The organism is Streptomyces sp. NPDC096132, assembly GCF_044763345.1.
Classification (GTDB): domain Bacteria; phylum Actinomycetota; class Actinomycetes; order Streptomycetales; family Streptomycetaceae; genus Streptomyces.
Genome location: NZ_JBIWGA010000013.1, coordinates 114,098 through 225,621 on the forward strand (window position 1 = coordinate 114,098; position 111,524 = coordinate 225,621).

At 71.3% G+C, this 111,524-nt stretch carries 105 protein-coding genes, 2 tRNA genes and 1 riboswitch (2 of these 108 running past the window's edge); of the genes, 61 read left to right on the forward strand and 46 right to left on the reverse strand.

Annotation, left to right across the window (positions count from 1 at the left end; genetic code table 11):
* Positions 1 to 965 carry the 5' portion of a DEAD/DEAH box helicase gene (locus ACIRF9_RS28905; protein WP_403827953.1) on the reverse strand. Its footprint begins 1,861 nt before the window's first position, so the window shows 965 of its 2,826 coding nt (coding positions 1-965); its start codon is at positions 963 to 965; its stop codon lies beyond the left edge, outside the window.
* Positions 966 to 1,476: 511 nt separating this feature from the next.
* Between ACIRF9_RS28905 and ACIRF9_RS28910 the strand changes: the two genes are divergently transcribed.
* Positions 1,477 to 2,244 carry a ferritin-like fold-containing protein gene (locus tag ACIRF9_RS28910; RefSeq protein WP_403827955.1) on the forward strand — a complete coding sequence of 256 codons (768 nt, stop codon included), beginning with the start codon at positions 1,477 to 1,479 and terminating at the stop codon, positions 2,242 to 2,244.
* 26 nt (positions 2,245 to 2,270) lie between these two features.
* On the opposite strand, the gene ACIRF9_RS28915 is transcribed toward ACIRF9_RS28910, so the two are convergent.
* The 4 genes from ACIRF9_RS28915 to ACIRF9_RS28930 form a co-directional block, all read right to left on the reverse strand.
* Complete coding sequence (locus tag ACIRF9_RS28915; RefSeq protein WP_403827957.1) at positions 2,271 to 2,540, reverse strand: hypothetical protein; 270 nt, start codon at positions 2,538 to 2,540, stop codon at positions 2,271 to 2,273.
* Between the two features lie 180 nt (positions 2,541 to 2,720).
* A complete protein-coding gene (locus tag ACIRF9_RS28920; protein ID WP_067248221.1) occupies positions 2,721 to 2,948 on the reverse strand; it encodes a DUF3107 domain-containing protein in 228 nt (75 codons plus the stop codon).
* A gap of 146 nt (positions 2,949 to 3,094) precedes the next feature.
* Complete coding sequence (locus ACIRF9_RS28925) at positions 3,095 to 3,736, reverse strand: TetR/AcrR family transcriptional regulator (protein WP_403827959.1); 642 nt, start codon at positions 3,734 to 3,736, stop codon at positions 3,095 to 3,097.
* Positions 3,737 to 3,977: 241 nt separating this feature from the next.
* On the reverse strand, positions 3,978 to 4,199 hold the full coding sequence (locus ACIRF9_RS28930) for a hypothetical protein (protein WP_403827961.1): 222 nt from the start codon (positions 4,197 to 4,199) through the stop codon (positions 3,978 to 3,980).
* A 199-nt stretch (positions 4,200 to 4,398) separates the two neighbouring features.
* Between ACIRF9_RS28930 and ACIRF9_RS28935 the strand changes: the two genes are divergently transcribed.
* From ACIRF9_RS28935 to moeZ, 7 genes are all read left to right on the forward strand, one after another.
* Positions 4,399 to 5,370: an alpha/beta fold hydrolase gene (locus tag ACIRF9_RS28935; RefSeq protein ID WP_403827963.1), complete on the forward strand. Its 972-nt coding sequence runs from the start codon at positions 4,399 to 4,401 to the stop codon at positions 5,368 to 5,370.
* A 7-nt stretch (positions 5,371 to 5,377) separates the two neighbouring features.
* Complete coding sequence (locus tag ACIRF9_RS28940; RefSeq protein ID WP_403827965.1) at positions 5,378 to 6,769, forward strand: DUF3152 domain-containing protein; 1,392 nt, start codon at positions 5,378 to 5,380, stop codon at positions 6,767 to 6,769.
* Between the two features lie 226 nt (positions 6,770 to 6,995).
* The gene (locus tag ACIRF9_RS28945) at positions 6,996 to 8,765 is read left to right on the forward strand and encodes a DUF3492 domain-containing protein (protein WP_403827967.1); all 1,770 of its coding nucleotides are present in this window, start codon (positions 6,996 to 6,998) and stop codon (positions 8,763 to 8,765) included.
* Positions 8,762 to 9,988, forward strand: coding sequence for a hypothetical protein (locus tag ACIRF9_RS28950; RefSeq protein ID WP_403827969.1), 1,227 nt, complete (start codon positions 8,762 to 8,764; stop codon positions 9,986 to 9,988). The genes ACIRF9_RS28945 and ACIRF9_RS28950 overlap by 4 nt, the downstream gene beginning before the upstream one ends.
* A 312-nt stretch (positions 9,989 to 10,300) precedes the next feature.
* Complete coding sequence (locus ACIRF9_RS28955) at positions 10,301 to 11,263, forward strand: NAD-dependent epimerase/dehydratase family protein (RefSeq protein ID WP_403827971.1); 963 nt, start codon at positions 10,301 to 10,303, stop codon at positions 11,261 to 11,263.
* Positions 11,251 to 12,009, forward strand: coding sequence for a spherulation-specific family 4 protein (locus ACIRF9_RS28960; protein ID WP_403827972.1), 759 nt, complete (start codon positions 11,251 to 11,253; stop codon positions 12,007 to 12,009). The genes ACIRF9_RS28955 and ACIRF9_RS28960 overlap by 13 nt, the downstream gene beginning before the upstream one ends.
* A 63-nt stretch (positions 12,010 to 12,072) precedes the next feature.
* On the forward strand, positions 12,073 to 13,251 hold the full coding sequence (gene moeZ / locus ACIRF9_RS28965) for an adenylyltransferase/sulfurtransferase MoeZ (protein ID WP_403827973.1): 1,179 nt from the start codon (positions 12,073 to 12,075) through the stop codon (positions 13,249 to 13,251).
* A gap of 65 nt (positions 13,252 to 13,316) precedes the next feature.
* Here moeZ and ACIRF9_RS28970 read toward each other — a convergent pair whose 3' ends face one another.
* The 3 genes from ACIRF9_RS28970 to ACIRF9_RS28980 all read right to left on the reverse strand — a co-directional run bounded on the left by ACIRF9_RS28970 (position 13,317) and on the right by ACIRF9_RS28980 (position 19,404).
* Positions 13,317 to 14,879 carry an alpha/beta hydrolase gene (locus ACIRF9_RS28970; RefSeq protein WP_403827975.1) on the reverse strand — a complete coding sequence of 521 codons (1,563 nt, stop codon included), beginning with the start codon at positions 14,877 to 14,879 and terminating at the stop codon, positions 13,317 to 13,319.
* 137 nt (positions 14,880 to 15,016) lie between these two features.
* A complete protein-coding gene (locus tag ACIRF9_RS28975; RefSeq protein ID WP_403827977.1) occupies positions 15,017 to 16,561 on the reverse strand; it encodes an alpha/beta hydrolase in 1,545 nt (514 codons plus the stop codon).
* A gap of 128 nt (positions 16,562 to 16,689) precedes the next feature.
* Positions 16,690 to 19,404 carry a lysylphosphatidylglycerol synthase domain-containing protein gene (locus ACIRF9_RS28980; RefSeq protein ID WP_403827979.1) on the reverse strand — a complete coding sequence of 905 codons (2,715 nt, stop codon included), beginning with the start codon at positions 19,402 to 19,404 and terminating at the stop codon, positions 16,690 to 16,692.
* Positions 19,405 to 19,590: 186 nt separating this feature from the next.
* Between ACIRF9_RS28980 and ACIRF9_RS28985 the strand changes: the two genes are divergently transcribed.
* The 5 genes from ACIRF9_RS28985 (at position 19,591) to nudC (ending at position 29,629) form a co-directional block, all read left to right on the forward strand.
* Positions 19,591 to 20,016 (forward strand): MGMT family protein, encoded by a 426-nt coding sequence (locus tag ACIRF9_RS28985; RefSeq protein ID WP_403827981.1) that lies wholly within the window; start codon positions 19,591 to 19,593, stop codon positions 20,014 to 20,016.
* Positions 20,017 to 20,175: 159 nt separating this feature from the next.
* The gene (locus ACIRF9_RS28990; RefSeq protein ID WP_403827983.1) at positions 20,176 to 23,505 is read left to right on the forward strand and encodes an ATP-dependent helicase; all 3,330 of its coding nucleotides are present in this window, start codon (positions 20,176 to 20,178) and stop codon (positions 23,503 to 23,505) included.
* A gap of 103 nt (positions 23,506 to 23,608) precedes the next feature.
* Entirely contained in the window at positions 23,609 to 27,112 is a 3,504-nt protein-coding gene (locus tag ACIRF9_RS28995; RefSeq protein WP_403827985.1) for a UvrD-helicase domain-containing protein, read from the forward strand.
* Positions 27,113 to 27,122: 10 nt separating this feature from the next.
* A complete protein-coding gene (locus ACIRF9_RS29000; protein ID WP_403827987.1) occupies positions 27,123 to 28,535 on the forward strand; it encodes a dipeptidase in 1,413 nt (470 codons plus the stop codon).
* Between the two features lie 149 nt (positions 28,536 to 28,684).
* Complete coding sequence (gene nudC, locus ACIRF9_RS29005; protein WP_403827988.1) at positions 28,685 to 29,629, forward strand: NAD(+) diphosphatase; 945 nt, start codon at positions 28,685 to 28,687, stop codon at positions 29,627 to 29,629.
* A 57-nt stretch (positions 29,630 to 29,686) separates the two neighbouring features.
* Here nudC and ACIRF9_RS29010 read toward each other — a convergent pair whose 3' ends face one another.
* Complete coding sequence (locus ACIRF9_RS29010; protein WP_403827990.1) at positions 29,687 to 29,929, reverse strand: mycoredoxin; 243 nt, start codon at positions 29,927 to 29,929, stop codon at positions 29,687 to 29,689.
* Positions 29,930 to 30,114: 185 nt separating this feature from the next.
* On the opposite strand from ACIRF9_RS29010, the gene ACIRF9_RS29015 reads away from it, so the two are divergent.
* The 4 genes from ACIRF9_RS29015 (at position 30,115) to ACIRF9_RS29030 (ending at position 33,670) form a co-directional block, all read left to right on the forward strand.
* Positions 30,115 to 32,349 (forward strand): ATP-dependent DNA helicase UvrD2, encoded by a 2,235-nt coding sequence (locus ACIRF9_RS29015; protein WP_403827992.1) that lies wholly within the window; start codon positions 30,115 to 30,117, stop codon positions 32,347 to 32,349.
* 145 nt (positions 32,350 to 32,494) lie between these two features.
* Positions 32,495 to 32,818 (forward strand): hypothetical protein, encoded by a 324-nt coding sequence (locus ACIRF9_RS29020; RefSeq protein WP_403827994.1) that lies wholly within the window; start codon positions 32,495 to 32,497, stop codon positions 32,816 to 32,818.
* Positions 32,819 to 32,981: 163 nt separating this feature from the next.
* Complete coding sequence (locus tag ACIRF9_RS29025) at positions 32,982 to 33,350, forward strand: WhiB family transcriptional regulator (protein ID WP_403827996.1); 369 nt, start codon at positions 32,982 to 32,984, stop codon at positions 33,348 to 33,350.
* A complete protein-coding gene (locus ACIRF9_RS29030; RefSeq protein ID WP_403827998.1) occupies positions 33,347 to 33,670 on the forward strand; it encodes a hypothetical protein in 324 nt (107 codons plus the stop codon). Before ACIRF9_RS29025 ends, ACIRF9_RS29030 begins: the two co-directional genes overlap by 4 nt.
* A gap of 189 nt (positions 33,671 to 33,859) precedes the next feature.
* Here the strand turns inward: ACIRF9_RS29030 and ACIRF9_RS29035 are convergent, their stop codons facing one another.
* Together ACIRF9_RS29035 and ACIRF9_RS29040 are read right to left on the reverse strand one after the other, a co-directional pair.
* Positions 33,860 to 35,239 carry an ABC1 kinase family protein gene (locus tag ACIRF9_RS29035; RefSeq protein ID WP_403828000.1) on the reverse strand — a complete coding sequence of 460 codons (1,380 nt, stop codon included), beginning with the start codon at positions 35,237 to 35,239 and terminating at the stop codon, positions 33,860 to 33,862.
* Complete coding sequence (locus tag ACIRF9_RS29040; protein ID WP_403828002.1) at positions 35,232 to 36,455, reverse strand: TOMM precursor leader peptide-binding protein; 1,224 nt, start codon at positions 36,453 to 36,455, stop codon at positions 35,232 to 35,234. Before ACIRF9_RS29040 ends, ACIRF9_RS29035 begins: the two co-directional genes overlap by 8 nt.
* Before the next feature lie 251 nt (positions 36,456 to 36,706).
* Here ACIRF9_RS29040 and ACIRF9_RS29045 point away from each other — a divergent pair, with 251 nt between their 5' ends.
* The 4 genes from ACIRF9_RS29045 (at position 36,707) to ACIRF9_RS29060 (ending at position 40,592) form a co-directional block, all read left to right on the forward strand.
* A complete protein-coding gene (locus tag ACIRF9_RS29045) occupies positions 36,707 to 37,303 on the forward strand; it encodes a M48 family metallopeptidase (RefSeq protein ID WP_403828004.1) in 597 nt (198 codons plus the stop codon).
* A gap of 144 nt (positions 37,304 to 37,447) precedes the next feature.
* Complete coding sequence (locus tag ACIRF9_RS29050) at positions 37,448 to 39,127, forward strand: TerD family protein (RefSeq protein WP_403828006.1); 1,680 nt, start codon at positions 37,448 to 37,450, stop codon at positions 39,125 to 39,127.
* An 11-nt stretch (positions 39,128 to 39,138) separates the two neighbouring features.
* Complete coding sequence (locus ACIRF9_RS29055) at positions 39,139 to 39,819, forward strand: AIM24 family protein (RefSeq protein WP_403828008.1); 681 nt, start codon at positions 39,139 to 39,141, stop codon at positions 39,817 to 39,819.
* A 17-nt stretch (positions 39,820 to 39,836) separates the two neighbouring features.
* The gene (locus ACIRF9_RS29060) at positions 39,837 to 40,592 is read left to right on the forward strand and encodes an AIM24 family protein (protein WP_403828010.1); all 756 of its coding nucleotides are present in this window, start codon (positions 39,837 to 39,839) and stop codon (positions 40,590 to 40,592) included.
* A 45-nt stretch (positions 40,593 to 40,637) separates the two neighbouring features.
* Here ACIRF9_RS29060 and ACIRF9_RS29065 read toward each other — a convergent pair whose 3' ends face one another.
* Positions 40,638 to 41,153 (reverse strand): NUDIX hydrolase, encoded by a 516-nt coding sequence (locus tag ACIRF9_RS29065; protein ID WP_403828012.1) that lies wholly within the window; start codon positions 41,151 to 41,153, stop codon positions 40,638 to 40,640.
* Positions 41,150 to 42,595, reverse strand: coding sequence for a zinc-dependent metalloprotease (locus ACIRF9_RS29070; RefSeq protein ID WP_403828014.1), 1,446 nt, complete (start codon positions 42,593 to 42,595; stop codon positions 41,150 to 41,152). Before ACIRF9_RS29070 ends, ACIRF9_RS29065 begins: the two co-directional genes overlap by 4 nt.
* A gap of 196 nt (positions 42,596 to 42,791) precedes the next feature.
* On the opposite strand from ACIRF9_RS29070, the gene ACIRF9_RS29075 reads away from it, so the two are divergent.
* From ACIRF9_RS29075 to ACIRF9_RS29090, 4 genes are all read left to right on the forward strand, one after another.
* Entirely contained in the window at positions 42,792 to 43,904 is a 1,113-nt protein-coding gene (locus tag ACIRF9_RS29075) for an SDR family oxidoreductase (protein WP_403828016.1), read from the forward strand.
* 272 nt (positions 43,905 to 44,176) lie between these two features.
* Positions 44,177 to 44,638, forward strand: coding sequence for a molybdenum cofactor biosynthesis protein MoaE (locus ACIRF9_RS29080; RefSeq protein ID WP_403828018.1), 462 nt, complete (start codon positions 44,177 to 44,179; stop codon positions 44,636 to 44,638).
* A 154-nt stretch (positions 44,639 to 44,792) separates the two neighbouring features.
* The gene (locus tag ACIRF9_RS29085; protein ID WP_403828262.1) at positions 44,793 to 44,933 is read left to right on the forward strand and encodes a hypothetical protein; all 141 of its coding nucleotides are present in this window, start codon (positions 44,793 to 44,795) and stop codon (positions 44,931 to 44,933) included.
* A 54-nt stretch (positions 44,934 to 44,987) separates the two neighbouring features.
* Positions 44,988 to 46,082 (forward strand): PDZ domain-containing protein, encoded by a 1,095-nt coding sequence (locus tag ACIRF9_RS29090; protein ID WP_403828019.1) that lies wholly within the window; start codon positions 44,988 to 44,990, stop codon positions 46,080 to 46,082.
* A 9-nt stretch (positions 46,083 to 46,091) separates the two neighbouring features.
* Here ACIRF9_RS29090 and ACIRF9_RS29095 read toward each other — a convergent pair whose 3' ends face one another.
* Positions 46,092 to 46,634: a PPA1309 family protein gene (locus ACIRF9_RS29095; RefSeq protein ID WP_403828021.1), complete on the reverse strand. Its 543-nt coding sequence runs from the start codon at positions 46,632 to 46,634 to the stop codon at positions 46,092 to 46,094.
* 165 nt (positions 46,635 to 46,799) lie between these two features.
* Here ACIRF9_RS29095 and ACIRF9_RS29100 point away from each other — a divergent pair, with 165 nt between their 5' ends.
* The 4 genes from ACIRF9_RS29100 (at position 46,800) to ACIRF9_RS29115 (ending at position 52,278) form a co-directional block, all read left to right on the forward strand.
* On the forward strand, positions 46,800 to 49,760 hold the full coding sequence (locus ACIRF9_RS29100) for a UPF0182 family protein (RefSeq protein WP_403828253.1): 2,961 nt from the start codon (positions 46,800 to 46,802) through the stop codon (positions 49,758 to 49,760).
* 40 nt (positions 49,761 to 49,800) lie between these two features.
* Positions 49,801 to 49,874: transfer RNA gene (locus tag ACIRF9_RS29105), tRNA-Met, on the forward strand.
* A 208-nt stretch (positions 49,875 to 50,082) separates the two neighbouring features.
* Positions 50,083 to 51,969, forward strand: a complete 1,887-nt coding sequence (locus tag ACIRF9_RS29110) for a tetratricopeptide repeat protein (protein WP_403828023.1) — start codon at positions 50,083 to 50,085, stop codon at positions 51,967 to 51,969.
* Between the two features lie 235 nt (positions 51,970 to 52,204).
* Positions 52,205 to 52,278 (forward strand) — tRNA-Met (locus ACIRF9_RS29115).
* Between the two features lie 49 nt (positions 52,279 to 52,327).
* On the opposite strand, the gene ACIRF9_RS29120 is transcribed toward ACIRF9_RS29115, so the two are convergent.
* The 6 genes from ACIRF9_RS29120 to hisN form a co-directional block, all read right to left on the reverse strand.
* Positions 52,328 to 53,470 carry an ABC transporter substrate-binding protein gene (locus ACIRF9_RS29120; RefSeq protein ID WP_403828025.1) on the reverse strand — a complete coding sequence of 381 codons (1,143 nt, stop codon included), beginning with the start codon at positions 53,468 to 53,470 and terminating at the stop codon, positions 52,328 to 52,330.
* Entirely contained in the window at positions 53,467 to 54,333 is an 867-nt protein-coding gene (locus ACIRF9_RS29125; RefSeq protein WP_403828027.1) for an ABC transporter permease, read from the reverse strand. Before ACIRF9_RS29125 ends, ACIRF9_RS29120 begins: the two co-directional genes overlap by 4 nt.
* Positions 54,330 to 55,097, reverse strand: coding sequence for an ABC transporter ATP-binding protein (locus ACIRF9_RS29130; RefSeq protein ID WP_403828029.1), 768 nt, complete (start codon positions 55,095 to 55,097; stop codon positions 54,330 to 54,332). The genes ACIRF9_RS29125 and ACIRF9_RS29130 overlap by 4 nt, the downstream gene beginning before the upstream one ends.
* 138 nt (positions 55,098 to 55,235) lie before the next feature.
* Positions 55,236 to 55,652, reverse strand: coding sequence for a Fur family transcriptional regulator (locus ACIRF9_RS29135; RefSeq protein WP_403828031.1), 417 nt, complete (start codon positions 55,650 to 55,652; stop codon positions 55,236 to 55,238).
* Positions 55,653 to 55,781: 129 nt separating this feature from the next.
* Positions 55,782 to 56,174: a cyclic nucleotide-binding/CBS domain-containing protein gene (locus tag ACIRF9_RS29140; RefSeq protein WP_403828255.1), complete on the reverse strand. Its 393-nt coding sequence runs from the start codon at positions 56,172 to 56,174 to the stop codon at positions 55,782 to 55,784.
* 144 nt (positions 56,175 to 56,318) lie between these two features.
* Positions 56,319 to 57,119 (reverse strand): histidinol-phosphatase, encoded by an 801-nt coding sequence (gene hisN, locus ACIRF9_RS29145; protein WP_403828033.1) that lies wholly within the window; start codon positions 57,117 to 57,119, stop codon positions 56,319 to 56,321.
* A 142-nt stretch (positions 57,120 to 57,261) separates the two neighbouring features.
* On the opposite strand from hisN, the gene ACIRF9_RS29150 reads away from it, so the two are divergent.
* The gene (locus ACIRF9_RS29150) at positions 57,262 to 57,900 is read left to right on the forward strand and encodes a TetR/AcrR family transcriptional regulator (RefSeq protein WP_403828035.1); all 639 of its coding nucleotides are present in this window, start codon (positions 57,262 to 57,264) and stop codon (positions 57,898 to 57,900) included.
* A gap of 120 nt (positions 57,901 to 58,020) precedes the next feature.
* On the opposite strand, the gene ACIRF9_RS29155 is transcribed toward ACIRF9_RS29150, so the two are convergent.
* The 4 genes from ACIRF9_RS29155 to ACIRF9_RS29170 all read right to left on the reverse strand — a co-directional run bounded on the left by ACIRF9_RS29155 (position 58,021) and on the right by ACIRF9_RS29170 (position 61,599).
* Positions 58,021 to 58,344 (reverse strand): DMT family transporter, encoded by a 324-nt coding sequence (locus ACIRF9_RS29155; protein ID WP_403828037.1) that lies wholly within the window; start codon positions 58,342 to 58,344, stop codon positions 58,021 to 58,023.
* Positions 58,345 to 58,440: 96 nt separating this feature from the next.
* Complete coding sequence (gene rsgA / locus ACIRF9_RS29160) at positions 58,441 to 59,451, reverse strand: ribosome small subunit-dependent GTPase A (protein ID WP_403828039.1); 1,011 nt, start codon at positions 59,449 to 59,451, stop codon at positions 58,441 to 58,443.
* Between the two features lie 11 nt (positions 59,452 to 59,462).
* Positions 59,463 to 60,779, reverse strand: a complete 1,317-nt coding sequence (gene aroA / locus ACIRF9_RS29165) for a 3-phosphoshikimate 1-carboxyvinyltransferase (protein WP_403828041.1) — start codon at positions 60,777 to 60,779, stop codon at positions 59,463 to 59,465.
* A 97-nt stretch (positions 60,780 to 60,876) separates the two neighbouring features.
* Entirely contained in the window at positions 60,877 to 61,599 is a 723-nt protein-coding gene (locus ACIRF9_RS29170) for a M50 family metallopeptidase (protein ID WP_403828042.1), read from the reverse strand.
* A gap of 50 nt (positions 61,600 to 61,649) precedes the next feature.
* On the opposite strand from ACIRF9_RS29170, the gene ACIRF9_RS29175 reads away from it, so the two are divergent.
* The 10 genes from ACIRF9_RS29175 to ACIRF9_RS29220 all read left to right on the forward strand — a co-directional run bounded on the left by ACIRF9_RS29175 (position 61,650) and on the right by ACIRF9_RS29220 (position 71,654).
* Positions 61,650 to 62,465, forward strand: coding sequence for an SOS response-associated peptidase (locus tag ACIRF9_RS29175; RefSeq protein WP_403828044.1), 816 nt, complete (start codon positions 61,650 to 61,652; stop codon positions 62,463 to 62,465).
* Between the two features lie 16 nt (positions 62,466 to 62,481).
* Positions 62,482 to 63,111, forward strand: a complete 630-nt coding sequence (locus tag ACIRF9_RS29180; protein WP_403828257.1) for an alpha/beta family hydrolase — start codon at positions 62,482 to 62,484, stop codon at positions 63,109 to 63,111.
* A gap of 92 nt (positions 63,112 to 63,203) precedes the next feature.
* Positions 63,204 to 64,064, forward strand: a complete 861-nt coding sequence (locus ACIRF9_RS29185) for a sigma-70 family RNA polymerase sigma factor (protein ID WP_403828046.1) — start codon at positions 63,204 to 63,206, stop codon at positions 64,062 to 64,064.
* On the forward strand, positions 64,061 to 64,381 hold the full coding sequence (gene rsrA / locus ACIRF9_RS29190) for a mycothiol system anti-sigma-R factor (protein ID WP_403828047.1): 321 nt from the start codon (positions 64,061 to 64,063) through the stop codon (positions 64,379 to 64,381). Before ACIRF9_RS29185 ends, rsrA begins: the two co-directional genes overlap by 4 nt.
* Positions 64,382 to 64,508: 127 nt before the next feature.
* Positions 64,509 to 65,822, forward strand: a complete 1,314-nt coding sequence (locus tag ACIRF9_RS29195) for an HD-GYP domain-containing protein (protein WP_403828049.1) — start codon at positions 64,509 to 64,511, stop codon at positions 65,820 to 65,822.
* Between the two features lie 55 nt (positions 65,823 to 65,877).
* Positions 65,878 to 67,101 carry an HD-GYP domain-containing protein gene (locus ACIRF9_RS29200; protein WP_403828051.1) on the forward strand — a complete coding sequence of 408 codons (1,224 nt, stop codon included), beginning with the start codon at positions 65,878 to 65,880 and terminating at the stop codon, positions 67,099 to 67,101.
* Positions 67,102 to 67,206: 105 nt separating this feature from the next.
* Positions 67,207 to 68,187 (forward strand): c-type cytochrome biogenesis protein, encoded by a 981-nt coding sequence (locus ACIRF9_RS29205; protein WP_133912498.1) that lies wholly within the window; start codon positions 67,207 to 67,209, stop codon positions 68,185 to 68,187.
* A 77-nt stretch (positions 68,188 to 68,264) separates the two neighbouring features.
* Positions 68,265 to 68,915, forward strand: coding sequence for a peptide deformylase (gene def / locus ACIRF9_RS29210; RefSeq protein WP_403828053.1), 651 nt, complete (start codon positions 68,265 to 68,267; stop codon positions 68,913 to 68,915).
* A gap of 274 nt (positions 68,916 to 69,189) precedes the next feature.
* The gene (cyc1, locus tag ACIRF9_RS29215; RefSeq protein ID WP_403828054.1) at positions 69,190 to 70,287 is read left to right on the forward strand and encodes an epi-isozizaene synthase; all 1,098 of its coding nucleotides are present in this window, start codon (positions 69,190 to 69,192) and stop codon (positions 70,285 to 70,287) included.
* Positions 70,284 to 71,654: a cytochrome P450 gene (locus ACIRF9_RS29220; protein WP_403828056.1), complete on the forward strand. Its 1,371-nt coding sequence runs from the start codon at positions 70,284 to 70,286 to the stop codon at positions 71,652 to 71,654. The genes cyc1 and ACIRF9_RS29220 overlap by 4 nt, the downstream gene beginning before the upstream one ends.
* Positions 71,655 to 71,687: 33 nt before the next feature.
* Here ACIRF9_RS29220 and ACIRF9_RS29225 read toward each other — a convergent pair whose 3' ends face one another.
* Positions 71,688 to 72,656: a GlxA family transcriptional regulator gene (locus ACIRF9_RS29225; RefSeq protein ID WP_403828058.1), complete on the reverse strand. Its 969-nt coding sequence runs from the start codon at positions 72,654 to 72,656 to the stop codon at positions 71,688 to 71,690.
* A gap of 92 nt (positions 72,657 to 72,748) precedes the next feature.
* On the opposite strand from ACIRF9_RS29225, the gene ACIRF9_RS29230 reads away from it, so the two are divergent.
* Together ACIRF9_RS29230 and ACIRF9_RS29235 are read left to right on the forward strand one after the other, a co-directional pair.
* Positions 72,749 to 72,904 (forward strand): hypothetical protein, encoded by a 156-nt coding sequence (locus tag ACIRF9_RS29230; protein WP_403828060.1) that lies wholly within the window; start codon positions 72,749 to 72,751, stop codon positions 72,902 to 72,904.
* Positions 72,905 to 72,935: 31 nt separating this feature from the next.
* Positions 72,936 to 73,709 carry a hypothetical protein gene (locus ACIRF9_RS29235; protein ID WP_403828062.1) on the forward strand — a complete coding sequence of 258 codons (774 nt, stop codon included), beginning with the start codon at positions 72,936 to 72,938 and terminating at the stop codon, positions 73,707 to 73,709.
* Between the two features lie 18 nt (positions 73,710 to 73,727).
* Here ACIRF9_RS29235 and ACIRF9_RS29240 read toward each other — a convergent pair whose 3' ends face one another.
* From ACIRF9_RS29240 to ACIRF9_RS29265, 6 genes are all read right to left on the reverse strand, one after another.
* Positions 73,728 to 74,741: a ribonucleotide-diphosphate reductase subunit beta gene (locus ACIRF9_RS29240; RefSeq protein ID WP_403828064.1), complete on the reverse strand. Its 1,014-nt coding sequence runs from the start codon at positions 74,739 to 74,741 to the stop codon at positions 73,728 to 73,730.
* Complete coding sequence (locus ACIRF9_RS29245; RefSeq protein WP_403828066.1) at positions 74,741 to 77,104, reverse strand: ribonucleoside-diphosphate reductase subunit alpha; 2,364 nt, start codon at positions 77,102 to 77,104, stop codon at positions 74,741 to 74,743. The genes ACIRF9_RS29240 and ACIRF9_RS29245 overlap by 1 nt, the downstream gene beginning before the upstream one ends.
* A gap of 121 nt (positions 77,105 to 77,225) precedes the next feature.
* Positions 77,226 to 77,368: riboswitch (cobalamin riboswitch) on the reverse strand.
* Positions 77,369 to 77,413: 45 nt separating this feature from the next.
* Positions 77,414 to 77,920: a GNAT family N-acetyltransferase gene (locus tag ACIRF9_RS29250; protein WP_403828068.1), complete on the reverse strand. Its 507-nt coding sequence runs from the start codon at positions 77,918 to 77,920 to the stop codon at positions 77,414 to 77,416.
* Between the two features lie 76 nt (positions 77,921 to 77,996).
* The gene (mctP, locus tag ACIRF9_RS29255; RefSeq protein WP_403828070.1) at positions 77,997 to 79,625 is read right to left on the reverse strand and encodes a monocarboxylate uptake permease MctP; all 1,629 of its coding nucleotides are present in this window, start codon (positions 79,623 to 79,625) and stop codon (positions 77,997 to 77,999) included.
* Entirely contained in the window at positions 79,622 to 79,879 is a 258-nt protein-coding gene (locus ACIRF9_RS29260; RefSeq protein ID WP_403828072.1) for a DUF3311 domain-containing protein, read from the reverse strand. Before ACIRF9_RS29260 ends, mctP begins: the two co-directional genes overlap by 4 nt.
* 100 nt (positions 79,880 to 79,979) lie before the next feature.
* Positions 79,980 to 80,744: a GntR family transcriptional regulator gene (locus tag ACIRF9_RS29265; RefSeq protein ID WP_403828073.1), complete on the reverse strand. Its 765-nt coding sequence runs from the start codon at positions 80,742 to 80,744 to the stop codon at positions 79,980 to 79,982.
* Positions 80,745 to 81,090: 346 nt separating this feature from the next.
* On the opposite strand from ACIRF9_RS29265, the gene ACIRF9_RS29270 reads away from it, so the two are divergent.
* The 4 genes from ACIRF9_RS29270 (at position 81,091) to ACIRF9_RS29285 (ending at position 85,792) form a co-directional block, all read left to right on the forward strand.
* Positions 81,091 to 82,371, forward strand: a complete 1,281-nt coding sequence (locus ACIRF9_RS29270; RefSeq protein WP_403828075.1) for an extracellular solute-binding protein — start codon at positions 81,091 to 81,093, stop codon at positions 82,369 to 82,371.
* A 93-nt stretch (positions 82,372 to 82,464) separates the two neighbouring features.
* Positions 82,465 to 83,448: a carbohydrate ABC transporter permease gene (locus ACIRF9_RS29275; RefSeq protein WP_403828077.1), complete on the forward strand. Its 984-nt coding sequence runs from the start codon at positions 82,465 to 82,467 to the stop codon at positions 83,446 to 83,448.
* Positions 83,445 to 84,284 carry a carbohydrate ABC transporter permease gene (locus ACIRF9_RS29280; protein ID WP_403828079.1) on the forward strand — a complete coding sequence of 280 codons (840 nt, stop codon included), beginning with the start codon at positions 83,445 to 83,447 and terminating at the stop codon, positions 84,282 to 84,284. Before ACIRF9_RS29275 ends, ACIRF9_RS29280 begins: the two co-directional genes overlap by 4 nt.
* 8 nt (positions 84,285 to 84,292) lie before the next feature.
* On the forward strand, positions 84,293 to 85,792 hold the full coding sequence (locus ACIRF9_RS29285; protein ID WP_403828081.1) for a glycoside hydrolase family 3 protein: 1,500 nt from the start codon (positions 84,293 to 84,295) through the stop codon (positions 85,790 to 85,792).
* A 67-nt stretch (positions 85,793 to 85,859) separates the two neighbouring features.
* On the opposite strand, the gene nagB is transcribed toward ACIRF9_RS29285, so the two are convergent.
* Positions 85,860 to 86,645, reverse strand: a complete 786-nt coding sequence (gene nagB, locus ACIRF9_RS29290; protein WP_403828083.1) for a glucosamine-6-phosphate deaminase — start codon at positions 86,643 to 86,645, stop codon at positions 85,860 to 85,862.
* A 426-nt stretch (positions 86,646 to 87,071) separates the two neighbouring features.
* Between nagB and ACIRF9_RS29295 the strand changes: the two genes are divergently transcribed.
* Positions 87,072 to 88,538, forward strand: a complete 1,467-nt coding sequence (locus ACIRF9_RS29295; RefSeq protein ID WP_403828259.1) for a sensor histidine kinase — start codon at positions 87,072 to 87,074, stop codon at positions 88,536 to 88,538.
* Between the two features lie 217 nt (positions 88,539 to 88,755).
* Here ACIRF9_RS29295 and ACIRF9_RS29300 read toward each other — a convergent pair whose 3' ends face one another.
* Positions 88,756 to 89,013: a WhiB family transcriptional regulator gene (locus ACIRF9_RS29300; RefSeq protein WP_006142322.1), complete on the reverse strand. Its 258-nt coding sequence runs from the start codon at positions 89,011 to 89,013 to the stop codon at positions 88,756 to 88,758.
* Positions 89,014 to 89,333: 320 nt separating this feature from the next.
* Positions 89,334 to 90,302, reverse strand: a complete 969-nt coding sequence (locus ACIRF9_RS29305; protein ID WP_403828084.1) for a diacylglycerol/lipid kinase family protein — start codon at positions 90,300 to 90,302, stop codon at positions 89,334 to 89,336.
* Between the two features lie 116 nt (positions 90,303 to 90,418).
* Here ACIRF9_RS29305 and ACIRF9_RS29310 point away from each other — a divergent pair, with 116 nt between their 5' ends.
* On the forward strand, positions 90,419 to 90,874 hold the full coding sequence (locus ACIRF9_RS29310; RefSeq protein WP_403828086.1) for a hypothetical protein: 456 nt from the start codon (positions 90,419 to 90,421) through the stop codon (positions 90,872 to 90,874).
* A gap of 10 nt (positions 90,875 to 90,884) precedes the next feature.
* Here the strand turns inward: ACIRF9_RS29310 and ACIRF9_RS29315 are convergent, their stop codons facing one another.
* The 3 genes from ACIRF9_RS29315 to ACIRF9_RS29325 all read right to left on the reverse strand — a co-directional run bounded on the left by ACIRF9_RS29315 (position 90,885) and on the right by ACIRF9_RS29325 (position 93,005).
* Positions 90,885 to 92,018 carry a SigB/SigF/SigG family RNA polymerase sigma factor gene (locus ACIRF9_RS29315; RefSeq protein WP_403828088.1) on the reverse strand — a complete coding sequence of 378 codons (1,134 nt, stop codon included), beginning with the start codon at positions 92,016 to 92,018 and terminating at the stop codon, positions 90,885 to 90,887.
* Positions 92,015 to 92,428 (reverse strand): anti-sigma regulatory factor, encoded by a 414-nt coding sequence (locus tag ACIRF9_RS29320; RefSeq protein WP_004925829.1) that lies wholly within the window; start codon positions 92,426 to 92,428, stop codon positions 92,015 to 92,017. The genes ACIRF9_RS29315 and ACIRF9_RS29320 overlap by 4 nt, the downstream gene beginning before the upstream one ends.
* A gap of 316 nt (positions 92,429 to 92,744) precedes the next feature.
* Entirely contained in the window at positions 92,745 to 93,005 is a 261-nt protein-coding gene (locus ACIRF9_RS29325) for a UBP-type zinc finger domain-containing protein (RefSeq protein WP_403828090.1), read from the reverse strand.
* Positions 93,006 to 93,064: 59 nt separating this feature from the next.
* On the opposite strand from ACIRF9_RS29325, the gene ACIRF9_RS29330 reads away from it, so the two are divergent.
* Positions 93,065 to 94,660, forward strand: coding sequence for a Na+/H+ antiporter (locus ACIRF9_RS29330; protein WP_403828092.1), 1,596 nt, complete (start codon positions 93,065 to 93,067; stop codon positions 94,658 to 94,660).
* Between the two features lie 9 nt (positions 94,661 to 94,669).
* Here the strand turns inward: ACIRF9_RS29330 and ACIRF9_RS29335 are convergent, their stop codons facing one another.
* Positions 94,670 to 95,554: a 1-aminocyclopropane-1-carboxylate deaminase/D-cysteine desulfhydrase gene (locus tag ACIRF9_RS29335; RefSeq protein ID WP_403828094.1), complete on the reverse strand. Its 885-nt coding sequence runs from the start codon at positions 95,552 to 95,554 to the stop codon at positions 94,670 to 94,672.
* A 173-nt stretch (positions 95,555 to 95,727) separates the two neighbouring features.
* Here ACIRF9_RS29335 and ACIRF9_RS29340 point away from each other — a divergent pair, with 173 nt between their 5' ends.
* Together ACIRF9_RS29340 and ACIRF9_RS29345 are read left to right on the forward strand one after the other, a co-directional pair.
* On the forward strand, positions 95,728 to 97,134 hold the full coding sequence (locus ACIRF9_RS29340) for a family 2B encapsulin nanocompartment shell protein (protein ID WP_403828096.1): 1,407 nt from the start codon (positions 95,728 to 95,730) through the stop codon (positions 97,132 to 97,134).
* Positions 97,131 to 98,204 carry a family 2 encapsulin nanocompartment cargo protein polyprenyl transferase gene (locus ACIRF9_RS29345; protein WP_403828097.1) on the forward strand — a complete coding sequence of 358 codons (1,074 nt, stop codon included), beginning with the start codon at positions 97,131 to 97,133 and terminating at the stop codon, positions 98,202 to 98,204. Before ACIRF9_RS29340 ends, ACIRF9_RS29345 begins: the two co-directional genes overlap by 4 nt.
* A gap of 91 nt (positions 98,205 to 98,295) precedes the next feature.
* On the opposite strand, the gene ACIRF9_RS29350 is transcribed toward ACIRF9_RS29345, so the two are convergent.
* Positions 98,296 to 98,922 carry a TetR/AcrR family transcriptional regulator gene (locus tag ACIRF9_RS29350; RefSeq protein WP_403828099.1) on the reverse strand — a complete coding sequence of 209 codons (627 nt, stop codon included), beginning with the start codon at positions 98,920 to 98,922 and terminating at the stop codon, positions 98,296 to 98,298.
* Positions 98,923 to 99,013: 91 nt separating this feature from the next.
* Here ACIRF9_RS29350 and ACIRF9_RS29355 point away from each other — a divergent pair, with 91 nt between their 5' ends.
* The 3 genes from ACIRF9_RS29355 to ACIRF9_RS29365 are packed head-to-tail and all read left to right on the forward strand — an operon-like array spanning position 99,014 to position 100,194.
* The gene (locus ACIRF9_RS29355) at positions 99,014 to 99,598 is read left to right on the forward strand and encodes a dihydrofolate reductase family protein (RefSeq protein WP_403828101.1); all 585 of its coding nucleotides are present in this window, start codon (positions 99,014 to 99,016) and stop codon (positions 99,596 to 99,598) included.
* A 26-nt stretch (positions 99,599 to 99,624) separates the two neighbouring features.
* A complete protein-coding gene (locus ACIRF9_RS29360) occupies positions 99,625 to 99,831 on the forward strand; it encodes a hypothetical protein (protein WP_403828103.1) in 207 nt (68 codons plus the stop codon).
* 9 nt (positions 99,832 to 99,840) lie between these two features.
* On the forward strand, positions 99,841 to 100,194 hold the full coding sequence (locus tag ACIRF9_RS29365; protein ID WP_403828105.1) for a DUF952 domain-containing protein: 354 nt from the start codon (positions 99,841 to 99,843) through the stop codon (positions 100,192 to 100,194).
* Here the strand turns inward: ACIRF9_RS29365 and ACIRF9_RS29370 are convergent.
* Positions 100,180 to 100,941, reverse strand: coding sequence for a VOC family protein (locus tag ACIRF9_RS29370; RefSeq protein WP_403828107.1), 762 nt, complete (start codon positions 100,939 to 100,941; stop codon positions 100,180 to 100,182). The genes ACIRF9_RS29365 and ACIRF9_RS29370 overlap by 15 nt on opposite strands.
* Positions 100,938 to 101,348 carry a cupin domain-containing protein gene (locus ACIRF9_RS29375; protein WP_403828109.1) on the reverse strand — a complete coding sequence of 137 codons (411 nt, stop codon included), beginning with the start codon at positions 101,346 to 101,348 and terminating at the stop codon, positions 100,938 to 100,940. Before ACIRF9_RS29375 ends, ACIRF9_RS29370 begins: the two co-directional genes overlap by 4 nt.
* Before the next feature lie 144 nt (positions 101,349 to 101,492).
* Here ACIRF9_RS29375 and ACIRF9_RS29380 point away from each other — a divergent pair, with 144 nt between their 5' ends.
* Positions 101,493 to 102,314 (forward strand): GNAT family N-acetyltransferase, encoded by an 822-nt coding sequence (locus tag ACIRF9_RS29380; RefSeq protein WP_403828110.1) that lies wholly within the window; start codon positions 101,493 to 101,495, stop codon positions 102,312 to 102,314.
* A 421-nt stretch (positions 102,315 to 102,735) separates the two neighbouring features.
* On the opposite strand, the gene sodN is transcribed toward ACIRF9_RS29380, so the two are convergent.
* Complete coding sequence (sodN, locus tag ACIRF9_RS29385) at positions 102,736 to 103,131, reverse strand: superoxide dismutase, Ni (protein WP_055634112.1); 396 nt, start codon at positions 103,129 to 103,131, stop codon at positions 102,736 to 102,738.
* A 145-nt stretch (positions 103,132 to 103,276) separates the two neighbouring features.
* On the opposite strand from sodN, the gene sodX reads away from it, so the two are divergent.
* On the forward strand, positions 103,277 to 103,711 hold the full coding sequence (gene sodX / locus ACIRF9_RS29390; RefSeq protein ID WP_403828261.1) for a nickel-type superoxide dismutase maturation protease: 435 nt from the start codon (positions 103,277 to 103,279) through the stop codon (positions 103,709 to 103,711).
* Here sodX and ACIRF9_RS29395 read toward each other — a convergent pair.
* On the reverse strand, positions 103,615 to 104,244 hold the full coding sequence (locus tag ACIRF9_RS29395) for a CGNR zinc finger domain-containing protein (RefSeq protein WP_403828112.1): 630 nt from the start codon (positions 104,242 to 104,244) through the stop codon (positions 103,615 to 103,617). The two genes, sodX and ACIRF9_RS29395, sit on opposite strands and share 97 nt — an antisense overlap.
* Before the next feature lie 99 nt (positions 104,245 to 104,343).
* Between ACIRF9_RS29395 and ACIRF9_RS29400 the strand changes: the two genes are divergently transcribed.
* On the forward strand, positions 104,344 to 105,105 hold the full coding sequence (locus ACIRF9_RS29400; protein ID WP_403828114.1) for a class I SAM-dependent methyltransferase: 762 nt from the start codon (positions 104,344 to 104,346) through the stop codon (positions 105,103 to 105,105).
* Between the two features lie 69 nt (positions 105,106 to 105,174).
* Here the strand turns inward: ACIRF9_RS29400 and ACIRF9_RS29405 are convergent, their stop codons facing one another.
* From ACIRF9_RS29405 to ACIRF9_RS29415, 3 genes are read right to left on the reverse strand one after another with little or no spacing between them, the layout of a single operon-like run.
* Positions 105,175 to 105,936 (reverse strand): amino acid ABC transporter ATP-binding protein, encoded by a 762-nt coding sequence (locus tag ACIRF9_RS29405; protein WP_403828116.1) that lies wholly within the window; start codon positions 105,934 to 105,936, stop codon positions 105,175 to 105,177.
* Entirely contained in the window at positions 105,933 to 106,901 is a 969-nt protein-coding gene (locus tag ACIRF9_RS29410) for an amino acid ABC transporter permease (protein ID WP_403828118.1), read from the reverse strand. Before ACIRF9_RS29410 ends, ACIRF9_RS29405 begins: the two co-directional genes overlap by 4 nt.
* A gap of 38 nt (positions 106,902 to 106,939) precedes the next feature.
* On the reverse strand, positions 106,940 to 107,902 hold the full coding sequence (locus ACIRF9_RS29415; RefSeq protein WP_403828120.1) for an ABC transporter substrate-binding protein: 963 nt from the start codon (positions 107,900 to 107,902) through the stop codon (positions 106,940 to 106,942).
* Positions 107,903 to 108,509: 607 nt separating this feature from the next.
* Between ACIRF9_RS29415 and ACIRF9_RS29420 the strand changes: the two genes are divergently transcribed.
* The 4 genes from ACIRF9_RS29420 to ACIRF9_RS29435 form a co-directional block, all read left to right on the forward strand.
* Entirely contained in the window at positions 108,510 to 109,736 is a 1,227-nt protein-coding gene (locus tag ACIRF9_RS29420; protein ID WP_403828122.1) for an NADP-dependent malic enzyme, read from the forward strand.
* Positions 109,737 to 109,895: 159 nt separating this feature from the next.
* Positions 109,896 to 110,861: a zinc-binding dehydrogenase gene (locus ACIRF9_RS29425; RefSeq protein ID WP_403828124.1), complete on the forward strand. Its 966-nt coding sequence runs from the start codon at positions 109,896 to 109,898 to the stop codon at positions 110,859 to 110,861.
* Positions 110,862 to 110,963: 102 nt separating this feature from the next.
* The gene (locus tag ACIRF9_RS29430) at positions 110,964 to 111,173 is read left to right on the forward strand and encodes a helix-turn-helix domain-containing protein (RefSeq protein WP_018571396.1); all 210 of its coding nucleotides are present in this window, start codon (positions 110,964 to 110,966) and stop codon (positions 111,171 to 111,173) included.
* On the forward strand, positions 111,173 to 111,524 hold the 5' portion of the coding sequence (locus ACIRF9_RS29435; RefSeq protein WP_403828126.1) for a Clp protease N-terminal domain-containing protein. The gene runs 212 nt beyond the window's last position; only the first 352 of its 564 coding nucleotides appear in the window; it begins with the start codon at positions 111,173 to 111,175; its stop codon lies beyond the right edge, outside the window. The genes ACIRF9_RS29430 and ACIRF9_RS29435 overlap by 1 nt, the downstream gene beginning before the upstream one ends.

A 111,524-nucleotide genomic window follows, 5' to 3' on the forward strand; every position in this document is an offset into this window, starting at 1 on the left:
GCACCCGCGCGGCCCGTACGGCCGACGCGGTGCAGGTACGTCTTCTCGTCCTCGGGGGACTGGTAGTTGACGACGTGGGTGACGCCCTCGACGTCGATGCCGCGCGCGGCGACGTCGGTGCAGACGAGGACGTCCACCTTGCCGTTGCGGAAGGCGCGCAGCGCCTGCTCGCGCGCTCCCTGGCCGAGGTCGCCGTGGACCGCGCCGGAGGCGAAGCCGCGCTGCTTGAGCTGGTCGGCGAGGTCGGCGGCGGTGCGCTTGGTGCGGCAGAAGATCATGGCGAGGCCACGGCCCTCGGCCTGCAGGATGCGCGCGACCATCTCGGGCTTGTCCATGTTGTGCGCGCGGTACACGTGCTGCGAGATGTTCGCGACGGTCACGCCCTCGTCGTCCGGCGCGGTGGCGCGGATGTGCGTGGGCTGCGACATGTAGCGGCGGGCGAGACCGATGACCGCGCCCGGCATGGTCGCCGAGAACAGCATGGTCTGGCGGCGCGCCGGCAGCAGGTTGATGATCTTCTCGACGTCGGGCAGGAAGCCCAGGTCGAGCATCTCGTCGGCCTCGTCGAGGACGAGGGACTTGATGTGCTGGAGGTTGAGCTTCTTCTGGCCCGCGAGGTCGAGGAGCCGGCCCGGGGTGCCGACGACGACGTCGACGCCCTTCTTGAGGGCCTCGACCTGGGGCTCGTAGGCCCGGCCGCCGTAGATGGCGAGAACGCGCACGTTGCGCACCTTGCCGGCGGTCAGCAGGTCGTTGGTGACCTGGGTGCACAGCTCGCGCGTGGGGACGACGACGAGCGCCTGCGGGGCTTCGGTGAGGTCCTCGGGCTTCGCGCGGCCGGCCTCGACGTCGGCGGGGACGGTCACGCGCTCGAGGAGCGGGAGGCCGAAGCCGAGCGTCTTGCCGGTGCCGGTCTTGGCCTGGCCGATGACGTCCGTGCCCGACAGGGCCACGGGGAGCGTCATCTCCTGGATGGGGAAGGGAGTGGTGATGCCGACGGCCTCCAGGGCCTCGGCGGTCTCGGGAAGGATTCCGAGCTCTCGGAACGTCGTAGTCAGGGTGCTGCCTCTTCTGTGTGCGCGGTGCGAGGCGAGCGCGGGGGTCTTTGACGGACCGTGCCGGGGACGTCGGCTGCCTTACGGGCAAACCGCTTGCGGCAAGCCGTATGACACGGGACCTCTGCCGACGCTCTAGCGCTCGTACCGCTGGAGGGTTCCCTCCGGTCGTCGTACGCAATGTGCCGTACGGCCGGGGAGGGCTGTCGGGTCGGAGCCGATCGGGCCACCGACCGGGCATCCTCATACGTGCGGCCCGTCGAATATTCGGCAGGCGCATTACCACCATACCCCGGAATCGTGCACACGCGATGGCCGATTCGGTCACGTTGTGGTTGTCACACCGTCGGACGCGGTCGGTCGCGTCTTCGTGGTCACACTGATTGACCAGGGACTTCCACCGTGCGGTGAGCGGGCTATTGTGCGCTGCATGACCACCTCTGACAAGCCTGACAACGCATCCGAAGAGCCCGCCGAGTCCGCTGAAGCCGCCACGGGGATCGCCGCCCAGGACTGGGCGCAGGCCTCCGCCGATCCGCAGTACCGGGCCGCGGTCGTGGACCTGCTCGGCGCTCTCGCGTACGGCGAGCTGGCGGCGTTCGAGCGGCTCGCGGAGGACGCCAAGCTCGCGCCCACGCTGGAGGACAAGGCGGAGCTGGCGAAGATGGCTTCGGCCGAGTTCCACCACTTCGAGCGGCTGCGCGACCGGCTCACCGAGATCGGCGAGGAGCCGACGGTGGCGATGGAGCCCTTCGTGGCCGCCCTCGACGGCTTCCACAAGCAGACGGCCCCCTCGGACTGGCTGGAGGGCCTGGTCAAGGCCTACGTCGGCGACTCCATCGCCAGTGACTTCTACCGCGAGGTCGCGGTCCGCCTGGACACCGACACCCGCGCCCTGGTGCTCGCCGTGCTCGACGACACCGGACACGCCGGCTTCGCGGTGGACCGGGTGCGCGCGGCGATCGACGCCGACCCGCGTGTGGGCGGACGGCTCGCGCTGTGGGCGCGGCGGCTGATGGGTGAGGCCCTGTCGCAGTCCCAGCGGGTGGTCGCCGACCGGGACGCGCTGTCGACGATGCTCGTGGGCGGAGTCGCGGACGGCTTCGACCTCGCCGAGGTCGGCCGGATGTTCTCCCGCATCACCGAGGCCCACACCAAGCGGATGGCGGCCCTGGGGCTGGCCGCCTAGACGTCCGGCTTCCCGGCTCCGGCCCTCTACGCCGGGGCCGAGCGCCGGCGCAGTCTTCCGGCGGGCCGCAGCAGCAGGGAGACGGAGGCGACGGAGACGACCGCCGCGCCGAGCAGGCTCAGCAGGAGGGTGCCGGTGCCCAGCGCGCTGTGGGTGACGAAGTCACCGAACAGGGCTCCGGCGACGCCCGTCGCGAGGACGAGGGTGCGGACCGGCAGGCGGTGGGACAGGCGCTGGAGCGCCGCCCACGCGAGCGCGAGACCGAGCACAGCGGAGCCGAGTGCTTCCAAGATCATGTGGGTCCCTCCCGGGCGGCGGGCCGTGCACCAAGGTCGTAGCCCGTCCTACCCGTGACCTGCGGAATGCAATCCTCCTGTGTGGCGGACTTGTGCGCCGTCCGTGAACGCGTGCGCGTACACGGAGAAGGGGCCCGGCGGTCGGAAGACCGCCGGGCCCCTTCTCTCGAGGCGTGTGCCTTACAGCGCGCCGAAGCCCACCTTGCGCGGGGCCGGCTCGCCCAGCTCGACGTAGGCGAGGCGGTCTGCCGGAACCAGGACCTTGCGGCCGTGCTGGTCCACGAGGCTGAGCAGCTGCGACTTCCCGGCCAGGGCATCGGCCACCACGCGCTCGACCTCCTCGGGAGTCTGACCGCTCTCCAGAACGATCTCGCGGGGCGCGTGCTGCACGCCGATCTTGACCTCCACGGCTATGTCCCTCCGACGGTCATGGGGTGCGCGGGCATCCGCGCCGTACGCTGCACACATTAGCCCGGTGAGGGGACGTACACGGCGTGGCCGTCCACGCCAGGAGCGAACAGGGGGCGGGAACAAACGCGCGGTGGCAGTTGTGGTCAGTGCTGATCGGTGCCGTGCAGGGGGAAACCGGCGATGCCCCGCCAGGCCAGAGAGGCCAGCAACTGCACCGCCTGGTCGCGCGGGACGCTGCGGTCGCTGTGCAGCCAGGAGCGGGCCACGACCTGCGCCAGGCCGCCCAGACCGGAGGCCAGCAGCATCGACTCCGCGCGCGAGAGGCCGGTGTCCTCGGCGATGACGTCGCAGATCGCCTCGGCGCACTCGGTGGTGACCTTGTCGACGCGCTCGCGGACCGCGGGCTCGTTCGTCAGGTCCGACTCGAAGACCAGACGGAAGGCTCCGCCGTCGTCCTCGACGTACGCGAAATACGCGTCCATCGTCGCGCGCACGCGCTGCTTGTTGTCGGTCGTCGACGCGAGCGCGCCCCGTACGGCCTGGATCAGCGCATCGCAGTGCTGGTCCAGCAGGGCCAGGTAGAGGTCGAGCTTGCCCGGGAAGTGCTGGTAGAGCACGGGCTTGCTGACGCCGGCCCGCTCGGCGATGTCGTCCATGGCGGCGGAGTGGTAGCCCTGCGCCACGAAGACTTCCTGGGCGGCGCCCAGCAGCTGGTTCCGTCGGGCACGGCGCGGCAGGCGCGTGCCTCGCGGGCGTGCTGCCTCTGTCTGCTCGATGGCTGTCACGCCGCCTCCCAAAGTCGTCCACATGCGGTGTGCGCCGCGCCGCCATCGTACTTTTCGGTAACCGTGTGGCGCGCGGTGCGAGCGCAGAATTTCACGGACCGGACGATCACAAAAGCCGTACAGAAGGTTTCGAAGTGGGGTGGTCCGGGCAGAATGCGCCCCTGCTCCTGGTGGGCGCGCTCCTTGTCGCGCCGGCGGTACGCGCCCCTCGTCGCGTCGGCAGTATGCGTCTCCGGTCGCGTCAGCGGTAGTCGTCCTCGTCCAGCGAGACGACGCGTGCCTGTTCGACGAGGTCCGCCTCGTTCGCCCGCGCGGGGTCCACGCTCTCCAGGGGGGCGTCGCGCTCCGGGGGGACGTCCTCGTACTCCTCGGCGGCGACGTTCTCCGGCGCCTCGACGTCGATCTCCCCGAAGTCGTCGTCCTCTTCCACGAACGTCTCGGGGTCGGTGGGGTCAACGGCCATGGTGGGCTCCCTTCCTACGAACGCCCCCGGGACACGCGGGGGCCACAAGCGGGTGCCCTCGGTACGAGCCTAGGAGACACCCGTTTCGGACGCTATGCGATGTGCCCCCGAATCGCGCCGGTACCGGTACCCGTCCCGCCTCGCTCCTGTGACGCCGAACACACATGGTCGTGCGTGATCGTCTCGTAACATTGCCCGCATGTCTTCGACCGAGCTGCCGTCCGTGCCGCCCACCAGTGTGCTGCCGAAGATGGCCTCCGTCAGGGTCGCCGAGGGCGAGCGGCTGCGGTCCGTCGGTCTGCCGGGCGTCACCCTGACCATCCGGTCCAGGCCGCCCGTGCGAGAAGGGCTCGAACCCGCCCTGTACGTGCATGGCCTCGGCGGTTCCTCGCAGAACTGGTCCGCGCTGATGGCGCTGCTCGACGGGGTCGTGGAGAGCGAGGCCCTCGACCTCCCCGGCTTCGGCAACTCCCCGCCGCCGGACGACGGCAACTACTCCATCACGGCACACGCGCGTGCTGTGATCCGCTACCTCGACGCGGCCGACCGCGGCCCCGTCCACCTCTTCGGCAACTCCCTCGGCGGCGCGGTGTCCACGCGCGTCGCCGCGGGGCGCCCCGACCTCGTCCGCACCCTCACCCTGGTCTCGCCCGCCCTGCCGGAACTGCGGGTGCAGCGCACCGCGGTCCCCACCGGGCTGGTCGGCCTGCCCGGTGTGGCCGCGCTCTTCAGCCGGCTCACCCGGGAATGGACGGCCGAGCAGCGCGTCAGAGGCGTCCTGGGGCTCTGCTACGGCGATCCCGGCCGTGTCACTCCGGATGCCTTCCGGCACGCGGTGGAGGAACTGGAGCGGCGGCTGCAGCTGCCGTACTTCTGGGACGCGATGACACGCACCACGCGCGGGCTGCTCAGCGCCTACACCCTCGGCGGCCAGCACGGGCTGTGGCGCCAGGCCGAGCGCGTCCTCGCACCCACCCTCCTGGTCTACGGCGGCCGCGACCAGCTCGTCGGCTTCCGCATGGCCCAGCGCGCCGCCCGCGCCTTCCGCGACTCCCGCCTGCTCACGCTGCCCGACGCCGGGCACGTGGCGATGATGGAGTACCCGGAGACGGTGGCCAGAGCGTTCCGGGAGCTGCTCGCCGAGACCGCCGACTCGACCCCGAGGGGCTGAGGCAGAGGTGGGACGCCACAGTCGGCGTGGACCGGCGCCCAAGAGGGCGCCCAAGGGTTCCTCCGGCACCTCTTCCGGTGCCTCCTCGCGTTACGCCGACGACACTCCCGCGCGCGGCACGCCCGGCCTTCCCGACGGGACGCCCCCGTACGGCTTCCCCGGGCTCTCCGGCGGCGCCCCCGACCGGGGCGTCCCCCGGTATCCCGACGGGACTCCGGCGCACGGTTTCCCGCAGGCCCGCGGCGGTCATCCCGAGCAGCGGGAAGCCGGTGGCGGCTGGGGGGAGTTGAGGGGGCGTCAGGCCGCTCCCGGGCAGCCGGTGATACCGCGTCAGCGGCCGATCCCCCCGCAGGGACCGCGACGGGGCCCGCGCCAGGAGTATCTCGACGCCTTCGAACTCGGCGAGGACGACGACGTCTTCACGCGCGCGGGGAAGCCGTTCACGCCCACGCGCGCGTCCGACCCGTACGCGGCCACGACGGAGAGCGACCCGTACGCCTCCGTGGCCGGACGGGGGACGGGCGGACGTACGGCTGCTTTGGGCGGCGTGGACGTGGACGACGACGCGCCGCCCACCGGCGCGCCCGTGGACGTCAAGAGCGCCAAGGGGCGGACCTTCACCGGCATCGTCGCCGCCGCGGTCACGACGGTGCTGGCCGTCGTGGTCGCCGGGCAGGTGACCGACACGCGCGAAGACGACGGCGTCCAGTCGCAGTCGGCCGCCGGGCGGGCGGCCGGAGGCGCACTGGAGTCGGCCGCGCCGAGCCCGTCCCTGTCACCGTCCCCGACCGCGGTGACGCTGACGTACGAGCAGAAGATGGACGCCAAGTACCAGCTGGGCGCGAAGCTCAAGGGGTCGGGCAAGTTCGACGCGGTCCCCGGGGTGGACAAGGCGCCCGGCAAGGGGCAGAAGTTCACCTACCGGGTGGACGTGGAGCAGGGGCTCGGTCTCGACGGCAAGTTGTTCGCCGAGGCCGTGCAGAAGACGCTGAACGACGACCGCAGCTGGGCGCACGACGGCGCGCGCACCTTCGAGCGGATCCACTCCGGCAAGCCCGACTTCGTCATCACCCTCGCCAGCCCCGGCACCACCGCCGTCTGGTGCGCCAAATCCAGCCTGGACATCACCGAGGACAACGTCTCGTGCGACTCGGCCTCGACGGAACGCGTCATGATCAATGCGTACAGGTGGGCCCAGGGATCCGCGACCTACGGTGACGACATCCATGCGTACCGGCAGATGTTGATCAATCACGAGGTCGGTCACCGGCTGGGCTACCACCACGAGAACTGCCAGAAGGACGGCGACCTCGCCCCCGTCATGCAACAGCAGACGAAATTCCTCGACCACGACGGGATCCACTGTCTGCCCAACCCCTGGGCCTATCCCAAGGGTTGACGATCGCCAGGGCTCTCGCCCGTGAGCGGGGCGTAACGTTTCGCACTCAAGTGAACTCTTAGCGCGACCGAACGCGACCCGCACGGGAAAGTTACGACCGTTCACCCCTTTTGGTGGCGCGATGGACAACCGTCCGTCGCGCCACCGCCTTGTCCGCATACGTTCTTCCCGCTGCGAGCCGCCGAGTCAACGGCGGCTCCCCAAACGGGAGATCGGGGGTGCGTGCGTGCGCATCGGACTGCTGACGGAGGGTGGCTATCCGTATGTGGGCGGTGACGCCGGACTCTGGTGCGACCGGCTCGTGCGCGGGCTCGGGCAGCACGAGTTCGACATCTACGCGCTCAGCAGCGGACCGCATCAGGAGGAGTCGGGCTGCGTCGCGCTTCCGCCGCAGGTCGGACGGGTGCGGACGGCGCCGCTGTGGACCGCGGGGGAGGACGGGGTCGGGTACGGGCGGCGTGCGCGCCGGCGCTTCAATGAGTGCTACGGGGAGCTGGTCACCGCCCTCTGCGACGGCCCCGCCTCTCAGGCGGACCGTTTCGCCAACGCGCTCTACGGCCTCGCCGAACTCGCCCGCGACGAGGGCGGGCTGGTGGGAGCGCTCCGCTCGGAGGGTGCCGTACGGGCCCTGGAGCGCGCCTGTCGCGCGCCCGGCGCGCTGCGCCCTACGCGTGGGGCGCGCGTACCCGAGCTGCTGGCCGTGGCCGATCACCTGGAACGCGCCCTGCGCCCCCTCTCGCTCGACTGGTACGAGGCCGACGCCGACGGTGGGGGCGCTCTCGGCTCGGTGGACCTGTGCCATGCCGCCGCCGGCGGGGTGGCCGCCCTGCCCGGGCTGCTGGCTCGGCACTTCTTCGACGTACCGCTGCTGGTGACGGAGTACGGGGTGCGGCTGCGGACGCACTACCTGAACTCCGGGGCGCCCGACGCGCCCTCCGCGGCGAGCACCCCCGCCGTCCGCGCCCTGCTCGCCGCCTTCCACGGCCGGCTCGCCGCCGAGGTCTACCGGCAGGCCGCCCGTGTCACGCCCGGCAACGCGCACGCCCGCCGCTGGCAGGAGCGCTGCGGAGCCGACCGCGCCAAGCTGCGCACGGTCTACCCGGGCATGGACGCCGCGCGCTTCGCGGACGTGGGCGACGCCCCGGACACCGCCGATCCGCACACCCTGGTCTGGGTGGGCCGGGTGGAACCGGCGAAGGACCTGGTGTCCCTGCTCCACGCCTTCGCCCGGATCCGGGAGGAGGAGCCGAGGGCGCGCCTGCGGATCATCGGCGCGCCGGCCGGGCCCGAGGGGCAGGCGTACCTCGGCCACTGCAGGACGCTGGCCGCCCAGCTCTTCCCCGACGAGGCGGAGGGCCCGCACTGCGTCGGCGACAACCCGGTGTCCTTCGAGGAGATCGGCGGCCCGGAGACGCCCGGTCTCGCCGAGGCGTACGCCGCCGGCGCCGTCGTCGTCCTGTCCAGCGTCGTCGAGGGGTTCCCGGTCGGTCTGGTCGAGGCGATGTTCTGCGGCCGGGCGACCGTGTCCACGGACGTCGGCGCGGTGGTCGAGGTCATCGGCGGCACCGGACTGGTCGTCCCGCCGCGCAATCCGCGGGCGCTCGCCGAGGCGTGCGGGGCGTTGCTGCGCGACCCCGAGCGCCGTGCGCGCCTGGGCGCGGCCGCCCGCGCCCGCGCGCTGGAACTCTTCACGGTCGAGCAGAACGTCGAGGCGTTTCACGGCATCTACCTGGAGATCGTCTCCCAGTGCCCGGCCCGCGGGGCCGTCCTCGCCGACGTGGGCGATCCCCGGCCGTTCGCCGTACCCGCCGAGGCCCGGCTGCCGGGGCGCTGGACCGGGCTGGGGGCACGGGTCACCGCCGCCCCGCGCGGTGCGGGCTGGACGGCGGGGCCGCCGGTACGGGGCACGTCGGTACGGGTCACGTCGGCCGGGGGGATGTCGGCCCGGGGGACCTCGTCCGTCACCGCCGAGCCCGTCAGCGAGGGGGCGCGATGAGCGGGCTGGGCGAACTGGACCGGTCCGGGGCCCCGGGGAACGGTGAGAGCGCGGGGGGCCGCGCCGTGGTGAGCGCGCCCGAGGGCGGGGGCGGTGCGGGTGGCGGTGGGCACAGGTCGTCCGCGGCCCGCCGGGGCACCGGAGACCCCGTGAAGGCGCTGATGCACCGTCACCGGGAGCTGTGCGAACGGGCCGTCGACCCGTTGGAGATCGCGGCCGGGCTGGAGGCCCACGGCGTCACCGACCGCACCGCCGCCCGCTTCCGGCACCGGGACGTCTTCTCACTGGCGGAGGAGATGTACGCCCGCGTCCCCCGCGGCGACGACACCCCGCCGCCCCCCGCGCCCACCGCCCTCCCGCGCCCCCGCCTGGACCGGGCCCTGCTCACCCTGCTGCCCGGCGCCCTGTGCGCCGCGGCGGTGACCGGCCTGCGCCTCACCCAGGGGCGGACGCGCCTCCTCGTCGCCGCCGTCGGCGTCCTCGCGGTGGCCCTCGCCCTGCGCGGAGTCCTTCGCAGGGGCCCGCTGGGCGCGCGCGGCGGCACCCGCTCCGGCCGGCCCCGGACCGGTGCCTGGACCTGCTGGCTCCTCGCCTACGCGGCCCTCGGCGACGGTCTCCTGCGGTCCGCCGTCGCAGGCGGCCCCGACGGGCTGCCCACCGGCGCACCGGACGGCCCCTGGCCCTTCGCCGCCGCCCCCCTGCTCACCCTCACCCTCGCCTGCGCGCCCGCCGCCGGGTGCGCGCACCTGCTCGCCGCCCGCGCCCGTCGCCGACTCGACGCCAGCCGCGGCCTGGAGGAGTTCACCGCATCCGTACAGCCGCTGCTGCTCGGCGTGTTCGCCCTCTTCCTGTGCGCGCTCGGCGCACTGTCCGCCCTGTGCGCCACAGCCCTGGACGAGCCGGACGCCTACACCGGCACTCTCACCCTGGGCACGCTGCTCTTCCTCGCCCGCCTTCTCACCGTGCACGGCTTCACCCACGTCCCGGCGGTGGTCCTCGGCGCCGTCGCCACCGCCGAGGCGCTCGCCGCGGCCACGGTGTTCGCGGGCCGCCTCCCCGGCTGCGCTCCGCTGTCCGCCCCCGTCGAGGCACTCATCACCGCCTGGGGCCCGGCAAGCGTCCCGGCCCTGCTCTGCGGAGCCGCCGGCCTGCCCCTCCTGGTCCACGCGGCCCGCACCCTCACCAGGGCCTCGGCCCACGCCCGAACGGCCCACCCGTGCTGACGCGCCCCGACTCCCACGAGCCGCCGGGGCCGCCCCGCACCCCCGACCACTGCGCGCCGCGCCTCCCCCACCGTGCACGGACCGCACGACGCAGCGCTTCTCCCCCCAGCCGCAGGCACCGCAACACCCTCGAAGGAGAGACCAGATGACCACCTCCCGATCCGGAGCGACCGGAGCCACCGGGACACCCGCGGTCGCAGGAGCCCCCGCGGTCACAGGAGCCCCCGCGGTCACAGGAGCAGCCCGAGCACACCGGGCGACCGGAGCCCACGCCGCCCGGACAGCCGCAGCGCACACCGAGGGAGCCGCACGATGAGGGTTCTGCTGATCGGAGCCAACGGCTACCTGGGCCGCTTCGTCGCCGACCGGCTGCTCGCCGACCCGGCGGTCCAGCTGACCGCGCTCGGCCGCGGCGACGACGCCGACGTCCGCTTCGACCTCGCGTCCGGCAGCCCCGGCGCACTCACCCGCTTCCTCGACGCGGTCCACCCCCAGGTCGTCGTCAACTGCGCGGGCGCCACCCGTGGCGGAGCCCGCGAACTCACCCGGCACAACACCGTCGCCGTCGCCACCGTCTGCGAGGCCCTGCGCCGCAGCGGCTGCGGCGCCCGTCTGGTGCAGATCGGCTGTGGCGCCGAGTACGGCCCGAGCCAGCCCGGCTCCTCCACCGCCGAGGACGCCGTCCCCCGCCCCGGCGGCCCGTACGGCGTCAGCAAACTCGCCGCCACCGAACTGGTCCTGGGCTCCGGCCTGGACGCCGTGGTGCTCCGAGTGTTCTCACCCGCCGGACCGGGCACCCCGGCGGGATCCCCGCTGGGACGCCTCGCCGAGGCCATGCGCCGCGCCATGCAGTCCGGCGACGGCGAGCTCAAGCTCGGCGGACTCGGCGCCCAGCGCGACTTCGTCGACGTCCGTGACGTCGCCCGCGCCGTGCACGCCGCCTCCCTCTCCGCCGCGCAGGGCGTCATCAACATCGGCTCGGGCCGCGCGGTCCGGCTGCGCGACGCCGCCGGAATCCTCGCGCGCGTGGCCGGATACGGCGGCGCCCTCCACGAACTCGACGGTCCCCCCGGCACCCACCTGCGGCCCGCCATCGGACACCCCCGCCCCGACTCCGACCACTCCGCCCCGGTCGCGTACCCGTACCCGGACGGCTGCGGCAGCTGGCAGCAGGCCGATGTGCGCACCGCCCGCGACCGGCTCGGCTGGCGGCCCCGGATCAACCTCGAGGAGTCGCTCGCCGACATCTGGATGGAGGCGGCGTGTCGTATCTGACGGGCACCCCGGCGGGCACCGCGAGCGCCGGGACCACCGACCTGCGCACCGGCCTCGGCGTGCCCGGCATCGCCCACCCCCTCCTCGCACCGGCCGAGTGGGGCGACCTCTCCCGCGCCGGCACACTCCTGCACTGGGCCGTCCTGAACGTCGCCGACGGCCCCGGTGCCCGCCCCGACCCGCACTGCCTCCAGGCCGCAGGCCGGCTGCGCAACGCGGGCGTCCGCGTCCTCGGCCACCTCGACACCGCCTACGGGGCGCGCGCCTTCGCCGAACTCGTCTCCGACGCGCAGCGGTACCTCGACTGGTACCAGGTCGACGGCTTCCTGCTGGACCGCTGCCCGGGCGAACGCGCCGAACTCCCCGAGGTCCGCCGTACGGTCGCCACGCTCCGCACCCTCCGGGACGCGCCGCACATCGTCCTCGGCCACGGCACCCACCCGCACCACGGCTACGCCGAGCACGCCGACCAACTGGTCACCTTCTCCGGCCCCTGGACCGACTACCGCTGGTCGCAGGTGGCCGAGTGGACCGCCGACCATCCGCCCGAGCGGTTCTGCCACCTGGTGCACGGCGTGCCCCGCGGTCATCTCGACGAGGCGCTGCGGATCGCCCGCTGGCAGGGCGCGGCGACGATCTGGTTCACCGACCGGGGCGACCGCGGCGGCCTGGACGACCCCTGGGAGACCATGCCCGGCTACTGGGACGAAATCGTCTCGCGGATCGGAACGGGTGTCTCGGAATGAAGAAGCCCATGGCAGTGTTACGGGGAGAACAACTGTAGTGATCGACCGACCAACGGAGTCCCCGTGTCGCTGCCACCCCTGGTCGAGCCAGCCGCTGAGCTCACCGTAGACGAGGTTCGCCGGTACTCCCGCCACCTGATCATCCCCGACGTGGGGATGGACGGGCAGAAGCGGCTGAAGAACGCCAAGGTGCTCTGTGTGGGCGCCGGCGGCCTGGGCTCGCCGGCGCTGATGTACCTGGCCGCGGCGGGCGTGGGCACGCTCGGCATCGTGGAGTTCGACGAGGTCGACGAGTCGAACCTGCAGCGCCAGATCATCCACAGCCAGGCCGACATCGGCCGCTCCAAGGCCGAGTCCGCCCGTGACTCCGTCAAGGGCATCAACCCGTACGTGAACGTGATCCTTCACGAGGAACGGCTCGAGGCCGAGAACGTGATGGAGATCTTCAGCCAGTACGACCTGATCGTCGACGGCACGGACAACTTCGCGACCCGCTACCTGGTCAACGACGCGTGCGTGCTGCTGAACAAGCCGTACGTGTGGGGTTCGATCTACCGCTTCGACGGCCAGGCCTCCGTGTTCTGGTCCGAGCACGGCCCCTGCTACCGCTGCCTCTACCCGGAGCCCCCGCCGCCGGGCATGGTCCCCTCCTGCGCCGAGGGCGGCGTCCTGGGCGTGCTGTGCGCGTCCATCGGCTCCATCCAGGTCACCGAGGCGATCAAGGTCCTCACCGGCACCGGTGAGCCCCTGGTCGGCCGTCTGATGATCTACGACGCCCTGGAGATGCAGTACCGCCAGGTCAAGGTCCGCAAGGACCCGAACTGCGCGGTCTGCGGCGAGAACCCGACCGTCACCGAGCTCATCGACTACGAGGCCTTCTGCGGCGTCGTCTCCGAGGAGGCCCAGCAGGCGGCCGCCGGCTCGACGATCACTCCCAAGCAGCTCAAGGAGTGGATCGACGACGGCGAGAACATCGAGATCATCGACGTCCGCGAGCCGAACGAGTACGAGATCGTCTCCATCCCGGGCGCCAGGCTGATCCCGAAGAACGAGTTCCTCCTGGGCACCGCCCTGGAGGGCCTGCCGCAGGACAAGAAGATCGTCCTGCACTGCAAGACGGGTGTCCGCAGTGCGGAAGTCCTCGCCGTGCTGAAGTCCGCGGGCTTCGCGGACGCCGTGCACGTCGGTGGCGGTGTCATCGGCTGGGTCAACCAGATCGAGCCGAGCAAGCCGGTCTACTGACCCCACCTGCCGTTCCGATCGGCGGGGGCTCCGGGCGCCACGAGTGCCCGGAGCCCCCGCCGTCGTCATGAGCAGACCTTGCCGTCCCTCGGCACCGTGCCCCTGAGCAGGTAGGCGTTCACCGTCGAGTCGACGCAGTCGCTCCCGCTGCCGTACGCACCGTGTCCCTCGCCCTTCCAGGTGAGCAGCACACCGACGCCCTCCCCGAGCTCGTCCGCCATCCTCCGGGCGCCCTCGTACGGCGTCGCCGGGTCCCCGGTGTTGCCGACCAGCAGGATCGGTGCCGCACCCGCCGCGCTCACCTCCGGGGTGTCGTACTGCCCGGCCACCGGCCAGTCGTGGCACCAGCCGGCGGTGTCCCAGCCGAGGAAGTCGCCGAAGACGGGCGAGATCCTCTCGAACTCCGGCAGCAGCTTCTTCGTCTCCTCGGCGGTCGGCCGCTGCTTGTCGTCCAAGCACGATATGACCCGTTGTGAGTGGGTCGTCGTGCCGTAGCCCCCTTCGGCGCTGCGGTCGTTGTAGGAGTCGGCGAGTGCCAGCAGCTCGGAGCCGTCACCGGCCTCCGCCGACTCCAGAGCACTGGTCAGTGCCGGCCAGGACTGCTCGCTGTACAGCGGCAGGACGATGCCGGTGATGGCGAGCGTCTGGTTCAGCCTCCGTCCGTCGGAGGTCGGCAGCGGCTCGCTGTCGAGCCGGTCCAGGAAGTCCGCGATCTTCGCGCTGCCCTGCTCGGGGTCCTGGCCCCTCGACTTCAGGTAGTCGTCGAGCGCCCGCTGGAAGCCCATCGCCTGGTTCTCGGCGTGGCCCACCGCGTCGGCGGTCGGGTCGACGACCGCGTCGAGGATCAGTCGCCCCACCCTCTTCGGGAACAGGTGGGCGTACACGCCGCCCAGTTCGGTGCCGTAGGAGATGCCGAAGTAGTGCAGCTCGGTGTCGCCGAGGACCTGGCGCATCAGGTCCATGTCGCGCGCGGTGTCGGTGGTCGAGACGTGCGCCAGCAGGTCGCCCGCCGCCTTCTGGCAGCCCTTGCCGAAGTCGGTGGCGTCCTGGAGGTACGCCTGCTCCTCGGCCGGGGTGTCCGGGGTGACGTCGACGGACTCGGCGGCCTGGATGTCCTTGTTGCTGCGGCAGCGGATGCCCTCGCTGCCGCCCACCCCGCGCGGGTCCCAGCTGACCAGGTCGTAGCGCTCGCGGAGTGCGGAGAACGTGGCGCCGTACGGCGGGAGCGTCGACACGCCCGAGCCGCCGGGGCCGCCGAAGTTGAACAGCAGCGAGCCGATGCGCCCGCTGCCGCTGCCACGGGACTTGGCGCGGATCAGCGCGAGACCGATGGTTTCGCCGTCCGGCTTCGACCAGTCCAGCGGCACCTTCATCGTGGCGCACTGCCACTCGCTGCCCCGCGCGGTCGAGCCCGCGTCGGCCTCGCAGCGTCCCCAGTCCAGCTGCTGCCCGGTGAGCGAGGCCGGCAGGGCCGCTGTCGTGGCCGTGCCGGAGGGGCCGGCCGACGGCCGGGCGTCGGCCGCCTTCCCCTTGCCGTCGTCCCCGCTGCCCGACGAGCCGCTGCCGCAGCCCACCGCGAGCAGCGCGGCGGCGGCGCCCAGTGCCGTCCACCGCAGGAACCGCGCCATGTGCACTCCCCCCTTGCCGACCGTCCGCGCCGGGTGGCGGGACGGCTGTCAGGCAATGGTAGGCAACGCGCCGCCCGTCCGTCGGAGCCTGTGGATAACTCTGTGACCTGCGGGTTCTCCGGGAAATCGGGAGAGAGTCAGGAGCATACGGTTCCATCGGCCGGCACCTTGCCGTTCAGCAGATAGCCGTCCACCGCCGTCTGCACGCACTTGTTCTTGCTGCCGTAGGCGCCGTGCCCCTGGCCCCGGTAGGTCAGCTCCACGCCGACGCCCTTGCCGAGCGCGTCCACCATCTTCCGCGCCCCTGCGTACGGGGTCGCGGGGTCGCCGGTGTTGCCCACGACGAGGATGGGCGCCGAGCCGGCCGCGCCGACGTCCGGGTGGTCGGCGGCGCCCGGCACGGCCCAGTCGGTGCAGCTGACCATGGACCAGGCCATGAAGTCCCCGAAGAGGGGAGAGGCGGCGCGGAACTCCGGCAGCTTCTCCTCCACGTAGTCGGTGGAGTAGCGGGGCTTGGCGTCGGAGCAGTTGATGGCGGCTCCGGCGGCGGCGATGTTGCTGTACTCGCCGTTCGCGCTGCGGCCGTTCATCGAGTCGGACAGCAGCATCAGGGTGCTTCCGTCCCCGTCGTAGGCCTGCTCCAGGCCCTCGGTGAGGTACTCCCAGAAGTCCTTCGAGTACAGCGCCTGCGCGATGCCGTTGGTCGCCGCGCTCTGGGTCAGGACCCGCGGGAAGACACCCGGGATCGGCTTGGCCTCGAGTTTTCTCAGCAGTGCGGCGATCCGGTCCTTCACGTCCTGCGCGGTGTCGCCGACGGGACAGCCCTCGGCCTGGGACGCGCAGTCCTCGGCGTAGTTGTCGAGCGCGAGCTGGAAGCCCCTGGCCTGGCCGAGGGCCCCCTGCTCGGGCGTCTGTGTGGGGTCGACGACCGCGTCGAAGACGGCGCGCCCCACGTTCCTCGGGAACAGGTGGGCGTACACGCCGCCCAGCTCGGTGCCGTAGGAGATGCCGAAGTAGTGCAGTTTGGTGTCGCCGAGGACCTGGCGCATCAGGTCCATGTCGCGGGCCGCGTCGGTGGTGCGCACATGCGGCAGCATCTTCTCGGAGCGCTCCTCGCAGGCCGCGTTGAACTCCTCGGTGTTCTCCACGAACGCAGCGCGCTCGGCGGCGTCGTCGGGGGTCATGTCCTGCTGGAAGTAGGCGTCGAGCCGCTGGTCGTTCTCGCACTTCACGCCGGCGCTGCGGCCGACGCCGCGCGGGTCGAAGCTCACCAGGTCGTACCGGGTGCGCAGGGTCGCGTAGTCCTTGCCGAACGCGGGCAGCGTGCTGACGCCCGACCCGCCGGGTCCGCCGAAGTTGAACACCAGCGAGCCGATCCGCCGGCTCGCGGCACCGCTGGCCTCCGCCCGGATCAGGGCGATCCCGATGGTGTCGCCCTCGGGGTCGGCCCAGTCCCGGGGTGCCTTCATCGTGGCGCACTGCCACCGGTCGCCGTTCGGGAGTGGGGAGGGGGCGCTGCCGCCGCCCTCCGACGCGGCCGGGGCCGGGCAGTCCTTCCAGGTGAGCCGCTGCTCCGTCAGGTCCTCGGCCCCGGCGTCGTCGCCACAGCCGGCCACCAGGGAGGTCAGCAGGACGGCGGTCGCGGTCAGGGCGGCGGCACGCAGACGGGCGGGGTTCGGCATGATCCCATCGTGGGGTCGTGCCCGCCCACGCGCGCGGGGCGCGGGCCGTACGAGGTACGGCGGCGTGGTCGTCAGGAGGGAGCCCTCGCGGGGCATGGGTGCTCTCTTGGAAGGCGCCCTCGCGGGGGCTAGAGAGCGCCCTTGCGGGTCAGGTGGTTGAAGGCCAGCCAGCCCGGCAGCACCGGAATCCACAGGGTCAGCAGGCGGAAGAGCAGCACCGCGGGAGCGGCCACTTCCTTGGGCAGGCCGACCGCGATCAGACCGACCGTCAGTGTCGCCTCGACGGCGCCGACACCGCCCGGGGTGGGGGCGGCGGAGCCCAGGGCGTTGCCGGCGAGGAAGACGACGGCGACGCTGGCGATGCTGATCGAGGTCGACTCCGTGCCGAACGCGCGGATCGACGCGTCCAGGCACATCACGAAGCAGAAGGTCAGCAGGAGCATGCCGCCGATGCCGGTGACCAGCTTCTGCGGCCGCTGCAGCACGTCCAGCATGCGCGGCACGACCCCCGCGAACAGGGAGCGCACGCGCGTGACGACGAACTTCCGCAGGAACGGCACCGACGTCACCACCAGCACGAGCACCGCCACGGTGAGCAGACCGGCGATGACCGTACGGGACGGCGACAGCGAGGGGGTCTTCTCGGTGCCGGTCAGATAGCCGAACGACAGCAGCATCAGGATGTGGCAGCCGAGCCCGAACAGCTGTGACGCGCCGACGCTCGCCACCGCGAGCCCGGGGCGCACGCCCGAACGCTGCAGGAAACGCGTGTTGAGGGCGACCCCGCCGACCGCGGCCGGAGCCACGATCTTCACGAACGACCCCGCGACCTGCGCGGCGATGGTCCGCAAGAACGGCACCCGCTCCGGCACGAACCCCAGCAGGCTCATCGCCGCGGCGACATAGCTGAGCGCGGAGAACACCACGGCCGCGGCGACCCAGCCCCACTCCGCGTTGGCGATGAGCGGACCGAACTCGATGTGGGTGAGCTGCGTCAGCAGGAAGTACGCGCCGATCGCCCCCGCGATGAAGCTGATCAGGGTGCGCGGCCGCACCCGCTCCAGGCGGGCCGGCTCGACCGGGGCCTGGGGGCGGATCCGCAGCACCTCGTGCCGGATCTGCGTCAGCAGATCCTCCTCGCGCGCCCCCTCCAGCGCCTCGTCGATGGCCCGCTTCTCGGCCCGCGCCTGCGCGCGTACGGCCTTCTTCTCGGCCTTCTCGGAGACCGGCTCCGCCTCGTGGCCGGCCTCCAGCCGGGCCTGCTTGGCCAGGCGGGACGCCTCCAGCACCGCCTCGCGCTCGCGCTGCGCCCGCTCCCGGGCCAGTCTGCGCAGCGTCGCGCGCGTGGAGCGACTGAGCGCGATGGGCTGCAGCATCGGCAGACAGTCCGCCACCGCGTCGGGGCCGAGCACGCTCACGGCCGAGGCGACCGCGCGCTCGGCGCCCACTCTGAGCCCCAGCGTCACGAGCAGCTGGGAGATGTCCATGCGCAGCAGCAGATCGCCGGCCGCGATCTCACCGACGCGCAGATCGGTGAGGATCACCGTGCCTGAACGATCCACCAAGATCGCGTCGCCCACCAGCCTGCGGTGGGCGATGCGCCGGGACTGCAGGGCGCGCACCTGGTGCCAGGTGTCCCGCAGCAACTCGTCGGTGATCTCCTCGTCCGCCAGCGAGTCGAGCGTCCGGCCGCCGGTGTGCTCGTAGACGAGCATCACGGCATCGGGGCCGAGCTCGGAGGTGGCGATCAGCTTGGGTGCGTTGGCGCCCGCCGCGATCGCCGCGTAGGCGAGCAGCGCCTCCTGCTCCAGCGCCTGGCGCAGCGACTGCAGGCTGCTGCGGGTGGCGAAGCCGCGCAGGGTCAGATTGCGCCACGCGCGGTAGAAGAAGCCCTGCGCCTGCTGCTCCCGGTCGACCACGGTGACGTCGAGCGGGGGGCCGTCCTCCAGGGTGACGAAGTAGCGCCGGCCGCGGTCGCCGGTCTCCGACGTGTCGGGCGCCTCCTCGCGGGCCGCGCTCACCGGGTGGAAGCCGACGTGCCGCAGGCCCGCCATGAGCGTCCGGCCCGTGGGGCGGACGTTCGGCGAGCCGACCGCGTACAGCGTGCCGTAGGCCACGGTCCAGCCGATCAGCACCGTCAGGATGATCGAGAACGGTGTGGTGTAGCCGGTGACCAGCATCGAGAACGCGTCGAGGAGCAGCACGATCCACAGCACCGCGCGCCACCGCGGCCGGCGCGACATGCCGACGGCGGTCATGTACGCGATGACGGGCGCGAGATAGCCGTGCACCGGGTCGGTCAGGGCGTGGATGTCACCGGGGGAGGGCTGGGTGAGGGCCTCCTGGATCGAGTCCGGGGCGGCCTTGGCGACCCACAGGTCGGTGGCGAGTGTCACACCGTGCGCGAGGACGGCGGCGAGCACACCGTCGGCGATGCGCAGCCCGTCCCGCTTGATCAGCCGCTCGATCGCGAAGGCGACCGGCACCAGCAGGATCGCGATGCTGGACGCCAGCCCCGCGATCTTGATGAGCAGATCGGGCGCCTGCCCGGTGCCCTTGTTGATGTCCTGTTCGAGGCCCGAGGTCGTCCCGTGTGCGAAGGCGGCGATGCCCAGCAGCACGATGACCGCGAGAACGCCCACCAGCAGCCGCATGAGGTCGGAGGGGCGGTGCACGCGCGCGGGGAGCAGCGGTTCGTCGCCCTCGACCTCGTCGACGTGCACCTCCTCGCACGCTTCGTCGGGGGCCTCGCCCCGGCTGTCGGGGCTGTCCTGGCCGTGCGGGCGCGACGCAGCGTCAGAGGTGCCCTCCGCGTCCTCGGGATGCACACCCTGCTGCTTCATCGTCTCTTCTTGATCTCGTATCACCGGTCACCGCCCGCACGATGGTGGCATGCTCCACCGACACACGGGGGCGTCAGGGTGCAAACGCGGGGTCGGACAGTCTGCCCGAAGCACCGCCCGGGAGCGAGGGTCACGCACGGTCACGAAACGGTCGCGCTGTCGGTGGGGTGGGGCAGGATGGGGCGGATGAGCGAGCACAGCATCCCGGACGACGCCCGCCCGGAGGACGACGACGCCCGCCCCGACCACGACACCCTCCCGGAGCATCCGGACGCGCTGCCGGAGTACGCCGAGCGGGTCCTCGAGGTCGCGGAGCTGATCCCGCCCGGGCGGGTCATGACGTACGGGGACGTCGCCGAGTGGCTCGAGGAGGGTGGGCCCCGGCAGGTCGGCCGGGTGATGGCCCTCTACGGCGGTGCCGTGCCGTGGTGGCGCGTGGTGCGCGCCGACGGGGCGCTGCTGCCGGGCCACGAGCTGCGGGCCCTCGACCACTACCGCGCCGAGGGCACGCCCCTGAAGGAGGCGAGCAGGGCCGCCCAGGGCCACCTGCCGCGCCTCGACATGAGGCGGGCGCGCTGGGACGGCGGCGAACGCGCGGATAGTCACACCTGACAGCTTCCGCCATCCGACGTGCCCGAGGGGAGCCTGTGGCCCGTACGGGGGAAACCGGGAGAACCGGGCACGTCGGTGGCATGGCGTACGTTCGAGGGGCACGGGGCGGAGAAAGCGGCCCTCGACCACCCAGCACACCCACCAGGACCGGCGAACCACGTGAGCTCCTCTTCCTCCACCAGGCGCCTGTCGCACCCCCAGGGGCGACAGGGGAACCGTGGCGCTTACCGACTGGTGCGTACCCCGCCGGCCCGGATGGACCCCCCTCGTCTGGACGCCGCACAGCGCTCCGTGGTTGACCACGCCACCGGACCGCTGCTCGTCCTCGCCGGCCCGGGCACCGGCAAGACCACCACGCTCGTCGAGTCCGTGGCGGCCCGGATCGCCCACGGCGGAGACCCCGCGCGCGTGCTCGTGCTGACCTTCAGCCGCAAGGCAGCCGTGGAACTGCGCGACCGGATGGCGCTGCGCATGGGCGCCGCCCGCGCGCCCCAGGCGACCACCTTCCACTCGTACTGCTACGCCCTGGTCCGCGCCCACCAGGACAGCGAGCTGTTCGTGGAACCGCTGCGCCTGCTGTCCGGCCCCGAGCAGGACGTGGCCGTCCGCGAGCTGCTCGCCGGCCAGCTCGACCTCCAGCGGCTCGGTCTCGCGCACGTGCGCTGGCCGGACGACCTGCGGGCCTGCCTCACCACACGCGGCTTCGCCGACGAGGTCCGCGCCGTGCTCGCCCGCAGCCGGGAACTCGGCCTCGGGCCCGACGCCCTGGACGCCTTCGCCGCCCGCATCGGCCGCCCCGACTGGCGGGCCGCGGCCGCCTTCCTCGCCGAGTACCTCGACGTCCTCGACCTGCACGGCGTGATCGACTACGCCGAGCTCGTCCACCGCGCGGTCCTCCTCGCCCAGCGCCCCGAGACCGCCGGCCGGCTCGCCGCGCAGTACGACGCGGTGTACGTCGACGAGTACCAGGACACCGACCCGGCACAGGTACGGCTGCTGCACGCGCTCGCCGGCGGCGGCCGCACGCTCGTCGCCTTCGGCGACCCCGACCAGTCGATCTACACCTTCCGGGGCGCCGACGTGAACGGCATCCTGGACTTCCCGCGCGCCTTCCCACGCCCCGGCGGCCGCCCGGCCCCCGTCGAGGTCCTGCGCACCTCCCGCCGCTCCGGCGCCGGCCTGCTCGCCGCCACCCGGCTGCTCACCCAGCGGATGCCCCTGACCCGCCTCCCCGCGGAGAAGGTCCGCGCCCACCGCGAACTCGCCCCCGCGCGCGAGGGCGGCCGCGTCGAGGTCTACACGTACCCGACGCCCGGCACCGAGCTGGACAACGTCGCCGACATCCTGCGCCGCGCCCATCTGGAGGACGGCGTGCCCTGGGGCGAGATGGCCGTCCTGGTCCGGGCCGGCTCCCGCTCGATTCCCACGGTCCGCCGCGCCCTCACGGCCGCCGGCGTCCCCCTCGACATCGACGGCGACGACCTGCCCCTGCGCCACGAACCCGCCGTGGCACCCCTGCTGACGGCCCTGAGGGCGGTGGCGACGGCGGCGGAGCCCTCAGACCCGGCGGAGGAGTCTCCGGACGAAGTTGCCGGCGCCGAGGAGCAGGCCCCCTGCTGGCTCGACACCGAAACCGCCCTCACCCTCCTCGCCTCCCCCCTGGCCGGCATGGACGCCGCCGATCTGCGCCGCCTGGGACGCGCCCTGCGCGAGGAGGAGCGCGCCGCCGGCAACCCGCTGCCGCCGCCCTCCGACGAACTGCTCGCGCGCGCCCTGGCCGAACCGGAGCGGCTGGTCACCCACGACCCGGTGTACGCGCGCGGTGCCCAGCGCCTCGGCGCGCTGCTCGCCACGGCCCGCGAGCGCCTCGCGCGCGGCGGCACGGCCGAGGAGGCGCTGTGGGACCTCTGGGCGGGCACGCCCTGGCCCACCCGCCTGGAACGGGCCGCCCGCCGCGGCGGCGCGGCCGGCCGCAACGCCGACCGCGACCTGGACGCCGTGTGCGCGCTGTTCGCCACCGCCGCGCGCGCGGAGGAGCGCACCGGCGGCCGCGGCGCCCTCAACTTCCTCGCCGAGATCGAGGCCGAGGACATCGCCGCCGACACCCTCACCCGCCGTGCCGTACGCCCCGACGCCGTACGCCTGATGACCGCCCACCGCGCCAAGGGCCTGGAGTGGAGCCTGGTCGTCGTCGCGGGAGTCCAGGAAGGGCTGTGGCCGGACCTGCGCCGCCGCGGCTCGCTCCTGGAGGCCGACCGCATCGGACGCGACGGACTCGCCGAGCCGCTCACCCCGGGCGCGCTGCTCGCCGAGGAGCGCCGTCTGTTCTACGTGGCCGCCACGCGCGCGCGTGACCGCCTCGTCGTCACCGCCGTGAAGGCGCCCGCCGACGACGGCGACCAGCCCTCCCGCTTCCTCACCGAACTCGGCGTCGAACCGAGGGATGTCACCGGCCGCCCGCGCCGCCCCCTGTCGGTGGCCGCGCTCGTCGCCGAACTGCGCGCCACGACGGTCGACCCGCGCACCTCCGCCGCCCTCAGGGAGGCCGCCGCCCGCCGCCTCGCCCGCCTTGCCGCACTCGCCGACGAGGACGGCCGCCCGCTGGTGCCGTCCGCGCACCCCTACCGCTGGTGGGGCATGTTCGAGCCGACCGAGAGCAGGATGCCGCTGCGCGACCGCGACCAGCCCGTGGTCCTCTCCGGCAGCGCCCTCGACCAGCTCGCCAACACCTGCGCCCTGCAGTGGTTCCTGGGCCGCGAGGTGAAGGCCGACGCGCCCGCCACCGTCGCCCAGGGCTTCGGCAACGTCGTGCACGTCCTCGCCGACGAGGTCGCCTCCGGGCACACCCCGGCCGACCTCGACGTCCTCATGGAGCGCCTCGACTCCGTGTGGAACGCGCTCGCCTTCGACGCGCCCTGGAAGTCGGAGCAGGAGAAGAGCAACGCGCGCGTGGCGCTCGAACGCTTCCTCCAGTGGCATGTGATGGACCGCGCGGGACGCACTCCCGTCACCAGCGAGCACGACTTCGACGTCACCCTCGAAGCGGGCGACTACGAGGTCCGCATCCGCGGTCAGATGGACCGCGTCGAGGCGGACGGCGAGGGCCGCGCCTACGTCGTCGACTTCAAGACCGGCAAACAGGCGCCGACCGCGCGCGAGGTCGAGCGCCACCCCCAGCTCGCCGTCTACCAGCTCGCCGTCCGTGAGGGCGCCGTCGACGAGGCCTTCGACGGCGTACGCCCCGAACCGGGCGGGGCCGAACTCGTCCAGCTGCGACAGGGGGCCGCCAAGCGCGACGGCGGCGAGACGCTGCCCAAGGTGCAGGCGCAGCAGCCCCTGGAGGGGGAGTGGGTCGGCGACCTGCTCGCCACGGCGGCCGGCAAGGTCCTCGACGAGCGGTTCACCCCGACCGCCGGCCAGCACTGCACGCACTGCGCGTTCCGGGCGTCGTGCAGCGCGCGGCCCGAGGGGCGGCACGTGGTGGAGTGACAGGCGTGTGTGACGGACCGCACCACCCCTGCTGACCTGCGCTTCCTCGGACCCCGCGGGCGTTTTGTCATCGACTGTCGGTGCCCGCCGCTAGCCTCTCCCCATGCCCGCCCGCATCACCGATCCCGAGCAGCTCAAGGAGCTCCTCGGGATCCCCTTCACCCCGGAGCAGACGGCCTGCATCACCGCGCCGCCCGCCCCGCAGGTGATCGTGGCCGGAGCCGGGTCGGGCAAGACGACGGTGATGGCCGCGCGCGTGGTGTGGCTGGTCGGCACCGGCCAGGTCGCCCCGGAACAGGTCCTCGGCCTGACCTTCACCAACAAGGCCGCCGGCGAACTCGCCGAACGCGTCCGCAAGGCACTCGTCAGGGCCGGCGTGACCGACCCCGACCTCATCGACCCGGACCACCCGCCGGGCGAGCCGGTGATCTCCACCTACCACGCCTTCGCGGGCCGGTTGCTGACCGACCACGGTCTGCGCATCGGCCTGGAGCCGACGTCCCGCCTGCTCGCCGACGCCACCCGCTACCAGCTCGCCGCGCGCGTCCTGCGGGAGGCCCCCGGCCCCTACCCGTCCCTCACCCGCTCCCTCGCCGACCTGGTCAGCGACCTCCTCGCGCTCGACTCCGAGCTCGCCGAACACCTCGTACGCCCCGAGGACCTGCGCGTCTGGGACGCCGGACTGCTGCGCACCCTGGAGGGCGCGAAGCTGACCAACGCCGACCTGCGCAAGGTGCCCGAGACGGCGGCGGCCCGGCGCGAACTGGCCGACCTGGTGCTGCGCTACCGCGCCGCCAAGCGCGAACGCGACCTGCTGGACTTCGGCGACCAGATCGCGCTGGCCGCGCGGCTGGCGCGGGTGCCCGAGGTGGGCCGGATCCTGCGCGACGAGTTCCGCGTGGTCCTGCTGGACGAGTACCAGGACACGTCCGTCGCCCAGCGCATTCTCCTGGCCGGCCTGTTCGGCGACGGCACCGGCCACCCCGTGACCGCCGTCGGCGACCCCTGCCAGGCCATCTACGGCTGGCGCGGAGCCTCCGTCGCCAACCTCGACGACTTCCCCGAGCACTTCGCCCACGCCGACGGCCGCCCCGCGACCCGCCAAGCGCTCAGCGAGAACCGCCGCAGCGGCGGCCGCCTCCTCGACCTCGCCAACGGCCTCGCCGAGCCACTGCGCGCCATGCACGCGGGCGTGGAGGCCCTCCGCCCGGCCCCCGGCGCCGAACGCGACGGGCTGGTCCGCTGCGCGCTCCTGACCACCCACGCCGAGGAGATCGCCTGGATCGCCGATTCCATCGCCCACCTCGTCGACACCGGCAAGGCACCCGGAGAGATCGCCGTCCTGTGCCGTACGGCCACCGACTTCGCGGAGATCCAGGGCGCCCTGGTCGCACGGGACGTGCCCGTCGAGGTCGTCGGCCTCTCCGGGCTCCTGCACCTGCCGGAGGTCGCCGACCTCGTCGCCGTCTGCGAGGTCCTCCAGGACCCCGGCGCCAACGCCTCCCTGGTCCGGCTGCTCACCGGCCCGCGCTGGCGCATTGGCCCCCGCGACCTCGCCCTCCTCGGCCGGCGGGCACGGCTGCTCGTCGCCCACGCGCGCGGGAGCGACGGCGACGACCCGGACCGCCGCCTCGCCGAGGCCGTCGAAGGGGTCGACCCCTCCGAGGTGATATCGCTCGCGGACGCCCTCGACACCTTCCTCGAGACACCCCTCGACGGCGGAGAGGGCGACGGACTGCCCTTCTCGCCGGACGCGCGCGTGCGTTTCGCGCGGCTCGCCACCGAACTGCGCGACCTGCGCCGCTCCCTGTCCGACCCGCTGATGGACGTCCTGCACCGCGTCCTCGCCGTCACCGGCCTCGAGGTCGAACTGTCGGCGTCCCCGCACGCGCTGGCCGCCCGCCGCCGCGAGACCCTGTCGAACTTCCTCGACGTCGCCGCCTCCTTCGCCGCCGGCGAGAACGAGGCGAGCCTCCTCGCCTTCCTCGGCTTCCTGCGCACCGCAGCCCAGTACGAGAAGGGCCTGGACAACGCCCTGCCGGGCGGCGAGAACACCGTCAAGGTGCTCACCGCGCACAAGTCCAAGGGCCTGGAGTGGGACGTCGTCGCCGTCCCCGGACTGGTCACCGGCACCTTCCCCAGCGGCCAGGGCCGCGAGAAGTGGACCGCCCAGGCCAAGGTGCTGCCGCACGAACTGCGCGGCGACGCCGACACCCTCCCCGACCTCGACTCCTGGGACTCCCGGGGCATGAAGGCCTTCCACGAGGCCATGAAGGACCACCAGCACACCGAGGAACTCCGCCTCGGCTACGTCACCTTCACCCGCCCCCGCTCCCTCCTCCTCGGCTCCGGCCACTGGTGGGGCCCCACCCAGAAGAAGCCCCGTGGCCCGTCCGACTTCCTCCGGGCCCTTTACGACCACTGCACGGCCGGACACGGCGAGATCGAGGCCTGGGCGGACGAACCGGAGGAGGACGACGAGAACCCCACCCTCCACAACGCGACCGCCGACCAGGTCTGGCCGCTTCCCCTGGACGACGCCGCACTCGCCCGCCGCCGCGCCGCCGCCGAGACCGTCCTCGCCCACCTGGACGACCTCGCCCGCCACGAGGACGGCCGCCCCGCCGCCACACACGACCCGGACACCTACGACGACCCCGACTGGCCCCCGCCGCCCGACGAGGACGAGCCGCCCTACGACGAGGCCGACCCGTTCGACGACGACCTCGCCGAGGAGGACGCGACCGACTGGGACGCGTGGGTCACCACCCGCCCCGCCGTACCCCGCCAGGCCACCGCCCCCGAGCCCCCGGTCGGGCGACCCCGGCGCCCCTCCCTCACCCCCGAGGAGGTCCGCACGGTCGCCTCCTGGGACCGCGACCTCGACGCGCTCGCCGGGGAGCTCCTGCGCACCCGCCGAAGCGTCACGGACGTACCCCTCCCGACGACGCTCACCGCCTCGCAGCTGCTGCGCCTGGCCGCCGACCCGGACGGTCTCGCACAGGAACTCGCCCGCCCGATGCCGCGCCCTCCGCAACCGGCCGCGCGCCGTGGCACCCGGTTCCACGCATGGGTGGAGGCCCGCTTCGAGGAGTTGACGCTCCCGCTGCTGGAACCGGACGAGCTGCCCGGGGCCGACGCCGAGATCGTCGACGAACGCGACCTGGAGGCCCTCAAGGAGGCCTTCGAGCGCACCGAGTACGCCCACCGCACCCCCTACCGCGTCGAGGCACCCTTCCAGCTCGCCCTCGCCGGCCGCGTCGTACGGGGCCGTATCGACGCCGTCTACAAGGACGGCGACGGCGCCACGGCGACGTACGAGATCGTCGACTGGAAGACCCACCGCGCGCGTACCGCCGACCCCCTCCAGCTCGCCCTCTACCGGCTCGGCTGGGCCGAGCAGCAGGGTGTGCCCGTGGAATCCGTCACAGCGGCGTTCCTCTATGTGCGCACCGGTGAGGTCGTACGGCCCGACGGACTGCCCGATCGCACCGCCCTGGAGCGCCTGTTGACGGGGGAGGAAGCCTCCGAGGACGATCGCGCGGGGCGGTCCGCGCAAGAAAACCGTGCGCAACCGCCCGGCGAGGATGCCGGTGCGGGCCGATAGGCTCGTGACCATGAGCCATCCCGTTGACAGTGCCGTCAGCGCCGTCCGCACGTACATCGAGCAGCACCGCGCCGCCTTCCTCGACGACCTCGCCGAGTGGCTGCGCATCCCGTCGGTGTCGGCGCAGCCCGACCACGCCCCCGACGTACGGCGCAGCGCGGACTGGCTCGCCGCGAAGCTGCAGGAGACCGGCTTCCCGACCGCCGAGGTCTGGCAGACACCGGGCGCACCGGCCGTCTACGCCGAGTGGCCCGCCGTCGATCCCCAGGCGCCCACCGTCCTGGTCTACGGCCACCACGACGTGCAGCCCGCCGCCCGCGAGGACGGCTGGGACAGCGACCCCTTCGAGCCCGTCGTCCGCGAGAACCGCCTCTACGCGCGCGGGGCCGCCGACGACAAGGGCCAGGTGTTCTTCCACACCCTCGGCGTCCGCGCCCATCTCGCCGCCACCGGCCGCACCGCCCCCGCCGTCCACCTCAAGCTGCTCATCGAGGGCGAGGAGGAGTCCAGCTCCCCGAACTTCCGCGCCCTCGTCGAGGAGCACGCTGAGCGGCTCGCCGCGGACGCGGTGATCGTCTCCGACACCGGTATGTGGTCCGCGGACACCCCCACGGTGTGCACGGGCATGCGCGGCCTCGCCGAGTGCGAGATCCGGCTCTTCGGCCCCGACCAGGACATCCACTCCGGCTCGTTCGGCGGCGCCGTGCCCAACCCGGCCACCGCGGCCGCCCGCCTCGTCGCCGCCCTGCACGACGAGCACGCGCGCGTGGCCGTCCCCGGCTTCTACGACGGCATCGTCGAGCTCACCGACCGCGAGCGGGAACTCTTCGCCGAGCTGCCCTTCTACGAGGAGCGGTGGCTGAGCACCGCCAAGTCGCACGCCACCCACGGCGAGGCCGGCCACACCACCCTCGAGCGCATCTGGGCCCGCCCGACCGCCGAGGTCAACGGCATCGGCGGCGGCTACCAGGGCCCGGGCAGCAAGACGATCATCCCGTCCTCGGCCTTCGTGAAGCTGTCCTTCCGGCTGGTCGCCGGCCAGGACCCCGCGCACATCGAGAAGGCCGTCGGCGCCTGGGCCGCCGAGCAGATCCCCGCCGGAATCCGGTACGAGATCGCGTTCAGCCCCGCCACGCGCCCGTGCCTGACCCCGCTGGACCACCCCGCCCTGCAGTCCGTGGTCCGCGCCATGGGCCGCGCCTTCGAGGGGCCCGTCCGCTTCACCCGCGAGGGCGGCTCGGGACCGGCCGCCGACCTCCAGGAAGTCCTCGGAGCCCCCGTGCTCTTCCTGGGCATCTCCGTCCCCTCCGACGGCTGGCACGCCCCGAACGAGAAGGTCGAGCTGGACCTCCTCCTCAAGGGCGTGGAGACCACCGCGTACCTCTGGGACGACCTGGCGGAGAACTGGCGTCATGCGCCCTGACGATCCCGCTCGGCCCGGAGCGGGTTTGCGCGCGGCGCACACTGGAAAGGCCGCACCGCGACACCGCACCGACCCGGTCGCCCCCTCCCGCACGTCCCGCTGAACCGCCCGCCGAATCAACCGTTCCACCGGGGGAGTTGGAAGCACCCGTGACCACCTGGACCGACCAGAACGCCGACCGACCCATCTCGCTCACCGCGCCGAGCGGCATCGACCGGGCCGCCCACCACCGGCTCGACGAGGCCTGGCTCGCCGCGGCGTGGAGCCACCCCACGACGCGTTGTTTCGTCGTCTCCGGCGGCCAGGTCCTCATCGACGAGACGGCCGACGGCCGGACCGAACTCGTGATGACGCCCTCCTTCGAGGCCCCTCTCACCGAGGCGCACCGCTACTTCCTGGGCACCGACGAGGACGGCGTCAGCTACTTCGCCCTCCAGAAGGACGCCCTGCCCGGCCGTATCGACCAGTCCGCCCGCCCGGCCGGACTGCGCGAGGCCGGACTGCTGCTGTCGCCCAGGGACGTCGGCCTGATGGTGCACGCGGTCGGTCTGGAGAACTGGCAGCGCACCCACCGCTTCTGCTCCCGCTGCGGCGAGCGCACGGTCATCGCCGCGGCCGGTCACATCCGCCGCTGTCCCGCCTGCGGCGCGGAGCACTACCCGCGCACCGACCCCGCGGTGATCATGGCCGTCACCGACGAGGACGACCGCATCCTCCTGGGCCGTCAGGTGCACTGGCCCGAGGGCCGCTTCTCGACCCTCGCCGGCTTCGTCGAGCCCGGCGAGTCCATCGAGCAGGCCGTGCGCCGGGAGGTCTTCGAGGAGGCCGGCATCACGGTCGGCCAGGTCGACTACATCGCCAGCCAGCCCTGGCCGTTCCCGTCCAGCCTCATGCTGGGCTTCGTCGCCCGCGCCACCTCCACCGCCATCGACGTCGACGGCGACGAGATCCACGAGGCCCGCTGGTTCTCCCGCGACGAACTGGGCGCCGCCTTCGAGTCCGGTGAGGTCCTGCCGCCGTACGGCATCTCGATCGCGGCCCGCCTGATCGAACTCTGGTACGGCAAGCCGCTGCCGACGCGCAGCTTCATGTGACGCAGACCACGAGAAGGGCGGCCTCCGGCATTCCGGAGGCCGCCCTTCCGCGTCTGCTTACGCGCCGATCTTCTGCTTCACCTGCGCCAGCGACGGGTTCGTCAGCGTCGAACCGTCCGGGAACAGCACGGTCGGCACCGTCTGGTTTCCGCCATTCGCCTTCTCCACGAACGCCGCGGACTGCGGGTCCTGCTCGATGTTGATCTCGGTGTACGCGATGCCCTCGCGGTCCAGCTGCTTCTTCAGCCGCTGGCAGTAACCGCACCACGTCGTGCTGTACATCGTCACAGTGCCCAGCATGTCTCTCATGCTCCTTCGGCGGGTCGGGGGACAGGTGGTCGCAGGGAGAGAACGTACGTGAAAGGGCCACCATTCCCGTGCCGCGCGGGCGGCCGAGGGTGACGCTCACCGCATTAGTACGACTGCGAGGGCCCGCCTGTGGACAACCGGCTCGCCCGTCTCCGCGGACCTGGCAGCATGGCCGTGTGACAGCAGCAACGCACTCCCCCCTCTTCCCGCAGGCACCTGACTCGGCCGACGCGGTGCTCGAAGGGCTCGACCCCGAGCAGCGCGAGGTGGCCACCTCCCTGCACGGTCCGGTGTGCGTGCTGGCAGGAGCCGGCACGGGCAAGACCCGGGCGATCACCCACCGCATCGCCTACGGGGTGCGTGCCGGCATCCTGCAGCCCTCCAGCGTGCTCGCCGTCACCTTCACCAACCGCGCCGCGGGAGAGATGCGCGGCCGACTGCGCCAGCTCGGCGCCCAGGGCGTCCAGGCCCGCACCTTCCACTCCGCGGCACTGCGTCAGCTGCAGTACTTCTGGCCGAAAGCGATCGGTGGTTCCCTGCCCCGACTCGTCGACCGCAAGATCCAGCTCGTCGCCGACGCGGCCGCCGCCTGCCGCATCCGCCTCGACCGGGGCGAGCTGCGGGACGCCACCGCGGAGATCGAGTGGTCCAAGGTCACCCAGACCGTCCCCGCCGACTACGCCCTCGCCGCCGCCAAGGCCGGCCGCGAAGCCCCCCGCGACCCTGCCGAGATCGCCCAGCTCTACGCCGCCTACGAGGACCTCAAGCGCGACCGCGGGGTCATCGACTTCGAGGACGTCCTGCTGCTGACCGTCGCCGTCCTCCAGGACCGGCAGGACATCGCCGAGCAGGTCCGCGCCCAGTACCAGCACTTCGTGGTCGACGAGTACCAGGACGTCAGCCCCCTGCAGCAGCGCCTGCTGGAGCTGTGGCTGGGCGACCGGGACAACCTGTGCGTGGTCGGCGACGCCAGCCAGACGATCTACTCCTTCACCGGCGCCACCCCCGACCACCTCCTCGACTTCCGCACCCGCCACCCCGGCGCCACCGTCGTCAAGCTGGTCCGCGACTACCGCTCCACCCCCCAGGTCGTCCACCTCGCCAACGGCCTGCTCTCCCAGGCCCGCGGGCGCGCCGCCGACCACCGCCTGGAGCTGGTCTCCCAGCGCGACCCGGGGCCCGAGCCCGTCTACACCGAGCACACCGACGAGCCCGCCGAGGCCGAGGGCGCCGCCTGCCGCATCCGGGAGCTCCTCGCCGCCGGGGTCCCGGCCGCCGAGATCGCCGTCCTGTTCCGCACCAACGCCCAGTCCGAGACCTACGAACAGGCCCTTGCCGACGCCGGCATCCCCTACCAACTGCGCGGCGCCGAGCGCTTCTTCGACCGGCCCGAGGTGCGCAAGGCCGGAGTCGCCCTGCGCGGCGCGGCCCGCTTCGGCGGCAACGACACATTGCTGGAGGACACCGTCGACCTGCCCTCGCAGGTGCGTGCCGTTCTCTCCGGCGAGGGCTGGACCCCGCAGCCACCGGCCGGCTCCGGGGCCGTGAGAGAGCGCTGGGAGTCGCTGGCCGCTCTGGTCAACCTCGCGCAGGACTTCGAGGCCGCCCGGCCCGGCGCCACGCTCGCCGACATGGTCGCCGAACTGGACGAGAGGGCGAACGCCCAGCACGCCCCCACCGTCCAGGGCGTCACGCTCGCCTCCCTGCACTCGGCCAAGGGCCTGGAGTGGGATGCCGTGTTCCTCGTCGGGGTCGCCGAGGGCATGATGCCGATCACCTACGCCAGGACCGACGAGCAGGTCGAGGAGGAGCGCCGCCTCCTCTATGTCGGGGTCACCCGGGCGCGCGAGCGCCTCCATGTCTCCTGGGCGCTCTCCCGCTCACCCGGCGGACGCCCCAGCCGCCGCCCCAGCCGCTTCCTGGACGGACTGCGCCCCGGCTCCGGCACGGGGGCCGCCCGCGGCGGGGGAGCCTCCGGGGGCATCGAACGCGGCTTCGGCGCGGCCGCCGTCGGCACACCGGCGGTGCCGCGCCGGTCCCAGCGCACCCCGGCCCGCTGCCGGGTCTGCGGGCGCACCCTGACCGATGCCGGCGAGATGAAGCTGATGCGCTGTGAGGGCTGCCCCTCCGACATGGACGAGGGCGTCTACGAGCGGTTGCGGGAGTGGCGCGCGGTCCAGGCGCGGCGCAACGGGCAGCCCGCGTTCTGCGTCTTCACCGACAAGACCCTGATGGCGATCGCCGAGGCCGTCCCGGACGAGCCGGGCGAGCTGGCGCGGATCCCTGGGGTCGGAGTCCGCAAGCTCAACCGCTACGGAGCCGAAGTCCTGGCCATCTGCGCAGGCCAGCCGCTCGAGGACGAGGACGAAGGGGACCGGACGGGCATGGATGCGAACTCGTCGAAAAAATAGTTTGCGCATGCCCCAGCAATCCCCATAGGTTCTTAGACACGGAAGCGGCGGCCTTCTCTGAGGCCCTGATTCCGTGCTCTACTTACATATCCGTTGGACTGGGCTCACCCCCGGTCCCCCGAGACGCCGAGAGGAGGCGATTCCAGTGATCATCATCAACAGCAGCTCTGTCAGCACCGCCAAACTGACCGATCGCTCGGTCGTCTCCGTGTGCATGCTCGGCGCCTCGACCCTGGGCACCGGTCTGTCCGGCATCCGTGCCGGTCGGCTGGCCTCCGCCTCCGTTGCTCCCGCGGGCCTTCCCGTCCGTGAGCGCAATGAGCGACCGACCAAGGCACTGGAAGCAGTAGGGGCACAGGCGCAGGCCTATGCCTTTACGGCGGCCGGTGCCGGAAGCCGGAAGCAGACGACGCAGCACCACCTGATGTGGGCCTTCCGTGGGCCAGAACCCTGGAGTGATCCAGTCTGATCGTCGATCAGGCCGGCGCCTTCAGGGCCGCGGAACCCCATCCGGGATCCGCGGCCCTTCTGTTTGTCCCCGTACCGGGGACAGGCGGGCGAAGGGGCCTCGGGACAAGAAAAGCCGACACCCGGTCCAACAGGGCCGGACCGACAGACGAGGAAGACGAACCGTGCAACTCGAAGCGCACGCCACGTCCGTACCGCCTTCCGAAACGATCCCCCCGCCCGGCCTCACGGAGGACTCCACCTTGACCCCGCTCACCGCGCTCACCGCGCTCGACGACGCCATCGAGAACCTCGGCGTACCCGTCCCCTGCCGCTCCTACGACCCGGAGGTCTTCTTCGCCGAGTCGCCGGCGGACGTCGAGTACGCCAAGTCCCTCTGCCGCACCTGCCCGCTGATCGAGGCCTGCCTCGCCGGCGCCAAGGAGCGGCGTGAGCCCTGGGGCGTCTGGGGTGGCGAGCTGTTCGTCCAGGGCGTCGTCGTCGCCCGGAAGCGGCCGCGTGGCCGCCCGCGCAAGAACCCGGTCACGGCATGAACAGCGCAGGAACGATCGACCGCCCCCTCACGCAAGACCCCAAGAAGCAGGCCCCGATGAAGCCGTTCACCAGCGAGCCCGCCGGCTCCGCGACCGAAGACGTCACCACCACCGGCGCGATCGACTCGCGTCAGAACAGGACCCGAGAGATGCAACTCATCCCAGAAGCCCTGGCCCGTGCGCATATGCACGAGCGACTGCAGGAGGCCGAGCGGGACCGTCAGGCCGTGCGCCTGGCGACCGCTCGCCGGATGCAGCGCAGGGCCGAGCGCGCCTCGATGCGTGCTCGCCGGGCGCTCGCCATGGCCGTGATGCAGTAACCCTGACCCACCGGAAGCGGTGGCCTCCCGAAACAGGGGAGGCGGAAACTGTCCCCGCGGGGGCCGGTCCGTCCGAACGGACCGGCCCCCGCGGTGCGTTGCGCCCGTCCCTGCCCCGTGCGCGGCGCTATCGTCCCGGGCGTGACGAGTCTTCCCGAACGCGGTGACCCCGGCGGGTGGTGAGGCCGGTCAGGCCCCCGCGACAGAATCCTCCGCGCCGAACTCGTCCAGGTCCTCCACGGGGACGAACCCGGGCAGCCACTCCTCCAGTTCGTCCCGCAGCCGTACGGTCGCGCCGAGCTGGCACAGCACACCGATCGTGCTCAGGGTCACCCGGTGTATCAACAGATAGGCCGGCGGCAGGTTGAGCTGCTTGCCCAGCTGGTGGGCGGGGGAGCGGGGGTCGGCGATCCGGGCCGCCTGACTGCGCATCCAGCCACGGGTGAAGGTGAACTCCTCCACCTTGGCCGGCTCGATGATCGGCAGCAGATAGTCGAGGACAGCGTCGGGGTCCAGCGCGATGGACTCCTTGACGAAGCCCTCCGTACAGAGGAGTTCGTAGACGGCGTCCGCCTCGCCGTCCAGGGTCATGCGCAGGGACTCGCCGATCGGTTCCGGCAGGCCGCCCGAGAGCCGGTCGACCGTGCCGAAGTCCAGGACGCCCAGCCGCCAGTCGTCCTCGCCGTCCGGTCCGCCGGGCAGCAGACGGAAGTTCCCGGGGTGCGGGTCGGCGTGCAGCAGGCCGGTGCGGGCCGGGCCGGAGAAGAGGAAACGGGAGAGCAGCTGGCCGGCGCGGTCGCGCTGCTCCTGGGTGCCGTCGGAGATCACCTCGGACAGGGGGACGCCGTCGATCCACTCGGTGATCAGGACCTGGTCGCACTGGTGGACCACCGCCGGGACGACCACGTCCGGGTCGCCGGCGAACTCCTCCGCGTGGGCCTGCTGGGCCTGTGCCTCCAGGCCGTAGTCCAGCTCCTCGGAGACCCGGTCCCGGAGCTCGGAGATCAGCGGCTTGACGTCCATGCCGGGGATCAGGGGGCCCAACAGGCGGGCGAAACGGCTGAGTTGGTTCAGGTCGGAGAGCAGGGCCTCGCCCGCCCCCGGGTACTGCACCTTGACCGCGACCGCCCGGCCGTCGTGCCACACCGCGCGGTGTACCTGGCCGATGGAGGCGGCCGCGGCGGGCTTGTCGTCGAACTCGAGGAACAGGCCGGGCCAGTCCTCGCCGAGCCGCTCCGCGAGCACGGAGTGCACCGTGCGGGTCGGCATCGGCGGGGCCGCGTCCTGGAGCTTGGTCAGAGCCGCACGGTAGGGACCGGCGACCTCCTCCGGCAGGGCGGACTCGAAGACGGACAGGGCCTGCCCGAACTTCATCGCGCCGCCCTTCAGCTCGCCGAGGACCTTGAACAGTTGCTCGGCGGTCCGCTGTTGCAGCTCACGGCCGACGATCTCCGCGGACTCACCCACGATCCGCTTGCCCAGGCCCCAGGTCGCCCGTCCGGCGAAGCCGAGCGGCAGCGCGGCGAGCTTGGCGGTCCGGGTGACCGCCTTCCGGGGAAGATCAGACATGCGCCCTCCAAGTCCCAGCCTGCCGCGCCGCCACAGTCGTACGGCGTAACTCCTTCGAATGCCGTTGCCCTGCCATTGTCGCGTGCGATCCCCCGTCCTCGGTGGTGTGTTCCTTCTTACCTTTGCCCTCACCTTTCTTCGCGGCCCCGCAAGGACACGCGGAGTGCGGCCACACCGGTCGCGCGTGCCACTGCAGGGTGGGAAGGGAGACCTCCCAGCGGGCCCCCGCGGTGGAGGGGATCCGGCCGTCGAGGAAGGTGAGCGCATGGGCGGCCGTCAGGCCGGCGACCGTCGTCGCCAGGGTCAGGTCGCAGGCCTGCGCCGGGCGGCGCCTGCCGGACTGCCACTGCGCGACCAGCCGTGGCCAGGTCTCGTCCCGGTCGGTGCGCGCCTGCTGCAGACAGCCCGCGCAGCCCGTCTCGCCGGGCAGGACGAGCGGTCCGACGACACCCGTCGCCTCCACCACCCCGGTGTAGAGATGCGGAGTGCCCGAGGCGAGCAGGGGTTCGGCCGCTGACGGAGGCGGCGCGTGCACGGACACGTCGTCCCGTGGGGCGATGATCACCAGGGCGAAGCCGGGCGTGTCCTCCCCGGCCCGCCTCGTGCTGTCGCGCGGCGGGCGGTCCGGGGCGGCCCTGCGCACGGCGCGGCGGGCGGCCTCGTCCCGGCGCTCGCCGACCGACTCGGCGGGCAGCCCGCCCGGTGCGACGTCCCCCGGCTCCACCAGCCCGCCGTCCCGTACGTCCACCTCGCCGATTCCCGCGCCCGACAGCAGCGCGGCCAGCACCGCACCGACCCGGCCCGCGCCGCGCACCTGCACCCGCAGCCGGCGCCGGGCCGCGAGCCGCCCGAGCGGGTCGCCCGGTGCCGACGTGGTCAGCGACAGCGAGGCGAGGTCGGGGCGGAGCCGGTCCAGGACCTCCTTCTTCTTCCGCAGGGCCGTCGCGTCCGGTCCGCCCCCGCGTGCGTCGTCGAGCAGTCCCGCCCGGGCCAGCCGCTCCACGAGCCGGTCGACATGGCCCTCCGGCAGGTCCATCCGGCGTCCCTCCTCGCGCAGCAGACCGAGTCCGCGGGTGCCGTCCAGCAGATCGAGAAAACTGCCCGTCGCCGTGTCCACCGGACCGAGTGTCAGCGCGTGCGCCGGTGTCATCCCGAACTGCACGGTGTTGAGGTCCCGCCAGCCGCGCCGCAGCGCGGGCTTCACCATCGGATGCATCAAAGGCCCCCGTATGCCTCGCATATGCCTCGAAACTCCCCGGACGTCGGCGGAGCGGGGGCGTGGGGGTCTCCTCGCTCCGCCGACGAGTGCCAGCATGCCCGGCGCCGCCGAGTCGTGCCGAAACTTGTCCACAGGCGGGGGAATTCGTCGTACAAATCCGCCCTATGAGGCAAAACGGGGTCGCGGGATCGGAACCCAACCGTCCCGGAGTCGGGACTTCCCCCGTGTGCAGCGGGTAACGTCGGGGCGTGCCCGCCGACCCCCTGCACCGCGCCGGAACGCCACAGCGCAGCACGACGAGCCAGCCGCCGAGCGGCTCGGGGGCGAGCGCGATCGAGGTCCGCAGGAGCAACCGGCGACGCCGGACGGTCTCCGCGTACCGCGAGGGCGATCGCACCATCGTGCTCATCCCCGCCCGGATGTCCGAGGCCGAGGAGCAACGCTGGGTGAGCGTCATGCTCGACAAGCTCGCCGCGCAGGAGAGCAGGCGGGTGCCCGGCGACGCCGAACTGGCGGAGCGCGCCGAGCGCCTGTCCGCCCAGTACTTCGACGGCCGGGCCCGGCCCAAGTCGGTGCGCTGGGTGACCAACCAGAACACCCGTTGGGGCTCCTGCACCCCGGCCGAGGGCAGCATCCGTCTGTCGCACCGGCTGAAGGGCATGCCCGAGTACGTCATCGACTACGTCCTCGCCCACGAACTCGCCCACCTGCTCGTGCCCGGCCACGGTCCCGACTTCTGGCGGCTGCTGGAGGCGTACCCGCGCACCGAGCGGGCCCGCGGCTATCTCGAGGGCGTGGTGGCCGCGGAGCGGCTGCCGCATCCGCCCGGCGCGCGCGAGGAGTGACCCCGACGGCGCGGAGCGTGCCCGCGCCCGGTATCAGGTGCGGCGGGTTGTGTACCGGGTCTGTACCGACATCGTGCGTTGTCGGAGTTTGCCGTTAGCCTGACGCGACGCACTCGCAATCGGGATGGGGGACGGTCGTTACGCATGCCCAGGGAATTCCAACGCGGCCACAAGGCCAGGATCAGTGACCTCACGGCGGGCACCGATCTGTACGTAGGCGTGCAGATCTCCGCCCCCGGCCTGACCTTCGACATCAGCTGCTTCGGTCTCGACGCCGACGAACGGCTCTCGGACGACCGGTACTTCGTGTTCTTCAACCAGCCGAAGTCCCCCGAGGAGTCCATCCAGCTCCTGGGCGCCCAGGCGGGCGACACGGAGTCCTTCCGCATCACGCTGGACCGGATCCCGGCGCAGATCCACAAGCTGTCCTTCACGGCGACCGTCGACGGCACCGGGCAGATGTCGCAGATCGGCCCCGGCTACCTCCGCATCGTCGCGGGCGGCGAGGAAGTGGCCCGGTACGCGTTCAGCGGCTCGGAGTTCTCCACCGAGCGTGCCGTGATGCTGGGCGACTTCTACCTGAAGGACGTGTGGCGGTTCGCGGCCGTCGGACAGGGCTTCGACGGCGGCCTGGAGGCGCTGCTGAAGAACTTCGGCGGCGAGGTCGCGGAGGAGGAGGCGCCCGCCGCTCCCCAGCAGCCCCAGACCGGCGCGGCCCCCGGCTTCGCCCCGCCCGCGTTCGCCGCCCCGTCAGCCCCGGCGCCCGCCCCCGCCCCCGCTCCTCCTGCGCCCGCTCCCGTCCCGCAGCAGCCCCAGCCCGCCGCGCAGGGCTTCGCGCCGCCGCCGGCGGCGCCCCCGGTGCACGCCGCGCCGACGATCGTCGCGCCCATGGGCACCCCGCCCGGCGGCTTCCAGGCCCCGCCGCCCCCGGCGCCGCCCGGGCCTCCCGGTGGCCACCAGCCGCCGTACAACCAGCCGCCCCAGCAGCAGCCGTACGGCCAGGGCGCGGCCCCGGCTGCCCCGCTGCCCCCCGGCTACGGCCAGCCCCAGGCACCCCAGCCGCCCCAGGCCCCGATGCCTCCCGGCTACGGCCAGCAGCCTCCGTTCGGGCAGGTCCCCGGGCAGCAGGCGTACGGCGTGCCGCAGGGCGCGCCCCAGGGCGGCGCCGGAGTGTCCGCCGCGCTCCAGCAGTTCAAGGAGACGCCCACCGGGCAGCGCTGGACACAGCAGAACAGGAAGCTGATCCGCGTCGACCTCGGCATCGGCGGCCAGCCCGTGCTCGCCCGCCAGGGCAGCATGGTGCTCTACCAGGGCAAGGTCGACTTCAGCTACAAGGGCGCCGGGTTCGCCGGCCGGATCGTGGGCAACGCGACCGGCCAGGAGATGCAGCTGATGCGCTGCACCGGCCAGGGCCAGGTGTTCCTCGCCGACAACTCCACGATGCTGCACCCCATCGAACTCCAGGGCGACGGCATCTGCGTCTCCGCCGAGAACGTCCTCGCCTTCGACGAGAGCCTCCAGTACGAGGTCCGCCGCGTCGAGGGACACGGCATCCCCGGCGGGGCGCTGTTCACCATGCAGTTCACGGGCACCGGCACGATCGTCGTGAAGACCCACGGCACGCCCGTCGTCCTGCCGGTCACCCCCACCACGTTCGCCGACTGCAACGCCGTGGTCGCCTGGTCGTCCGCCGCCCAGGTGGTCGTCTCCAGCCAGGTGCGGATGCGCCGCAACGCCTACCCCGGGGACACCGGGGAGAGCGTCAACCTCCAGTTCCGGGGCGCGCCCGGCAACTTCATCGTCGTCCAGCCGTACGAGGTCTGAGGGAGCCCGTCATGAACCAGCCGCTCGCGGGCTACGCCCCCGCACCCGTCACCGCCCGCATGGAGAACCACGGCAACCACATGCTGAAGGTCGCCATGCAGACCGGGAACGACCTCTTCGCGCGCGTGGGCTCGATGGTCGCCTACGAGGGCTTCGTCCAGTACGAGCCCAACCCGCCGGCCGTGCGCCAGATCGCCCGTGACTGGATGACCGGCGAGGGCGCTCCCCTGATGAAGTGCACCGGCGACGGACTGCTCTACCTCGCCGACTACGGCGCCAACGTCGTCGTGATCAACCTCAACGGCGACGGCATCTCCGTCAACGCCACCAACCTGCTCGCCTTCGACGCGCACCTGACGTGGGGGGTCGAGCGGGTGAAGGGCCTGGCGAAGTTCGCCGGACAGGGCCTGTGGAACACCAAGATCTCCGGACAGGGCTGGGTCGCGCTCACCTCCCGCGGCAAGCCGATCGTCGTCGACTGCGGTGGCGGCGAGGACGAGACGTACGTCGACCCGGACGCGCTCGTCGCCTGGTCCCCGAACCTCAAGGTGAAGGGCAAGCGCAGCTTCAAGGCGCAGTCGCTCATCGGCCGGGGCAGTGGCGAGGCCTACCAGATGGCCTTCTCGGGCCAGGGCATCGTCGTGGTCCAGCCCAGCGAGGACAGCACCGACCGCCTCCGGATCCGGGGCTGAGGGGGAGCCAGAACGCCATGCAGAGCTCACTTTTCGCGCACAACGACTCGCAGGCCCAGGAACGCTGGAGCCTGCAGAACAAGCAGATGCTCCGCGTCGTCCTGGAGGGCCACGACGACATCCTGGCCCGCAAGGGCACGATGGTCGCCTACCAGGGCCTGGTCGAGTTCGACGCCGAGTACCAGAGCAACCAGCAGGGACGCGCGCGTGCGCGTACGGGCGAGGGTCTCGACCTCATGCGCTGCCACGGGCAGGGCACGGTCTACCTGGCCAACCTCAAGCAGTACATCCACCTCGTCGAGGTGGAGCAGGACGGGCTGACCGTCGACAGCAGCTATGTCCTCGCCATGGACTCCTCGCTGCACCACGAGGTCATCGCCGTCGACAGCCTCTACGGCATCTCCGGCTCCGGGAAGTACCAGCTCAACATCACCGGGCGCGGCCGGGTCGCCCTGATGACCTCGGGCGCGCCGCTGATGATGCAGGTCACGCCGGACAAGTACGTCAACTGCGACGCCGACGCCATCGTCGCCTGGTCGACCGGGCTGCGCGTGCAGATGCAGGCGCAGACGCATTCCTCCGGGGTGTGGCGCCGGCGCGGCAACACCGGCGAGGGCTGGGAGCTCAGCTTCATGGGCTCCGGTTTCGCCCTGGTGCAGCCGAGCGAGCTGCTGCCGCCGCAGAACGCCCAGATCGGGTCGGGCCTCGCCGCGCAGTACGGCATGGGCCAGCAAGGGGCCCGGGGGCAGAACCAGGGCAACGTCTGGAGCTGAGGCGTAGGTAAGGGGTGACCACCAGGACGGTCACCCCTTACCCCGTCAGAGCCTGCTGCGGGTCGCTTCCAGCAGTCGTACGACGGAGTCGTCCGCCACCCCCGCGACCTCGTCGTAGGCGAACCACCGCAGGTCGAGGGACTCGTCGCTGATCGCCTCCACGGACCCGGCCGGGGCGAGCGCCGCGTACTGGACGTCGAGATGCCAGGCGCACGGCGTGTGATGCCGGTCCAGGCGCACGGGGCCGCCGGGCAGCAGGCTCAGCCCCGGGATACCGGACTCCTCGGTACCCTCGCGCAGCGCGGCCGCCGCCAGCGTCTCGTCGGCCGGCTCGCAATGACCGCCCATCTGCAGCCACATCCGCAGCTTCCTGTGCAGTGTGAGCAGCACCCGCCCGCGGGAGGGGTCGATCACCAGAGCGCTCGCCGTGATGTGCCCGTCCCCGCAGGCCTTCCACATGCCGTCCGGGTGAGCCGCCAGATGGTCCAGATAGACCTGGCGCAGGTCCGCCTGGTCCTCGTAGCCCTTGAGCACGAGGACCGCGTCGTCGTGGAGGGTCACTCGGTGTCGTCGCCCTTGTCGTCGTCCTTCGTCAGGTTCGGCTTCTCGGCCGGGCCGCCGCTCCCCGCCTCGCCGAGCATCTTCTCCAGCTCGGAGAAGTCCAGCTGCTCGCGGTGCACGAAGCCGTCCGGGTCGTCCAGGTCGGAGGCGGTCGGCAGCATGTCCGGGTGCGCCCAGAGGGCGTCACGGCCGTCGACACCGCGCGCGTCCGTCAGCGAGGCCCACAGGCGGGAGGCGTCCCGCAGACGGCGCGGGCGCAGCTCCAGGCCGATCAGCGTGGCGAACGTCTGCTCCGCCGGTCCGCCCGTGGCACGACGGCGGCGCAGTGTCTCGCGCAGCGCGTCCGCGGACGACAGGCGCGGCTTCGCGGCCGCGTGCACCACCGCGTCCACCCAGCCCTCGACGAGCGCCAGAGCCGTCTCCAGACGGGCCAGGGCGGCCTTCTGCTCCGGGGTGTCCTCCGGCTGGAACATGCCCTGCTGGAGGGCGTCCTGCAGCTGCTCCGGGTTCTGCGGGTCGAACTGGCCGACCACGTCCTCCAGCTTGGCCGTGTCGACCTTGATCCCGCGCGCGTAGCCGTCGACCGCGCCGAACAGGTGCGAGCGCAGCCACGGCACATGGGCGAACAGGCGCTGGTGGGCGGCTTCGCGCAGGGCGAGGTAGAGCCGCACCTCCTCCTGCGGGATGCCCAGGTCCTTGCCGAACGACTCGATGTTCAGCGGCAGCAGCGCGGCCCTGCCCGCCGGGCCGAGCGGCAGACCGATGTCGGTCGAACCGACCACCTCGCCCGCCAGCACGCCGACGGCCTGCCCGATCTGCGAGCCGAACATCGCGCCGCCCATCGAACGCATCATGCCGATCAGCGGGCCGGCCATGGCCTGCATCTCCTCCGGCAGGACGTCACCCATGGCCGCGCCGACGCGCTCGGCGACCGGGTCGACGAGTTCCTTCCACGCGGGCAGGGTCGCCTCGACCCACTCCGCGCGCGACCACGCCACGGCCGAGCCGGCGCCGGACGGCAGGGACGTCACGTCGTCCAGCCACAGGTCGGCCAGGCGGACGGCCTCCTGGACCGCGGTGCGCTCGGCCTGGCCGACGCTCGCGTCCTTCACGCCGTCCGACGTGCCCTGGGAGACCGTCTGGCGGGCGATCTGCTTGGCCATGTCCCAGTTCACCGGGCCGCCCTCGTACGAGAGCATCTGGCCCAGCTGCTGGAACGCGGCGCCCAGATCGGTGGGGTTCAGCGAACCGAACATGGCTGCGAGCGGATTGTCGGCACCAGGACCGCCCGGGCCGCCGAAGCCACCGACTCCGGGAATGCCGAAACCGAACGGGTTGGCCGGTCCCTGACCACCACCGCTCTGCTGGTCCTTCTGCTTGCCCTCGTCGCCGTCTTCCGGCTCCTCCGGCGGAAGGCCGAATCCGAATGGGGTGTCACTCACGGGGTTCCTCGGCTGGTAAGGCCACCGGTTCTCGTCCGGCGGCGCGGCTGCCCTGCAACACCACCCAGCGTAGACACCCCGGGGCTCGATCGGGCCTCGGTGCTTCGCCGACTCTTGGCCTGCGGCAGGATGGATGCCACCTGGTACGTACGCGTCACTCGCGCCCGTATGCCAAGACAACCGCTGGAGACACCTGGTGAGTTCCCCAGATCCGCAGGTTCGCGCAGCGCGAAACCACTCAACCCCGGGCGGTTCGCGCGGGCCCGTCGTCGCCGTGACCGGCGCCGCCACCGGGGTCGGCGCGCTGCTCACGGAGCGGCTCGCCGCGTCGGACGAGGTCAAGCAGGTCCTCGCCATCGACGAGCGGCGGGGCGAGTGCGACGCGGCGCAGTGGCACATCCTCGACGTCCGTGATCCGGCGATCGCCGACAAGCTGCGCGGGGCGGACGTCGTGGTCCACCTCGCGCTCGATCTCGACCTGGGGAGTGACGCCGCCGCCCGGACGGCCTACAACGTGCGCGGGACGCAGACCGTGCTGACCGCTTCCGCGGCAGCCGGGGTGCGCCGCGTCGTGCTGTGCACCTCCTCGATGGTCTACGGGGCGCTGGAGGACAACGAGCTGCCGCTCTCGGAGGACGCGGAGCTGCGGGCGACGGCGGAGGCGACGGGCGTCGGGGACCTGCTGGAGATCGAGCGGCTGGCCCGGCGGGCGCCCCGGGCGCATCCGGGGCTGAACGTCACCGTGGTGCGGCCGGCGGTGCTGGTGGGGGGTACGGACACGGCGCTGACCCGGTACTTCGAGTCGCCCCGGCTGCTCGTCGTGGCCGGGTCGCGGCCGGCCTGGCAGTTCTGCCATGTCGAGGATCTGTGCAGCGCCCTGGAGTACGCCGTACTCGAGAAGGTCGACGGGGAGCTGGCCGTCGGGTGCGACGGGTGGCTGGAGCAGGAGGAGGTGGAGGAGCTCAGCGGGATCCGGCGGATGGAGTTGCCCTCGGCGGTGGCGCTGGGGGCGGCGGCGCGGCTGCACCGGATCGGGCTGACGCCGTCTCCCGCGGGAGACCTGGCCTACACGATGTACCCGTGGGTGGTGAGTGGGTCGCGGCTGCATGACGCGGGGTGGCGGGCGCAGTGGACCAATGAGGAGGTGCTCGCGGAGCTGCTGGAGGAGGTGGCCGGGCGGCACACGGTGGCCGGGCGGCGGTTGGGGCGGAAGGACGCGACTGCGGCGGGGGCCGCGGGGGCGACGGTTGCTCTGCTGGGGGCGGCGGCTGTGGTGCGGAGGGCTCGGAAGGCTCGGCGGAGGGTCTGAGGGGTGGGGTGGGCGCCGGGTGTTTCTCGCCCCCGCCGCCCTTACCCGTTCCCGTCCCCAGGGGCTCCGCCCCTTCGCCCCTGCCGGGGGCTGCGCCCCCTGGACCCCGGCGGGGCTTCGCCCCTGCACCCCCTGGGGGCTGCGCCCCCAGACCCCCGCTTCGGCCCTGGACGGGCCTCGTCCTCAAACGCCGGACGGGCTGGAATGCACCGGCCGGTGCTCGAATCCAGAGGCCGGCGCTGAGAGGTCCGGGGGTGGGGCACGATGGGGGTATGGCATCCACCAAAGATCATCCCGGTGAGCAGGCGGCTCAGGAGCCCATCAAGCTGATCGGCATCAGGGACACCGCGCTCTCCTTGGACGAGGTTTTCCGGGCGGTCGGGGACGACGCGGCCGGGGGGACGGCGTTGTTCGTGGGGACGGTGCGGAATCACGACGGGGGTGCCGATGTGGACGCGCTCGGGTACTCCTGTCATCCCAGTGCCGAGGCGGAGATGCGGCGGGTCGCGGAGAAGGTCGTGGCGGAGTTCCCGGTGCGGGCGCTCGCGGCCGTGCACCGGGTCGGGGAGCTGACCGTGGGGGACCTCGCCGTGGTCGTCGCCGTCTCGTGCCCGCATCGCGGGGAGGCCTTCGAGGCCTGCCGGAAGCTGATCGACGACCTCAAGCACGAGGTGCCGATCTGGAAGCACCAGAGGTTCTCCGACGGGACCGAGGAGTGGGTGGGGGCCTGCTGAGGCCCCACCGCAAGGCCGGCCCGGCCTCCGGTTGCGTAACCGCACCCCTGCCGTGAGCGTTGTCAGTGCGGATGGTTAATCTGCTGATCAGTCAGTTGCGGTATGGGGTTGGGAGGTCGGCATGGCGGCGCTCGCCTGGTTGCTGATTCCGCTTGTGGCTGCTATCGGTGCCGGACTGTGGGGGAGCTGGGCCAACCGCACCCGCAAGGCGCGCGGCGACGGGCCCGAGCTGGACGGGTACGCCCGTTTTCGGGCCGCCATGGAGAAGTCCGCGGGGTCCCACTCCGGCAGCTGACCCGGGTGGTGGCCCTGACGGTGCGCTGACAGAAGCGTCCCGTACTGTCGAGGCATGCCACGCCGCACCGCGACGATGCTCGCCTCCACCCTGATGCTGATCGCGCTCCTGTGCGCGGGAGTGCTCATCCCCGTGCCGTACTCGGAGATGTCCCCGGGGCCGACGGTGAACACGCTCGGCGAGCACGACGGCGAGCCGGTGCTGCAGATCACCGGGCGGAAGACGTACGCGACCAGCGGTCATCTGAACATGACCACCGTGCGGGTCACCAGCGCCGACTACCGGATGAATCTTGTCGAGGCGGTCTACGGATGGCTGGCGCATGACAACAAGGTCGTGCCGCACGACACGCTTTACCCGGACGGCAAGACCGAGGAGGAGTCCACTCAGGAGAACGCCGAGGAGTTCAGCCAGTCCCAGGAGAGCGCCAAGGTCGCGGCCCTGAAGGAGCTGGACATCCCGGTGAAGTCCTGGGTGATCGTCTCGACGGTGGTCAAGGACTCCCCGGCCGAGGGCAAGCTGCACGCCGGGGACGTGATCAAGGCCGTGGACGGGACCACGGTCAAGGAGCCCGGTGACGTGGCCGAGCTCGTCACCGAGCACACACCCGGGCAGGACGTCGTCTTCACGATCGTCCCGGCCAAGGAACAGGCCGCCGCCGAGAAGGAGAACAAGACGGCGACCAAGACCCAGGACGTGACCATCACGACCGCCACCTCCGACGACACCGGAAAGCGGCGGGCGATCGTGGGGATCTCCGCGGGGACCGACCACACCTTCCCGTTCAGCATCGACATCAAGCTCGCCGACGTGGGCGGACCCAGTGCCGGACTGATGTTCGCGCTCGGGATCTACGACAAGCTGACGCCCGGCAGCCTCACCGGCGGCAAGTTCGTCGCCGGTACCGGGACCATCGACGACGAGGGCAAGGTCGGGCCGATCGGCGGCATCGAGATGAAGACCGTCGGCGCGCGCAGCCAGGGGGCGCAGTACTTCCTCACGCCGGAGGACAACTGCGCGGCCGCCGCCAAGGACACCCCCTCGGGGCTCAGGCTCGTCAAGGTCGACACCATCGACGACGCCCTCACCGCTCTCCAGGACATCCGCAGCGGCGACACCGCCGACCTGCCGAAGTGCACCACCAAGTGATGCCAGTGGCTACTCCTCGAAGGTCGCCGACAGCGCCTCGGCCAGGCCCGGGACCAGCGCGGCGCCGGTGAGGACCTCCGTCGGGGCGTCCTTCTCGCGCAGCCGCAGGGCCGACTCGCGGGTGCCGTCGCGCAGGACCGCGACCGTCATACGGACCTCCTGGCGGTCCGGGTGCTCGGCGACCCACTTCGTCAGCTTCGCCCCGCTCAGGCCCTGCGGGACCTGGGCCTCGGCGGACGGGGGCAGCATCAGCCGCTCCACGGTGAGCGCGCAGCCGGTCACCGCGTCGGGCCAGGCGATCGTGGCCAGGAACTCGTCGAGCGGCTTGTCCGTTGGCACTTCGTCCTGCTCGATCGGGGTGAGACCGGTGGTCTCGGGCTCGTCCTCCAGGCCGAGCTGGGCGGCGAGCGAGGGTTCCTGAGCCCGCAGCCGTGCGGTGTCTACGAGGGCGAAGAGGCGGGCGGGCTGGTCCCAGCCGAGGCCGGAGGCGTACTCGTCGATCTCGAGTACGGCCCGGGTGAGCGGGTTCGCTGCCATGGGAGTGTTGGACATGGTCACAATCCTCTCTCGTTCTCGGGCGGAATCGGGAACCGAGTAAACGGTGAGTAAGTTGCATAGGTGTGGGCCCACGATCACGGGGGGCCACTGGGGGCCCTGCGAACACGCTGGGCTGAGGGATCAACAGCGAACTTCGAGGTGCGCACCTTGGCTTTCCAGATGCCGGACCGCGGCGGAGGCCCGACAGGGCCGCGGATGAGAGTGGGCCGCCCGTCCCGGCGTGTCCGGACCCTGCTCATGACGCTGGGCGTCCTTGCCGTCCTCGGCATGGCGTTCACCATGTTCGCGGGGTTCTGGACGGACTGGCTCTGGTACCGGTCGGTGAACTACTCGTCCGTGTTCACCACCACACTCTGGACCAAGATCGGGCTGTTCTTCGTCTTCGGCCTGCTGATGGCACTCGCGGTCGGTTTCAACATCTGGCTGGCCCACCGGCTGCGGCCGCCGCTGAGCGCGATGTCCGTGGAGCAGCAGAGCCTCGACCGCTACCGCATGGGCATCGCCCCCTACAAGCGGTGGCTGCTGCTCGGCATCACCTCCCTGGTGGGGCTCATCGCCGGAGCCTCCGCGGCCGGTCAGTGGCGGACCTGGCTGATGTGGGTCAACGGCGTGTCCTTCGGACAGAAGGACCCGCAGTTCCACCTCGACGTGTCCTTCTTCGCCTTCGACCTGCCCTGGTACCGGTTCCTGCTCGGCTTCGGCTTCGCCGCCACGATCCTCTCCCTGATCGCCGCCGCGCTCACCCACTACCTGTACGGCGGGCTGCGCGTCACCAGCCCCGGAGCGCGCGCCACGGCCGCGGCCACCGGTCATCTGTCGGTGCTGCTGGGCGTCTTCGTCGCGCTGAAGGCGGTCGCCTACTGGCTCGACCGGTACGGCCTCGCCGTGAAGTCCAGCGACTTCAAGGCGACGGACAACTGGACGGGCCTGAGGTACGTCGACGCCAACGCCTACCTGCCGGCCAAGACGATCCTGTTCTGCATCGCCGTCATCTGCGCCCTGCTGTTCTTCGCCACCCTGTGGCGGCGCACCTGGCAGCTGCCCGTGATCGGCTTCGGTCTGATGGTGCTCTCGGCGATCCTCATCGGCGGGCTGTACCCGGCGATCGTCCAGAAGTTCCAGGTCCAGCCGAACGAGCAGGCCAAGGAAGCCCCGTACGTCGCGAAGAACCTCAAGGCGACGCGTGAGGCGTACGGCATCGACGGCACGCAGGTCACCGAGTACTCGGGGACCAGCACCACCAAGGACAAGACGCAGCTGCGCGACGACGTCGACGCCACGGCGAGCATCCGCGTCCTGGACCCGAACATCGTCTCGCCGACGTACCAGCAGCTCCAGCAGATGCGGAAGTACTACGCCTTCCCGACCAACCTGGACGTGGACCGCTACAACGTGAGCGGCACGGACCAGGACACGGTCATCGGTCTGCGCGAGCTGAACCTCGCGGGCGTCGACAAGCAGAACTGGATCAACAACCACTTCCGCTACACCCACGGCTACGGCGTGGTCGCCGCCAAGGGCACCACCGCCGACGCCGAGGGCCGGCCGGTCTTCACCGAGTCCAACCTGCCGTCCGAGGGCGACCTCGGCACGTACCAGCAGCGGATCTACTACGGCGAGAAGACGAGCACGTACTCCATCGTCGGCGGTCCCCAGAAGGAGATCGACTACTCCGACGACTCCGGTGAGAAGACCACCAGCTACACCGGCAAGAGCGGGGTCAACCTCTCCAACCCGGTCAACCGGGCCGCGTACGCGGTGGCGTTCGGTGAGCCGCAGATCCTGTACTCCGGCGCGATCGGCGAGGGCTCGCGGATCCTGTACAACCGCACGCCCAAGGAGCGGGTCGAGGCGGTCGCCCCGTGGCTGACCATCGACGGCGACGCCTATCCGGCCGTGGTCGACGGCAAGATCCAGTGGATCGTCGACGCGTACACGACGACGAACGGCTACCCGTACGCCTCCCGTACGACCCTCGGTGACACCACGGCCGACTCGCTGACCGCGACCAACGACAACCGCGCAGTGGTGGCCCAGCAGAACCAGGTCAACTACATCCGCAACTCGGTGAAGGCGACCGTCGACGCGTACACCGGCGACGTGAAGCTCTACCAGTGGGACACCGAGGACCCGGTCCTGAAGACCTGGATGAAGGCCTTCCCCGGCACGGTGGAGCCCAAGACCGCCATCTCCGACGCGCTGATGGCGCATCTGCGGTACCCGCAGGACCTGTTCAAGGTCCAGCGCGAGCTGCTCACCCGCTACCACGTGAAGGACGCCACCACGTTCCTCAGCGGCAGCGAGGTGTGGCAGGTGCCCGACGACCCGTCCAACAAGTCGGGCGACGCGGTGCCGCCGTACTACCTGAGCATGAAGATGCCGGACCAGACCGCGCAGTCGTTCTCGCTGACGACGACGTTCACGCCCAACGGGCGGGACAACCTGAGCGCGTTCATGGCGGTGGACTCCGAGGCGGGGACACCTGGTTACGGCAAGATCAGAATCCTGAAACTGCCGACGAGCACGACGGTCGACGGACCGAAACAGGTCCAGAGCCAGTTCAACTCCGAACAGGACATCGCCGAGTCGATCAGACTCCTCAAGGGCGGTGACTCCGACATCGAGTACGGCAACCTGCTGACGGTGCCGCTCGACGGAGGACTGCTCTACGTGGAGCCGGTCTATGTGCGCGGTGGCGGGCTCAAGTACCCGCTGCTGAAGAAGGTGTTGGTGACCTACGGCGGCAACACCGCCTTCGAGGACACCCTCGACGAGGCCCTCAACAAGGTCTTCGGCGCGACGAGCACGACTCCGCCGGAGGACGAGGGCGGCGGCACCACCACCCCGCCGACGTCCACCAACCCGACGGTCCAGGAAGCGCTGGACGACGCGCAGAAGGCGTTCACCGCCGGCCAGGAAGCCCTGAAGAAGGGCGACTGGGAGGCGTACGGCAAGGCGCAGAAGGACCTCGAGGCCGCGCTGAAGCGGGCCGAGGAGGCGCAGGACGAGGCGGACAAGAGCGGCAACAAGGCGAGCAGCAGCCCGAGTCCGACCGCCTCGCCGACCACTGGCAGCGGTGCCGGCGGCAGTCCCAGTCCGAGCAGCAGCCCCAGCGGCTGATCAAGCACGCCCCGCGTCGTGATACGGTTGTGGAACACGACGCGGGGTGGAGCAGCTCGGTAGCTCGCTGGGCTCATAACCCAGAGGTCGCAGGTTCAAATCCTGTCCCCGCTACTGAAGACGAAGGCCCGGATCCGGTACACGGATCCGGGCCTTCGTCGTGTGCGAACGCATGTGCCGGTGAGAGGCGTCGCCGCGCCGCTGTGGGGAGTTGGGCGAACTGTGTTTGACTTGTCTCTCTGTGGGCATGTCGACAAAACGCTGAAGTGACCTCACGGGCTGCGGTATACACAGGTGTACCCGGGTTGCAGGTGGTGCGACGATGGACGTTATGGGGGACAAGGCAACTCTGTTCGAGACAGGGCGGTTTGTGCAGCCTTCCGGTGAGGAAGCGACCCCGGACCAGGGCCGGGACCAGACGGCGGAAGCCGTCGAGACGGTTGAGACGGAAGAGACAGAGACAGTAGAGACGGCCGAGACGGGGGAGACGGGCGAGGCCGTCGAGGAGATGCGCCTGCGACTGGCCGCCGAGGCCGGCGACGCCGAGGCCACGAGTGTCCTCGGCGCCATGCTGCTGCGCCGCGGCGACCTCGACGGTGCCGAGCCCCATCTGCGGGCCGCCACCGCGGCCGGTGACCGGGCCGCGGCCAACAACTTGGGCGTCCTGCTCCATCAGCGCGGCTACGCCGACGAGGCCGCTGGGTGGTGGCGGGTCGCCGCCGTCGCCGGCTCGGCCGCGGCCGCGCACGCGCTGGGGCGGCACTGCCGTGAGTGCGGGGACGAGCCCGCCGCCGAGTACTGGCTGCGCCAGTCCGCCGAACAGGGCCACGCCCTCGGCGCGTACGCCCTCGCCGACCTGCTGGAGCACCGCGGGGACACCGGCGCCGAGCGGTGGATGCGGGCCGCGGCCGAGCGGGGGCACCGGGAGGCGGCGTACCGGCTGGCGCGGGGGCTGGACCGGAGGGAATCACAGGACTCCGACGGCGACAACGGTGTCTCCGCCCCGGCGGAGGCCGAGCAGTGGTACCGGCAGGCCGCCGCGCGCGGCCACCGCAGGGCCGCGCTGCACCTGGGGGCGATCCTGGAGCGGCGGGGCGAGCTCAAGGAGGCCGGGCGCTGGTACCTGACCTCCGCCAAGGACGGCGAGGCACGGGCCGCCTGCGCGCTCGGGTTTCTGCTGCGTGACGCCGGCGACACCGAGAACGCGGCGATCTGGTGGCTGCGGGCCGCCCAGGACGGCGATGGCAACGCGGCCAACGCGCTGGGCGCGCTGCACGCCGAGCGCGGCCAGACCCAGACCGCCGAGCGGTGGTACCGGGCCGCGATGGACGCGGGCGACGACAACGGCGCCTACAACCTCGGGCTGCTCTGCGCCGAGCAGGGCCGGACCCCGCAGGCCGAGCAGTGGTACCGGCGCGCGGCCTACGCCGGGCACCGGGAGGCCGCCAACGCGCTGGCCATCCTGCTGCTCCAGGTCGGCGACACGGCCGGGGCGGAGCCCTGGTTCTCCAAGGCGGCGGAGGCGGGCAGCGTCGACGCCGCGTTCAACCTGGGGATCCTGTTCGCGGGGCGCGGCGAGGACGTCGTGGCGCTGCGCTGGTACGAGCGGGCCGCTTCCGCCGGGCACACCGAGGCGGCGCTGCAGGTCGGGATCGCCCGGCTGCGCGAGGGGGACGAGCAGGAGGCCGAGCGGCATCTGCGGTGCGCCGCGGGTGGGGGCAGCGCGGAGGCGGCGTACCGGCTGGCGGCCGTGCTGGACGCGCGGCGGCCGCCGCAGCCCGCGCACGAGCTCGGGGAGATCGTGCACGAGAAGACCGAGTGCGAGGAGTGGTACGAGCGGGCGGCCCAGCAGGGGCATCGGCGGGCGCAGGTGCGGGTCGGGATGCTGGCGGCGGCGCGGGGGGACGTGTGCGAGGCGGCTCGGTGGTACCGGGAGGCGGCCGAGGCCGGGTCGCGCAATGGTGCCTTCAATCTGGGGCTGCTGTTGGCGCGGGAGGGGAGTGAGCCGGAGGCGGTGGTGTGGTGGACGCGGGCCGCTGAGGACGGGCATGGGCGGGCGGCGTTGCGGCTCGCCCTGGTCTACGCGCGTCGGGGGGAGCTGGTGGAGGGGCAGCGGTGGGCGGATCGGGCGGTGTCGCTCGGGCCGGGGGAGGTTGCCGAGCGGGCGGCGCGGTTGCGGGACGCGCTGCGGGAGGAGCTGTCGGCTTGACGGTGCCGTTAGCTGGTGCCGGGCGGGGGTCGGGGCGCTCCCCGGCGCTGGCGGGGTGCCTCCCCCGCTCTCGGCTTCGCTCGAGCGGGGGGACCCCCATCGCCCACCCGTGCCGCCTGGGGGTCCCCCCAGGCCCTTAAGGCACTGGGGGAGGCACGACTGCCCCCAGCTATGCGGGCAGGCGGTAACTGATTTGCTTCTGTCCTCACCCTTCACGTAACGTTGCATTCACCGACGCGGGGTGGAGCAGCTCGGTAGCTCGCTGGGCTCATAACCCAGAGGTCGCAGGTTCAAATCCTGTCCCCGCTACTGAAGGCCGAGGGCCGGAATCCGAAAGGGTTCCGGCCCTCGGTGCGTGTCAGGGGTGGTGGCCCACCGCCTCCGCGTACAGGCTCCGGTCCACCGTCCGCGCCTCCGGCAGCGGATCCCCCTCCGTCACTCCCTGTGCCTCGTACGCCGCCTGCAGCCGGTCCGTGGTACCTCCGCGGACCTCCCAGTCCATGCGGAGGGAGGGCGTGGACTCCAGGATCTGCCGGTCGATCTTCAGGAGCTTCGCGAGGTGGGCGACGAAGTCCGCGTCCTTCTTGTAGTCCGCCGCGAAGTACGTGTTCACCGTGCGGATGTAGGCCCTCAGTAGCGCCACCCCCGCGTCCGTGTCCTCGGTCAGCAGGCTCGGCCCGTACAGGAAGCCGCCCAGGGGCTCGCCCTGCGGCTGGCCGCCGAGGAAGGCGTAGGAGGCGTCGCCGTCCACCGTGCGCCAGACCGGGTCGAGCAGCCAGGCCGAGTCGACGCCGCCGTTCTGGAGGGCGGTGAGGACGTCGGCGGAGCCCAGTTGCTGGTACTGGATGCGGGACAGGTCGCCGTCGTGGCTCTTCAGCGCCTTCTCCATCGGGTACGCGATCACCGAGCCCTTGCCGATCATCGTGCCGAGCCGCCGCCCGGACATGGAGACGTCCGTCACCGTCTCGCCGTTCTTCAGCTTCACCCAGAGGCCGCTCTTCGAGGCCGGGTCGGGGGAGAAGTTCCCCGCGACCCAGCGGATGTCGAAGCCGCCCCTGACGCCGTTCATCACGGCCGCCTCCGGGGCCGCCCACAGGGCGTCGATCTCGCCCTTGGCGAGCAGGGGCAGGGCCTCGGGAGTGGGAAGCACCTTGAGCTCGACGTCCAGGCCCTCCCGCGCGAACTCGCCCTTGTCCAGGGCGACCTCCAGCGGCGCCACGTACTCCGCGCTCAGCGTGCCCGTCGCGATCGTCAGCTTCCGCCGTTCCGGCAGGGGGACGGGTGCGGGGGCGCCGGTACGGCAGCGGGCCGGGGCGCGGGTGGGGGAGAGGTCCGACGGGTCCGTCCAGGAGGTGTCGCCGCAGCCCGCCACCGGGCGGATCGTGCGCGTGCGCGGAGCCGCCGTCTCGGGCGCCGCGTCACCCGCGTCCGTTGACGAGCACCCCGCCGAAGCCAGCAGGGCGCCGACGACGACCGCGACACCGTAGAAGGGCTTCCTCATGACTGCCCCCGTCCCCGGTCCCTCGGCGCCCACGGGGTGAGCACGCGGCCCAGGAGCCGTACGACCTCGGAGAAGATCACGCCCAGGACGGCCACGCAGACGATGCCGACGAACATCACGTCGTTCTGGAACAGCGCGCGCGAGTCGAAGATCAGGTGCCCCAGGCCGTCCGTCGCGGCGATCTGCTCCGAGGCGACGATCACCAGGACCGCCACACCCGCCGCGATCCGCGCGCCCACCAGGACCGACGGGAGCGAGGCCGGCAGCAGGACGTGGCGGAACATCTGCCAGGGGGAGGCGCCGAAGACGCGGCCCGCGTCGCGGTGACCGGCCGGGACGGCCATCACCGCCGCCATGGTCGAGATCCACACGAAGAAGAAGACGGTGGCCGCCACCAGGGCCACCTGCGGGCCCTCGCCCAGGCCGAACATGTTCAGGAAGATCGGGAGCAGGGCCAGCTTGGGAACCACGTACAGGGCGTCCAGGAGGGGTTCCAGGGCGGCCCGGACGAGCGCCAGCGACCCCATCAGCAGGCCCAGCGCATAGCCCGCGGCCGTGCCGATCCCGTAGCCCGCCAGGACGCGTTTCAGGGTGGCCCACACGTCCGGCCACAGCTCGCCGGCCGCGGCCCGGTCCCAGCCGTCGGCGAGGATGGTGGAAGGGGCGGGGTAGACGCGGTCGTCGATCCAGGCCTGTGTCGCGGCCAGCTGCCACAGCAGCACCAGGAGGACGGGGACGGCGACGGCCAGGGTCACTTCCAGGGCCCTGCGGCGACGGTGGGTGCTTACGGGGTGCAGTTCCTCGGGTCCCGGGCGGCGGATCAGGACCGCGTCCCTGTCCTTGCCGGGGACGGTCGTTGTCATGCCGGCGCAGCCTCCTTCCTCAGCAGGTCCCACAGCTCGCTCCTCAGAGCCGTGAACTTCGGTGTCGTACGGATGTCTCCGGTGCGCGGGCGCGGGAACGGCGGGCGGTGCTCGGCGATGATCCGGCCGGGGCGCGCGGACATCACCAGCACGCGGTCGCCGAGGACGATCGCCTCCTCCAGGCTGTGGGTGATGAAGAGGGTGGTCGTGCGGGTGGCCTGGGTGAGGTCGAGGAGTTCGTCCTGGAGGATCGTGCGGAGCTGGGCGTCCAGGGCGGCGAAGGGCTCGTCCATGAGCAGGATCTCCGGCTCCACGGCCAGGGCCCGGGCGATGGCCACCCTCTGGCGCATGCCGCCCGACAGCGCCGCCGGGTAGGCGTCGGCGAAGTCGGCGAGGCCCATGCGGGCCAGCCAGTCGTCGGCGCGGGCGTTCCCCTCGCGGCGCGGGACGCGCTGGACGTCGAGGCCGAAGCGGACGTTCGCGCGGACGGTCTTCCAGTCGTAGATGCCGTAGTCCTGGAAGATCATGGCCGCCGGGCGCGGGCTGCGCGTGCGGATCTCCAGGGTGCCCGTGCTCGGGCGCAGCAGGCCGGCGGCGATCCGCAGCAGCGTGGACTTGCCGCAGCCGGAGGGGCCGACCACGCAGACGAACTCGCCGGGGGCGAGGGTCAGGCCGAGCGGACCGAGGGCGTCGACCGCGCCCGGGCCGCGGCCGAAGGTTCGGGTCAGATCGCGTGCGCTGAGTTTCGGATACGGCTCTCCCACGAGACGAAGATATGACGGGCCGTCAGATTCGGGAAGGTCGCGAACGAAGCGAACCCCTCAGGTACGGCGCGAACCCCGCGCGCGCAGCGCGAAGCCCCGGCGACCGAGAGGCTGCCGGGGCTCGGGTGGAACGCTGGTCTACGCCGCCGCGCAGTTGGGACAGACGCCGCGGTACGTCACCTCGACGTCCGAGACCGCGAAGCCGAAGCGCTCCGAGTCGGGGAGGTCGGCCAGCGGGTTGCCGGTCGGATGGACGTCACGGATCGCGCCGCACCGGGCGCAGACCAGGTGCTGGTGCGGGCGGTGCGCGTTGGGGTCGTACCGCTTGGCGCGCCGGTCGGTGGCGACCTCGAGCACCTCGCCGAGCGAGACCAGCTCACCGAGCGTGTTGTAGACGGTCGCCCGGGAGATCTCGGGCAGCTTGGCGACAGCCCTGGCGTGCACCTCGTCGGCCGTCAGGTGGACGTGTTCGCCGTCGAGGACCTCGGCCACGACGCGTCGCTGCGCGGTCATCCGCCATCCGCGTCCGCGCAGCCGTTCCAGAAGGTCACTCATGCGCACCAGCCTAACAGCAGGGGGGAACAGTTCCCGAACGGGTGTGACTTTGGAGCAATCCCTGACTTAGACATTGTCCATTACCGGATCGGGGCTGTCCATGCCGGCCAAGGCCGAGGTGCGGTGGGTTCAGGCGGGGACGTGCTGCCGGGCCGGTGCCCAGCAGCGGATGATGTCGCGGACCGAGACGATCCCGGCCGGTTCGCCGTCGTCGAGGACGACCAGGTGGCGGAAGCCGCCGTGGGCCATGGCATCGGCCGCCTCCTCCAGGGTCCAGGTGGGGGCGGCGAAGACCACGTTGTTGGTGGTGTGGGCGTGGGTGCGTTCCGTGTCCGGGTCCTGGCCCAGGCCCACGGAGTTGAGGATGTCCCGTTCGGTGAGTATGCCCATGCCGCCAGCGTCCGGGTCGAGGACGAGCGCCGCGCCGACGCGGCGGGCGGACATCAGGGCGGCGGCTTGGCGGAGGGTGTGGGCGGGGCCGATGGTGAGGACCACCGTGCTCATGGCGTCGCGGACGAGCATGGGCTGGAGCACCTCCTACGATCCCTGTTAGTTCAGGGATTCACAAGTTCACAAGTGAGGGTGCTGTCAGCGTGGCAGGTAAAGCGGGAGTCAACAAGAGGGCGCGCGCCGTCAATTGAGGGCGCACGCGCTCATCTGTATCTCTCAGTAGCGCCGGTTGAGATACCCCAGCAGCTCGTCGTGCAGGAGCCCGTTGGAGGCCGCGCCGTTGCCGCTGTGCGGGCCGGGGCGGCCGTCGAGGCCCGTGAAGGTGCCGCCGGCCTCCGTCACCACGATCGCGTTGGCCGCCATGTCCCAGAGCGACAGCTCCGGTTCGGCGCACAGGTCCACCGAACCCTCGGCGACCATCATGTACGGCCAGAAGTCGCCGTACGCGCGCGTGCGCCACACCTCGCGGGTCAGGTCCAGGAAACCGTTCAGATTGCCGCGCTCCTCCCAGCCGGAGAGCGAGGAGTACGCGAACGAGGCGTCGGACAGCGTCGAGACTCGGGAGACGTGCAGCCGGCTGGCCGAGGAGAGAGAGCGGCCGGTGTAGGCGCCGTGGCCCTTCGCGGCCCACCAGCGACGGCCCAGGGCCGGAGCGGAGACGACCCCCACCACCGGATGGTAGCCGCCCTCGCCCGCCTCCATCAGCGAGATGAGCGTCGCCCACACGGGCACGCCGCGCACGTAGTTCTTGGTGCCGTCGATCGGGTCGATCACCCAGCGGCGCGGGCCCGTGCCCTCGAGGCCGTACTCCTCGCCGAGGATCGCGTCCCGGGGACGGGCGCGCTGGAGCTGGCCGCGGATGAGTTCCTCGGCGGCCTTGTCGGCCTCGCTGACCGGGGTCATGTCCGGTTTGGTCTCGACCTTGAGGTCGAGGGCCTTGAAACGGTCCATGGTCGCGGCGTCGGCGGCGTCCGCGAGGACGTGCGCGAGACGGAGGTCGTCGAGGTAGTCCGGCATGGGACGAACCGTATCCGTCGAGGCAGGACGGGGCTACATCAGGCCGGAGTCCGGACAGACCCCTCATGCGGCCCACACGGACCCTTGACAGTGCCCCCGGGCGCGTCAAATCTGGGCACCATCCGCTCGCCCCCGGGAGGCGATGATGCCTGCAGCGCGGGAATCCCTACTGGACGCCGCCTTCGCGGCGCTCGCCCTGCGGCCGTGGTCCGCGGTGCGGATGGTGGACGTCGCGGCGACCGCCGGGGTGTCCCGGCAGACGCTGTACAACGAGTTCGGCAGCAAGGAAGGGCTGGCCAGAGCGCTGGTGCGGCGGGAGGCCGACACCTACCTCGCCGGGGTCGAGCGGTCGCTGGCCGTGCACGGCGACATCCGTGAGCGGCTCACCGCCACCGCTGAGTGGACCGCCTCCGCCGCCCGGGACAACGCACTCGTACGGGCCCTGCTCACCGGCTGCTGGAGCGAGCGCCTGCCTTCGCCGACGCTCTCGGCGGTGCCGTCCTCGTCCGCCGTGCCGGCGCAGCGGCGGGCGGACGGCCCGCTGCCCTCGCCCGGCGACCTCGTGACGGCCGTCCGGGACCGGGCCGTCGCCGTGCTCGGCGGCCCCGGCGCCGCCCGCGCGGACTCCGCCGATCTGTCCCGCGCCTGCGAACTCGCCATCCGGCTCGCCCTGTCCTGCGTGGCGGCCCCGCCGACCGGGGAGGACGGCGTGGCGGACCTGGTACGGGTCGCACTGCAGCGGCAGAACAGCGCCCAGCGGGCGGAGAACACGGCCCAGTGACACGAGCCGGGTCGGCTAGGGCCTGTCCGGCGGATCATGCCGCAGACGCGGGGTGTGGCACGCCCACCTGCGCCGATTAGGTGCCGTCACTTTCCTGCGACTTGATCCGCCGGACAGGCACTAGTGCGCCGACCCCGACAGCTGCAGGCCGATCACGCCGATGATCACCAGGCTGATCGAGACGAGCTTCAGTGTGGACACCAGGTCGCCGAGGAAGACCATGCCGTAGATCGCGGTGCCCGCCGCGCCGATGCCTGTCCACACCGCGTACGCCGGACCGACGTCGAGTTTCTTCAGGGAGAGGGTCAGCAGACCGAAACTGCCGAGGGCGAAGGCGCAGAAGGCGATGGTGGGCCAGAGCCTGGTGAAGCCGTGGGACAGCTTGAGGCAGACGGCGAAACCGGTCTCGAGCAGTCCCGCGACGATGACCAGCAGCCACGCCATGTGCCGTCCTCCCGTTTGTCCGCCCGTCACCCGCGCGGTCCGGCTCGGTGCGATTATGCACTTACCGGACTCACGGCCCCACAAACAACGCGGAGGTCAGTCCCCCTCCTTGCGCTCCCGCGTCGCCAGCAGCCGACGCAGCGAGTACAGCCGGGCCGGGTCCGCGTGCCCCTCGGCGACCCACTCGTCCAGCGCGCAGTCCGGCTCGTCGTGACTGCACGCCCGCGGGCAGCCCTCGGTGCCCGGCTCCAGGTCGGGGAAGGCGTGGATCACCCGGGACGGATCGACGTGGTGCAGGCCGAAGGACCGTACGCCCGGAGTGTCGATCACCCAGTCCTCGGTGCCCTCCAGCGGCAGGGCGAGCGCCGAGGTCGTGGTGTGTCGGCCACGGCCGGTCACGGCGTTGACATGGCCGGTCACCCGCCGCCGCTCCTCCGGGACCAGCGCGTTGACCAGAGTCGTCTTGCCGACGCCCGAGTGCCCGACGAACGCGGTGATCCGCCCGGCCAGCAGCTCGCGCACCCGGTCCGCCGCACCGCCGTTCTCCAGCTCCTCGCGGCTGGTGACGACGTACGGGATGTCCAGGTCGCCGTACAGCTCGAGGAGTTTGTCCGGCGGGGCCAGGTCCGACTTGGTCATGACCAGCAGGGGCGTCAGGCCGCCGTCGTAGGCCGCGACCAGACAGCGGTCGATCAGCCGGGGGCGGGGCTCGGGGTCGGCGAGGGCGGTGACGACGGCGAGCTGGTCGGCGTTGGCGACCACCACCCGCTCGAACGGGTCGTCGTCGTCCGCGGTGCGGCGCAGCACCGAGGTGCGCTCCGCGATGCGGACGATCCGGGCGAGCGTGTCCTTCTTGCCGGACAGATCGCCGACCAGGGCGACCCGGTCACCCACGACCGCCGCCTTGCGGCCCAGTTCGCGGGCCTTCATCGCGACGACGACCCGGTCCTCGACCAGACAGGTCAGCCGGCCCCGGTCGACGGTGAGGACCATGCCCTCGGCGGCGTCCTCGTGCTTGGGCCTGATGTGCGTACGGGGACGATTGCCCTTGCGGTTGGGGCGGGAGCGGATGTCGTCCTCGTCGGTGTGCTTGCCGTAGCGGCGCATGGCGAACGTCCCTAGATCCCGAGCATCCCGGTCCACAGCTCGGGGAAGTCCGGCAGGGTCTTCGCCGTCGTCGCCACGTTCTCGATCCGCACGCCCTCCACGGCCAGGCCGATGATCGCACCGGCCGTCGCCATGCGGTGGTCGTCGTAGGTGTGGAAGACCCCGTCGTGCAGCGGGCGCGGGCGGATGTGCAGGCCGTCGGCCGACTCGGTCACGTCACCGCCGAGCTCGTTGATCTCCTTGGTGAGCGCGGCCAGCCGGTCCGTCTCGTGCAGCCGCAGATGCGCCACGCCCCGCAGGGTGGACGGGGAGTCCGCGAGGGCGGCGACCGCCGCGATGCCCGGCGTCAGCTCGCCGACGTCGCTCAGGTCGACGTCGATGCCGTGGATCGAGCCCGAGCCGGTGAGGACCAGGCCGTAGTCGGTCAGCTCGCAGGAGCCGCCCATCTCGGTGAAGATCTCCCGCAGCCGGTCACCCGGCTGGGTGGTACGGGCCGGCCAGTCCGGGATCAGCACCCGCCCGCCCGTCACCAACGCCGCCGCCAGGAACGGCTGGGCGTTCGACAGGTCCGGCTCGATCGTCAGGTCCCGGCCCAGCAGGGCGCCCGGCGTGACCCGCCAGACGTTCGGCTCGCCGCCCGACTCCGGGGTGTCCACCTGGGCGCCGACCGCGCGCAGCATGTCCACCGTCATCCGGATGTGGGGGAGGGAGGGGAGCGTGGAGCCGATGTGACGGACCTCCACGCCCTGGTTGAAGCGGGGGCCGGACAGCAGCAGCGCCGACACGAACTGGGACGAGGACGAGGCGTCGATCTCCACCGGGCCGCCGTCCAGCGCGCCCGAGCCGTGCACGGTCAGCGGCAGCGCGCCCCGGCCGTCGTCGTCGATCCGGGCGCCGAGGACGCGCAGCGCGTCGATGACGCCGTTCAGGGGCCGCTCGTACGAACGCGGGTCGCCGTCGAAGCGGACGGGGCCGTCGGCGAGGGCGGCGACCGGCGGCAGGAAGCGCATCACGGTGCCCGCGTTGCCGACGTCCACCGTGGCCGGGCCGCGCAGGCCCGCCGGGAGGACGCGCCAGGCCTCGCCGGTGCCGTCGGGGCCCACGCCTTCCTCGATCTCGATGCCCATCGCCCGCAGGGCCTCGGCCATCAGCAGCGTGTCGCGGGAGCGGAGGGGTCGGCGCAGCCAGCCGGGCTCGGAGGCGAGGGCGGCGAGGACGAGGGCGCGGTTGGTGACCGACTTCGACCCCGGCACGTGGACCGTCGCGTCGACGGCCTCGCTCGCGGTGGGGGCGGGCCAGAGGGCGGTGTGTGCGGGGCTTTCGGGCATGCGGCCACTTTAGTCTTTGGCCGTCGTTCGGGTGCGGCGGCGTGGGGGCTGGTCGCGCAGTTCCCCGCGCCCCTGGTGAGCTGCCCCTTCGGGGCGCTCACATCTCCAACAGCCACCTGCCCCCACCCATCAGCGAGCACAGGCTCACCACATGGAACAGGAACAGCCACAAGCCCGCCGGTACGTGGGTCAGGCGCGACAGCTGGTCCGCGTCGGAGTCTCCGGCCCCGCCCCGCGAACGCTTCATCTGCAGCTCGAACGCCGGCCGGACGCCGCCCAGCAGCAGGAACCACACCACCGCGTACGCGAACGCCGCCTGCACCTGGGGGCCGGCCAGCCATGACACCAGCAGGAACGTGCCCCCGGTGACGACCACCGTCAGCGCGCCGTACGCGTTGCGGATCATCACCAGCATCGCCACCAGCAGGGCCGTCGCCAGCCACAGCAGCAGGGTGATGCGGCCGGCGCCGAGCAGGGCGGCGCCGCCCAGGCCCAGCAGCGGGGGAGCGGTGTAGCCGGCGGCCGCCGTGAGGATCATGCCGAGGCCGTGCGGCTTGCCGCGGCTCACCGTCAGACCGCTGGTGTCGGAGTGCAGCCGGATCCCGGTGAGCTGGCGGCCGGTGAGCAGCGCGACCAGGCCGTGGCCACCTTCGTGGGCGATGGTGACGGCGTTGCGCGATATCCGCCACAGGTTGTGCGGGACGACCGCGGCGAGGGCCGCGACCGCCGTGGCGATCACCACCCAGAGGTCGGGGTCGGGCTGGGTGCCGACGAGCCGGTCCCAGAGGTCGGGCAGCGCGGTGGCGGCGGTGCTGGCCATGTTGTCTGGTGGCTCCCTCTGGTCTCACGGAGTCTGGCAGTGTGGCACGTATGTGCGGACGGTATGCAGCGAGTCGCAGGCCCGAGGATCTCGCAGGAATCTTTGAAATCGAGAAGTGGGAGCCCGAGGAGGCCCTGGCCCCCGACTTCAACGTGGCGCCGACCAAGGAGGTCTACGCCGTCCTCGACCGTCCGGTGAAAGACGCCGACGACCGGCGCCCGGTTCGGCAGCTGCGCACGCTGAAGTGGGGGCTCGTGCCGTCCTGGGCCAAGTCGCCCGAGGGCGGCGCCCGGATGATCAACGCGCGGGCGGAGACCGTCCACGAGAAGCCGTCGTACCGCCGCGCCTTCACCTCCCGCCGCTGCATCCTGCCCGCCGACGGCTACTACGAGTGGGTCACGGCCAAGGAGGAGCGGGAGCTGGAGGTCGAGGGGAAGAAGAAGCGGCCGCGCAAGCAGCCCTACTTCGTGCTCCCGGCCGACGGCTCGGTGTTCGCGATGGCCGGGCTGTACGAGTTCTGGCGGGACCGGACCCTGCCCGACGACCACCCGCGGGCCTGGTGGGTGACCTGCTCGGTGATCACGACCGAGGCCGAGAAGACCCCCCTCGCCGTGGCCCCCGCCGACGGCCCGCACGCGCTGACCGACATCCACCCCCGGATGCCCCTGATGCTCACCCCGGACCGCTGGGACGCCTGGCTGGATCCCGCCCGTACCGACCCCGACGACCTGCGGTCCCTGCTGGAGCCCCCGCCGGCCGGGCTGATGCGCGCCTACCCGGTCTCCACGGCCGTCAGCAACGTCCGCAACAACAGCCCGGAGCTGCTGAAGGAGCTGGACGGGCCGGAAGAGGGCACACTCTTCTGACGTGGCGACTTCTGATGTGACGACCGAGATCGTCGGTACCGACGCGGGTGACGCCCGCATCACCTGGCACCGGGCGGACACACCCCGTCTGGTCCTCGCCGTCAGCCATGGCGCCGGCGGTGGCATCGAGGCCCGGGACCTGCGGGCCCTCGCGGCCGTCCTTCCCGCGCACGGAGTGACCGTCGCCCTCGTCGAGCAGCCCTGGCGGGTGGCCGGCAAGAAGGTGGCGCCCGCGCCGAAGACGCTCGACACCGGCTGGCGCGGGATCTGGCCGGCGGTCGCGGGGCAGGGGCTGCCGGTGGTCTCCGGCGGGCGGTCGGCGGGGGCCCGGGTGGCGTGCCGTACCGCCACCGAACTGGGCGCGCACGCCGTGCTCGCGCTCAGCTTCCCGCTGCACCCGCCGGGCAAGCCGGAGAAGTCCCGCGCCGAGGAACTGCTCGGGGCCGAAGTGCCCACGCTCGTCGTGCAGGGCGGCAACGACACCTTCGGCCGGCCCGACGAGTTCCCCGAGGGCGACTACGAGCTCGTCGAGGTGCCGTACGGCGACCACGGCCTCGCCGTGCCCAAACGGGCGGAGATCAGCCAGGAGGAGGCCGTGGCGCTCGTCACCGACGCGGTGGTGAAGTGGACCGGGTCACTCGGGTAAAAACTCGGGAATGTTGTCGGGCGGTCCACTGTTGAGCCGGACAGAAGTGCTGAACACGCAGCACCGACGTCGTGGGAGAGGAAGTCCGCCGCATGGGTTCGACCATCTGCCCGAGCCGCAGCAGCCGCACTGACCTGGACTGGACGGTGCTGCACGCGGCCAAGGCCACCCCTATTCGAGGGGCGGCGGCCACGGGTAGTCGTCTATCCTCCGATTCGAGTGGGACCGGATTCGGTCCTGCCCGCAATCTTGAGGAGGTGGGTCCGGTCACCGGTACCGACGCAGGGACCGACAACGGCCAGGCGGAGCTGCCCGAGGGCCAGGGCATGGGCGTGGACACGGGCGACGAGTCGTCCGCGGAGCGCAGCGCGCGCTTCGAGCGGGACGCGCTCGAGTTCCTCGACCAGATGTACTCGGCCGCGCTGCGCATGACGCGCAACCCGGCGGACGCCGAGGACCTGGTACAGGAGACGTATGCCAAGGCGTACGCGTCCTTCCACCAGTTCCGTGAGGGCACCAACCTCAAGGCCTGGCTGTACCGGATCCTCACCAACACCTTCATCAACTCGTACCGCAAGAAGCAGCGCGAGCCCCAGCGCAGTGCGGCCGAGGAGATCGAGGACTGGCAGCTCGCCCGCGCCGAGTCGCACATGTCGACCGGTCTGCGCTCCGCCGAGTCGCAGGCGCTGGACCACCTGCCCGACTCGGACGTCAAGGAAGCACTTCAGGCCATTCCCGAGGAGTTCCGCATCGCCGTGTACCTCGCAGACGTCGAGGGCTTTGCGTACAAGGAGATCGCGGACATCATGGGGACACCCATCGGTACGGTGATGTCCCGGCTGCACCGGGGCCGCCGTCAACTGCGCGGCATGCTCGAGGATTACGCCCGTGAGCGCGGGCTGGTCCCGGCCGGCGCCGGAGAGTCGAACGAAGCGAAAGGTTCGGGCTCATGAGCTGCGGAGATCCGCACGAGACGGACTGCAGTGAGGTCCTCGACCATCTGTACGAGTTCCTCGACAGCGAGATGCCGGACGTCGATCGCGACAAGTTCAAGCAGCACTTCACCGAGTGCTCGCCGTGCCTGGAGAAGTACGGACTCGAAGAGGCCGTGAAGAAGCTGGTCAAGCGGTGCTGCGGCCATGACGACGTGCCGACCGACCTGCGCGCCAAGGTCCTGGGGCGGCTCGACCTGATCCGTTCCGGCCAGACCGTGCCCGAGCACGATGTGACGGCCACCCCGGCCGCCCCGGTCACTCCGCAGGAGTCCTGACGGCGCCCGTCGTCACCCGAATGTGCTAATCCGCGGGTGATACGCCCGCAGAGCCACCCCACGCCACCCTAGGCTCCGAAGCCCGGACTGCTGACGGAGCCCGGGCGGGCATGGCTGGGGAGGCGTCATGGAGGGAGTGCCGGCGCGGGCGGGCGGTTACGTCGCCGGTGTCGTCCTCGCCGCCCTCCTCTGCCTGTCCCCGCTGATCACCTCCGCGCGCACGCCCTGGTGGGCCGTCGGCCTGCTCGCCGCGCTGTACGCCGGGGGCGAGCAGATCGCCCGGCGCCGGTTCGCCGGGACCTTCTCCCCCGTACTGCTCGCCGGGGCCTTTCTGCTGCCACCGCCCGCGGCCGCGCTCGTGGCTCTCCCCGGGGCCCTGTGCTCGCACGTCGAGCAGGGCCCCTTCGTGCTGCGCCGCGTCTGGCGGGCGGCCCAGTCCTCCCTCGCGGTCTGGGCCGCGGCCCGGGTCCACGGGGCGCTGGACGGGCGGGACGCCGTGGCCGGCTCCGACGTGCCGTACGCGCTGGTGCCGGCGGGTGCGGCCGTCCTCGTCTTCTGCGCGGTGCTCGCCGTCCTGGACGGCGGGATGCTCGCGCTCGCCGAGGGGCTGCCGCCGCTCAAGGTCTGCCGTGGGCTGTTCCTGCGCTCGCTCGCGCCCCTCGCCGTGCACGGACTCGCCGGGCTGATGATGGCCGTGCTCTGGCGCAGCCCCTACGGGCCGGTCGCCGCGCTGCTCGTGCTGTTCCCGATGGCCGTGTCGTGGTGGGTGTTCGCCCAGTACCACCGGGAACGGGCCGCCCACCGGGCGACGATCCGCGCGCTGGTGCAGGCCGTCGACATCAAGGACGACTACACACGCGGCCACAGCGAACGCGTCGGCCAGGCCTCGATGATGATCGCGCGCGAGCTGGGCATGGACGACAGCCGCGTCGAGGTCATCCGGTTCGCCGGGATCCTGCACGACGTGGGCAAGCTCGGCGTGCCCACGCGGCTGCTGCGCAAGGACGGGCCGCTGACACCCGAGGAACGGCGGGTGATCGAGCTGCACCCCGAGTACGGGCACGAGATCACCCGGGGCATCTCCTTCCTCGGCGAGGCCCGCTCGGCGATCCTCCACCACCACGAGCGGATCGACGGCAGCGGCTACCCCTACGGGCTGGTGGGCAGTCAGATCCCGGAACCCGCACGGGTGGTGGCCGTCGCCGACGCCTTCGACGCGATGACGTCCACCCGGAGCTACAGCCGGGCCCGGCCGGTGCCGGTCGCCCTGGAGGAGCTGGAGCGGTGCGCGGGCACGCAGTTCGACCCGCGGATGGTCACCGCCCTGGCGAGGGTGATCGGGCGGGACGGCTGGCATCCGATCGTGACGTCCGACGAGACCCGCCCACCCACCGTCCCCCGGCCCGCCTCCGCCCCCGACCGCCCGGGAGTCTCCCGATGACCCCCCCGCCGCCCGGGAGCGTCCCGATGATCCCGCGCCGCCCGGGGGTGTCCCGATGACCCCACGCCGCCCCCTGCACACGGCGGCCGGGCTGCTCACCGTCGTCTCCCTCCTCGTCACCTTCCGCACCGGTGTCGAGGAGGGGGCGGTCGCGCTCGCCTTCGGGAGCCTCGTCGCGGTGGGGGAGCTGATGAGCCGGCCCGGGCTTCGGGAGGCCGCGCCGCTCGGTGCCGCCGGCGGACTGTCGTACGCCCTGCTCGGGGAGCACGCCGGGCACCCCGGCCACCACGGGGTCGCCCAGGTCGTCTCGGTGGTGGCCACCGCCTCGCTGCTGGGCAGCGTGCCGCACATCGCACGCGGGGAGGGGCCCGTCCTCGACCACCTGGTCCGTCGCGTCCTGGCCGTCGGTTTCGCGGCCGTCTGCTTCCAGCCCCTCTACAACAGCGGGGCGTTCGACCGCTGGCGGGGTTCGGTCTACGCCCTCGTCCTGCTCGCGCTGCTCGTCCTGACCGTGCTGTGCGACGCCGTGATCGCCGCCGCGCTGGCCCACTCCCGCACCGGCTGGCCGTTCCCCCCGCTGCTCCGCGACGAGCTGCGGGCGGTGCCCGGCATCGGGTCGGCGGTGTGTGCGACCGGCGCGGTGATGGCGCTCGCGGTCGCCGTCGTAGGGCTCTGGGCGCTGCCCGTGTTCTCGGTGCCGCTGCTGCTCACCCAGCTGTCCCTGCGCCGGTACGCCGCCGTCCGCGCCACCAACCGGCAGACCATCGTCTCCCTGGCCCGCGCCACCGAGATCGCCGGATACACCCCGGCCGGGCACGCCCGCCGGGTCGCCGTCCTCAGCCAGGCCGTGGGCCGGGACCTGGGACTGCCGGAGGCCGAGCTGACCGTGCTGGAGTACGCGGCCCTGATGCACGACATCGGCCAGCTCAGCCTGGTCGACCCGGTCCCGGCCGGCGCCACCTCCGGCCTGCCGGCGGCCGAGCAGCGGCGGATCGCGCTGCTCGGCGGGGCCGTCGTCCGCCAGACCGGGGCGAGCGCCCAGGTCGCTGCGGTCGTCGAGCGGCAGGCCGACCCGTACCAGGAACAGCCGGTGGCCGCCCGCATAGTCCGGGTGGTGAACGCGTACGAGGAGAAGGTGCAGGATTCCGGCCCCGGAGGCCCCCTCACCGCCCTGGAGGAACTGCGCCTCGGCACCGGCGGCGAGTACGCGCCGGAGGTCGTGGAGGCGCTGGCCAGGGTACTGTCACGGGACTGTCTGACCCTGCCCAAGGGTGGGTAACCCATGGGTAATGAGCGCCCTCCCAGCCGCACGTGGTTGGATGCGAGGGAGAGAGTGTCCGGGGGCACTGGCCAGCCCACAGAACGGAACTGGCAGGCGGGAATCGTGAGGATCTTCGGCAAGGGACGGCACCGGCCCTCCGCCTCCTGGCGGCAGGCCACCGACCGTGCGTTCACGCTGATCGGCGACGGACGGTACGAGGATGCCGGCGCGCTGCTGACACGTGCCGCCGACCTGGAGCCCTGGCTGTCGGAGTCCTGGTTCAACCTCGCCCTCCTGCACAAGTTCCGGCACGACTGGGAGCAGGCCCGTACGGCCGGTCTGCGGGCCGTCGCCCTGCTCGACCGCGAGACCGGCGCTCCCGACTGGTGGAACGTCGGTATCGCCGCCACCGCGCTGCAGGACTGGCCGCTGGCGCGCCGCGCCTGGCAGGCGTACGGGCTGCATGTCCCCGGCAGCGGCATCGGCTCCGGCGAGCCCGTCGGCATGGAGCTGGGCAGCGCGGCCGTACGGCTGTCCCCGGAGGGGGAGGCCGAGGTGGTGTGGGGGCGGCGACTGGACCCCGCCCGCATGGAGGTGCTGTCGATCCCGCTGCCGTCGTCCGGGCGGCGCTGGGGCGAGGTCGTGCTGCACGACGGGGTGCCGCACGGCGAGCGGACCACGGCGGCCGGGCACTCCTACCCCGTCTTCGACGAGATCGAGCTGTGGGCGCCGTCCCCCGTGCCCACCTGGGTGGTCCTGCTGGAGGCGGCGACGGAGGCCGACCGGGACGCCCTGGAGCAGTTGGCCGCGGACGCGGGGTTCGCCGCGGAGGACTGGTCGTCGTCGGTGCGGTTGCTGTGCCGGATGTGTTCGGAGTCGCGGATGCCGTCGGACGAGGGCGACGGGGAGCATCTTGATCCCCACGACCACAGTGAGCCGGGGCATCCGGGGCCGCTGGGGCATCGGACCGATGGGCAGCTGTGGGTGCCGGAGCGGGAGTGTGGTGTCGCGGCACCGGCCTCGCTGGTGCGGGGGTTGTTGGACGGGTGGGTTGCCGACAGCCCCGACTCCAGGGATTGGCGGGATCTGGAAGAGGTTTGCTGAACGGCTTCCTCCAGTCCTCTCCCTTTAGGCTGTACTTCGCAGAATTTCTTCAGGTTGCAGGAAGGCATACGTCGGTCATGGCGCAGCAGGACACCGATCAGCAGCACGCGGGCGTGCTCCCCGTGGACGACGAGGGCTTCGTCATCGACACCGAGGACACGGAGGAGCGCGAGGAGGCGTACCGCGGGCGGGGCACCTCGCGGCCGATCACGGTCGTCGGGAACCCGGTGCTCCACAAGGAGTGCAAGGACGTCACCACGTTCGACGACGAGCTGCTGAAGCTGGTGGACGACATGTTCGCCAGCCAGCGCACCGCCGAGGGCGTGGGGCTGGCCGCCAACCAGATCGGCGTCGACCTGAAGGTCTTTGTCTACGACTGCCCCGACGACGAGGGCGTCCGGCACACCGGCGTGGTCTGCAACCCCAAGCTCGTCGAACTGCCCGCCGACCGGCGCCGGCTGGACGACAGCAACGAGGGCTGCCTGTCGGTGCCCACCGCCTACGCGCCGCTCGCCCGCCCCGACTACGCCGAGGTGACCGGGCAGGACGAGAAGGGCAACCCGATCAAGGTGCGCGGCACCGGGTACTTCGCTCGCTGTTTGCAGCACGAGACGGATCACCTGTACGGGTACCTCTACATCGACCGGCTGTCCAAGCGCGAACGCAAGGACGCCCTGCGGCAGATGGCCGAGAACGAGCCCCGCTACCCCGTGGTCGCCAACGACTGATCCACGCCACCACGTACACGACGCCTGGCCGGGAAACTTCCCGGTCAGGCGTCGTTCGTATGTCCGACGGACGTTCGATCGCTTTTGCACATCTGCTGACCCATAATCAGTCACGCCGGGGTGGATTCTCAGCAGGTTGAGGTGGTGAATGAAGCAAATCCGTTCCCATAACGGTCACTTGTAGTGCTGAATGGGAAGTGCGGGGATACGCAACGGCGCACGCCCGGCACGGCGGGAGGGGTGTGTGCCCACTGGCGGCTGAGAGGGGTTGTTCGTGCCAACTTTCCCATACAGCACCACATACAGCACCACGGCGACGGTGGCCGCGCCGGCGGTCCCGCCCTCGCTCTCTCTTCCGGTCATCGAGGCGGCCTTTCCCCGGCAACTGCATCCGTATTGGCCCCAGTTGCAGGAGAACACACGCTCCTGGCTGCTGGGAAAACGCCTCATGCCGGAGGACAAGGTCGCAGAATATGCCGACGGACTGTGCTACACGGATTTGATGGCGGGGTACTACGTCGACGCCTCCGAGGAGGTTCTCCAGGCCATAGCCGACTACAGCGCCTGGTTCTTCGTGTGGGACGACCGGCACGACCGCGACGTCGTGCACGGCCGTAGCGCGGAGTGGCGTCGGCTCAGGTTCCGGTTGCACGCGGCTCTGGACGCCCCGGCGGCCCACCAGCGCCATCCGGACCCACTGGTGGCCGGGCTCGCGGACAGCACGGGCCGGTTGTTCTCGGTCCTCCCCGGCACCTGGAACGCGCGGTTCAGGCGGCACTTCCACACCGTGATCGACGCGTACGACCGGGAATTCCGCAATCGCCTCCAAGGGCGGATCCCCCCGGTCGAGGAATATCTCGCACTGCGTCGGCTCACCTTTGCGCACTGGATCTGGACCGACCTCCTGGAACTGAGTGCGGGACGCGAACTCCCGGACGCGGTGCGAAAACACCCGTCCTTTCGGCGGGCGGCCCTGCTGAGTCAGGAATTCGCCGCCCTGTACAACGACCTCTGTTCGCTGCCGAAGGAAATAGCGGGCGACGAGGTGCACAATCTCGGAATCAGTCTCATCACCCATGAGGGACTGACCCTGGAAGAGGCAGTGGACGAACTGCGGCGGCGCGTCGAGGAATGCATATCCGGATTCCTCGCCGTCGAGAAGGACGTCTTACGGCTGGCCGACCGGCTCGCCGACGGGACGGTCCACGGAAAAGAACTCGGCGCCGCCGTACGGGCCTGCCTCGCGAACATGCGGAACTGGTTCAGTTCCGTCTACTGGTTCCACCACGAGTCCGGCCGATACATGGTCGACAGCTGGGACGACCGGTCCACGCCCCCGTACGTCAACAACGAAGCGGCAGGTGAGAAATGACCGTCGAATCCGTGAAGTCCGAGTCCTCCGGGACCACAGCACCGCAGGAGCCGCCCCTGGCCGGCGGCGGGGTCCCGCTCCTCGGCCACGGCCTGAAGCTGGCCCGCAGCCCGCTGGGCTTCCTGGCCCAGCTGCGCGACCACGGTGACGTCGTCCGCCTCAGGCTCGGCCCCAAGACGCTGTACGCCGTCACCGCTCCCCAGCTCACCGGGGAACTCGCCCTCAGCCCCGACTACATCATCGCCGGACCCCTGTGGGAGTCCCTGGAGGGCCTGCTCGGCAAGGAGGGCGTGGCCACCGCCAACGGTCCGCTCCACCGCCGGCAGCGGCGTACCATCCAGCCCGCGTTCCGGCTCGACCTCCTCCCGGCGTACGGGCCGATCATGGAGGAGGAGGCGTACGCGCTCGTCGAGCGGTGGAGCAGGGGCGAGGTCCTCGACGCCACGGCGGAGGGCTTCCGGGTGTCCGTGCGCATCTCCGCCCGCTGTCTGATGCGCGGCACCTACATGGACGCCCGGTCCGAGCGCATCTCCTCCGCGATCGCCACGCTGTTCGCCGGTATGTACCAACGCATGGTGCTCCCGCTCGGACCCCTTTATCGGGTACCGATTCCGGCCAACCGCGAATTCAACCGGGCACTGGCCGATCTCCATCGGCTCGTCGACGAGATCATCGCCGATCGTCGGGCATCCGGTCAAAAACCGGACGATTTGCTGACGGCTTTGCTGGATGCGACGGACGAGAATGGCGATCCGATCGGGGAACAGGAGATCCACGACCAGGTCGTCGCGATACTGACCCCGGGCAGCGAAACCGCCGGCTCCTCGGTCATGTCGTTGCTCCACGTCCTCACGGAGCATCCGGATCAAGTGGACAAGATCCGCGACGAGGTGAAAAGCGTCGCCGGTGACCGGCCGGTCGCATTCGGCGACGTCCGAAAGCTACGGCACACGGCCAATGTGGTGGTCGAGACCATGCGGCTGTATCCCGCCGTATGGATATTGACCCGGCGCGCGGTGACCGACACCGAGCTCGGCGGATACCGCATTCCCGCCGGAGCGGACCTCGTCTACAGCCCGTACGCGGTCCAGCGCGATCCGCGTTCCTTCGGGCGGCACGAGGAGTTCGACCCCGACCGCTGGCTGCCCGGCCACTCCGCGGAGGTACCGAAGTACGCCATGTCGCCGTTCGGCGTCGGCAACCGCAAGTGCCCGAGCGACCACTTCTCGATGGCCTCGCTCACGCTGATCACCGCGGTGGTGGCAAGCGCATTCCGCTTCGAGCCCGCGCCCGGCTCCGACAACCGCACCCGCATAGGCATCACGCTCCGGCCGCGCCGACTGCGGCTGCGGGCGCTGCCGGGGTGAGAGCGAGCGGGTCCGGCCACGGGCCGCAGGCGGTCAGGCGACCGCCTGCGGCCCCCGGAAGGTCCGCCGATAGGCGTTCGGGGTCGTCCCCAGGGACCGTACGAACTGGTGGCGCAGGGCGCCCGCCGTGCCGAAGCCGGTGCGCCAGGCGATCGCGTCCACCGTCTCGTCCGTGGCTTCCAGCAGATGCTGGGCCAGCAGCACCCGCTGGCGCAGCAGCCACCGGTAGGGCGTGGTGCCCGTCTCCTGCTGGAAGCGGCGGGCGAAGGTGCGCGGCGCCATGTGGGCGCGGGCGGCGAGCTGCTCGACCGTGACCTCCCGGTCGAGGTGCGCCTCCATCCAGGCCAGCACCTCCCCGACCGTGTCGCACGAGGACCGGGGCAGCGGCCGCTCGATGTACTGCGCCTGGCCGCCGTCCCGGTGCGGCGGTACGACCATCCGCCGGGCGATCCGGTTCGCGACCTCGGGTCCCTGTTCCTTGCGGACGAGGTGGAGACAGGCGTCGATCCCGGCGGCCGTGCCCGCGGAGGTGATCACCGGGTCCTCGTCGACATAGAGCACGTCGGGCTCGACGACCGCCCGCGGGTACTGGCGGGCCAGGGCCTCCGCGTGGTGCCAGTGCACCGCACAGCGCCGGCCGTCGAGCAGCCCGGCGGCACCGAGCACGAAGACCCCGGAACACACGCTCAGCACACGCGTCCCGCGCGCCACCGCCCGTCTCAGGGCCTCGAGCAGCTCCGGCGGGTACTCCCGCAGGTGGTAGCCGCTGCCGGCGGGCAGGGCGATCAGATCGGCCTCGTCGAGCCGGTCCAGACCGTACGGCGTGGAGACGCTCAGTCCGCCGACATGCGTGCCCAGTGACGGGCCCTCGGCCGAGACCACCGCGAAGTCGTACACCGGCAGTCCCTCGTCACGGCGGTCGACGCCGAAGACCTCGCAGACCACACCCAGTTCGAAGGGATGCACACCGTCGAGCAGGACGGCGGCCACGTTCTGCAGCATGCCTCCAGTGTGCACCCGAGGTGGCAGGAATTTGAAGGTGTACGGCAGTCCTGCCACTCCCAGTAAGGAGTGTTCGGCGGGACAGTGGTGACATGCATACGAACCAGATCGAAGGCCTCATCGGAATGATCACCGTCCTGGTGATCCTGGCGTTCCTGGTCGCCCCCTCGGTGGCCGGCGTCGTCCGGGACCGCCGCATCGACCGCGAGATCAGAAATGCGGGACGCTTGATTCGCACGCGTGTGTAGCCTCTCCTGACCGACTGACAAGGGGAGGATCATGCGAAGAACGGTATGGGCCGCGGGAGTTGGGGCCGCGGCCCTCATCCTGGTGACGGCCACGGGGGCCCACGCGGAGGGGACGGGCGATGTCCGGGTGGTGTCGACCGTGGTCAACGGCGGGAAGAACGTGACCGTCGGGACGACGAACAAGGTCACCTTCCCCATCGCCATCACCGTCAAGGACAACTCGGGGGTGAAGGGGCTCACGCACGTGAGCACCTTCAACCGGTCGAACCTGTACGGCTTCTTCGACTGGTCCGGCACCACGTGCCGGAAGAAGTCGTCGACCACGTCCGTCTGCACGGCGACGATGACGGTCGACCCGGCCTGGATCCCGTCCGGTGACGACATCGACTCCAACCGGATCGCCGGCGTGTGGCAGGTCAACGCCACCGTCAAGGCGAATGACGGGAACTACTGGATCTCCGACGACATCGCCCGCTACAAGGTCAAGCGCGCCTCGAAGCTCACCACGGTCATCACCCCGGAGAAGGTCGCCAAGGGCACGAAGGTCACCGTCACCGGCAAGCTGTCGCGGGCCAACTGGGAGGACCTGAGCTACCACGGTTTCACCGGGCAGGAGGTCAAGCTCCAGTACCGGAAGGCCGGCGCCGCCCACTACAGCACCGTCAGGACGGTGAAGACGGGCGCCGCCGGGAAGCTCAGCACCAAGGTGACCGTCACGGCGGCGGGCAGCTGGCGCTGGTACTTCCCCGGCACGACGACGACCGCTCGGATCGTGTCGGCCGGGGACGCGGTCACCCTGAAGTGACCTGAGGGGCTCGAGCGTTCAGAAGTCCTCGTCCAGGTCGACGGTGCCCTCCACCGCGACCTGGTACGCCGACGGACGGCGCTCGAAGAAGTTGGTCAGCTCCTGGACGCCCTGCAGCTCCATGAAGGAGAACGGGTTCTCCGAGCCGTACACCGGGGCGAAGCCCAGGCGGGTGAGGCGCTGGTCGGCGACGCACTCCAGGTACTGCCGCATCGATTCGGTGTTCATGCCCGGCAGGCCGTCGCCGCACAGGTCACGGGCGAACTGCAGCTCGGCCTCGACGGCCTCCCGGAGCATGTCCGTGACCTGCTGCTGGAGCTGCTCGTCGAAGAGCTCCGGCTCCTCCTTGCGGACGGTGTCGACCACGTCGAACGCGAAGCTCATGTGCATGGTCTCGTCCCGGAACACCCAGTTGGTGCCGGTGGCGAGGCCGTGCAGCAGACCCCGGCTGCGGAACCAGTAGACGTACGCGAAGGCGCCGTAGAAGAACAGGCCCTCGATGCAGGCAGCGAAGCAGATCAGGTTGAGCAGGAAGCGGCGGCGGTCGGCCTGGGACTCCAGGCGGTCCAGCTTCTCGACCTCGTTGATCCACTTGAAGCAGAACTCGGCCTTCTCGCGGATCGAGGGGATGTTCTCCACGGCGTCGAACGCGGCGGCGCGGTCGTCCGGGTCGGGGAGGTAGGTGTCCAGCAGGGTCAGATAGAACTGGACGTGGACGGCCTCCTCGAAGAGCTGCCTGCTGAGATACAGGCGCGCCTCGGGGGAGTTGATGTGCTTGTACAGCGTCAGCACCAGGTTGTTCGCCACGATCGAGTCGCCCGTTGCGAAGAAGGCGACCAGCCGGCCGATCAGGTGCTGTTCCATCGGGGACAGCTTCGCGAGGTCGGCGACGTCCGAGTGGAGGTCGACCTCCTCCACGGTCCAGGTGTTCTTGATGGCGTCCCGGTAGCGCTCGTAGAAGTCCGGGTAGCGCATCGGACGGAGAGTCAGCTCGAAGCCCGGGTCGAGCAGGTTCTTGGCTTCGGTGGTCATTACTGGCAGGCCTCGCAGGACTCGGGGTTCTCAAGGGAGCAGGCGACGGCGTCGGGGTCGGCGGCCTGCTGGACGGGGATGGCGGCTGGGGTCTGCGCCTGGGCGGCGCGGGCGATCCGGGTCGCCGGGCGCGAGCGCAGGTAGTACGTCGTCTTCAGGCCCGACTTCCAGGCGTACGCGTACATCGAGGAGAGCTTGCCGATGGTCGGCGTCTCCAGGAACAGGTTCAGGGACTGGGCCTGGTCCAGATACGGGGTGCGGGCCGCGGCCATGTCGATCAGGCCGCGCTGCGGGATCTCCCACGCCGTGCGGTACAGGGCGCGGACATCGGCCGGGATCCACGCGAAGTCCTGCACCGAGCCATTGGAGTCCCGCAGCGCCTCACGCGTGCGGGCGTCCCAGACGCCGAGCTCCTTGAGGTCCTGCACCAGGTACGAGTTGACCTGGAGGAACTCGCCGGACAGCGTCTCGCGCTTGAAGAGGTTGGACACCTGCGGCTCGATGCACTCGTACACACCGGCGATCGAGGCGATGGTGGCCGTCGGCGCGATGGCGAGGAGCAGCGAGTTGCGCAGGCCGGTCGTCGCGATCCGCTCGCGCAGCGCCGCCCAGCGCTCCGGCCAGGTGAACGCGACGCCGTAGTGGTCCGGGTGCAGCACACCGCGGGCGGTACGGGTCTTGTCCCAGGCCGGCAGCGGGCCGTTGCGCTCGGCCAGGTCGGCGGACGCCTCGTACGCGGCGAGCATGATCCGCTCGGCGATCCGGGTGGAGAGTTGCTTCGCCTCGGCGGAGTCGAAGGGCAGCCGCAGCTTGAAGAAGACGTCCTGCAGCCCCATCGCGCCCAGGCCCACCGGACGCCACTTGGCGTTCGACCGGCCCGCCTGCTCGGTCGGATAGAAGTTGATGTCGACGACCCGGTCGAGGAAGGTGACGGCCGTGCGGACGGTGGTGTCCAGCCGCTCCCAGTCGATGTCCCCGTCGACCACGAAGGCGCCCAGGTTCACCGAACCCAGGTTGCAGACCGCCGTCTCGCCGTCGTTGGTGACCTCCAGGATCTCCGTGCAGAGGTTCGAGGAGTGGATCACCTGGCCCGGCTCGGCCGTCTGGTTGGCGGTGCGGTTGGCCGCGTCCTTGAAGGTCATCCAGCCGTTGCCGGTCTGCGCGAGGGTCCGCATCATGCGGCCGTACAGATCACGGGCCGGGATGGTCTTCTTGGCGAGCCCGGCCGCCTCCGCCTTCCGGTACGCGGCATCGAACTCCGCACCCCACAGGTCGACCAGTTCCGGCACGTCCGAGGGGGAGAACAGCGACCAGGTGCCGTCCTCGTTCACCCGGCGCATGAACTCGTCCGGGATCCAGTGCGCGAGGTTCAGGTTGTGCGTACGGCGGGCGTCCTCACCCGTGTTGTCGCGCAGCTCCAGGAACTCCTCGATGTCGGAGTGCCAGGTCTCCAGGTAGACCGCGGCCGCGCCCTTGCGCCGGCCGCCCTGGTTCACGGCGGCGACGGAGGCGTCCAGGGTCTTCAGGAACGGGACGATGCCGTTGGAGTGCCCGTTGGTGCCGCGGATGAGGGACCCGCGGGAGCGGATCCTGCTGTACGACAGCCCGATGCCGCCGGCGTGCTTCGACAGCCGGGCCACCTGGTGGTAGCGGTCGTAGAGGGAGTCCAGCTCGTCCAGCGGGGAGTCGAGGAGGTAGCAGGACGACATCTGGGGGTGCCGGGTGCCGGAGTTGAAGAGCGTGGGGGAGGACGGCAGGTAGTCGAGCCGGCTCATGAGTCCGTGGAGCGCGGCGACTTCGTCGACGGAGCGGGCGGTGTCGTCCTCGGCGAGGCCGCTCGCCACCCGCAGCAGGAAGTGCTGGGGCGTCTCGACGACCTTGCGCGTGTGGGGATGGCGCAGGAGGTAGCGGCTGTGGAGGGTGCGGAGCCCGAAGTAGCCGAAGCGGTCGTCGGCGGCCGGGTCGATCAGTGCGTTCAGGCGGGCCGCGTGCAGCCGTACGAAGTCGGCGGTGCGGTCGGCGACGAGCCCCTCGCGGTGGCCGACGGCCACGGACTCGGTGAACGAGGTCACGCCCTGGGAGGCGGCCTCGGCGGCGATGGAGATCGTGAGCAGCCGGGCGGCCAGCTTCGAGTAGGCGGGGTCCTCGGAGATCAGGCCGGCGGCCGCCTCCGTGGCCAGCTCGCGCAGCTCCCGCTCGTCCGCCCGCGCGGACCGGCCGCGCAGCGCGGCGGCGGCGACCCGGCCGGGGTCGGCGTCGGGGAGGTCGGCGGTCAGCTCGGTCAGGGTCCGCAGCAGTGCGGCACCGGGACCGTCGGTGTCCAGCTGGGTGGCTGAGGCCGGATCGGCTGGCGCGATGGTCACGTGGGGCTCTCCCTCGCTCGGCAGGGGCCTGGCGGAGGGCAGGGGGCAGCACACGAGCGCGCACGGCGTCGCGTCCACCGGCCCACTCCACGAGGCCCGGACGTCAAGGCACCCGAGCCGGACGGCCGGGTGCGCTGCCGGCAGGTCCTCGGACTGAACAGGCGTGCGGACATGGGTAGTACGCACACAAGTACACCGTTGCGGGACAGTTCCGGATTCGCACCGGATTCCCCTGTGGCGACAGCGAGCATGAGCATACATCTTGTGCTCGCCTGTCACGCCACCCCCAGATGTTGTGTCGGGGTGGTTTCAGAGGGTCAACTTGTAGGTGAGGAGAGTGAGGTCGTCCAGGTGCGGCACGGGATTCCAGTCCCGCTCGGGCGTGCGAACGAAGCCGAGACGTTCGTAGATCCGGTGCGCGGTGTGCATGCTGCGCTGGCTCGACAGGACGAGGGCCGTGCAGCCCTCCGTGGCCCGCGCGCGGTCGACGCAGGCCCGTACGAGGGATTCTCCGGCCCCCCGGCCACGCGCCGCGTGCGCGACCGCGAGCGCGCGGATCTCGGCCTCGCCGGTGCGCGCGATGTCGGCGACCGGGCCGGGGCCGGCGACGAACGTGACCCCGCCCAGCAGCCGTTCCCCCTCCACGGCGACCAGCACCGCGGCGGCGGCCGCACGAGCGGCCACATCCTTCAGCACCGGCAGATACTCGTCCCCCTCGCCGTAGTCGAGAAGGCCGTCCTGGAGATATGCCTGGGCGGTGATCTCACCGAGTGCCTCGTACTCGGTCGGTACCGCTTCCCTGATCCTGATGTCCATGCCGCGCAGTGTGCCCCAGAGACACGACGGCGGGCCGCCGGTTTTCCCCGACGGCCCGCCGACAGCCCGGAGACCTCTAGTGGGCCGAACCCGCGGTGGCCGGCGGCAGTTCCACCTGCACTCCCGGGTCCCCCGCGTCCGCCGTGTAGTCCTCCGGCCTGGTCTCGTCGATGCCCTCGGGGGCCTTCAGGGCCTTCAGGGCGAAGGTCAGGACCACCGTCACCGCCACGTTCAGGACGAAGGCCGTGAGGCCGATGTAGCCGATCTCGCCGATGCCCGGGATCTCCTTCGCCGAGCCGCCGAAGTGCTTCTGGGTCGGGGAGGCGACGCCGTACGCGGCGACCGTGCCGTAGATCATGCCGACCGCCCAGCCGGCGAGCAGGGCCCAGCGGTGGAACCAGCGGGTGAAGAGGCCGCCGACCAGGGCCGGGAAGGTCTGCAGGATCCAGATGCCGCCCAGGAGCTGGAAGTTGATGGCGACCGTCTTGTCCATGGTGAGGACGAAGACCAGGGCGCCCACCTTCACCAGGAGGGACACCAGCTTGGAGACCCGTGTCTCCTGCTCCGGAGTGGCGTCCGGCTTGATGAAGTCCTTGTAGATGTTGCGGGTGAAGAGGTTCGCGGCCGCGATCGACATGATGGCCGCCGGGACGAGCGCGCCGATGCCGATCGCCGCGAACGCCACACCCGCGAACCACGCCGGGAACATGTCCTCGAACAGCTGCGGGATCGCCAGCTGCCCGTTGGTGACCTTGACCCCGGCCGCGATCGCCATGAAGCCCAGCAGTGCCAGCAGGCCCAGCATCAGGGAGTACAGCGGCAGGATCGTGGTGTTGCGGCGGATCACCTCACGGCTCTTGGAGGAGAGCGTCGCGGTGATCGAGTGCGGGTACATGAACAGCGCGAGCGCGGAGCCGAGGGCCAGGGTGGCGTACGTCCACTGGCCCGGTTCCGCCGGGGTCAGCGCGCCGCGCGGCTTGCCCGTCGCCGGGTTGGTCTGGCTGAACGCCTCACCCGCCTTGGCGAAGATGTCGTCGAACCCGCCCAGCTTGATCGGGATGTAGATGATCGCCACCGCGATGACGATGTAGATCAGCGTGTCCTTCACGAACGCGATCAGCGCGGGGGCCCGCAGGCCGGAGGAGTAGGTGTAGGCCGCCAGGACGCCGAAGGCGATCAGCAGGGGGAGGTCCTTCACGAACCAGTTCGTGTTCTCGCCGCCTCCGACGCCCATCACGTCCAGCACCGCCTGGATGCCCACGAGCTGCAGTGCGATGTATGGCATCGTTGCCAGGATGCCGGTCAGCGCCACCGCCAGCGACAGGCCCTTCGAGCCCCAGCGCCCGCGCACGAAGTCCGAGGTCGTCACGTACCCGTGCTTGTGGGAGACGGACCAGAGGCGGGGGAGGAAGGTGAAGATCAGCGGGTACACGAGGATCGTGTACGGGACCGCGAAGAAGCCGGCCGCGCCCGCCGCGTAGATCGCCGCCGGTACGGCGACGAAGGTGTACGCCGTGTACAGGTCGCCGCCGAGCAGGAACCAGGTGATCCAGGTGCCGAACGACCGGCCGCCCAGGCCCCATTCGTCGAGGCTGTGCTCGTTCTCGGCCTGGCGCCAGCGGGCGGCCAGGAAGCCCATGACCGTGACGGCCAGGAAGAAGAAGATGAAGACGGCGAGTGCCACGCCGTTCACGCCGTCCTTCATCGGCCGGCACCTCCCCGGCGCGCCCGCTGGTCACGCTGCCACAGCTTGTACGCCACCATCGTGAGCGCGGTGGAGATCAGCACCCAGAGCATCTGGTACCAGTAGAAGAAGGGGATCCCGATGAACGCCGGGTCCACCTTGGCGTAGGAACCCACCCACAGCATCGCCACGAAGGGCGCGAACAGACAGAGTGCGATGGCGACGCGCACAGGCGTCACCACCGGCTCCTTGGGCACTTCCGGGGATTCTGACATCGGCGGCTTCCGTCCCCTCACTGATCGCCTTGATCACTGTTGTAATGCGCAGGCAATGTAAGTGACGGGTAAGCCCAGCGGAAGAGCCTCCACAGACTCTCTACTCGGTGGGCCGCTTCAGACGTGCCACGAACTTGTACCGGTCGCCCCGGTAGACGGACCGCACCCACTCCACCGGCTGGCCCTCCTTGTCCAGCGAGTGGCGGGAGAGCATCAGCATGGGCAGGCCGACGTCGGTGCCGAGCAGGCCGGCCTCGCGCGGGGTGGCCAGGGAGGTCTCGATGGTCTCCTCGGCCTCGGCGAGATGGACGTCGTAGACCTCGGCCAGCGCCGTGTACAGGGACGTGTACTTGACCAGCGACCTGCGCAGGGCGGGGAAGCGCTTCGCCGAGAGGTGGGTGGTCTCGATGGCCATGGGCTCGCCGTTGGCCATGCGCAGCCGCTCGACGCGCAGCACCCGGCTGCCGGCGGTGATGTCGAGCAGGCCGGCGAGGGTGTCGTCGGCGGTGATGTAGCCGACGTCCAGCAGCTGGGAGGTGGGTTCGAGGCCCTGGGCGCGCATGTCCTCGGTGTACGAGGTGAGTTGCAGGGCCTGGGAGACCTTCGGCTTGGCGACGAACGTGCCCTTGCCCTGGATGCGCTCCAGGCGCCCCTCGACGACCAGTTCCTGAAGGGCCTGGCGGACGGTCGTGCGCGAGGTGTCGAACTCGGCCGCCAGGGTCCGCTCCGGCGGGACCGGGGTGCCCGGTGCCTGGGTCTCCGTCATGTCGAGCAGGTGCTTCTTCAGGCGGTAGTACTTGGGCACGCGCGCGGTACGGACGGTCGTCCCACCCTCGTTCTCCGCACTGCTGACGTCGGTGCTCATGGCCTGCCTTCCCGGCTCCGGATGCGGGTCACATCGTGGCACGGACACGGAGCCCCGTGCCCCGTTGTTCCGTGATCCCCTCTGTATACCGTTGCAACCTTTGCTGGTCTAGTCCAGACCGGCAAGTGGTCTACCGCGCCCGCGTGCCACAGGGTCGATGTTTTCGACGGTTTCTTACTTAAAGGTTCCTGCATATGTAGGTCCCATAACGGCTGGTCAAAGGGGTTTCGGCCACTCTTGACAGGCCCAATGGTCTGAGCCAAGCTCTGCGCACTGGTCTACACCATTGGTCCAGGTCCCGGCCTCCATGGCCCGGGGGGTCTGTGGGCATCCTGAGGAGGGTGGCGTGAAGCGCAAGCTGATAGCCGCGATCGGTATCGCGGGCATGATGGTCTCCATCGCGGCGTGCGGTGACGACAAGGGCAGTGGGGACTCGAAGGGGTCCGACGCCAAGGAACTGACGGTCTGGCTGACCGTGGACGCTCAGAACAACTGGCCCGCGCTGGTGAAGGCGGCCGACGCGGCGGTGCAGAAGAAGCACCCCGGCCTCAAGATCACCCACGAGTACTACGGCTGGCCCGACAAGAACGCCAAGCTCGACGCGGTCCTCGCCACCGACAAGGCCCCCGACGTCGTCGAGATGGGCAACACCGAGATGCTCGGTTACATGGTCAAGGGCGCCTTCGCCCCCCTCGACGCCTCGAAGTTCGACAACTCCTCCGCCTGGCTCGACGGCCTCAAGGCCTCCGTGACCTACGACGGCAAGACCTACGGCGTCCCGTACTACGCCGGCGGCCGTGTCGCCAACTGGCGCAAGGACGTCTTCGCCAAGGTCGGCGTGAAGTCCACGCCGAAGACCTACGCCGAGCTCACCGCCGCCCTCGACAAGGTCCAGAAGAAGGAGGGCGACAAGTTCTCCGCCTGGTACCAGCCCACCCGTGACTGGTACGCGGCCATGTCCTTCGTCTACGACGCCGGTGGCTCGATCGCCGTCGAGTCGGGCGGCAAGTGGAAGGCCAACCTGTCCTCGCCGGAGTCCATCAAGGGCCTCAACGAGTTCAAGAACGTCGTCGACAAGTACATGCACGGCGACAAGACCAAGGACGAGTCCGACCGGTACATCGTCTACGGCCAGGGCAAGTCCGGCATGATCTTCGCCCCCGCCTGGGAGGGCGCGACCGCCGCGGCGAAGGAGAACGACAAGACCGGCAAGCTCGCCGGCAACGTCGAGAACTTCGTGATGCCCGGCCCGTCCGGCAAGAACCTCCCGGTCTTCCTCGGCGGCTCCGACCTCGCCGTCCCGGTGAAGTCGGACGCGCAGGACCTCGCCGCCGAGTGGATCAACGCCTTCACCGGCCCCTCCGGTCAGAAGGGCCTGATGGCCAAGGGCAACCTGCCCAACAACAAGACCGACCTCGCGACCCTCAAGAGCGACCCGGCGACGGCCGTCCCGGCCACCGCGGCCGAGTCCAACTGGTTCGTCCCGATGGCCCCCGGCTGGGGCCAGGTCGAGAAGGCCCAGGTCCTGCAGAACATGCTGCAGTCCATCGGCACCGGCAAGAAGAGCGTCGAGGACGCCGCGAAGGAAGCGGACGCCGCGATCGACAAGGTCATCAACAACTCGTGACCTGACGGCGGGGCCCCGTCACACCCGGAGGGTGTTCTCGGGGACGGGGCCCCGCTTCTCGTACGACCCGAGGGACCGCTGAGGAGCGCGCGGATGAGTGCCGCAGACACGACCACCCCCGCCAAGGTGCCGCCGACGCGGCCGTCACCCCCACCGCCCGCCCCACCGGGCAGACCGCGGGCCGGGCGGACGTCCGCCGGCACACCCTGGCTGCTGCTCGCGCCCTGTCTGCTCATCCTCCTGCTGGTGATGGGCTATCCGCTGGTCCGCCTGGTCACCCTCTCCTTCCAGAAGTTCGGCCAGTCCCAGCTGTGGGGCTTCCAGCCCGCCGAGAGCGTCGGCTTCGACAACTTCACGGGCGTCCTGGCCGACGGCGAGTTCTGGCAGGTCGTCGTCCGCACGATCGTCTTCGCCGCGGGCTGCGTGATCCTCACGATGGTCCTCGGCATGCTGATCGCCCTGCTGCTCCAGCGGGTCTCCGGCTGGGTGAAGACCCTCGTCAACATCGCGCTCGTGGCCAGCTGGGGCATGCCCGTCATCGTCGCCACCACCGTCTTCAAGTGGCTGTTCGACTCCGACTACGGCATCCTCAACGCGGTCCTGAGCAAGCTGCCCGGCGTCGAGCTGATCGGCCACAACTGGTTCGCCAGCGGGCCGCAGGGCCTGGCCGTCATCATGCTGCTGGTGATCTGGGGCGCGGTCCCCTTCGTGGTCATCACCCTCAGCGCCGGCCTCACCCAGGTCCCGGCCGAACTGGAGGAGGCCGCCCGCCTCGACGGCGCCGGCTCCTGGGGCGTCTTCCGGTACGTCACCCTGCCCATCCTCAAGCCGATCATCGTGATGCTCACGACCCTGTCGGTCATCTGGGACATGGGCGTCTTCCCGCAGGTCTTCGTGATGCGCAACGGGCACCCGGAGCCCGAGTTCCAGCTCCTGACGACGTACTCCTACGACCGCGCCTTCGTCGTCAACGACTACGGGCAGGGCTCGGCGATCGCCCTGATCACCGTGCTGCTCCTGCTGGGCGTGGTCGCCGTCTACATGCGCCAGATGCTGAAGATCGGAGAGGTCGAATGAGCACGCTCGCTGCGCCTCGTCGCAGGTCCCGGTTCGGCTGGAACCTCCTCGGCCTCCTCGTCTTCGCCGTCGCCGGCTTCCCCGTCTACTGGATGCTCAACACGGCGATCAAGCCGGCGAAGGACGCGATCGACCCGGACCCGAGCCTGCTGCCGACCGGCTTCACCCTGTCCAACTTCAGCCGCGCGCTGCACATCGCCGACTTCTGGGGCCCGGTCGGGCGCAGCCTGATCGTCTCCCTCGCGGTCGTCGCGATCGGCATCGTCGTCGGCATGCTGGCCGCCCTCGCCATCTCCCGGTTCGCCTTCCGCGGCCGCAAGATCGTGATCGTCGGCATCCTCGCGGTCCAGATGGTCCCGCTGGTCGCCATGATCATCCCGGTCTTCCTGCTGCTGAACGACCTGGACCAGTACGACAAGCTCTCCGGCCTGATCATCACCTATCTGACCTTCATCCTCCCGTTCACGGTGTGGACCCTGCGCGGCTTCATCGTCAACATCCCCAAGGAGCTGGAGGAGGCCGCGATGGTCGACGGCTGCTCCCGCACCGGCGCCTTCGTCCGCGTGGTGTTCCCCCTCCTCGCCCCCGGCATGGTCGCCACCTCGGTCTACGGCTTCATCCAGGCCTGGAACGAGTACCTGTACGCCCTGATGCTGCTCAGCCAGAAGAACCAGACCGCGACCGTCTGGCTCGGCAACTTCACCACCAAGCACGGCACCGAGTACGCCCCGATGATGGCCGGCGCCACCCTGATGGCCGTCCCCATCGTCGTCCTGTTCCTCCTCGTCCAGCGCAAGATGGCCGCGGGTCTGACCGCGGGCGCCGTGAAGGGATGACGCCCCCGATGACGACAATCGCCCGTGGCCTCGACACGCTGACGCGCGACGCCCTGACCGTCCTCCAGCCGGGCTTCCCCGGCACCACCGCCCCCGACTGGCTGCTGCGCCGCCTCGGCGAGGGCCTGGCCTCGGTCGGCCTGTTCGGCCGCAACATCGCCTCCCCGGAGCAGCTCTCCGCCCTGACCGCCCAGCTGCGCGCGGAACGGGACGACGTCCTGGTCGCGATCGACGAGGAGGGCGGCGACGTCACACGCCTGGAGGTGCGCACCGGCTCCAGCTTCCCCGGCAACTGCGCACTGGGCGCGGTGGACGACGTGGACCTCACCCGGGAGGTGGCGTACGAGCTGGGCCGCCGCCTCGCCGAGTGCGGCGTCAACCTCAACTGGGCCCCCTCGGCGGACGTGAACTCCAACCCGGCGAACCCGGTCATCGGGGTCCGCTCCTTCGGCGCCGACCCCGCTCTGGTCGCCCGGCACACCGCCGCCTATGTCACCGGCCTCCAGGCGGCGGGCGTGGCGGCCTGCACCAAGCACTTCCCGGGCCACGGCGACACGGCCGTCGACTCCCACCACGCGCTCCCGCGCATCGACGTCCCGGCCGAGGCACTGGCGGAACGCGAACTGGTCCCCTTCCTCGCGGCCATCGGCGCCGGCAGCCGGGCGATCATGAGCGCGCACATCCTGGTCCCCGCCCTGGACCCCATCCGCCCGGCAACGTTGTCCCGCCCGATCCTCACGGACCTGCTCCGCCGCGACCACGGCTACGAAGGCCTGATCGTCACGGACGGCATGGAGATGCAGGCCGTCGCCGCGACCTACGGCATCGAGCGGGGCAGCGTCCTCGCGATCGCGGCCGGCGCCGACGCCATCTGCGTGGGCGGCGGCCTGTCCGACGACGCGACGGTACGCCGCCTGCGCGACGCCCTGGTCACCGCCGTGCGCACGGGCGAACTCCCCGAGGAACGCCTGGCGGACGCGGCGGAACGGGTGCGCGCGCTGGCCCGCTGGACGGGGTCGGCTCCCGAGTCCACCGGTGAGCCCGTGCCGGACGTGGGCCTTGTGGCCGCCCGCCGCGCACTCCGGGCCACCGGCGCGGACACCTTCACTCCCCTCACCGACCCGCCCTACGTCGCCGCCCTCACCCCGGTGGCCAACATCGCCGTCGGCGACGAGACGCCGTGGGGCGTCGCGGCGGAGCTGGCCCGGCTGCTGCCCGGGACGCAGACGGGGAGCTTCAGCGGCGGGAACGGCGAGAACGGCGAGGACGTGGCGCGAGCGGTGCTGGTCGCGGCGGGGGAGCGGCAGATCGTCGCCGTGGTCCGCGACGAACACCGGCACCCCTGGATGGCGACGGCCCTGGACACCCTCCTCACGACCCGCCCCGACACGATCGTGGTCGAAATGGGCGTCCCCCAGGCGGTTCCTCGCGGAGCCCTGCACATCGCGACGCACGGCGCGGCCCGCGTGTGCGGCCGCGCGGCGGCGGAGGTCATCGCCGGACCGTAGACGGACGTACGAAACGGGGAGGGGCACCGGAATCCCGGTGCCCCTCCCCGTTTCGCGTCGCAGCGGCTCAGATGCCCTGCCACGCCGGCTTGTTGGCGAACGTGTGCCGGAAGTAGTCCGCAAGCTTCAGCTTGGACGCCGCCCCCTCGTCGACGACAACCGTCGCATGCGGGTGCAACTGAAGCGCCGAGGCCGGGCACACCGCGGCCACGGGCCCCTCCACGGTCGCCGCGACCGCGTCCGCCTTGCCCTCCCCCGTGGCGAGCAGCACCAGATGCCGTGCCTCCAGGATCGTCCCGATCCCCTGGGTGATGACGTGGTGCGGCACCTGCTCGATGTCCCCGTCGAAGAACCGCGCGTTGTCCACCCGGGTCTGCTCGGTCAACGTCTTGATCCGGGTGCGCGAGGCGAGCGACGAACACGGCTCGTTGAAGCCGATGTGTCCGTCGGTCCCGATCCCGAGCAGCTGGAGGTCCACCCCGCCGGCCGCGGTCAGCGCCGCGTCGTACGTCGCGCACGCCGCCTGGATGTCCTCGGCCGTGCCGTCGGGCCCGAGGAACGCCTCCATGCCGATGTCCAGCGGTTCCAGGACCTCGCGCCGCAGCACCGAGCGGTAGGACTCGGGGTGCTCGGCGGGCAGCCCCACGTACTCGTCGAGCTGGGCGATCCGGGCCCGCGAGGTGTCCGCCTCCCCGGCGCGCACCTTGGCCGCGAGCGCCTGGTAGATGGGCAGCGGGGTGGAGCCGGTGGCCACGCCGAGCAGGGCGTCGGGCTTGCGCCGCAGCAGTCCCGCCATGGCCTCGGCGATCAGTTCGCCGCCCGACTTGGCGTCCGGAACGATGACAACTTCCACGCTGGCCTGCCGTTCTGAGCTGAGTGGTTTAGACCAATCCAGGGTCAATCTAGCAGAGCTCCGCGAAATTGCCCCCCGCATCTCAGTCCGTGGAGGAACCCGCACAGGCTAGGCTGCGTTATGGACGGTGGGGCATGGACACACCTAGTGGTCTAGTCCACAATGGACCGTGCGAGAACAACACGTGCGCGAACAGCACGAGAAAACTTCCGTTCTCCCCGCACAGGAGGGCGGACCGAGGGTCCGGAGCTCTCTGCCCTGACTGCCCCGGCTCCTCACCTTCGGCCGACGGGACCGCACACCCCGCGGCCGATATTGCTCCGGGCTGCGGTGCCGGGAGGGTTGAGGGTCCCTCCCAGGCGCCGCGGCCCGCGGGTGTTTTTCGGACACTTCCCGGTGCCGGGTACGCTCGCAGACGTGCCCTCCATGAACGAACTCGTACGCCAGCACACCGCCCTCGACGACTCCGACCTCGAGTGGCTCCACCTGCTGGTCTCGGAGTGGCAGCTGCTCTCCGACCTCTCCTTCGCCGACCTGGTCCTGTGGGTGCCCACGAGCGACGGCACCCGCTATGTCTCCGTGGCCCAGATGCGCCCCAACACCGGCCCGACCTCCTACCAGGACGACATGGTCGGCCACCTGGTGCCACGCGGCCGCCGCCCCCTCCTCGACGCCGCCCTCGACGAGGGCCGGATCGTGCGCGAGGGCGACCCGGAATGGCGTGAAGAGGTCCCCGTCCGCGTCGAGTCCATCCCCGTACGACGGGACGGACGCGTCCTCGGGGTGATCGCCCGCAACACCAACCTCCTCACCGTGCGCACCCCGAGCCGGCTGGAGCTGACCTACCTGCAGAGCGCCTCCGACCTCGCGCAGATGATCGCGGCCGGCTCGTTCCCCTTCCCCAACCAGCAGATGGACATGGACGCCGCCCCGCGCGTAGGCGACGGCCTGATCCGGGTCGACGGCGACGGCATCGTCCAGTACGCCTCCCCGAACGCGCTCTCCGCGTACCACCGCCTCGGCCTCGCCTCCGACCTGGTCGGCCACAACCTCGGCCAGACCACCGCCGAACTCGCCCCCACCCGGGGTCCGGTGGACGAGGCGCTCGCCAAGCTGGCCAGCGGCTGGGCGCCCCGCGAGTTCGAGATCGAGGCCAACGACGGGGTCATCCAGTTCCGTACGATCCCGCTCAAGCCCAAGGGCACCCGCATCGGTTCGCTCGTCCTGCTCCGGGACGTCACCGAACTGCGCCGCCGCGAACGCGAGTTGATCACCAAGGACGCCACCATCCGGGAGATCCACCACCGGGTGAAGAACAACCTCCAGACGGTCGCCGCCCTGCTGCGCCTGCAGGCCCGCCGCATCGAGTCCGAGCGGGGCCGGGAGGCCCTGGAGGAGGCGGTCCGCCGGGTCGGCTCGATCGCGATCGTGCACGAGACGCTGTCTCAGAACCTGGACGAGCGCGTGGAGTTCGACGAGATCGCCGACCGGGTGCTCGCGATGGTCGCGGAGATATCGCCGGGCAAGGTGACCGGCCGGCGCAGCGGGCGCTTCGGCATCCTGGACGCGGAGGTGGCCACCCCGCTGTCCATGGTCCTCACCGAGATCCTCCAGAACGCCCTCGAGCACGGCTTCCGCGAGGGCGACACCGGCACGGTCGAGGTCTCGGCGGTCCGCGGTGGCACGACCAAGGAAGCCCGTCTGCTGGTCACCGTCCAGGACGACGGCGTGGGCCTGCCCGACGGCTTCGACCCGCACACCTCCGGCAACCTCGGCCTGCAGATCGTACGGACGCTGGTGGAGGGCGAGTTGGGCGGAACCTTCGACATGGTCCCGGCGCCGGAGCGCGGTACGCAGGTGATCCTGGACGTTCCGGTGCGGGCGCAGAAGTGAATGCCGCGCCGCCGACCTCCGTGCGCCGGGAAGCAAGAGCCGGGTAAGAACGGGCGGGGACAGCAAGAAGCCCCGGACCGTTCAGGGGTCCGGGGCTCAGATGCTCGTTGCCAGCGATTAGCTGCGCATCGGGGGTACTGCGCGCTGCGGCTCGGGGGCGGGAGATGCGTACTCGCTGTACGCGCCGCCAAGCTCAGGCTGTGCGGGGCGGGTGTTGTCAGGCGGAGGCCTGACGGGCCCGGTTGCGGGCGGCGCGACGCTTCATGGCACGGCGCTCGTCCTCGCTGAGACCACCCCAGACGCCGGAGTCCTGACCGGACTCGAGCGCCCACTGCAGACACTGATCCATGACGGGGCAGCGACGGCAGACGGCCTTGGCTTCCTCGATCTGCAGCAGCGCAGGACCGGTGTTGCCGATGGGGAAGAAGAGCTCGGGGTCTTCCTCGCGGCAAACGGCGTTGTGACGCCAGTCCATGGCTGCTACCTCTCCTTGGTATTACGTGCAGGTTGCTTGTGAATGTGAACGCTTTCACGAATCCCTCAACAAGTGAAGGGCCAACCCGCCAGGTTCGCTGGCGTGGTCCTGTGGATTGAAGAGGGGTTCTGGTGATCAGTGGAGGCTGGTGTTGCGGGCCGTCCCGATCGCCACGTAGAGACTCGCAAACCTCAGCGGCGGATACAACCCCTTCTGGAAAGTTTTTTTTGATTCCTCGGTGTCGACTAGGTCACAGCCGTACTTCCATGGGGTGGACCCTGGCCTAAACGTTCGAGTGAAAGGACTTCAGCCCTTTCTGCTCACACAATCACACGCAGTGCACGGCGTACGCCTGTGAACGTCACGCTCGTACGCAGCCCGAGGTGGTCGCCGTCCATCTGGAGGGGCAGAGGGACCTTCGAATGCAAGGTGAACCGGTCCAGGTCGTGGAACGAGTGCGCGTGCTTCCCGTGCGGGCCCCGCTCGGGGGACGAAGTGAGCAACTGGGTGCCATACCGGGCAACCGCGGCGGTGGACAGACGGCTGAGGCCGAGTACGTCGAGCCCGGTATCGAACGAGGCCTTAGGCGACGCGTACACCGGGCGATTGCCCAGATAGGTCCACGGAGCCGTGTTGCAGACTATGGAAAGCACCAAATCGGTCACCGGGTCCGCGTCCGGACGCTCCAGTGTGATCGATCCGCGCCGGCGCTCCGGCTCGCCCAGGAGCTGACGCACGGCCTGCATGAGATAGAGGGCGTGCGTGGACCTCCTGCCGCGCTCCCGCTGCTGCTCGACCCGGCCGACGACCCCCGCGTCGAAGCCGAGCCCGGCGTTGAAGGTGAACCAGCGCGAGGGCACCGCCTCGTCCTCCGTGCCCGGGGTGCCCGAGGCGACGCCCAGGCCGACCGTGCGCTCGCGCTCCTCGCGCAGGGCGTCAAGCAGGGCGCCGGTGGCCTCCACCGGATCGTTGGGCAGGCCCAGGGCGCGGGCGAAGACATTGGTGGAGCCGCCGGGGACCACCGCGAGACCGGGCAGCCGGTCCGGGTCGGGGCCGGAGTGCAGCAGGCCGTTGACGACTTCGTTGACCGTGCCGTCGCCGCCGAGGGCCACCACCAGATCGGTGTTCCCGCTCTCCGCCGCCTGCCGGCCCAGGTCGCGCGCGTGCCCGCGGTACTCGGTGGTGACCGCCTCCAGCTTCATCTCGCTGGCGAGCGCGTGGATGAGGACGTCGCGCGTCCGTGCACTCGTAGTGGTTGCTGCCGGATTGACCACGAGAAGTGCACGCATGGGTTGCAGCGTACCTACTGGGTGGTACCCGGGCACAGGCCGAGGTAGGGAACCGGTAAGAGATCGCACGTGAGTCTCGACACGGGTCCCCGCGGGGGCGGGGCTACCCTTCAGGGGTGAGCAGTGAGCAGAGCCCCCTCGCCCCGGAAACCGCAGACCCGGCCGCCGTCGGCCCCCGTCCGCGCCGGCTGACGTACGCCGCCGCGCTGACCGGTCTGGAGGGGCTGGCGCTCGTCGTCGGCGGGCTGTGGATCCTGGTCCTGGGGATCGCCGGCGACCCGGACGACCGCCGGCAGGCCGTCACCGGCGGCGTGACCCTGATGGTGCTCGCGCTGCTGCCGCTGCTCGCCACGCGCGGTCTGCTGGGCCGGCGCAGCTGGAGCCGGGGGCCCGCCGTCATCACACAGATCATGGCGCTGCCGGTGGCCTACAACCTGCTGCAGGCCGACAGCATGGCGATCCCGGCGGGCATCGCCCTCGCGGTCGTCGCCGTCGCCGCGCTCGTCCTGCTCGTCAACGGCGAGACCACCCGGGCCCTCGGGATCCGGGGGCCCGGCAACACGGGGAAGTAGCCCCGAGGGGTCACTCCTCCACCAGCAGCTTCTCCCGCAACTGCGCCAGCGTGCGCGCCAGCAGCCGCGAGACGTGCATCTGCGAGATGCCGACCTCCTGCGCGATCTGCGACTGGGTCATGTTGCCGAAGAACCGCAACAGCAGGATCCGCTTCTCGCGCGGCGGGAGGTCCTCCAGCAGCGGCTTGAGCGACTCCCGGTACTCGACGCCCTCCAGCGCCTCGTCCTCCGCGCCGAGCGTGTCGGCGACCGCCGGGGACTCGTCGTCGGTGTCGGGGACGTCCAGGGACAGCGTGGAGTACGCGTTGGCGGACTCCAGGCCCTCCAGGACCTCCTCCTCCGAGATGGCCAGCTTCTCGGCCAGCTCGTGGACGGTGGGGGAGCGGCCGTGCTGCTGGGAGAGCTCCGCCGTCGCCGTGGTGAGCGCCAGCCGCAGCTCCTGGAGCCGGCGCGGGACGCGCACCGCCCAGCCCTTGTCGCGGAAGTGCCGCTTGATCTCGCCGACGACCGTCGGGGTCGCGTACGTCGAGAACTCCACGCCGCGGTCCGGGTCGAAGCGGTCGACCGACTTGATCAAGCCGATGGTCGCGACCTGCGTGAGGTCGTCCAGCGGCTCGCCGCGATTGCGGAAGCGCCGCGCCAGGTGCTCGACGAGCGGCAGGTGCATCCGGACCAGCTGGTTGCGCAGCTCCGCGTACTCGGGGCTGCCGTCCTTCAGTCCGCGCAGCTCGACGAACATCGCCCGCGCCCCGCTGCGGTCCCCTTGCTCGCGGGGTTCGTGCTGGTCACGGGGTTGCTGGTCGCGGGGTTGCTGGTCACGGGGTTCGTGCTGGGTGCCCGGCACGCCCTGTTCGTCGTCTCGCTCGTGCTCGCTCATCGTCCCGCCCGTCGCCCTCTGTCGAGCCCTGTCCTCAGCCCGGCCGGGGGAACCCCCGATCCGCCCCTCGTGGGGCGAGTCCTGCACGGCATCCAGGTCCCGCCGCCCGGTGTCATCCTCCGGATGCGGCCGGGCCTGCTCGGGAATGCCGTCGATGCCGTCCGCCGTCATACGTCGGGAACCGCCCGGAGAGACTGAATCGTTCTCGGCCGGCAGCTCCCGTGTGCCGCGCTCTTCGTCCCGCACCGGCCCGTCCCCGTTCCTCACGCCGGCCCGGGTCCCGCGCCGCGCTGTTTGTAGAGGCTGATCGAAACGGTTTTGTCCTCGTCGACGGCGGAGGAGACCTTGCCCGCGAGGGCGGACAGCACGGTCCAGGCGAAGGTGTCCCGCGAGGGGGCGTGGCCGTCGGTGGTCGGTGCCGAGACGGTGACCTCGAGCGAGTCGTCGACGAGCCGGAACACACAACTGAGCACCGAGCCGGGCACGGCCTGCTGGAGCAGGATCGCGCAGGCCTCGTCCACCGCGATGCGCAGGTCCTCGATCTCGTCCAGGGTGAAGTCCAAACGGGCCGCGAGGCCGGCCGTGGCCGTCCGCAGCACCGACAGGTAGGCACCCGCAGCCGGCAGCCGGACTTCCACGAAGTCCTGGGTCGCGGGCTCGCCTGCGATCTGGGACACCCTCACCTCCAAGGTGGTACAAGCTTTTCGGGGCCGAGGGTCGCCCCCCGGGGTAACGCGTCTGTGGTGCAGCGGTGACGCTACCGCGCTCTCAAGTTTCCTGTCCCCCGGGACCCCGACCCCTGGCGTCACTCACAGTAAAACTGTGAACACGCTCCGTGTCTAGGGGTCTGCGGGCCCAAAAGGGAAGAGGGCGCGCCGGGTTGACGTACCCAGGCGTCAGACGGTCGAACCGTACCCGCCGGACGGCAGGACCGTCTCGGAAGTACAACGGCCCGACCTCCTCAGAAGTTCACGTCCTGACCGCCTCCGATGCTCAAACGAGGACATGATCGACGAAGCACCAGCGCCAGTTCTCCCCCGGCTCGAAGGTCCGCATGATCGGATGGCCGGTTTCCTTGTGGTGCTCCGCCGCGTGCCGGCTGGGCGAGGAGTCGCAGCAGCCGACGTGGCCGCACATCAGGCACAGCCGCAACTGCACCGGGTGGGTGCCGTCCCGCAGGCACTCCGGACACGTCTCGCTGAGCGGGACGGGTTCGGGGTCGGGCAGCGCGTCGGCGTGCGTGCACTGTTTCATGATTGCCAGATTACGACGGTCGTGCGGACGACCGCGCGGAAAAACGAGGCGGGCGAGACATGGACGTGATGCCACTGCTGTTGCTGGTGGCGGGCAGCGCGGCGATCGCGGCGGCGGCCCGGCGCACCCCGGTGCCGGCCCCGCTGCTGTTGGTCGCGGTCGGCCTGGTGGTGTCGTACGTGCCCGGGGTCCCGGACTACACCCTGGACCCGGACGTCGTCCTGCCCCTGCTCCTGCCCCCGCTGCTGTACACCTCGGCCACCGACAGCTCCTACCTCGACCTGCGCGCCCAGCTGCGGCCGGTGGCGCTGCTCTCGGTCGGATACGTGCTGTTCGCGACGGTCGTCGTCGGCTGGGCCGCCTATCTGCTCATCCCCGGGCTGCCGCTGACCGCGGCGCTGGTGCTGGGCGCGGTGGTGGCGCCGCCGGACGCGGTCGCGGCGACGGCGGTGGCCCGGCGGGTCGGCCTGCCGTCCAGGATCACCACGATCCTCCAGGGCGAGTCCCTGCTGAACGACGCCACCGCGATCACCGCCTACAAGGTGGCCCTCGCGGTCGTGGTCGGTGAGGGCGCCTCCTGGGCGGGCGGCATCGAGGAGTTCCTGGTCGCGGCGGTCGGCGGGGTCGCCGCGGGCCTGATCCTCATGGCCCCCCTGCACTGGTTGCGCACCCACCTGAAGGAGCCCCTCCTCCAGAACACGCTCTCCCTGCTCATCCCGTTCGTCGCGTACGCGGCCGCCGAGCAGTTCCACGCCTCCGGCGTCCTCGCCGTGGTCGTCGTCGCCCTCTATCTCGGCCACCGCGCGTGGGAGGTCGACTTCGCCACCCGCCTCCAGGAGGACGCGGTGTGGAAGATGGTCGCCTTCGTCCTGGAGTCGGCGGTCTTCGCACTGATCGGCCTGCAGCTGCCGGTGGTCCTCAGGGGCCTCGGTTCCTACGAGGGACTGGACGCCGCCTGGTACGCGTTCGCCCTCTTCGTCGTGGTCGTCGCGGCCCGCTTCCTGTGGGTCTATCCGGCGACCTTCCTGCCCCGGGCCCTGTCGGCTCGCATCCGCGCGCGTGAGGAGAATCCCACCTGGCGGGGCCCCTTCGTGATCGGCTGGGCCGGTATGCGCGGCGTGGTCTCGCTGGCCATCGCCTTCTCCATCCCGCTCACCGTGGAGCACGGCGATCCCTTCCCGCACCGCAACCTGATCCTCTTCCTCACCTTCACCACGGTCATCGGCACCCTGGTCGTCCAGGGCCTGACCCTGCCCCCGCTGATCCGCATGCTGAAGTTCCCCGGCCCCGACCCGCAGGCCGCCACGCTCGCCGAGGCCAACGCCCAGGCGCAGGCCTCCCGGGTCGCCGAGGAGCGTCTGGACGCCCTGCTCGCCGACGAACGCAACGCCCTGCCCCCACCACTCGCCGACCGCCTGCGCAGCGTCCTGGAGCGCCGCCGCAACGCCGTCTGGGAGCGCCTCGGCCAGGTCAACCCGGTCACCGGCGAGACCATCGACGACACCTACCGCCGGCTGTCCCGCGAGATGATCAGCGCCGAGCGCGCGATGTTCGTACGGCTGCGCGACGGCCGCTACATCGACGACGAGATGCTGCGCACGCTGCTGCGACGCCTCGACCTGGAGGAGGCGGCGGCCTACCGGGAGACGGCCTGAGGTCGAGGTCTACGGGAAGGGGCGGCCGGTGACGACCGCGGTCACCGTCGTCCCCGGCGGGAACGCCCCCTCCCCGGCGAGGACGACAAGGCCGTAAAGCAACTTGGCGACATAGAGACGTTCGACCGGAAGGCCGTGCCGTCGCTCGAAGTCCTCCGCGAAGGCGTCCAGTTCGGGGGTGACCCGGGCGTATCCGCCGAAGTGGAAGCGCTCGTCGAGCCACCAGTCGCCGGACCGGCCCGGGAACGCCTCCTCCTGCAGCGCCCGTATGGCCTCGCCCAGGAAGCCGCCCTTGAGGACCGGTATGCCCAGGGCCCGCTGGCCGGGACCGAGGCCGGCGGCCAGGCCGGCGAGGGTGCCACCGGTCCCGCAGGCCACGGCGACGACCTCGCCGTGGCCGCGCAGCTCCTCGCCGAGAGCCCGGCAGCCGCGGGCGGCGAGCGCGTTGCTGCCGCCCTCCGGGACGACGTAGGCGTCCTCGGCGCCGGTCGCGGCCGAGAGCGCGCGGACCACCTCCGGCTCGGTCTTGCGGCGGTAGGCGGAGCGGTCCACGAAGTGCAGACGCATACCGTCGGCGGCGCACCGGGCGAGGGACGGGTTCAGCGGGCGGCCGGCCAGTTCGTCGCCGCGCACCACGCCCACCGTGGGCAGCCCCAGCAGCCGGCCGGCCGCGGCCGTGGCCCGCAGATGGTTGGAGTAGGCGCCGCCGAAGGTGAGGATCGTCCGGCCGGCCGCCGCCTCCAGGTTGGGCACCAGCTTGCGCCACTTGTTGCCGATCAGCTCCGGATGGATCAGGTCGTCCCGCTTCAGCAGCAGCCGCACCCCGTGCCGAGCGAACCGGTCGTCGGCCACCTCCTGGAGCGGGGAGGGCAGACGGGGGCGCAGATCGGTCACCCGCTCATTGTCGAACACCGTTCGTGTGAACGTCCCACTTCCCAGGCACACGATGATCCATTCCCGCTCTTTCGTGTAATGGCACGGGCACACACCGTGATGAAAGGCTGGCTCGCGTACCAGTGCACCGGCGCAGTTCGGCGCCCGTGCGTGATTCGGGAGGGCATTTCTCCATGTCGGTAGGCGAAGAGGTCCGCACGGATTCGGGCGAGCCGCAGCAGAGCCTCGGCACCGCGGCCGCGCGGAACCTGGCCACCACGACCAAGTCCGCACCGCAGATGCAGGAGATCAGTTCCCGCTGGCTGCTGCGGACCCTGCCCTGGGTGGACGTGCAGGGTGGTACGTACCGGGTCAACAGGCGGCTGACGTACGCCGTCGGGGACGGCCGCATCACGTTCGTCAAGACCGGCGACCGCGTCGAGGTGATCCCGGCCGAGCTGGGCGAACTGCCGGCGCTGCGCTCCTACGAGGACGAGGAGGTGCTGTCGGAGCTCGCCCAGCGCTGCCGGCAGCGGGAGTTCGGCCCCGGCGAGATCATCGCCTCCTTCGGCAACCAGACCGACGAGGTCTATCTGCTGGCCCACGGCCGCGTCGAGAAGGTCGGCACCGGCCCCTACGGCGACGACCAGGTGCTCGGCGTCCTCGCCGACGGCGCCTACTTCGGCGATCAGGCGCTGCTCGACGCGGACGCCATCTGGGAGTACACCGCCCGGGCGGACACCGCGTGCACCGTGCTGATCCTGGCCCGCCAGGACGTCGAGCAGATCGCGGAGCGCGCCGAATCCCTGCGCGCACACCTCCACCGGCTGCGCGCGATCCCCGAGCAGCGCACCAACAAGTACGGCGAGAAGGCCGTCGACCTGGCCGCCGGCCACGCCGGAGAGCCGGACATCCCGCACACGTTCGTGGACTACGACGCCCGCCCGCGCGAGTACGAACTGAGCATCGCCCAGACCGTCCTGCGCATCCACACGCGTGTGGCCGACCTCTACAACCAGCCCATGAACCAGACCGAGCAGCAGTTGCGGCTGACGGTCGAGGCGATCAAGGAGCGCCAGGAGCACGAGCTGGTCAACAACCGGGAGTTCGGGCTGCTCCACAACTGCGAGTACGACCAGCGGCTCCAGCCGCACGACGGCGTGCCCAGCCCCGACGACCTGGACGAGCTGCTCAGCAGGCGGCGCGGCACCAAGATGCTGGTCGCCCACCCCCGCACGATCTCCGCGATCGGCCGCGAGCTCAACAAGCGCGGGCTGGTGCCCGAGACGCTCGACGTCGGCGGCAACCGGATCCCGACCTGGCGCGGGGTGCCGATCTACCCGTGCAACAAGATCCCGGTCACCGAGGCCCGCACCAGCTCGATCATCGCGATGCGTCTCGGCGAGCAGGACCAGGGCGTCATCGGCCTGCGCCAGTCCGGCATCCCGGACGAGATCGAGCCGAGCCTGTCCGTGCGGTTCATGGGCATCAACGAGCAGGCCGTGATCAAGTACCTGGTCACGGCCTACTACTCGGCGGCGGTCCTGGTGCCGGACGCGCTGGGCGTCCTGGAGAACGTCGAGATCGGCCGCTGGCGGTGACCTCCGCCACCAGGTCGTACGGGAGGCGCGAAAGGCGGGGGTCCATCGGGAGCCAGGAGGCGACGGCGATTCTGGAGCGTGCCAGGGCGGCGGTCGACCCCGAGCTGCGCGCGGCGGTCGACTCCTTACCCCGCTCGATGCGCCGGATCGCGCGCTACCACTTCGGCTGGGAGCGCGCGGACGGCACCCCGGCCGCGCAGAACGCGGGCAAGGCGATCCGTCCCGCGCTCGTCCTCGCCGCGGCCGCCGCACTCGGTGGCCCGGCGGCCCGGGCGGCTGCCGTCCGGGCCGCCGCCGCGGTCGAACTGGTCCACAACTTCACGCTGTTGCACGACGACGTGATGGACCGGGACGCCACCCGCCGGCACCGCCCCACCGCCTGGGCCGTGTTCGGCGACGCCGACGCGATCCTTGCCGGGGACGCCCTCCAGGCGCAGGCCCTCGGCATGCTCGCCGAGGACCTGCACCCGGCGAGCCGGGCGGCCGCCGCCCGGCTCGCGGCCTGTGTGGTGGAGCTCTGCGAGGGCCAGCAGGCGGACACGGCCCTGGAGAAGCGCGGCCCCGCCGAGGTCACCCTCGAGGAGGTGCTCGTCATGGCCGAGGCCAAGACGGGCGCGCTGATCGGGTGCGCCTGCGCAGTGGGCGCGCTGTACGCGGGGGCGGCGGAGGAGGACGTCGACGCGCTGGACGCGTTCGGCCGTGAGGCCGGGCTCGCCTTCCAGCTCATCGACGACGTCATCGGCATATGGGGCGACCCGCGGCACACCGGCAAGCCGGCCGGCGCTGACCTCGCCGCCCGCAAGAAGTCCCTGCCGGTGGTCGCCGCCCTGGCCTCCGGAACCCCGGCCGCCGGGGAACTGGCCGAGCTGTACGCACGGCCCGCCGCGCCGGACGACCTGGACCGCACGGCGCAGGCGGTGGAGCGGGCCGGCGGCCGCGCCTGGGCCCAGGAACAGGCGGCCGACCGGATGTCCCGGGCGATGGACGAACTGGCCCGGGCGATCCCGGACCCGGAGTCCGCGGGCGGGCTGCTGTCCCTGGCGGAGTTCGTGACCCGGCGCAGCACCTAGGTCGTGTCCGGCCCGGTTCTGGTGCCGCGAACGCGCAGGCCCCGGTGGGTCCCGCACATCCCCACGGTGTGCGGGGCCCACCGGTTTTCCGTCAGGGTCCGGCCGGTGTCTGTGCCGGAGGGGTGTCGGAGTTCTCCGGGACCACCGTGGCCACGATCCGCTCCACCAGTCCCTCCGGCACCCCCACCCCCGGCAGCACTCCGTCGAGCACACCGGGCAGGGTCAGGTGCTCCAGGAGCAGGCCGAGGACCGCGAGGTACAGCACGACCACGGTCTCGTCGCCGCCGGGCAGCCCCGCCTCCCGGTGGAACTCCATGCCGTCCTCCAGGTCGCCGCGCACCGAGGTGGTGAAGGAGGCGCGCAGTTCGGGGCGCCGGGTCGCTTCGAGGCGCATCTCCAGCAGGGCCAGATAGCCGGTGCGGTCCCCGGTCGCGCGGGCCAGCAGATCGTGCATGAACGCCGTGACCAGGGCGCGGTCCCTGGGCCGCTTCATGAGGTCACCGAGCACCGCGGGGTCGGGTGCCAGCCGGACGTGCAGCCGGGCGTCGATCTGCCGCAGCAGGTCGTCGCGGCCGGTGAAGTAGTTGGAGGCGGTGCCCGTGGGCACGCCCGCCGCGGTGTCCACCGCCCGGAAGGTCAGTCCGCGCGCCCCCTCGCGGGCGAGCACGTCGATGCCCGCGTCCACCAGGGCCGCACGGCGCTCCGGATTGCCGGCCATGGCTCTCCTCTCGGTAAAAGGCTTGCAACCACTACAAGTGAAGTACTACAACTGAAGTGGTTCACGGCGCAGCCTACGAAAAGAGGCAGTTTTGCGAAAGCTCACGTACTTCGTCGCCTGTTCCCTCGACGGCTTCATCGGGGACGCGACCGGCGACGCCACCGCGATGATGTCCTTCGTCGACGAGGAGTTCCTGGGCCACCTCGCGGCGGAGTACCCCGAGACCCTGGCCACCCCCGGCCGCCGGGCGTTCGGCCTCGACGACCTGGAGAACAAGCGGTTCGACACGATCGTGCAGGGCCGGGCCAGCTACGACCTGGCGCTGAAGGAGGGGATCACCAGCCCCTACGCCCATCTGCGCCAGTACGTCGCCTCGCGCACCCTCGCCGAGTCGCCCGACCCGGACGTCGAGATCATCGCGGACGGACTGCTCGACAAGGTCCGCGCACTGAAGGCGGAGCAGGGCGATCTCGGCATCTGGCTGTGCGGCGGCTCCCGGCTCGCGGGCGAGCTGCTCGACGAGATCGACGAGCTCGTGATCAAGACGTACCCGATCGTCTACGGCACCGGCATGCCCATGTTCGGCGCCGGCTCGGACGCCACCCGCTTCACCTTCGAAGGGATGCGCTCCTTCGGCAACGGTGCCGTCGTTCGGACGTACAGCAGGGAGCAATGACGGCTCCTCCGCCCTACTCTGATGGCATGGACAGAGAACAACGCGTCTGTCCCGTCTGCGGGCAGTCCGTACAGTCCGTCGTCCGGCGCCACAAGACCCTGGGTGCGTGGGTCCCGCGCTGGGTGCCGGGCCCGTGCCACAACCCACGGTGCGAGGCATACGTGGAGGAGGGCACCCCCTTCCCCCACCATCACGAGGAGGAGCCCGACGCCCGGCCCGAGCCGACCGGATAGCGTGATCCCATGACCGAACCCCTTCCCCACGTCCTCCACATCACCGAACGCGCACTCTGGGCGGCGGCCCGCGAGCAGGGGGCCTACGAGTGGTCCACCCGTGGTCGCACCCTCGCGGAGGAGGGGTTCATCCACTGCTCCACCCGCGCCCAGCTCCCCAAGGTCGCGGCCTTCCTCTACGGCTCCTACGACGGCCCCGACGAGCTGGTGGTCCTCGTCGTGGACCCGGCCCGGCTGGACGTGCCGCTGAAGTACGAGGCCCCGGAACCCGGCGGCGAGGAGTTCCCGCACGTGTACGGGCCGATACCGGTGGACGCCGTGGTGGACGTGGAGCCCTGGGACCGGGCGTCAGGTGAGCGGTAGCCCGCCCGTCTCCGGGTCGCGGCCCGTCAGGCAGTACACGCCGCCCGCCGGATCGCGCATGACGGTCCAGCGCGGGTGGTCGGCGAGGTGGACCGCGCCGAGCCGCTCGTGCCGGGCGCGCACGGCGTCGATGCCGGTGCCGCAGGCCAGGTCGAGGTGGGCGGAGACGGGGCCCTCGGCTCCGAGCCGCTGGAGCAGGATGCGGACCGGTAGCCCCGGCGGGGGCGCGACCACATGGAACTCGGGGAGGGAGCCCGGCCGGGACGACCAGTCGGGCAGCAGACCGCTCCAGAACGCGACTTCGGCGTCGTACGCGGACGGCGGGACGTCGAGGCACACCTGGTCCAGCCGGCTGCCCCCGACCACGGGCGGCCGGACCGACTCCCCGTGCCACGGCACCACGCAGAACAGTCGGCCGGCGGGGGAGCGCAGCACGGACCACCCGTCGTGCGCGGCGGCCGTCCGAGCCCCCAGCTCCAGCGCCGCCGCGACGAACCCGGGCACGTCCTCCACCGCGAAGTCGAGATGCGCTCCGCCGTCCCCGCCCGCGACCCCCTGGACCTTCACACAGGCGTCGGCGCCGCCGTCCGGCAGCAGGGTGACGAACTCGTCGCGCTCACCGCGGGGTTCGGACAGCGAGGTGTCCGTGACAGCGGTCCAGAAGGCGCAGGCCGTCGCGAACCGCTCGGCGGGCCGGTCGACGAAGGCGTACATCCAGCGGACCGGGGTGTGGGTGCGGGAGCTCATGGGGTGATCGTAGGTCCGCCTCGGCTTGGTGACGGTCCGTCGACGTTGAACGTGGACTGCCCGGTGCCGGCGCGCACGACGATGATGTCCGCGGGCTCCGCGGTGGGGTTGCTCTCCCGGTGCACCATGCCCTTCGGCACGTAGACGAAGTCGCCCGGTCCGGCCTCCACGGTGTTCGAGCCGTCGGGGCCGAACTCCATCCTCAGGGCGCCCGTGAGGACGTAGATGACGGACTCGCACGCGCCGTGGTGATGCCACCCCGAGACCATGCCGGCCTCGGTGCGCACGAACCCCGACCATGTCCCCTCGGTGGCGAAGGCCTGCTGCCGGTCCATCCCGGGGGTCGGCGGCCCCGGCCGTCTGCCGTCGGGCGTGACCACCAGCACCTGATCGTGCGGAACGTCCATGACGACTCCCTTCCGTCCGACCCGTCGAACGGCGACCGCATCTGAGTACGCGTACTCAGGGCAGCTGCGTCGTACGGTCCTGTCGCGGCGCGATCCCCTCTTCCCATGATGCAAGGCACCACCCTGCGTCGAAAGAGGAGCCCTATGGATCGTGACCTGCAGCTTCGTTCCGCGACTCCGGAGGATCTCGACTGGATCCACGAGCTGCGTCACCGGGTGTACGCCCAGGAGCTGGGCCAGCACGCGCCCCATCCGGCCGGGCGGCTTCGCGACGGACTGGACGGCGAGAACGTCTACCTGGTCGCGGCGCGCGGCGCGGACGAGCTGCCGCTGCTCGGCGAGGACGAGGTGTTCGAGGTGCGGATCCTCACCGTGGAGCCGCGCTGGCGCGCCACCGCGGCGGCACGACTGCTCATGTACGCGGCGCTGCGCTGGATCGCCGCCCGGGGCGGCCGCCGGGTGGTGGCGATGGGCCGCACCGAGCTGCTCGACATGTACCTGGCCACCGGCCTGCGCCGGGTCGGCCGTACCGTCCACAGCGGCGCGGTGACGTTCGAGGTGCTCACCGGCGGCGTGGCCGAGCTGACGAGGGGCACGACGGAGCGCCATCGCGGCACGCTGGAGCGTCTGCGGTCCCGGGTGGACTGGCGGCTGGACGTGCCGTTCGCGCCCCGGCCGGACGGCTGCGAACACGGCGGCGCCTCGTTCACCGCCATCGGCACGGACTTCCGGAGCTGCACCGACGCCATGAGATCGTCGCCGCCGACGTCCTGGACGCCTGGCGGAGGTGGCCCGGGGCCGAGGTGGCCCGGGGCAGGGGCGGCCCGGGGACGGCGGTGGCCGGGGCGTATGTGGCCGGGGACGGAGGCGGCCCGGGGGCTGAGGTGGCCCGAGGCGCGGGGGCGGCCCGGGGACGGCGGTGGCCGGGGCGTATGTGGCCGGGGACGGAGGCGGCCCCGGGGCTGAGGTGGCCCGAGGCGCGGGGGCGGCCCGGGGGCTGAGGTGGCCGGGGACGGCGGCCCGGGGGCTGAGGTGGCCCGAGGCGGGGGCGGCCCGGGACGAAGGCGGCCCGGGGGCTGAGGTGGCCCGGGGCGGAGGCGGCCTGGGGCTGGAGGTGGCCGGGGCGGAGGCGGCCCGGGGGCTGAGGTGGCCCGGGGCGGAGGCGGCCTGGGGCTGGAGGTGGCCGGGGCGGAGGTGGCCGGGGCTGGAGGTGGCCGGGGGGCGGAGGTGGCCGGGGCTGGAGGCGGCCGGGGGGCGGAGGTGGCCGGGGCTGGAGGCGGCCGGGGGGCGGAGGTGGCTGGGGTGGAAACGACCGCACCCGGACCGTCAGGGAGCCGAGTTCGGCGTCCTGCGGCCCGGGTGCGGGCAAGGAGACACTGCGACCGAGTCAGGCCTTCTTGGTCTCCCAGAAGATCTTGTCGATCTCGGCGATCAGCTCGAGAGCCTTCTCACCGGTCTTCGGGTCGGTCGACGCCTTGGCGGCCGACAGGGCCTTCAGGGTGTCGTTGACCAGCACGTGCAGCTGGGGGTACTTCTCGAAGTGCGGGGGCTTGAAGTAGTCGCTCCACAGCACGGAGACGTGGTGCTTCGCGAGCTCGGCACGCTGCTCCTTGATGACGGTGGCGCGCGCCTGGAAGTGCGGGTCGTCGTTGGCGGCCATCTTCTCCTGAACGGCCTTCACCGACTCCGCCTCGATGCGGGCCTGGGCCGGGTCGTACACACCGCAGGGCAGGTCGCAGTGCGCGCTGACCTTGACCTTGGGGGCAAACAGGCGGGAAAGCATGGAGCATTCCTTCCTCGTGATCGTCTTCTCAGGTGGGACATTACTCCCTGCAAGACGGGTTTTCGCGGGTGCCCCCATGGGCTTAGGACAAAAGTCCGGGGTCAGACTGAGACTGGTGGAGGAACGGACCGGGGAGGTGCCGGGGATGCCGGAACTGTCGCAGGAGACCGAGCGGGGGAGGGCCGTGGCGCCCTTCGGGCTGGCCGAGGTGACCGGGCCGTCCATGGTGCCCACGCTGTACCACGGGGATCAGCTGGTGGTGCAGTACGGGGCGCGGGTGAGGGCCGGGGACGTGGTCGTGCTGCGGCATCCCTTCCAGCAGGACCTGCTCGTCGTGAAGCGGGCCGTCGAGCGGCGCGACGGGGGGTGGTGGGTGCTCGGGGACAACGCGTACGCCGGGGGTGACAGCACCGACTACGGGACCGTGCCCGACGAGCTGATCCTGGGCAAGGTGCGGCTGCGCTATCGGCCGCTGAAGCCGGATCAGCGCTCGCCGCTGGCGGTGGTGCGCTGGGCGCTGTCGGCGGCCAGGCCGGTGCTGGCGGTCCGCTCGGCCTCCAGGCGCTTGCGGGCGCGGTAGGCGGCCACGTTGGCGCGGGTCGCGCAGCGGTCGGAGCAGTAGCGCCGGGAGCGGTTGGTCGAGGTGTCGAGGTAGGCGTTGCGGCAGGGGGACGCCTCGCACAGGCCCAGCCGGTCGACGCCGTACTCCGTCAGGTGGAACGCCAGGCCCATCGCGGCGATGGCCGCGTAGCCCGCCGTCGCGTTCGACGGGTGGTCGGCGAGGTGCATGTGCCACAGCGGGCGGCCGTCGTCGTCGCGGTAGTCGTGGCCGGAGATCTGCGGGCTCACCGGGAACTCCAGAAGGAGGGAGTTCAGCAGGTCCACGGCGAGGGTCTCGTCGCCGTGGTCGGCGGCCTCGAAGACCGCGCGCAGCCGGGCCCGGACCGAGCGGAAGCGGGTGACGTCCGCGTCGGTGGCGCGGCGGGCGGCCGACTGGTTGCCGCCGAAGAGATCGCGGACGGCCTCGACCGAGGTCAGCGTGTCCTTGCCCCGGGCCGGTTCCTCGCTGTTGACGAGACGCACGGCGTAGTCCGAGTAATAGGCCAGTTCCACTTGTAGTCCTTACGGATGGGCTCTATGGTCGTGAGTGCGGTCGGGTAACGGCTGATCGTGCTTTCAGGGTATTACGCGACGGGCGACGAGGGGGCTTCCATGACCACCACCGGCACCGGAACCGACTGGCAGGCCTGGCAGGAGAGCTGGGACCGTCAGCAGGAGTGGTACATGCCCGACAGGGAGGACCGCTTCCGGATCATGCTGGACATGGTGGAGGCGCTGGTGGGGCCGGAGCCCCGGATCCTCGACCTCGCCTGCGGCACCGGCACCATCACCGCCCGGCTGCTGGCCCGCCTCCCTGGCGCCACCAGCACCGGCGTCGACCTCGACCCGGCCCTCCTCGCCATCGCCGAGGGCACCTTCGCGGGGGACGACCGGGTCACCCTGGTGACGGCCGACCTCAAGGACCCGGACTGGCCGGCGCGCCTGCCGTACGACGCGTACGACGCCGTCCTGACCGCCACGGCCCTGCACTGGCTGCACAGCGAACCCCTCGCGGTCCTCTACGGTCAGGTCGCGGAACTCGTCCGCGACGGCGGTGTCTTCATGAACGCGGACCACATGATCGACGACACCACGCCCCGGATCAACGCGGCGGAGCGCGCGCTGCGGCACGCCCGCATGGATCAGGCCAAGGCCGGCGGCACCCTCGACTGGGCCGAGTGGTGGCAGCTCGCCGCACAGGACCCGGTCCTGGCCGGCCCCACGGCCCGCCGCTTCGAGATCTACGGCGAGCACGCCGAGGGCGACATGCCGTCCGCGGCGTGGCACGCGCGCGTGCTGAGGGAGAAGGGCTTCAGCGAGGCCCGGCCGGTGTGGGCGTCACCGTCGGACACCCTGCTGCTGGCCCTGAAGTGAGCGTCCCTCCCGGCAGACACTGAAGGGGCGGTACGGAGATTCCGTACCGCCCCTTCACCGTCGTACGCGCTACAGCACCTTGGACAGGAACGCCTTCGTCCGCTCGTGCTGCGGGTCGGTCAGGACGTCGCGGGGGTTGCCGGACTCGACGACCACACCGCCGTCCATGAAGACCAGGCTGTCGCCGACCTCGCGGGCGAAGCCCATCTCGTGGGTGACGACGACCATCGTCATACCGGACTCGGCCAGGTCGCGCATGACGTCGAGGACGTCACCGACCAGCTCCGGGTCCAGGGCCGAGGTCGGCTCGTCGAACAGCATCAGCTTCGGGTCCATGGCCAGCGCCCGGGCGATGGCCACGCGCTGCTGCTGGCCGCCGGAGAGCTGCGAGGGGTAGTTCCCGGCCTTGTCGGCCAGGCCCACCCGGTCCAGGAGCTCCCTCGCCCGCTCCTTGGCCTGGGCCTTGCTCGCGCCCTTGACCTGGACCGGGGCCTCGATGACGTTCTCCAGCGCCGTCATGTGCGGGAACAGGTTGAACCGCTGGAACACCATGCCGATGTCCCGGCGCTGCAGGGCGACCTCGCTGTCCTTGAGCTCGTACAGCTTGTCGCCCTTCTGGCGGTAGCCCACCAGGTTCCCGTCGACGTACAGCCGGCCGGCGTTGATCTTCTCCAGGTGGTTGATGCACCTGAGGAACGTGCTCTTGCCGGAGCCGGACGGGCCGATGAGGCAGAACACCTCACCGGTGTTGACCTGCAGGTCGATGCCCTTGAGGACCTCGACCATGCCGAAGGACTTGTGGACGCCCTCGGCCTTCACCATCGCGGTCATGCCGCACTCCTTTCGCGGCCGATCGAGACCAGGTTCGCCTTGATCTTCTGGAAGACCGTGGGCGGGAGGCTGCGGCTGGAGCCACGGGCGTAGTAACGCTCCAGGTAGTACTGGAAGACGCTGAAGATGCTGGTCATGACCAGGTACCAGATGGAGGCGACGAAGAGCAGCTCCATCACGGCGAACGACGAGGAGCCGATCACCGAGGTCGAACGCAGCAGCTCGTTGTACGTCACCACGTACACCAGCGACGAGGTCTTCAGCATGTTGATGAACTCGTTGCCGGTCGGCGGCACGATCACCCGCATCGCCTGCGGGATGACGATCCGGCGCAGCGTCTTGCCGTGGCTCATGCCCAGGGCGTGGGACGCCTCGGTCTGCCCCTCGTCGACGGCGAGCAGGCCGGCGCGGCAGATTTCGGCCATGTACGCGGCCTCGTTCAGACCGAGGCCGAGCAGGGCGCACATGAACGGCGTCATGACGTCCGTCATCTCGTCCTTGTAGATCGGACCGAGGTTCAGGACGGGGAAGATCAGCGCCAGGTTGAACCACATCAGCAGCTGGACGTAGACCGGGGTGCCACGGAAGAACCAGATGTACAGCCAGGCGACCGAGCTGGTCACCGGGTTCTTCGACAGACGCATCACGGCCAGCAGAACGCCCAGGACCACGCCCATCACCATGGCCAGGACGCTGATCAGCAGCGTGCGCCCGGCGCCCGCGACGACGGTCGAGTCGAACAGCTTGTCGCCGACCGTCGACCACTGGATGTCACCGTTGGCGAACGCGTTGATCAGCAGCGCGAGCAGCGCGATGACCACGACGGCGCTGACCCAGCGGCCGTAGTGGCGCACCGGGATGGCCTTGATGGCCTCCGGCGGGCCGGAGAACGCCGAGTCCTTGGCGACCGGTGGGGTGTCCTCCGGTGGTGCTCCCGCCGGGGTCTTGTCGAGCTTGTCAGTCATGGGGACTGCCCTTCAAAGGCTCAAGAGGTGCGGGTGGATCAGCTGCCGCTGTTGATCGCGGCGGCCTTGATCGCACCGCTCTCGGCGCCCCACTTCTCCAGCACCTTCTGGTAGGAGCCGTCCTTGATGATCGCGTCGACGGCCTCCTTCAGGGCGTCGCGCAGCTGGGTGTTCTGCTTGTCGACCACGATGCCGAACGGAGCGGCCTCGTACTGCTGGTCGAGGACCTCGAAGGTGTTGCCGCCGCCGGCCTTCTCGGCCATGTCCACGGCGACCGGGTAGTCGTTGACGCCGGCCACGGCACCGCCGGACTTCACGCGGGTCTGTGCCTCGGTGTCGTTCTCGAAGGACTCGATCTTGAGGGCCTTCTTGCCGTCCGTGGTGCACTTCTTGGACTGCGTCTGCAGGGCCTCCTCGTACGTGGTGCCCCGCTGCACCGCGACCGTCTGGCCGCAGAGGTCGTCCATGGACGTGATGCCCTTGGGGTTGCCCTTCTGGACGTAGATGGCCGTACCGGCGGTGAAGTAGTCGACGAAGTCCACGCCCTCGCCGAGCTTCTTGCCGCTGTCGTCCAGGCCCTCCTGGCGCTGCTTGTTGTCCGTGATCGACGACATCGCGATGTCGTAGCGGCCGGTGTTGACCGCGGTGATCAGGGTGTCGAAGCCGCCCGAGGTGAACTGGAACTCGACGCCGAGCTGCTTGCCGAGCGCGGCCGCGATGTCGGGGTCGACGCCGACGATCTTGCCGCCCTCGACGGACTCCATCGGCGCGTACTCGGCGTTGGTGCCGACCTTGATGACGCCGGCCTTCTGGATCTTGGCCGGGAGCTTGGAGAACAGGGGAGCGGCGCCGGCGCTGGTCGACGACTCGGAGGAGCTGCCGCCACTTTCGGTCTGGTCGCCGCAGGCGGACAGCAGCAAGGCGCCCGCGACCGCGAGAGAGCCGACCGCTGCCAGGCGGGTGCGCGCGGCGGTCGTGTGTCGGGTGGTGCGTGCGGTCATGGTGGGTTCCTCCGGCGGATGGATGGAGATGCCGATGGTTCGACAAATGCCGATGGGTCGACGAGAACACACACCTTTGGGTGTCGCGACCTCGTGTGATTACGGCATCTTGCCATTCGGACTACGCCATTCAGGGGACCAGCCATGTCAAAATCGCATAACGGGCGATCCCCGAGCCGCACAGTCCGGGCCAACACGCCCGGATGACGCCGGACCATCTGCGGGAATCCGCCCCTCCGGCCGGAGGATCTTCGGTTCATCTCATCACGTGATCGCCCACTGTGCGACCCGCACGTTGACTTGAGTCCGTGTCAAGGGTTTACCGGCCCTTGGCCAGTCTTCGCACATGACTCATGTCACTCGTGATCACCTCTGTGCAAGGTCCACAGACCGAGGGATGTGACCTTGCACGGATTGGACTCGTCGGCTGTGGTCTCCGTCCGGTAAGAAGGTTCTTTACACCCCTCATCCGGGGCTCAGGGCGCGTGTGCGGCGCGCCCGACGCGCAGGCGCCCGTACGCATCACCTCTGGGGCCCGCGCGATGCCCGCCCACTCCTCACCCGGAGTGGCCACCCTCAAACCAAGAACACCTAAGGGGTACAACAAGTGGCAGCGGAGATCGTCAATCCTCGCAGCGAGAGCGCGGACCAGGGCCCGGAAGGCGGTGCGGAGCCCCTCGATTCGTTCGACCCGGCCTTCGCGCTGCACCGCGGCGGAAAGATGGCCGTGCAGGCCACCGTCCCGATCCGTGACAAGGACGACCTGTCCCTCGCTTACACGCCCGGCGTCGCACGCGTGTGCACCGCGATCGCGGAACAGCCGGAGCTGGTGAACGACTACACGTGGAAGTCGTCCGTCGTCGCCGTCGTCACCGACGGCACGGCCGTCCTCGGCCTCGGGGACATCGGGCCGGAGGCGTCCCTTCCTGTGATGGAAGGCAAGGCGATTCTGTTCAAGCAGTTCGGCGGTGTGGACGCGGTTCCGATCGCGCTCGCCTGCACGGACGTGGACGAGATCGTCGAGACCGTGGTCCGCCTCGCGCCCTCGTTCGGCGGAGTCAACCTGGAGGACATCTCGGCACCGCGGTGCTTCGAGATCGAGCGCCGGCTCCAGGAGGCGCTCGACATCCCGGTCTTCCACGACGACCAGCACGGTACGGCGGTCGTGACGCTGGCGGCGCTGCGCAACGCGGCCCGGCTGAGCGGACGGTCCATCGGCGACCTGCGGGCCGTCATCTCGGGCGCCGGCGCGGCCGGTGTCGCCATCGCCAAGATGCTGGTCGAGGCCGGTATCGGCGATGTCGCGCTCACCGACCGCAAGGGCATCATCTCGGCGGACCGCCAGGACCTCACCGACGTCAAGCGCGAGGTCGCCGGCTTCACCAACAAGGCGGGGCTGAGCGGCTCGCTGGAGGACGCGCTGGCCGGCGCGGACGTCTTCATCGGCGTCTCCGGCGGTACGGTCCCGGAGGAGGCGGTGGCCTCCATGGCCGAGGGCGCCTTCGTCTTCGCCATGGCCAACCCGAACCCCGAGGTGCACCCCGACGTCGCCCACAAGTACGCGGCGGTCGTCGCCACCGGGCGGTCGGACTTCCCGAACCAGATCAACAACGTGCTGGCGTTCCCCGGGATCTTCGCGGGGGCGCTGCAGGTGCGGGCGTCCCGGATCACCGAGGGGATGAAGATCGCGGCGGCCGAGGCGCTGGCCGGGGTCGTCGGTGACGATCTCGCCGCCGACTACGTGATTCCGTCGCCGTTCGACGAGAGGGTCGCGCCCGCGGTGACGGCTGCGGTGGCTGCCGCTGCACGCGCCGAGGGCGTTGCTCGTCGCTGACGATGCCTCGAATGGCCCCGTCCCCTTGGACGGGGCCATTTCTTTGCCCACCCGCCCCGGCCGTTCGGGTGGTGACAAGGCCCGACTGGTTGGCAACAGGGCATGTCTCACAGTGGCCCCCGGTTTCGCCCTCCCCTCCCCACCCCTATCGTCGTGTTCATGTTCGCCGCCTACGCCGCCCGAATCGACCGCGACCAGCCGCTTTCCGGACTGGAGTTGGGGGAGCGACCCGCCCCCGAGGCCCGGCCCGGCTGGAGTACCGTCACCGTGCGGGCCGCGTCCCTCAACCATCACGACCTCTGGTCCCTGCGCGGCGTCGGCCTCGCGGAGGACAAGCTGCCGATGATCCTCGGGTGCGACGCCGCCGGTGTCGACGAGGACGGCAACGAGGTCGTCCTGCACTCCGTCATCGGCCAGACCGGGCACGGGGTCGGGCCGAAGGAGCCCCGCTCCATCCTCACCGAGCACTACCAGGGCACCTTCGCCGAGCGGGTCGCGGTGCCGACCTGGAACATCCTGCCCAAGCCCAAGGAGCTGTCCTTCGAGGAGGCGGCCTGTCTGCCCACCGCGTGGCTGACGGCGTACCGCATGCTCTTCACCAACGCGGGCGTCCGGCCGGGCGACTCGGTGCTCGTCCAGGGGGCCGGTGGTGGTGTCGCCACCGCCGCGATCGTCCTCGGGAAGGCCGCCGGGCTGCGGGTCTTCGCGACCAGCCGGGACGAGGCCAAGCGGAAGCGGGCGCTGGAGCTCGGCGCCGTCGAGGCGGTGGAGCCGGGCGCGCGGCTGCCGCAGCGCGTGGACGCCGTCATCGAGACCGTCGGCGCCGCCACCTGGTCCCACTCGGTGAAGTCGCTGCGGCCCGGCGGGACGCTCGTCATCTCCGGTGCGACGAGCGGCGACCGGCCCTCGCACGCCGAGCTCACCCGGATCTTCTTCCTGGAGCTGAAGGTCGTCGGTTCCACCATGGGGACCAAGGAGGAGCTGGAGGACCTGCTCTCCTTCTGCGCCGCCACCGGTGTCCGACCCGTCATCGACGAGGTGCTCCCGCTGGACCGAGCCCGTGAGGGCTTCGAACGGCTCTCGTCCGGCGACCAGTTCGGCAAGATCGTGCTCACCAACGGCTGAGCCGCTCCTCAGCGGGCCCGGGGAAATCCGGGCCCGCCTTTTTTGCGCCGAGATTGTCAACTGTGGTTGACAAGGGAGAGGGTGTCAACCTACGTTGACATCATGACCGAAGCAACGGATCTCGCCGAGCGTGCCGGCGACCGCGATCCACGGGTCGGACTGCGCGCCGTCGCCGCACTGCGCCGGCTGCTGGAGCAGCTGGAGGCCGTGCAGGTGCGCAGTGCGCGCAACCAGGGCTGGTCGTGGCAGGAGATCGCCGCGGAGCTCGGAGTCAGTAGGCAGGCCGTGCACAAGAAGTACGGGAGGCAATGATGTTCGAGCGGTTCACGAAGGACGCCCGCGACGTGGTGCGCGGTGCCGTCGAACGCTGCGAGGGGGCGGGGGCCCGGACCGTCGGGACCGAGCATCTGCTGCTCGCGCTGCTGGACCGGGAGGGGAGCCGGGCGTCCTTCGCGCTGGCCGCTCTCGGACTCGCCGAGCGCAAGGACGCGGTACGGGAGGCGCTGGAGGAGACACGCCGGCGCGGCGGCCTGTCCCGCGCCGAGACCGATGCCCTCGCCGAGCTGGGCATCGACGTCTCGGAGATCGTCTCCCGGGTCGAGGAGACGCACGGCGTCGGCGCGCTGTCCGGCGGTGCGAAGGGAGCGGGACGGTGGGTGGGAC

Bases quoted from the DNA above. Each gene is read 5' to 3' on its own strand.
- ACIRF9_RS28915 (WP_403827957.1), bottom strand. From the start codon at position 2,540: ATGATCTTGGAAGCACTCGGCTCCGCTGTGCTCGGTCTCGCGCTCGCG.
- ACIRF9_RS28930 (WP_403827961.1), bottom strand. From the start codon at position 4,199: ATGGCCGTTGACCCCACCGACCCCGAGACGTTCGTGGAAGAGGACGAC.
- ACIRF9_RS28935 (WP_403827963.1), top strand. From the start codon at position 4,399: ATGTCTTCGACCGAGCTGCCGTCCGTGCCGCCCACCAGTGTGCTGCCG.
- ACIRF9_RS28950 (WP_403827969.1), top strand. From the start codon at position 8,762: ATGAGCGGGCTGGGCGAACTGGACCGGTCCGGGGCCCCGGGGAACGGT.
- ACIRF9_RS28955 (WP_403827971.1), top strand. From the start codon at position 10,301: ATGAGGGTTCTGCTGATCGGAGCCAACGGCTACCTGGGCCGCTTCGTC.
- ACIRF9_RS28970 (WP_403827975.1), bottom strand. From the start codon at position 14,879: ATGGCGCGGTTCCTGCGGTGGACGGCACTGGGCGCCGCCGCCGCGCTG.
- ACIRF9_RS28975 (WP_403827977.1), bottom strand. From the start codon at position 16,561: ATGCCGAACCCCGCCCGTCTGCGTGCCGCCGCCCTGACCGCGACCGCC.
- ACIRF9_RS28980 (WP_403827979.1), bottom strand. From the start codon at position 19,404: ATGAAGCAGCAGGGTGTGCATCCCGAGGACGCGGAGGGCACCTCTGAC.
- ACIRF9_RS28985 (WP_403827981.1), top strand. From the start codon at position 19,591: ATGAGCGAGCACAGCATCCCGGACGACGCCCGCCCGGAGGACGACGAC.
- ACIRF9_RS28995 (WP_403827985.1), top strand. From the start codon at position 23,609: ATGCCCGCCCGCATCACCGATCCCGAGCAGCTCAAGGAGCTCCTCGGG.
- ACIRF9_RS29000 (WP_403827987.1), top strand. From the start codon at position 27,123: ATGAGCCATCCCGTTGACAGTGCCGTCAGCGCCGTCCGCACGTACATC.
- ACIRF9_RS29010 (WP_403827990.1), bottom strand. From the start codon at position 29,929: ATGCTGGGCACTGTGACGATGTACAGCACGACGTGGTGCGGTTACTGC.
- ACIRF9_RS29030 (WP_403827998.1), top strand. From the start codon at position 33,347: ATGAACAGCGCAGGAACGATCGACCGCCCCCTCACGCAAGACCCCAAG.
- ACIRF9_RS29035 (WP_403828000.1), bottom strand. From the start codon at position 35,239: ATGTCTGATCTTCCCCGGAAGGCGGTCACCCGGACCGCCAAGCTCGCC.
- ACIRF9_RS29040 (WP_403828002.1), bottom strand. From the start codon at position 36,455: ATGCATCCGATGGTGAAGCCCGCGCTGCGGCGCGGCTGGCGGGACCTC.
- ACIRF9_RS29050 (WP_403828006.1), top strand. From the start codon at position 37,448: ATGCCCAGGGAATTCCAACGCGGCCACAAGGCCAGGATCAGTGACCTC.
- ACIRF9_RS29055 (WP_403828008.1), top strand. From the start codon at position 39,139: ATGAACCAGCCGCTCGCGGGCTACGCCCCCGCACCCGTCACCGCCCGC.
- ACIRF9_RS29060 (WP_403828010.1), top strand. From the start codon at position 39,837: ATGCAGAGCTCACTTTTCGCGCACAACGACTCGCAGGCCCAGGAACGC.
- ACIRF9_RS29080 (WP_403828018.1), top strand. From the start codon at position 44,177: ATGGCATCCACCAAAGATCATCCCGGTGAGCAGGCGGCTCAGGAGCCC.
- ACIRF9_RS29090 (WP_403828019.1), top strand. From the start codon at position 44,988: ATGCCACGCCGCACCGCGACGATGCTCGCCTCCACCCTGATGCTGATC.
- ACIRF9_RS29095 (WP_403828021.1), bottom strand. From the start codon at position 46,634: ATGTCCAACACTCCCATGGCAGCGAACCCGCTCACCCGGGCCGTACTC.
- ACIRF9_RS29100 (WP_403828253.1), top strand. From the start codon at position 46,800: ATGCCGGACCGCGGCGGAGGCCCGACAGGGCCGCGGATGAGAGTGGGC.
- ACIRF9_RS29110 (WP_403828023.1), top strand. From the start codon at position 50,083: ATGGACGTTATGGGGGACAAGGCAACTCTGTTCGAGACAGGGCGGTTT.
- ACIRF9_RS29120 (WP_403828025.1), bottom strand. From the start codon at position 53,470: ATGAGGAAGCCCTTCTACGGTGTCGCGGTCGTCGTCGGCGCCCTGCTG.
- ACIRF9_RS29125 (WP_403828027.1), bottom strand. From the start codon at position 54,333: ATGACAACGACCGTCCCCGGCAAGGACAGGGACGCGGTCCTGATCCGC.
- ACIRF9_RS29135 (WP_403828031.1), bottom strand. From the start codon at position 55,652: ATGAGTGACCTTCTGGAACGGCTGCGCGGACGCGGATGGCGGATGACC.
- ACIRF9_RS29140 (WP_403828255.1), bottom strand. From the start codon at position 56,174: ATGCTCGTCCGCGACGCCATGAGCACGGTGGTCCTCACCATCGGCCCC.
- hisN (WP_403828033.1), bottom strand. From the start codon at position 57,119: ATGCCGGACTACCTCGACGACCTCCGTCTCGCGCACGTCCTCGCGGAC.
- ACIRF9_RS29150 (WP_403828035.1), top strand. From the start codon at position 57,262: ATGATGCCTGCAGCGCGGGAATCCCTACTGGACGCCGCCTTCGCGGCG.
- ACIRF9_RS29155 (WP_403828037.1), bottom strand. From the start codon at position 58,344: ATGGCGTGGCTGCTGGTCATCGTCGCGGGACTGCTCGAGACCGGTTTC.
- rsgA (WP_403828039.1), bottom strand. From the start codon at position 59,451: ATGCGCCGCTACGGCAAGCACACCGACGAGGACGACATCCGCTCCCGC.
- aroA (WP_403828041.1), bottom strand. From the start codon at position 60,779: ATGCCCGAAAGCCCCGCACACACCGCCCTCTGGCCCGCCCCCACCGCG.
- ACIRF9_RS29170 (WP_403828042.1), bottom strand. From the start codon at position 61,599: ATGGCCAGCACCGCCGCCACCGCGCTGCCCGACCTCTGGGACCGGCTC.
- ACIRF9_RS29175 (WP_403828044.1), top strand. From the start codon at position 61,650: ATGTGCGGACGGTATGCAGCGAGTCGCAGGCCCGAGGATCTCGCAGGA.
- ACIRF9_RS29185 (WP_403828046.1), top strand. From the start codon at position 63,204: ATGGGTTCGACCATCTGCCCGAGCCGCAGCAGCCGCACTGACCTGGAC.
- rsrA (WP_403828047.1), top strand. From the start codon at position 64,061: ATGAGCTGCGGAGATCCGCACGAGACGGACTGCAGTGAGGTCCTCGAC.
- ACIRF9_RS29195 (WP_403828049.1), top strand. From the start codon at position 64,509: ATGGAGGGAGTGCCGGCGCGGGCGGGCGGTTACGTCGCCGGTGTCGTC.
- ACIRF9_RS29200 (WP_403828051.1), top strand. From the start codon at position 65,878: ATGACCCCACGCCGCCCCCTGCACACGGCGGCCGGGCTGCTCACCGTC.
- def (WP_403828053.1), top strand. From the start codon at position 68,265: ATGGCGCAGCAGGACACCGATCAGCAGCACGCGGGCGTGCTCCCCGTG.
- ACIRF9_RS29220 (WP_403828056.1), top strand. From the start codon at position 70,284: ATGACCGTCGAATCCGTGAAGTCCGAGTCCTCCGGGACCACAGCACCG.
- ACIRF9_RS29225 (WP_403828058.1), bottom strand. From the start codon at position 72,656: ATGCTGCAGAACGTGGCCGCCGTCCTGCTCGACGGTGTGCATCCCTTC.
- ACIRF9_RS29230 (WP_403828060.1), top strand. From the start codon at position 72,749: ATGCATACGAACCAGATCGAAGGCCTCATCGGAATGATCACCGTCCTG.
- ACIRF9_RS29235 (WP_403828062.1), top strand. From the start codon at position 72,936: ATGCGAAGAACGGTATGGGCCGCGGGAGTTGGGGCCGCGGCCCTCATC.
- ACIRF9_RS29240 (WP_403828064.1), bottom strand. From the start codon at position 74,741: ATGACCACCGAAGCCAAGAACCTGCTCGACCCGGGCTTCGAGCTGACT.
- ACIRF9_RS29250 (WP_403828068.1), bottom strand. From the start codon at position 77,920: ATGGACATCAGGATCAGGGAAGCGGTACCGACCGAGTACGAGGCACTC.
- mctP (WP_403828070.1), bottom strand. From the start codon at position 79,625: ATGAAGGACGGCGTGAACGGCGTGGCACTCGCCGTCTTCATCTTCTTC.
- ACIRF9_RS29260 (WP_403828072.1), bottom strand. From the start codon at position 79,879: ATGTCAGAATCCCCGGAAGTGCCCAAGGAGCCGGTGGTGACGCCTGTG.
- ACIRF9_RS29265 (WP_403828073.1), bottom strand. From the start codon at position 80,744: ATGAGCACCGACGTCAGCAGTGCGGAGAACGAGGGTGGGACGACCGTC.
- ACIRF9_RS29275 (WP_403828077.1), top strand. From the start codon at position 82,465: ATGAGTGCCGCAGACACGACCACCCCCGCCAAGGTGCCGCCGACGCGG.
- ACIRF9_RS29280 (WP_403828079.1), top strand. From the start codon at position 83,445: ATGAGCACGCTCGCTGCGCCTCGTCGCAGGTCCCGGTTCGGCTGGAAC.
- ACIRF9_RS29285 (WP_403828081.1), top strand. From the start codon at position 84,293: ATGACGACAATCGCCCGTGGCCTCGACACGCTGACGCGCGACGCCCTG.
- ACIRF9_RS29295 (WP_403828259.1), top strand. From the start codon at position 87,072: ATGAACGAACTCGTACGCCAGCACACCGCCCTCGACGACTCCGACCTC.
- ACIRF9_RS29300 (WP_006142322.1), bottom strand. From the start codon at position 89,013: ATGGACTGGCGTCACAACGCCGTTTGCCGCGAGGAAGACCCCGAGCTC.
- ACIRF9_RS29305 (WP_403828084.1), bottom strand. From the start codon at position 90,302: ATGCGTGCACTTCTCGTGGTCAATCCGGCAGCAACCACTACGAGTGCA.
- ACIRF9_RS29325 (WP_403828090.1), bottom strand. From the start codon at position 93,005: ATGAAACAGTGCACGCACGCCGACGCGCTGCCCGACCCCGAACCCGTC.
- ACIRF9_RS29330 (WP_403828092.1), top strand. From the start codon at position 93,065: ATGGACGTGATGCCACTGCTGTTGCTGGTGGCGGGCAGCGCGGCGATC.
- ACIRF9_RS29340 (WP_403828096.1), top strand. From the start codon at position 95,728: ATGTCGGTAGGCGAAGAGGTCCGCACGGATTCGGGCGAGCCGCAGCAG.
- ACIRF9_RS29350 (WP_403828099.1), bottom strand. From the start codon at position 98,922: ATGGCCGGCAATCCGGAGCGCCGTGCGGCCCTGGTGGACGCGGGCATC.
- ACIRF9_RS29360 (WP_403828103.1), top strand. From the start codon at position 99,625: ATGGACAGAGAACAACGCGTCTGTCCCGTCTGCGGGCAGTCCGTACAG.
- ACIRF9_RS29365 (WP_403828105.1), top strand. From the start codon at position 99,841: ATGACCGAACCCCTTCCCCACGTCCTCCACATCACCGAACGCGCACTC.
- ACIRF9_RS29370 (WP_403828107.1), bottom strand. From the start codon at position 100,941: ATGAGCTCCCGCACCCACACCCCGGTCCGCTGGATGTACGCCTTCGTC.
- ACIRF9_RS29375 (WP_403828109.1), bottom strand. From the start codon at position 101,348: ATGGACGTTCCGCACGATCAGGTGCTGGTGGTCACGCCCGACGGCAGA.
- ACIRF9_RS29380 (WP_403828110.1), top strand. From the start codon at position 101,493: ATGGATCGTGACCTGCAGCTTCGTTCCGCGACTCCGGAGGATCTCGAC.
- sodN (WP_055634112.1), bottom strand. From the start codon at position 103,131: ATGCTTTCCCGCCTGTTTGCCCCCAAGGTCAAGGTCAGCGCGCACTGC.
- sodX (WP_403828261.1), top strand. From the start codon at position 103,277: ATGCCGGAACTGTCGCAGGAGACCGAGCGGGGGAGGGCCGTGGCGCCC.
- ACIRF9_RS29400 (WP_403828114.1), top strand. From the start codon at position 104,344: ATGACCACCACCGGCACCGGAACCGACTGGCAGGCCTGGCAGGAGAGC.
- ACIRF9_RS29405 (WP_403828116.1), bottom strand. From the start codon at position 105,936: ATGACCGCGATGGTGAAGGCCGAGGGCGTCCACAAGTCCTTCGGCATG.
- ACIRF9_RS29410 (WP_403828118.1), bottom strand. From the start codon at position 106,901: ATGACTGACAAGCTCGACAAGACCCCGGCGGGAGCACCACCGGAGGAC.
- ACIRF9_RS29415 (WP_403828120.1), bottom strand. From the start codon at position 107,902: ATGACCGCACGCACCACCCGACACACGACCGCCGCGCGCACCCGCCTG.
- ACIRF9_RS29425 (WP_403828124.1), top strand. From the start codon at position 109,896: ATGTTCGCCGCCTACGCCGCCCGAATCGACCGCGACCAGCCGCTTTCC.
- ACIRF9_RS29430 (WP_018571396.1), top strand. From the start codon at position 110,964: ATGACCGAAGCAACGGATCTCGCCGAGCGTGCCGGCGACCGCGATCCA.